Source organism: Algoriphagus terrigena DSM 22685 (genome assembly GCF_000429445.1).
In the GTDB taxonomy this organism is placed as follows: domain Bacteria; phylum Bacteroidota; class Bacteroidia; order Cytophagales; family Cyclobacteriaceae; genus Algoriphagus; species Algoriphagus terrigena.
Map to the genome: position 1 here is coordinate 173,015 of NZ_AUBW01000005.1, position 114,039 is coordinate 287,053.

The following is a 114,039-nucleotide window of genomic DNA, read 5'->3' on the forward strand; positions in this document are numbered from 1 at the left end:
GAGATTTTCCCTGGTTTCCGCCGGAAGGCTAGTCCCAGGCTGAAATACATTGACCAAAACCAATCCTATGGTAATGGCTAAGACGGTGGTGCAAAGATAAATCGCAATGGTCTTGCCCCCGATACGGCTAAGTTTGGACACGTCCCCAAGGTTGGACACCCCCACGATCAGAGAGGAAAGCACCAGCGGGACTGCGATCATCTTCAACGCATTGATAAAGATCGTGCCGATCGGCTTGATAAAGTCCAGCGTGAAGGAATTGGGAATATTGGTCTTGATGACCACTAACCCAAAAACCAACCCCAGAACCAGGCCGATGATGATCTGAGTATGTAGAGCTAATTTTTTCAATGTATATCGGGGTTTATATTTCTGCAAGTTTATTGGTCTTGGCTATTAAAAGGTAGTCCGCAATCACCAGCGCAGCCATAGCCTCTACAATCGGTACCGCGCGGGGGACTACGCAGGGATCATGTCTCCCCTTTCCGCTGACAGTGACGGTTTCACCGGCTTCGTTGAGTGATTCTTGGTCCTGCATGATCGTGGCTACCGGTTTGAACGCCACTCTAAAATAGATGTCCTCGCCGTTGCTGATCCCGCCTTGGATTCCTCCTGAGTGATTGGTCAGTGTATGGACTTGACCACCTTCTTTGACAAAGGTGTCGTTGTGCTGCGAGCCTCTCATCTTGACGCCTTCGAAGCCGCTACCGTATTCGAAGCCTTTGACGGCATTGATACTGAGCATCGCTTTGCCCAGCTCGGCATGAAGCCGATCAAAAACCGGCTCACCCAGGCCAGGAGGCGTGTTTTTGATCACACAGGTAACTACTCCTCCGATCGTATCCCGCTCCAGCCGAACCACATCAATCAAGGAGATCATCTGCTCGGCCATCTCCGGATCAGGACATCGGACAATATTTTCCTCGGCAAGATCCAGATTGAGTTCAGTGTAACTTTTCTCCAGCGTCAAATCGCCAACCTGAGAAACGAACGCTTGCACGCTAATCCCTTTTGCTTCCAAAAACTGCTTTGCGACAGCACCTCCAGCCACTCTGGCTGCAGTCTCCCGCGCACTGGAGCGACCTCCGCCACGGTAATCACGGATGCCGTACTTTTCGAAGTAAGTGTAATCGGCGTGTGAAGGGCGAAACTTGTCCGCGATATGGGAATAGTCTTTACTTTTTTGGTCGGAGTTTTGGATCACGATGCCGATCGGGGTGCCTGTGGTCTTGCCTTCAAATACCCCGGAAAGAATTTCGATTTCGTCTTCTTCTTTGCGCTGGGTGGTGATCTTGGACTGGCCGGGCTTTCGACGCTGCATTTCCAGACGGATCTTCTCCTCATCCAATACCAACCCCGCCGGACAGCCTTCCACGATAGCGCCCAAAGCTTTTCCGTGTGATTCACCAAACGTGGTGATTTTGAAAAGCTTGCCAAATGAATTTCCCATTATTTTTTCTTGATTATCAAAACCGCGAGCAGGGCGACTGCACCCAGCAGGAGCAGGTTGATTACGGTCGTAAAGTAGTATTTATATTGCTCGTTTGAAAACTGATTGCTTTCAGAATCGATCTTGTCGTAGATCCCTCCAAGCCGCTGTCCGGAGATCGCCTGATTGACTTTGCTTTCTCCCGAAACTACAATCTTGGCCTGAGGCATCAGCGTATCATAGACAGCCCTCACCGGATCAAAATAGATCCACTGAAAGTGATCGTCGAGCTCATAATTCCCCGCTTCGTTGATCGTGATGTAATAATTAAACTCCTTGATCCCCGAGACCCGGCCGTAGCCCTGGTTGATCTGCTGGCGCACATTTGGGTCAAAGGTATTGAGATTGGTGCCGGTCAATCGCTTGGGAGGGGAAACGGAATTGATGTTGCCGACGCCGCTGATCCCAAAGTTGTACTCGAAGCCCTGACCGGTCTCGACTTCCAGATTGGTGATATTTTCTCTGAGCTGAAAGACACCGACGCTCACCTCATTTTTGAGCGGATGGGGAGGAAGTGGCTTGACCGTGATCGTCTGGGGTGCGGAGTAGAACGTCTTGAAATCCTCCTGGCGATTTGCGCCAAAGAAAGTTGGATTCTTTGCGATTCGATATTTGATCATCTCCCAGGGAACTGTTGGAATTTCGATAGTCCCTTCGGAAAAAGGAAAGAAAGAGGCCTCGTAGACTTTATGCCTCATCCATCTCTTGCCATTAATGTCAACTATTTCGGGTTGGATGTTGGTGATGTTGAAGTTTTCTTCCCAAGCATTGTTGGGCTTGAGTTTTTTGAGGATCGCGTCCAGCTGCTTGCCCGGCTCGTAAAATTCAAAGGGCGCCCGGTTCTGTTCCGACATGTAGAAGGCGATATTCAGGTTGAATCCTTCCCCTGCGAAAATCTCCTTTTTGTCCACCGACACTGCAAAAAAGGCATCATCGTCCAGTTCGACATATTCGGGTTCTTCGTCGGTACGTCCAAAAAACTCTGCGAAAGGATCGGTTGAATTTGCCCCGAATCCTTGGTTGCTGGAGGCGTCGCCGACCGTGATTGACTTTCCGGGAGAGCTGAAAGATTCGCCATTGATCAGCACTGAAAAGCTGCCTAAGGTAAACTGGCCCTTCCGGGCTGGTTTGTAATATTGAATGATGCTGTTTGAACTGCTCATCTGTCCGTTGATGATGTTCATGGCCGAAGATTGGGAGATGCCCTGTTTTTGAAATCCGGGGATTTCAGGAAACTGGTCATAGGATTTGATCTTGTCGTTTGCAAGTGTGACTTTGATCGTAAACGTCTCATTTAGCCCTATTTCACTCGGGCCGAGTTCTATCTTGACATCCTGTGCCAATGAAAAACTCACCAGAAAGAAGGAAAGGCATACGAAAGCGAGACGGTGCATCGTTTTGGACATAGACGCGAAAATAGGGATTATTCTATACTTAGGGGTTCCAAAAATAACGTAACATCTTGGGAAAAGCCCTCGTTTCCTTGCTTAAAAACAGTTAATAAAACCAAATCATGATGGCCATGCTGGAATATGTAAAGACCATTTTGCAAAAAGTTAGCTTTAGTACGTATTTGTTTGAACGAGAATTGAAAAAAGGCCTTCGCTACCTTGTCCCGAATGAATTGGAAGAATTTCGAGACTGGTGCTACGAGTCCTTTGGCTTGAGTCATCAGCTCATCCTCAACCGTCATTTTAGGCCGGCCTACTAGCCGAAAAGAAAAGCCCTGAACTCTTACATTCAGGGCTTTTGGGTTGGTGGTTGATTGTAATAAAGTTAATCTCTAGACGCAAAGTCCGGGTAGGCACGCATGCTGTGCTCATTGATGTCCAAGCCTTCGATTTCTTCTTTTTCGTCGACTCTGATTCCTACGGTCTTCTTAAGCGTAAAGAAAATCAGGAAAGCTGCAGCAAAGCAGAAAACACCGACAGCACCGATTCCGATCAGCTGAGAAACGACTTGATCCATACCGGCCAGGTTGCCAAATAGCCCCACTGCTAGAGTGCCCCATACGCCGCCAATCAGGTGGACAGAGATGGCACCTACCGGATCATCAATTTTGATTTTGTCAAATAAAACTACCCCAAATACGACCAGTGCTCCACCGATCGCTCCGATGAGGATCGAGTCAAATACACCCATTTGATCAGCTCCGGCAGTGATCCCGACCAGTCCGGCCAGGATACCGTTAAGCACCATCGTGATGTCGTAGGTTTTGAATTTCAAGTAAGATACCACCAATGCCCCAATCGCTCCTGCTGCTGCAGCTAAGCAAGTGGTGACAAACACTCTGGACACCAATCCTGGATCAGCACTCAATACAGAGCCGCCATTGAACCCAAACCAGCCGAACCAAAGCAGAAATACGCCGATGGTTGCCATGGGAAGATTATGTCCCGGCATGGCTTTCATACCCTGAGGCGTGTATTTACCGATTCTTGGGCCTAAGAGGTAGGCGCCTACCAGGGCTGCCCAGCCGCCAACTGAGTGTACAATCGTCGATCCTGCGAAGTCGTAGAATGGAGTCTCCAGTGTGGCCAAGAATCCTCCGCCCCACTTCCACATGCCTACGATCGGATAGATGAACGCGACATACAAGATCGAAAAGGTGATAAATGGGCCGAGTTTAACCCGCTCAGCCACTGCTCCCGACACAATCGTAGCCGCAGTCGCAGCGAACATTGCCTGGAAGATGAAGTCAGTAAAATAGGTGTAGCCAGCGTTATAATTGCTAGTATCCCATCCCTCTGGCAGGCTCAGTCCAAATCCTGCAAAACCGAAGAAACCTCCGGCAAAGTCAGCTCCTGGATACATGAGGTTGAATCCTACGATGGCGTAGGTCAACAACCCGATGGCGGGGATAATGGTATTTTTAAAGAGAATATTAACGGTGTTTTTTGAGCGGGTAAGGCCTGCCTCCAGTGTGGCAAATCCAAGGTGCATGAGGAATACCATCGTCGTGGCAATCATCATCCAGAGGTTGTTGACCGTGAAAAGGTCAGATACAGGTATTTCTTCCATGAGTCTAAATAGGTGAGGTGGTGTTCAATAGGTCGTTAAAGAGCAGCTTCGCCGGTCTCGTTGTTTCGGATTCGATAGGCTTCCAAGACATCGTAGACGAAGATTTTTCCGTCCCCGACTTCGCCAGTTTTGCCTTCGGAAAGGATGCACTGAATCACGGAGGGGGCAATTTCGTCCGGTACTACGATTTCCAGTTTGGTACGTGGGATGTAGGTGGGCTCGTAAGCAACTCCCCGATACATTTCCAGTCTTGCGTGCTCGAAGCCCATTCCTTTGATTTCGGAGAAGGAGAGGAATTTGACACCCAGCTTAGAGACGCAATTGTGGATTTGATCAAATCGAGAGGTTCGGATGATCGCTTCTATTTTTTTCATTTTTCACAATAGATTAAGTGGTTTTTTGAGATTATGGCATGAAAGTAAGACAAAAATTAAGAATGGTCAGAAAAAGGCTAAAAAAAATACCACTAAACGGAAAATAATTGCCCAAATCTGAAATAGTGGTGTTAAAAAATATCGGAATAACGAATATACAGTATCGTTTTTTCGTTTTTCACCGGAAAACACTACGAAGGCCAGATAATTCCGACGATTTGCCTAGGGACGATAAAAATCTAATTTTGTCTTCGCTTTAATATAAAGACTATGACTAACAAACCAACGCTTCTGCTATTGGCCGCCGGAATGGGCAGTCGGTACGGAGGAAACAAACAAATCGATGGATTTGGCCCCAACGGGGAAACCATCTTGGAATACTCGATTTTTGATGCAATCCGTGCCGGATTTGGCAAGGTGGTTTTCATTGTAAGAGATGAAATCCTGGAAGTTGCCAAGGAGAAATTCCTACCAAAACTCCAGGGCAAGATTGAAGTGGACTGGGTGATCCAGTCCCTGGACAGTTTTGTTCCTGCAGAATTGAAGCAGGCAGAAAGAGTGAAGCCCTTCGGCACTGCCCACGCGGTGCTATGCGCCAAAGACGCGATCAAGGAACCTTTTGCGGTGATCAATGCCGACGATTTTTATGGAAAAGAGGCGTTTGACGTGTTGGGAAAATTTCTTTCGTCGGACGTCAAACCTAACCTCCACGCCATGGTGGGCTACGCGATCCAAAATGTGCTTTCCGAAAACGGAACAGTCAGCCGAGGTGTCTGCGAGACCAATGAAAAAGGCCAACTGATCGGTATGGTCGAGCGGACGTCCATCGCCCGAGAGGGAGAGGAAATCGTCAGCAAAGGAGAAAACGAAATACTTGAAATCGCTGAAGGCACCCCTGTGAGCATGAATTTCTGGGGCTTTCACCAGGACGTTTTCGCAGATATCGAGCAGATGTGGAATGAATTCCTTCCTGCGAATCTGAGCAACCTGAAGTCAGAATTTTACATCCCGACGGTAGCCAACAACTTGATCAAAGCTGATAAAGCAGCTTTCGAGATCCTGGAAGGTGGCAAAGTCTGGTTTGGAGTGACCTACACCGAGGACAAGCCTGTAGTGATCGAAGCCCTGAAAAAGCTTCATGACAACGGAGAATATCCGGCGGATCTGTGGAAATAAGAAAAGAGGCTTCGGCCTCTTTTTTACTTTTTAACCACACCCAATTCTACTTCAAAAAACTTTACCTCCGCATCCAGTTCTCCCAAGATTTTTTTGGACCGCTCAGGTCTCGCATCCGTGAGGAAGATCTGTCCAAACGCGTGATCGGAGATTAATGCTAGCAGCTTTGAGATCCGCCGTATCGTGTGCTTCTAAAGTTCAATCAAAATCAAATCCAGCTTCTCGATTTTGGAAAACGCTTTGTCTGCTGTTACCAGCGGAACTCCGTAAACGAAAGCGGTGGCGGCAATTATTGCATCGGGAAGCTTAAGGGAATGCATTCTTCTTAATGCGATAGTTTGTTCTTTGATCTTGGTATTCCATTCGATCAAAAAGCAGTCATCCAAAAGTTCTTTTAATTTTTCTTCCTCCAATTTGCTTATCCCATTGAAGCCCAGCAACTCTACTTCCGTGATAAATGAAACTCCATAATTGAACTGTAAAAACGGCTCAGTGATTTGGTTCCCTTCATGTACATAGATCAAAAAATTGGTGTCTGCAATGAAGTCAAATTTCATTTTCCCTAGTGGCTAGTTGATAAGCTAGACCATCAATTTTTCTCTTTAGTTTCCCAAAATGCTTTGCGAGATTTCCGGTCTTTTTCTGACCTTTTATCTTTTCAGCTAGGATCTTGGAAACCTCTTTCGCGTTGTTTTTTCCAATGATTATGGTCATTCCGTTTGTATTTTGGTCTGGAAATCAGAAACGTACATTTCAGCAAAATGATTCTTCCGCTTGACTTCTTCACCTATTTCAACTTTTTAAATCTATAAAAAAATCCCGTCAAATTTTTAGGAGTTCAGGCCCGATGCTTTCACCTCCCCTTTTTCCACTTCAAAAAACTTCACCTCCGCGTCCAGTTCTCCCAAGATCTTTTTGGACCGCTCAGGTCTCGCATCCGTGAGGAAGATCTGTCCAAACGCGTGATCGGAGATCAATGCCATCAGCTTGGCGATCCGCTCGTCATCCAGCTTATCGAAGATATCATCGAGGAGGAGGAGCGGTTTTTCTCCCTTTGTCTTCTCAAAAATCTGAAACTGGGCAAGCTTCAAAGCAATGATAAAAGATTTTTGCTGACCCTGACTGCCGATTTTTCGAATCGAATGCGTGCCGATTTTAAACTCAAAATCGTCCTTGTGGATTCCCGCGTTACTGTTTTTAGTGGCCAAGTCCTTTTGCCGAAGGCTGAGAAAATAGGCCTCAAAGTCGGGTCTCAAAGCCTCCGTTTCATAACTGACCGCCACTTCCTCCTGGCCATTGGCAATGTCTGCGTAATGGTCCTGAAACGAAGGCGCCATCTCCTCCATCAGCGCCTGTCGCCTTTTTGCCAGGATCATGCTCAGCCGGATCAGTTCCTGATCATAGCTCCCCAAGAGTGTCAGATCCCGTCGCCCAGTCTCGGCAAATTGCTTCAGAAGCGCGTTTCGCTGCTTCAAAAAGTGATGGTAACGAATCAGCTGATCGAGGTAGGGATGGTCGAGCTGGGAGATCAGCCCATCAAAAAACTTCCGTCTTCCTTCGCTCCCGCCCTTGATCAGCTCGGTGTCGTCGGGAGCGATCAGGACGAGTGGAATCAGTCCAACGTGCTCACTGGTTTTGTCCAGCGCTTTGCCGTTTTGGTAAATCAGTTTCTTTTTCCCTGCCTCGAATGTGCATCGAACTTCCAGTTTCCTATCAATCAAACTAAAGGCGCCCTTTATTGCAAAAAAATCCTGCCCGTGATAAATGTTCAAGGAGTCGCTACTCTGGACGGCGCTTTTGGTGAGCGATAAATAATGGATTGCATCCAAGAGGTTCGTCTTGCCACTGCCGTTCAAGCCCATGATACAGTTCAGCTGTGGGCTAAACTTCAGGGTGGTTTTCAGGTGGTTTTTAAACTGGATTAAATCGACGGACTCCAGATGCATGCAGCGGTAATTATTTTAACAGTAGCCTGATTTTTAGGTCTGGATTACTATATTTGGGGCCTAAAATAGCATATTTTGATCATTACGATATGGCAAAGAAAACTGCAGCGACCAAGTCCAAAGTAAAATATTCGAAAGAAACCTACAGCTTTTGGTACGAAAGCATGCTCTTAATGAGGAGGTTTGAGGAGAAAGCGGGGCAACTTTACGGTCAGCAAAAAATCCGTGGATTCTGCCACCTTTACATTGGACAGGAAGCTTGCGCTTCGGGTTCTATCAGTGCTTTGACCAAAGACGATAAGTGGATCACTGCCTATCGCTGTCATGCGCACCCACTGGGATTGGGTACTGATCCGGGCGCGATCATGGCTGAGCTGTATGGCAAAGCTACCGGCACCACCAAAGGTAAAGGCGGCTCGATGCACATCTTTGACAAGGAAAGAAATTTTGCAGGCGGTCACGGGATCGTTGGTGCGCAGGTACCAATGGGCTTGGGTCTCGGCTGGGCTGAAAAATACAAAGGCACCAAAAATCTGGCGATCTGCTACATGGGTGACGGAGCTGTCCGTCAGGGTGCGGTTCACGAATCATTGAACCTTGCGATGCTCTACAAAACCCCAGTGATCTTTGTAATCGAAAACAACGGCTACGCGATGGGAACGTCCGTGGCACGTACTTCCAATGTGACTGAGCTCTATCAGATCGGCGAAGCGTACGATATTCCATCGTTTCCGGTAGACGGCATGAACGTGGAAGCGATCCATGAAGCGGTATCTGAAGCTGCCGACAGAGCGAGAAGAGGCGACGGGCCAACCTTGCTGGAGTTCCGTACCTACCGCTACAAAGGACACTCGATGTCCGACCCGCAGAAATACCGCACCAAAGAAGAGGTTGAAGAATACAAGCAGCGTGATCCGATCGAGCAGGTATTGGCTACGATCAGAGATAACAAGATCATGACTGAAGAGGAAATCGACGCCATCATCAAGAAGGTGAAAAAGCAGGTGGACGATGCAGTGAAGTTTGCCGAAGAATCTCCTTGGCCTGATGGACAAGACGCTTTCAAAGACGTCTACGTCCAGGAGGATTATCCTTTTGTAATGGAATAAAACCAAGTTTGAATCAATTGAAAGCCATGAAGTCTTTCCGATTTCATGGCTTTCTTATGAATACTTGTGTATTTGATAAAAACCGTATATTTGCGACCGAAATTTGAGTAACATGGCAACAAAGCAAACAAGAAAAGCAGCTGATCACGATCTTTTGGAAAACCCAGAAGAAATCGCAGAGAGAATCGGTAGAGGCGAGGCTTTTCTGAAACAAAATACAAAAGTGCTGGGTGGCGTATTGGCTGCGGCCGTAATCCTGATTGGCGGAATTCTATTCTTCCAGATCAACACCCAAAACCAAAACGAAAAGGCGCAGGCGGAGATGTTTCAGGCGGTCTATTTCTTTGAGCAAGACAGCGTTGACTTCGCATTGAACGGTGACGGAATCAACAAAGGCCTGCTGGCCGTGGTTGAGGACTATCCTCGAACTGACGCTGCGAATCTGGCGCATTTCTACATCGGGTCTATCTACCTTTCTCAGAAAAACTTCCAGGACGCATTGACTCACTTGGAGGATTTCTCCTCGGATGACTACCTCGTACAGTCCAAGGCTTATTCCCTGATCGGTGATGCAAATCTTGAATTGGGCAACACTGACCAAGCGATCTCCAGCTACACCAAGGCGGCGCGCACCAACGAGAACAAATACACTACTCCTAAATATTTGGCGAAACTTGCCGTAGCGCAGGAAGAGTCAGGTAAGGTGGCAGACGCAATTGCTACCTATGCCGAGATTGAGGAAAAATACTACGAGTCATTCGAATATGCTGCTGCACGAAAACACAAAGCTCGCTTAGAAGGCCTTGCCGCTAAGTAATGCCGGTGTGTACCGCATGATTAGAGGAGTAAGGCCGACCGGTCTTACTCTTTTTTTATTTCAATCCCTCCCAAAAATCAAAATTTCATGGCAACTGCCCTCAAAAGCCTCAGCGCGCACAGCTCCAAAAATATCCAGGACATCAGTGCTAGAAAATTCGCAATTGTCGTTTCCGAATGGAACGAGGAAGTAACCGAAGCACTTTTCTCCGGTGCTTATCAGACTTTGCTTGAGCATGGAGCAAAAAAAGAAAACATCATCCGTAAGAATGTGCCGGGTTCGTTTGAGCTTACACTTGCCGCACAGTGGTGCGCGCAGGATGAGAGCATAGACGCAGTACTCTGTCTGGGATGTGTGATTCAGGGCGAAACGCGCCATTTTGATTTCATCTGTGACGCGGTGGCTCACGGGATCACCAATGTATCCCTGAAGTACAACAAGCCGGTGATCTTTGGGGTATTGACTCCCAACACCCAAAAGCAGGCGATGGATCGCGCCGGCGGGAAGCACGGCAACAAGGGCGACGAAGCAGCGATCACCGCCATCAAGATGCTTGGATTTTAATTTACAAACCTATTAATAGACCCTATGAAAATCATGAAATTCGGCGGCACCTCTGTGGGCCGTCCTGAACGCATGCATCAGGTGAAAGACCTGGTAACCCGCGGCGATGAGCCGACGATTGTGGTTTTATCCGCGCTTTCCGGAACAACTAACGGTCTGGTGGGAATCGGTGAAGCGCTTGCGGCGGCAGACAAAGATTTGGCTAAATCCCGCATCGACGCGCTGCATGCGCATTACCTGGCTTTCTATCCAGCTTTGCTGAAAACTGCACCTGCTCAGGCCAAAGCGGAAGAGATTATCCGGGAGCATTTTGAGTTTCTAAATATCCTGCTGAAAATCTCCTTCAACGAGGCCATCAATCGTGACATTCTTGCCCAGGGAGAACTGCTTTCTACCAAATTATTTTACACCCTTTTGGAAGAACTGGAGATCCCGGCGGTATTTCTTCCTGCCTTGGATTTCATGAGTATCGACGAGAACTCAGAACCAGAATTGGGCAAAATCTCTGAAAAGCTGACGGCGATCTTGGCCAAAAATCCGGATGGAAGATTGTTCGTCACTCAAGGCTATATCTGTAAAAATCACCGCAACGAAGTCGATAACCTAAAGCGTGGCGGAAGCGACTACACGGCTTCGCTTGTAGCTGCAGCCATCAAAGCGTCTGTCTGCGAGATCTGGACGGATATCGACGGCATGCACAACAACGACCCCAGAGTCGTAGACAGAACCCGTCCGATTGCCGAGATGTCGTTTGACGAAGCGGCTGAATTGGCTTACTTCGGCGCGAAAATCCTCCATCCTGCCTCCATCTGGCCGGCGCAATTGTACAACGTACCCGTGAGGTTACTCAATACCATGGAACCGACTGCCCATGGCACATTGATCAAAGAGACCGTAGAGACGACAGGCGTGAAGGCCATTGCCGCCAAAGACGGGATCACTGCTGTCAAGATCAAGTCTAGTCGGATGCTCCTGGCTTACGGTTTTTTAAGAAGGATTTTCGAGGTTTTTGAAAAATACAAAACGCCTATCGACATGATCACCACGTCCGAAGTGGCGGTATCGGTGACCATCGACGATCTCACTCACCTGAGTCAGATCTTGGCTGAGCTTCAGACTTTGGGCACTGTGGAAGTGGATCAAAATCAGACCATCATCTGCGTGGTCGGAAATATGGTGTCTGAGACCAAAGGTGCGATCAAATCGGTGATGGATTCCCTGACAGAGATTCCCGTTCGGATGGTTTCCTATGGCGGCAGCCGACACAATGTGTCGATTCTGGTAGATGCGCAATACAAAGTTCAAGCACTTAAAAACCTGAATGAAGGTGTCTTTGTCTGGGATTAAGTTGAAAAACTGATCGTCTCACACATGAAAGTTTCCTAAAATTTGGAGCCGGATTCGTCCGGCTCTTTTATTTAGACTGTTTCTTATTACTTTTGAAGGATGCTAGACCAAAACGGAAAACCCGGATTTCTTCAGCGACTTCAGACCAAGTGGAAACTGAAAAGTTTGCTTCAAGTAGTGTTGGTTTTGGTGGTTTTTGCCTGTACCGGATTTACGATCTTGTTTATCAAAAATCCGATTCTTGATTTTTTTGGAGTGGAGCGCGGCGGGGGTCAGGGATTCCTGAATACCGTATTATACCTGCTGCTGGTATTGCCCCTCTACCAGATCATTCTGCTGATCTATGGATTTATCTTCGGCCAGTTTAGTTTTTTCTGGGAGAAAGAGAAACAGATTTTTAGAAGGATGGGCGGTCTATTTTCCAAAAAGAAAAAATAGCACTTCATCGCTACGTGTCGATCCGCAGGCTCTGAGGCTCGCTTGGCGGATTTTCAATTTTCAAATTTTGAAATATTACAATCCATCAAGAAATCCGGCTCCAATTCACCGCCGTCTTCTTTTGCTGCCTGATCTGTCTCAAAATCGGGGAATTGTCAGGTAGGGTCAGCTCCGGGTCATTTGCCAAAAGCTGCTGAGCAGCATCTCTTGCCAAGGTAAGAATCGGCGCATCCTTGCTCAGGTCAGCGATCAGCAGGTCGGTAATTCCGCTTTGCTGAGTCCCCATCAGATCTCCCGGCCCGCGCAACCTGAGATCCACATCAGCAATCTCAAATCCATCGTTGGTTCGCACCATCGTATCCAGCCGGATTCGTGAGTCTTTCGACAGCTCGTACTTGCTCATCAGCACGCAATAGCTTTGCTCTGCTCCCCGCCCGACACGACCCCGCAGCTGGTGAAGTTGAGACAGGCCAAACCGCTCGGCATTTTCGATGATCATCACCGAAGCATTCGGGACGTTCACTCCCACTTCGATGACGGTGGTGGCCACCATGATCTTCGTTTCACCTTTTACGAACCGCTGCATTTCGTAGTCTTTCGCATCGGATTTCATTCCTCCATGGACGATGCTGAGGGGATATTGCGGGAAAGCCCGCGCAATGCTTTCATACCCATCCATCAGATTCTTCAGATCCAATGTTTCAGATTCCTCGATCAGTGGATACACGATGTAGACTTGCCGACCTTTTTTGATTTCCTCGCGGATAAATCCAAAGACCTTCAGTCGATCCTTATCGTAGCGATGGACGGTCTGAATGGGCTTTCTTCCGGCCGGGAGTTCATCGATGACCGACACGTCCAGGTCCCCGTAGAGCGTCATGGCTAAAGTCCTGGGAATGGGCGTCGCGGTCATGACCAGCACATGCGGAATATATTCCTCATTTTTCGCCCAGAGTTTTGCCCGCTGAGCTACCCCAAACCGGTGCTGCTCGTCCACGATGGCCAAACCGAGGTTTTGGAACTGCACTACATCCTCCAGCAAGGCATGCGTCCCGATCAGGATTTTCAATTCCCCGTTGAGCAACTCCTCGTGGATGATCCTGCGTGCGGACTTTTTCACCGAACCTGTCAGTAGCGCAATCTTTAGCCCCATCATGTCGGCATATTCCTTCAGCCCGGCATAGTGCTGGTTGGCCAATATCTCCGTCGGCGCCATCAGGCAGGTCTGAGCGCCGGAACTGATTGCAATCAAGATGCAAATGAAGGCCACCATCGTCTTACCACTCCCTACATCACCCTGAATCAGACGGTTCATCTGCTTGCCTGATTTCATGTCTGTAAAAGCCTCCCGGACCACCCGTTTCTGAGCATTGGTCAGCTCAAAAGGGATATGGTTTTTGTAAAAGTCGGTCAGAAGTTCTGTGCTGCCGAGCACTTGTCCCCGCGACTTCTCCGTTCGGGTCACTTTCAACATCAACAGACGAAGTTGGAGGTAGAAAAACTCCTCAAACTTCAGTCTTTTTCTTGCCCGATTGAGGAGGTTAGGGTCAGTCGGGAAATGAATCTGCCGGATCGACTCCGGTTTCCCTATCAGTTGATATTGCTGGAGGATTTCCGGTGAAAGCGTCTCCGGGATCTGCGAATACACCTGGGGAACCAGCTGTTCGAGGATCTTAGAGATTCCCCTCGAATCCAGAAATTTAGCTCTGAGCTTTTCGGTTGTAGAATAGACCGGTTGAAAATTATTGCGGGTTTCGTTTGCGGCAGTCACCGGCTCCATCTCTGGATGGGCCATGCTCCATTTTCGCCCATATTGTGCAGGTTTACCCAAAAAGATGTAAGCCGCACCTGCCAAAATTTTTCGCTGAACCCATTGGATTCCTTTGAACCACGTCATCTCCATCTCCCCGGTATCGTCAAATACGTGTGCGACCAGACGTTTCTTTCCGCCCATACCGATGAGTTCGATCTTCTTGATTCTGGCGATGACTTGGACGGTTTCGAGCTCGTCGGAGAGTTCCCTCACCTTAAAAAACTTCGTGCGATCCTCGTATCGAAAGGGGTAGTGCTGCAGCATTTCCCCATAGGTGAAGATTTTCAGTTCCTTGTTTAGCAGTTCGCCTTTTTGTGGGCCGACGCCTTTGAGGTATTCGATTCGGGTATCAAAAATTCCGGACAAGTGAGCTGAATTTTGGGAAAAGCAAATTAACCCCCTAGGCGTTCAAAACCCAAGGATTTGAAACCAATTGTCGGAAATCAAAACTGCAATCCGGTTACCTTCTCCCAGGTATTTTTTAGCAATTCCCTATTTTCCTGTTGACTTTGGAGGAAAATCATCTGGTTTTTAGCCCGATGGAAATTCTGTTCCGGGTAGGCTACCCGGTAGTAGATATTTCCCTCCAGGTGGTCAGTGAAAAAGCGAAGCCCCATGATCAGGGTCATGATTTCTCCTCCAAAAAGTACGGACTTCGCCTCTTCGGCGGTGGCGATTTCTTTGACACCTTCCCAATAGCCTTTCAGCAATTCTTCAAAAAGCTCCGGAATTTGATGAATTGCCTCCCATTGGGTAGAAGTCTCGGGCAGGCTGCATGCCACCGTTCTCGCCAAATCCCCAAAATCATACATCAAAAAGCCTCCCATCAGCGTGTCCAGATCGATCAATGCGTCGACTTTTTCCAGATTTTCTGAGAAAATGAGGTTGTTGATCTTCGTATCGTTGTGGGTGACGCGAAGGGGAAGTCGGTCCAACTGGCTTAGATACCAGTCTACGAGATGCTCCTGACTGAGGTAAAAGTCCAAAACCTCGATTTCCGCTCTGCTGAGGCTATTTTTATCCTTGGATGCCAAGATCAGCTTTTCGAAGCGAAGATCCAGACGGTGAAAATTTGGAATGGTTTCCTGCATTTCGTCGCCGCTTACATCTTTGCCCCACGTTGCAAATTCACCATAAGCCAGTGCCGCCATGTACGCCTGATTGGAGTCGTTGACGTGCTGGAGCGTGGTTCCCTTCACAAAATCAAAAAGCCTGTACTTTTTCCCTTCGATTTCAGCTAGTCCGTTTCCGGAGTTATTGAGTATTGGAAGGGGAAGTAAAAAAGGCAGCGGATGCGTCTTGGCATGTACACTCAGCAAAGAGAGATTATGGTCGATTCGCTCCGGGAAATTAAAAACTGCCTCATTAAAACCCTGCAGCACCCACTTATCTGTTCCGTTTTCTACCAACAACGTCTCGTGGATCAGGCCCTCGCCCAGAGGCTTGACGTTAAGCGTCTGGTTCTCAAGGATCGAGTAGGATTTGGAAAGTGCTGGAATCAAGTCTGAAATCATTTTGCGAAAATAGGGAAGAAATGCACACAAAAAATTCCCCACACTGAGGGATGATTAGCTTAGGGCATTCCATCTGGCTAATAAAAAGCAAATTGTAGCCAGATGAAAATAAAATTTGCTTCCTTTTGTTTTTGCCAAAAGCAAAAGGCTCCCGAAAGACCATTTATGGTCGTTATTTTTAAAAAAAATTAAAGAAGACTTCATTCGATAGAAAAAAAAATTGTTAATTGTCCGCCGATTTAAAGCCAAAACCCTATGAATGTAACCGCCTTGGATTGGGGCATCATTGCAGCCTTCTTCGTGATCTCCCTTCTCATTGGATTGTTTTCTGCCAAGTCCGCCGGAAGCTCGGCCAAAGAATTTTTCCTCTCCGGCAGAAATATGCCTTGGTGGCTTCTGGGCGTATCCATGGTGGCTACTACCTTCTCTGCTGACACCCCAAATCTGGTCACGGACATCGTCCGCAAAAACGGTGTCGCCGGCAACTGGGCCTGGTGGGCGTTTTTGCTTACCGGTATGCTGACTGTCTTTGTCTATGCCAAACTCTGGAGGAGATCAGAAGCCACGACAGACTTGGAGTTCTACGAAATGCGCTATTCCGGCAAGGGAGCGGCATTTTTGAGAGCTTTCCGCGCAATTTATTTGGGGGTATTCTTCAACGTCGTCATCATGGCGACGGTATCGCTCGCAGCTATCAAGATCGGAGCCGTGATGCTTGGACTGTCTCCCTACCAGACGCTCCTGATCGCCTCTATTGTGACGGTGGTTTACAGCTCTTTAGGCGGATTAAAAGGCGTATTGTTGACTGACTTTTTTCAGTTCTTTATTGCCATGATCGGCTCATTTGGAGCTGCATACTATATCCTTGATCTTCCCGAAATTGGCTCCTTGAGCAACCTGCTTTCACATGAGGTCGTCGCCACGAAGTTGGATTTTCTTCCTGATTTCAGCGATCCCAATATGTATATCCCGCTTTTTATCATGCCAATCGCCATCCAGTGGTGGGCGACCTGGTATCCCGGTGCAGAGCCAGGAGGAGGCGGATACATCGCCCAGCGGATGCTTTCTGCGAAAGATGAAAAAAATGCGATCGGTGCGACCTTGTTTTTCAACATCGCTCACTATGCGCTTAGACCTTGGCCGTGGATTTTGATTGCCTTGGCATCCTTGGTGATTTTCCCTCAAATATCTGATCTTCAGGCAGCGTTCCCGAACATCCCCGTGGATAAGTTGGGGGATGACTTGGCCTATCCAGCAATGCTGACCTTTTTGCCAACAGGACTAGTCGGTATCGTATTGGCATCCTTGATCGCCGCCGTGATGTCCACCCTTTCGACTCACCTCAACTGGGGATCGAGCTACATTGTGAATGATTTCTACCTGAGATTTGTAAAACCTGAGGCTACAGATAAGCAGCTGGTGGCAGTGGGACGGATCTCCACCGTGGGTTTGATGGTGCTATCTGCAGTACTGGCATTGGCACTTTCGTCCGCCTTGGATGCTTTTAACATCTTGCTTCAGATCGGCGCAGGCACAGGCTTGATCTTTATTCTTCGCTGGTTTTGGTGGAGAATCAACGCCTACACGGAGATCTCCGCTATGGCGATTTCCTTTGTGGTTGCAATCTTTTTTGAGGTGATCAACCCTAAAGTCGGTTGGATTGCAATCCCCGAAAATCAGATGTATTTGAAATTGGTGTATTCCGTTTCGATTACCACGATTGGCTGGTTACTGGTTACTTTCCTGACCGCTCCTGAGAAGGACGAAGTGCTCCTTTCTTTCTACCGAAAAGTAACTCCGGCAGCATTTGGCTGGAAAAAAGTTCTGGATCGTTATCCTGCGGAAAAGCAGGAACAAGGAGCGCTGCCGAAGGAAATCGGATTGATGCTGGTAGGAACGGTGATGGTTTACGCCGCACTTTTCTCCACCGGATTCTACATCTACGGAAACGCGGTCGCGGGTACCATCGCGGCGGTCATCGCACTCGCAGGCGGAGGGATCATCCTCAAAGCTTGGAAGAACTTGCATTAATTTGCACGGAATCGCGGAGTCGCTATTTCTCCGAAATACAAAATCCTGTCCCGAGTTAACCCGGGGCAGGATTTTGTATTTCCGGCCTTTGGGTCACGGCCAGAATGCCAGGCTTTGGTCAGAAAAAATGAAGATTTACTTCACCGGTCAGCCTTTCCGTTACCCTTCTGCGTTTTCATCCTCTCGTTTCTGGGCTTCGATCTTAGGTTTGTCACTGGTTAAAATCCATCCTTTGGACAGCGCATGTGCCGCAGCTTCCGTGGTGTCAGCAACCAAAATCAGCTCCACGTCGCTCTTTAGGTATTCGGTGGCCAAAGCTGACAAGTCGGCGCCGGACACATCCCGGATATAAACAGCCAGAATTCTGCCGGGATATTTTTGAGTGATCTCAAGGTAAATCTGCGGATCTTCCTGTCCGCTGTCTCCGAAAAGGATAAACCGCAAATCCCGACACACTTCCAGGATCTGCTCGATTTGCTTCAGCTTATGATCGCGGTGCGAGCCGGCAATGAGCTGATCTCTCGACAACCCCAAATCCCGAAGCATCAACGGACCTTTGGGAATCTGATGCGCATCGAGAAATTCCATCAGAAAATCATAGATATTCCAGGGGCTACTCGACACATAAAAAATCGGATTGCTCGGGACGTGATCACTTCCTTTGCGGAGCGCATCGTAAAATTCCGACACTCCGGCAAAAGGGATACGTGTATGGGCATTTTGCGTGAAAGTCACCTTCAGCATCTCCCAAAGTCGCGCGGCACCCGTAGTCAGGATCGTGTCATCAATGTCGGAAATGATCCCGTAGTCGGCATTTGGCGCCGGAAAATACACCTCTCCAAGTGCTACCACCTCAGTCGCCCGGCCCAATAGATCGTGAAGCAATCTTAATCGAACCGGATGCCAGCCTTCGGGAATTTCGGCTACACCGACCTGTAGTTTAATCTCAAAATAGCCCTCTTCGTCTGTCGTAACTTGGATCGATTTCCCTTGAAATTCCGCCTCCACATCAACGCCGGGAAATACGATCGTGAAAAACCTTCTCCGCATCTTGTCGAAATTTCTCCAAAATCGGTCGTCTGGAGTTGAAGCCTGGATATTCCTATCTGCCAAAACTCTTCCTGCCAGGTAGAGCTCCTTGCCGTTACCATAGCCGGCGTAGGGCTGGATCATGACTTTTTTCACAAAGCCAACCTTGACCCAAAACCAAAGCTTCAGCTTAGAAACTTGTCGCTTGACAAAATAGAGCGCTGGAAGAATCCGGAACCCAGAAGGCTTTGATGAGGTCATGGGGCAAAATAGGGCTTTCCTTTCAACGATAAAAAGCTAAATCCCTCTACGGCGTCCTTTAAAACGGCAATTTGCCCAGATCCACATTGCCTCCGGAAAAGACGATACCCACCTTTTTTCCGGCAAATCTTTCCTTGCTGGCCAACAGCGCCGCAAGAGGAACGGCTCCCGAAGGCTCGATCACAAGTTTCATCCGCTCAAAGACCAGACGCATCGCCTCGATAATCTGCGGATCCGTTGCCAATAGGATATCCTTCACATGCTTTTGAATCACCGCAAAGGGCAGCTTTCCCAAACTCGTCAACAGCCCGTCCGCGATCGTATTTGTAGAGGTATTTGGAATGATCGAACCCTCGTGAAATGACCGAAAGGCGTCGTCCGCACCGGTCGGTTCGCCTGCAATGACTTGGATCTGCGGATTCATGTAATGAACAAGCAGCGCCGTCCCTGCCAACAGTCCGCCACCGCCCACAGGAGCCATGACTACGTCGAGATCAGGCTGATCTTCGAGCAGCTCCAGCGCGCAAGTCGCCTGACCTTCGATCACATCGAGGTAGTCAAAGGGCGGGATAAAAGTAGCTCCTGTTCGCTCCACAACTGCTTCCAGTGTGGTTTCCCGGGCTTGAAGTGTGGGTTCGCATTCGATGATCTCTCCGCCGTAGCCTTTGACAGCTTTCTTCTTGATCTCCGGAGCATTGGAGGGCATGACGATGTAGGATGGGATTCCGGCGACGCTTGCCGCTCTCGCCAACGCTGCGGCATGGTTGCCAGAACTGTGAGTGGCCACTCCGTTTGCTCGTTGTTCCAACGAAAGTTTCATCACTGCATTGGCAGCTCCCCGGGCTTTGAAAGCGCCAACTTTCTGGAAGTTTTCACACTTAAAAAAAAGCTCGCAACCGGCGATTTCGTTGATCGCCGAGGAAGTCAGGACGGGGGTGCGGTGGATAAAAGGCTGGATGCGGGCGTGCGCCGCTTGGATATCGGAAAGGGTCGGCAAATTCATGGGCTAAAGATAGGATTTCAGCTATTCTGTAAAAATCGTTTTCCGTTGACCGGGGGAACTCTGATTTGCGCCAATCTCCCGGAATCCTATCGAGTCCAGCTTCTGGAAAAGCCGGACAACTCAAGCTACCCTTTCCACCGAAACGACTTTTCATCGATCGCCCGCATCGTACATAGTATGCCGTCTAGGTGATCGTATTCATGCTGAATCAGTTCGGAAAGAGCACCTTCTACCGTCCAGCTTTTCTTTTGCCAATTTTCATCAAAGTAGTCCAAAGTCAGGGATTGATGCCTTTTTACTTTCACTAGTAGATTCGGAAAGCTCATACAGTCGTCCCACAGCTCAAACTGTTCGCCGCTCAAGGCTTTCAGTTCTGGATTCAGAATTACATAAGGCCGGTCCAGATTGAGGTAAAACATCCGCTTCATAATTCCCAGCTGCGGTGCGGCGATTCCTCTGCCAAATCCATAGACCCGGCGGATATCTTCCATCGCTTCATGGAGCTGCTGGGTCCATCCCGGCACCAGCGAAAGTTCGGCCTCCAGAACCGGCTCACAGACTTCATAGAGCCTCGGATCGCCGAGTTTCAGGATATCGTGGATGGTTTTCATGGACGGAAGTTAATATTTCCGCTAAAGAACAAAAGCTAACAAGTTTAAAGGCTGGGTTTTCCCTACTTTTGCGGCATGAATTACCTATCGGTCGAGAATCTCAGTAAAGCTTTCGGAGAGCGCAAGCTATTTTCCAATATTTCTTTTGGCATTTCCCAAGGGCAAAAGATCGCCCTAGTCGGCATCAACGGTGCCGGCAAGTCCACGCTGATGAAGATCATCATGGGATTAGAAATCGCAGATACGGGTCAAGTCGGCATCAATCAGTCGGTGAAGATCGCTTACGTGCATCAAAACCCGGTATTCGAAGCCAACCTGAGCATTTACCAGACGATCTTCGACCAGAGTAATTCAGAAGTGCTGCGGGTGATCGAGGATTACCACAAAGCTTTGATTGACGCCGAGCTTGGCATCGATAACTCAGACAAGATGTCCATCTTGTTCGAAAAGATGGATGCGCTGCAGGCTTGGGATTTTGAATATCAGGTGAAGGAAGTGCTGGGCAAACTTGGACTTCACGACACGGAGCTGCCGGTGGGAAATCTTTCGGGAGGACAACGGAAGAGAGTTGCTTTAGCGAAAGCCATCCTGGAAAAACCCGACCTTCTACTCCTCGATGAGCCAACCAACCACCTCGACCTCGAAACCATCGAGTGGCTGGAAGAGTATCTTGCCAAAGCCAACCTGTCGATCTTCATGGTGACCCACGACCGGTATTTCCTGGAGACGGTCACGAACGAGATCCTCGAACTCGATCAAGGCAAGATCCACCGCTACCAGGGAAACTACGGCTACTTTTTGGACAAAAAAGCCGAGCGGATGCAGATCGAAGACATCGAGATCGAAAAGGCGAAAAGCCTTTACAAAAAGGAACTGGACTGGATTCGCCGCCAGCCAAAGGCCCGTGGCACCAAGGCCAAATATCGGGTCGATGCTTTCGAAGAAACCAAGGAAAAGGCTTTCACCAAGCGTGAAGAGCGGGATATCGAGCTGACTGTTTCTACACAGCGACTGGGAAACAAAATTCTTGAAATCGACAAAATCAGCAAGTCTTTCGACGAAAAGACGCTCGTTAAGGACTTCTCCTACATCTTCAAAAAGAAAGACCGCATCGGAATTGTCGGGCCAAACGGAGCCGGAAAGACAACTTTTCTCAAGATGATCACCGGTCTTCTGGATCCGGATGCCGGCAAAGTAACGGCCGGTCAGACGACAGCTTTTGGCTATTATCGCCAGGAAGAAGATCGATTTGACGAGGAAAAGCGCCTGATCGACGTGGTCAAGGAAATAGCCGAAGTCGTGGTGCTGGACAAAGGACAGACGATCACCGTGAGCCAGTTTTTAACGCAGTTCGGCTTTCTTCCCAAGCAGCAGTTTACTCCGATCGGGAAGATGAGCGGGGGTGAGCGACGTCGTTTGCAGCTCCTAATGGTCCTAATCAAGAATCCGAACTTCCTGATCCTCGATGAACCGACCAACGATCTCGATCTGATGACTTTGAATATCCTGGAGGAGTTTTTGGATTCGTTTCCGGGCTGTCTGATCATCGTGTCTCACGACCGCTACTTTATGGATCGGCTCGTGGAGCACTTGTTTGTGTTCGAAGGCGAGGGAGTGATCCGTGACTTTCCGGGTAATTACACGGATTTCAGGGAGTGGGAGAAGGAGAATCAAGATGCAGGAACCAAGAACCAAGATTTAAGTAGCAAGACTCAAGACGCTAGTATCAAGACCGCTCAACCGAAAGTCGAGGTAGAAACGTCCAAAAATCCAGCAAGCACTCCCAAGATCAAGGCCAGCTACAAGCAAAAGCAGGAGTTTAAGAAAACGAACGAATCGATCGCCAAACTGGAAGCCGAAAAGCTCGAACTAAACGATCAAATCACGGCCGGTACTTCCGACATGAACAGGTTGATGACTTGGTCTAGCCGACTTCAGACAATCGACGGAGAACTGGAAGAGCTTGAGCTTGTGTGGCTGGAACTGAGTGAACTGGAGGGGATAGAGGATTGAGAGTAGCGAGATGACGCGAAGAAACTTCCTTTGATACCTTTTGGTGAAATAAGAGCGTTAAATGGTTATCTTAATCATCAGAATTTCGATGTCATGGAAACAATTCTAATAGAATCGCAAAACCCCGAGGATACTAAAGCTATCAAGGAGTTTTTGAAATCCTTGAAAATCAATTTTAAATCTTCGACCACGCTTTCCGTCGAAGCTCTGGAAAGGGCAATCAAAGTCGCTGAGGGTTATAAGGAAGCAAAACTCATCGAATCAGGTAAAAAGGGTTCCAAATCTTATTCATCTTTTAAGGAGATGATGGATGAGCTTTGAGCTAATCCCTACTTCTGTATTTTTAAAGGAGCTCAAAAAATTAAAAAAGAAATATGCCTCCCTAGAATCTGATTTAGAAATTCTGGGTCAACAGCTCCTTGCCAATCCAACCATGGGAGTTGAGATCTATAAGAATTGTTACAAAATCCGATTTGCGATCAAAAGTAAAAACAAAGGCAAAAGTGGTGGAGGACGGTTGATTACTTGGGTCAAACTAGAAAAGGAGCGAATCTACCTTCTTTCCATCTATGACAAATCCGAAAAGGGAAATGTGACCGACCAATATATCAAAGCGCTTTTGGAGTCGTTGGAGAGTTAGAGATCGATTTGACCTAGTTTTTTACTTCATATTTCAACTCTAGTTCTTGAACATCAATAGCTCCACCCGCCATTTCCATGGATAAAACATGAATATTCTGAAAAAGAAATTCCCCATCTGAAGTTGGAATAAATGCTAAATAAACTGTGTCATTTCGAATGAGGAGTTCTTTAGTACATCCCTGAATTTCGAATGTTGTTGAATCAATTTTTGAAAAATCGTCACAATCAACTACTGCATTCACTATTTTCCGCTCAGAATTAATTGAATACATTTTTGCTATAAATTCTTTGCCTTTCTGAATTGATTTAGGATAGATAAGTTTGATCGATCCAATTATCTCCTCTTGATTTTCCGTAACGTGATCTTTCTTTTCAGAACATGAGATCGCAAAGCCTGAAAGTAAGGCAAGTAAAATACATTTCATTTTTAGCTGTTTATTCAAATCAAACTCTCCCCTTCAAAAAATCCTGCCGCAGTTCTTCTGGAAATTTTTCAATCGCATAGCGAAGTGCGGTTCTCGGCATGGTCTGGTAATGGGATTTCAAAAAGTCCACTTCCACCTCAAAATCCCGGTTTCCTATCTCCCGAAGCATCCAGCCGACTGCCTTGTGCATCAAGTCATGGGGATGATTTTTTAGCATCGCTGCCAAAGCCAGCGCGTCTGTGAAGTCTCCTTTTTTGATCCAAAAATAGCTGCTGATCATAGCGACCCGTTGTCGCCAGAGATCGTGCGAACCTGCCATGTGATAGAAAAGACTCTTGTCCTTCTTCCAATAAAAGTGTCCCAAGATCGCATGGCTGGAGGTATCCACCAGATCCCAGTTGTTGACCCAGTCGAGATGATGGAGATAAAAATCAGCCAATTCTTTCTGTTCGCTTTCGGATTTGGCCTTTTCGTAGCGGTAAACCAAGGCAATCAGCGCAGTCAGACGAACTTCATGATAGGCGTTTTGGATCAGTTCAGAGAGATCGTCGAGAGAGATCTCCCGATAAAACTGCCTGGCAATCACCCGTTGATCCGGGACAGTCACTCCCAAAAACAGATCACCCTCGCCGTACTGTCCCGGACCTGTTTTGAAGAAGCTTGGAAAGAAAGCCGCTTTTTCGCGAACGGCTTTATCCCTGAGGGATTCGATGATTTGCTCGGTCAATAGGCTCATGCTTCAAGTTAGCCAAGACTTTGATTTGAATCTTCCTTCCTGTCAAAAATCGTCTCCGCCCATATCATCTCCTCCTTCGCGCCGACTTTCCCTTTCCTCGCTTTCCTTAAATCCTCCAAACCGATACGTAAAGGAAAGCGTACCGATGCGCGTCTCCCGCTGGAAAGTCCGGCTTTGCGTAAACCTCGGATCGATGGTGTCGATCCGAAAGTTTCTGGTATTAAAGACATCCGTGACGTTAAGATTGATCGTGCCACGCCCGGCCAGGACGTTTTTGCTCATGCCCATATTGAGCGACCACTGGGGAAGAATCTCACCCTGTGGCTGCACAATCGGTCCGCGATAGTTGCCCTGGAACTGGAAACTGAACCATCGGGGGATGAGGAGATTTCCAAGAAGCGTCACCGTCCAACTGAAGTTTTCATTGCTGAATCCCTCCTCGATATTTTCTCCGTTGACCTTGGAGTAGAAAAAATTACCAGTAAGCGTGGCATCGAAATTTCGCGCAAGCTGCACCTGATTGATCAACTCAATTCCACTTGAGATTCGTGTATCGGCATTTTGTCGGGTTTGGACGGCCACATTATCATCGGTGAGATACGTGATTCTGGTCTCGACATCCGTGCTGTAACGGTGGTACACCGTCGCATTCAAGAGATACTTTTCCCAGCCCTTTCGATATCCAAATTCATAGGAATCGGTGAACTCTGGCTGCAGGTAGGGATTGCCAATGCTGACATTGTACTGATCCTGCACTCTGTAGATAGGAGCCATGTCCCAGATCCTTGGACGCGAAACACGACGGGAGTAGTTGAGGCTGAACTCGCTTTCCTTTCCGACTTCGTAGGTGAGAAAGGCACTGGGAAATAGGTTAAAGTAATCGTTGGGTATTTCCCGCTCTCCCTTTACGGTTTTTCCAAGGGTGTTGGTTTGCTCTGCCCTAACGCCGAGCTGATAGCCGAATTTATCTTTCTTGCGCTTGAAGGTCAAATATGCCGCATATACGTCCTCGCTGTAGTCATAGCTCTCGTTAAGACTGTCCACGACGATCGGGACAAAGTCCGTGTTGACGTCCCCCGTCGCGAAAGTCTGTCCTGAAATCCAGTTGGCGAAAGTTCCCTTGAGTCCTGCCTCCATGCTGCCGTATTGACCCAGCGGCTTTTCATAGTCCATCTGGGCGACCACCAATTCACTTTCGCTAGGACGATCGTTGGTTTGAATCAAGCCCTTGGATGGATCGAGTTCGCCCGATGAGGAGTAAAACTGCTGGCGGTAGTACTCATCCTGGTGTCGGTCATCGTAGGCATAGGAAAGAGACGTGTAAAGTTTTTGCCCCAGCGAGTCGATCTCCCAGGTGTAGTTCAGGCCGCCCTCGAGATTTTTGCTCTTGCCCAGTTGCTCATTTCTCCTGACAAAAGAAGAGTCCACGCTGCCCGTCGAGCTGATATTATCCTGATTAATATCCTCCAATTCTTCCTCGGTTTCAAAATTTCCCTGGAAATAGAACCCAAATATTTTTCCCTGCCCGAGCGTCCAATCAGCCCCCGTGCGGATCAGGTGGTTTTTCTCCAATTCCAGTCCGTTCTGACTTTGCTCCAACACGGGCGAGAAACCTTCCAAATCCGATGTCCTGGTTCCGCTGCCGGATTCGACCTCCCTTCGGTCCTGCCAGTTGTAGGAGAGAAAGTAGTTGGCCTTTTCCTTTCCATAGTTGAGATTGATGCCAGCTTGGTATTTCTCACGGGTTCCAACAGAGGCGTTGAGCTGTCCGTTAAATCCCGTCTGTTCGTTCTTTTTGAGTACAATGTTGATGATGCCTCCGACCCCTGCTGCATCGTAGCGCGATGAGGGATTGGTGATCAGCTCTACTTCCTTGATGCTGTTGGCTGGAAATTGAGAAAGGATACTTTCCATGTCATCTCCGGAAAGATTGGAAGGTCGGCCATTGATGTAGATCAGGATATTGCCGCTTCCCCTCATGGAGATGCCACCTTCGTCATCCACTTGGATGGATGGTAGTGTTGCCAACAGTTCCGCGGCTGTGGCACCAGTGGCGAGGATGTTGTTTTCCACGTTATAGATCCTTTTGTCTACGTCCGACTCAAAGATCGACTTGACGCCCTCGACCACGACTTCGTTTAGGTTTTGGGTATCGGTTTCGAGCTTAATGATGCCAAGGTTCACTGGAGACTTGCCATCAAGGGTGATGTTTTCAAAGTAATTTTGATAGCCTATAAAGCCCACCCGCAAGACGTACTTCCCAACTGGAGTGGAAAACTCGAAAGACCCGTCCAAATCGGTCATTCCTCCGGAAATCAACACGGAGTCGGCAGGACGCAGGAGAGAGATATTGGCAAACTCCAGCGGACCATTTTGGGCAACGTCTTGAACCCGACCTTTGATGGTCACATCCTGTGCCTGAGTCATCCCGGCGAGGAATAAAAAGAATACGAAAAGACTGGTTTTGGCCATTGGGTCAGGATTTGCAGTTTTGACAAAAGAGGCTAAAAAACGTCCATAAGCCGAGTGACTTACAAAGCATTAACAATCAACGATTTTCAGGCCAATCATGACTTTAGAAACTGCCGAAAAGGTCTTTGGGTTTTGAAAAAAAAATATTCTTTCTGTTCGGAGCTAGGGCTTTACGAGCAGCATTATACTAGTCTAAGCGGGGAAAAAAAATAGATTAACCTCAAAAACCGAATGACTCCAAGGCTGTACGGATCATCGTATCCACTGTTTTCTCAGCCTCCCGGTCAAATTTTTTCAGAGGTCGATTGGCCACAATGGCGTTCAGACTGAGCATCTGATGTCCAAATAACTCGCCCAGCGCGTAATAGGCCGCCGTTTCCATCTCAAAATTGGTCAGGCGATGCCCGCCGATATTGAGTTCAGCCAGTCGCTCAAGCATCCGCTCCATGCGGGGCTTGAGCAGAACATGCCTACCCTGAGGCGCATAGAAACCCGGACAAGTCAGCGTAATGCCTTTGGCAAACTGACCCTCCACTTTGCCAAGCAGTTCGGGATCTGCGTATGCTTGGTAAGGAAGAAAAGATAACTCCAACTCTCGCTGGATAGCGTCAGCCATATCATGATCTCCGCTTAGGTGCGGATAAAAAGCCATCATGGTGTCCAGTCCGATGGCAATCTCTGAGACCAGCAACTCCCCGGCGTGCAGATCTTCCTGCAAGCTCCCAGAAGTACCGAGACGAACGATCTGCAGGCGTGTTTTCTCGGTTTTCACCCGTCTTTGCTCTAGGTCGATATTAACCAATGCGTCGAGCTCGGTGAGGAGAATTTCAATATTATCGGTGCTCATGCCAGTGCTCATGACGGTAAGACGCTTGCCGTTTTTCCAGCCGGTATGGGTGACAAATTCCCGCTTTTTGATCTTAAAATCTATCTGATCAAAGTACTGGGAAACCAAGGGCACACGATCCGGATCACCTACGGTAAAAACAAAAGAAGCCAGATGCTCTGGCTTCAGATGTAGATGATAGATACTTCCGTCGGGATTAAGTATGAGTTCGGACTCAGGAATGTGTCGGTTCTCCATGATTGCGGTGTTCTTGGGATGAAGAACGATAAAGCCCCTTATATGGGTTGTATCCGTTGGAGTTTTTTTGGTAATAGCCCGTGCCGTCGTAGGGACGCTTTTCCGGATTGTCTTTGCATTCTATGGAGCAAGTGCCTTCCAGTTCCCATCCGCATTTCTCACAGATTGCCAAGTGCTCGTTGCAGGTAGGATTGGCGCAGTTGACCATGCGGTCGCAATCCGTGCCGCAGACATGACATTTGGATACGACGGTAGGATTGACGGTATTTACATCCACTGCAATGCGGTTATCAAAGACATAGCATTTGCCCTCGAAATCTTCCCCTCCGGCTTCCATGCCGTATTTGATGATTCCGCCGTGAAGCTGATAGACGTCTTCAAAACCTTGCTCAAGGAGAAACGCAGAGGCTTTTTCACACTTGATTCCACCGGTGCAATAGGTAAGCACCTTCTTGTTTTTCAGGTGTTCCAGTTCTTTAACTTTCTCAGGAAAATCCCGGAAGTTGTCAATGTCGAGCGTAAGGGCATTTTTGAAATGCCCCAACTCGTGTTCGTAATTGGAGCGAACGTCCAGGATGACCACATCTTCTTGATCTTTCAAAGCCTTGAATGCTGCAGGATCGAGGTGCTTGCCAGTCTTGATATTGGGGTCGAGATGACGCAATGCGGAATGCACGATCTCCGGCTTGTAGCGACAGTGGATCTTGGCAAATGCATGCTTTTCATGCTGATCGATCTTGAATTCCGTCTTGGCAAATCGCGGATCGGCATGGATATAGGCCATGTACTTTTCGCAATCTTCGTGCAGACCGGAGACCGTGCCGTTCAGACCTTCGTCTGATATGATGATCCTGCCGCGGATGTTGTTGTCCACGCAGAAGAGGTGGTGTTCTTCTCTGTACGCCTCAGGATTTTCAATCTTTGCGTAGCAATAGTACAGCAGGATGCTGTAGGGTTTTTTTGTGTTTTCCATAACTAGCGCCCTGTTTCGGCAGGGTGTTTTGGGATTGTTGGATGTTTAATGTCGGATGCTGGATGCTGGATGTCCGACGCCTAATCTCGAATTTTAAATTTCAAATCTCAAATTACTTCACTTTCGCCGCTGGGTTTCCAAAGACGGTTTCATTTTTCCCCACGGTCGCAATCACCACCGAGCCAGCGCCTACCCTGGCACCTTTGCCGATGGTCACGCCGCCCACGATGGTCACGCCAGAGCCTATAAATGCACCCTCTTCGATCTTCGCATCCGCATTGACAATCGACCCCGCTCCGATCTGGACAAAGTCGCCAATCTCGACTTTATGGTCAATGATCGCTCCTGTGTGGAAGATGCAGTGGCTGCCTACTTTGGTGCCTGCACCGATCGCCACATTTGCATTGATAAAATTGCCATGGCCGATAGCAGCGTCTGTAGAAATGTACGCGCGTCTGTGAATAGCATTGACTGGCTGAACCTTGCGGACTTCGAGCAGCATCTCCACTAGAAATTTGCGGTATTTGGTGTCGTCCACCGCCACGAAGGCTTCGGTTTTCTTGCCGATCAGTTTTAGAAATCCTTCATCTTCTGTGTTTCCCAGCACCGAAACCTCGTTGATCTCTGTGCCATAGAGACTCTGATCTTCATCCAAAAAGCCGTATACAATGACCTGGTTGCTATTGAAGATTTCGAGCGCGGGATGAGCAATTCCTTTTGCTCCCAGAATAATCACCGGTTTTTCCATGGATCCATTGGTTTTGGACTGCAAAAGTACGGTAAATCACTTGCTTGCGCAAAGTCTCATTTGGATTGACCTTTGAGCAGGCTTTGGCCGATCTTACAGGAGAGACATTTTTGAGGCTGACAAAAGCTACGATACAGGCCGATCATGCCTTGGGAATCAAAAGAATTTTCGGCTTTCCAGCCTCTTTCTTCAAAAATTCGGATGATAAAGTTGTTCTCGCCGGGGATGGTTTGCAGCAGGTCAAAACATCGCTCCTGCCATTCCGATTGCTCAAAATACCGCCCGTAGGCAAACCACAGCGGGATGACAAAATTGATGATCAGAAGTTCCAAAGAACTTCCGGAGATGCCTTTGGAGGCTATTTTCTCGGTAGGCTTGCCAAAGGAATAGTGGTATTTCCAATAATCTGAGGGAGCAACTTGAAGCAACTTTTTGAAACCGGAAAACTCCCGAGTGTCCTCCATCAACGCTTGGAGTAAGTTTGGGGCTTTGGAAAGAATCGACGCCAACTGGGCAATTCGGATCGTTGGAAAATTGGTCGGTCGAGCTCCCATAAACGTCCAATGTTGTCGCAGCATGGACGTGGTCCAGTTGAATTTCTTTCGGTAGAAATCAAACTCGCCGATCAAATGCTGCACGTAGGGTTCATCGGACTTTTCGGGTAAAAGGCCCGCTTGCCCGAGCAACATCGCCTCTAGGACAGAGACTTGATTCCGGTGTTTTTGAAGAGTTTTGTACGAAACTAACGCAGCAAGCTCGGCCATGGACTGTGAGTTGGTCTTGAATCCAAAGCAGGTAAAAAGCCAACGATATGCGGTCTCTTCCCAGTCACCTTTGGTCTGATGGAGGATCGATAATATCAGCTCTGATTTATCATAGAGGCGTCCTACCAGCGCCTTTTCCAAGGCCGAAAAGCGGATGATGTCGGGAACTGTGTTAAGCGCGTAAGCGCAGGGAAGGGCTGATTTGAAGTCGAGGAGCTGCTCGTAGTTTCTCCAGATTTCAAGGAAGATTTTGCCTTTCAGTTCGAGCGTCGGCATCAAAGTGCCGTCATTGCGTAAGACCTCCCGGTCGTTTTCCCAGACCACATGAAGGATTACCGAGTTGTATGCCGGATCGCCTCCATGCGCATGCTGCTTCCAATCCGAGGCCAGACGATGTACCTCAACGTGACCGTGAAGCGTCACTCCATCCAACACCACGGTAGAATCCCGAAAGTCCGGGCCTTCGCTTTGATTGTGGAAGCCCACATTGAGGATTTGAACAGATTGACCATCGATGGTTTTGAGGTCTTTTCGGTCGAAGTACTGATACTTCCAGACCAGCTGCAAAAAGTCTTCCCTGAAGTTCATAAAAAGTTGAGGACTAAAAGTTATTGGAATTTAAGAAATCCTCCAGCAATATCCAACCCGGTTGGTCCTTCCGTTTCCGCTGGAAATCTAAGACTTAAAGATGTTTCTCCAACAGAACCTGCATCTCCGCCTGCAGCTTAGCTGCTTCGTTTCGGGCTGTTTTGGCAAAGTCTTTTTCGCCAGATGCATAGATGATTCCCCGACTGGAATTGACCAGCAGTCCACAATGAGCGTTCATGCCATACTTGGCGACATCGGCAAGGCTTCCACCCTGCGCCCCAACTCCGGGAACCAAAAAGAAATTGTCAGGCACTATTTTCCGTACTTCTCCGATCAGTTCTCCCCGCGTAGCTCCGACGACATACATCAGGTTTTCCGGTGAACCCCACTCCTGGCTCTTTTCCAGAACTGATTGGTACAGCGGCTTCCCGTTTTCGTCTTTGATCAGCTGAAAATCCATCGAACCAACATTGGAGGTCAGCGCCATGAGGATCACCCATTTCTCCTCGAATTCTAGAAATGGCGTCACGCTATCGGCTCCCATATAAGGTGCAACCGTGATCGAATCAAAATCCATCGTTTCAAAAAAGGCCTTTGCGTAGAGTTTGGACGTATTCCCAATATCTCCCCGCTTGGCATCGGCGATGGTGAAAATGTCTTTCGGAATGAATTCCTGCACCTTCTGCAAGGTCTCCCAGCCCTTTGGCCCGAGCGCTTCAAAGAAGGCGATGTTAGGCTTATAAGCTACCGCATAGTCAGCCGTTTCCTCTATGATTGCGCTGCAAAAACTGAAGATCGGATCGGATTCGGAACGAAGGTGGGCGGGTATCTTTGCCAGATCCGGATCAAGTCCAACACATAGAAAGGATGATTTCTGTTGAATTTGGGCAAAAAGCTCGGCTCTGGTCATAAGGATTGAAGTTTGGGCAAAGGTAATTAGATTGAACAAATCTGAGATTTGGACTTGAAAGTATCCATGCAAATTTTAAATCTGCATGGATAATTTATCATAAAATCATTGATATTCAGGTTTTTATGAATTTATACCCAATTCGACCTTGATAAAGGATCCAGTCAAGGAAACGGCCGCCGAGATCAAGAAAAAGATCAAGCTGAACGCGACTGCGATCGCCTCATCAATCCCCACATAGGTATGCGCGTAGACAAAAACCAGCTCACGCGCACCGACTCCGCCGATCGTCAGAGGTAACACCGCCACGATGGAGGAAAGCAAAAAGACCAGCTGATAGGCCAAGAAATTCTCCGTCACCCCGAGGCTTTTCAGGATAAACCAAGCACAAACCAACTGAGCCAATTGACCCGCCATCGACCAGGCATTGGCTTTCCAAAAAGAGGGCAAGAAAGCTTTCAACAGAACTTTTTGCATCAACCAAAAAGCCGGGAATACCAGCAAAGCAGCAATTCCAACCAGTAACTCCCAGGGAATTTCCGAAGCGAAAGGCAAATCCAAATCCACGGCAAAAATGAATATCAGCAACAAAAAGACAATAGCCACGAGCCCACCCAGTCGATCCAAAAGTGAGGCTTGTACCAGGGATTTGACGGGGGTCTTGTAGTGCTTGTTGAGCAGATAGACTTTGTAGCCGTCGCCCCCGATCCCACCGGGAAGAAATAGATTGTAAAACATCCCGACGAGGTAAAGTCGCCAGTTTTGCCGTTCCGAGATATGAAGTCCGATGTTTTTAAAATACAGGTTGAGGCGAAAAGCGGTGGCAATTTTACTTCCCACAAAAAATAATACGGCAGGAATCAGCCAGAGCCACTGGATGGATTTGGCAGTTTGCAACAGCTGATCGGTGTCTATTTTTCGAAAAACCAGAAACAAAGCCAATCCAGTCAGCAAGAGCTTAAGTGCGGTTTTGAGCTGGTTTTTGAATCTGGCCACGATGGAGCGTTTAGGGTTCTAAATCAGGATTGGCTCCGGAGAAGCAGCACAACCGGAATCCATTACTGATCACTGAGACTGCCTGCTTTCTCCTCGACCACTCCCTGATAAACCGACCTCACGGTGTAGGTCTTCTTGTCCTGAGATTCGAAATAAGTCCGAACGATGATCTCAGCGATAATCCCCGTGGTGATCAGCTGAATCCCTCCCAAAATCAGGATGAAACCCAAGATCATGATCGGCCTACCCCAGATATCTTCTCCAAGAATCTTCAAAATCAACAGATAAAAACTGATCAGTGAGCCCAGCAAAAAGGAAATCAGCCCGATCCCACCAAACAAGTGAATCGGACGCTGGAAGTACTTTTGAAAAAACAGCATCAGGATCAGATCAGACATCACCTTGAACGTCCGACTCAGCCCGTATTTGGATTCTCCGTGGATGCGTGGGTGATGCTTCACATCCATCTCGGTCATGCGCGCACCTTGCTGTTTTGCCAGCACAGGGATAAAGCGGTGCAGCTCTCCGTAAAGCCCCATGCCCTGTGCGATCTCCGCTTTGTACACACGGAGCGTGCACCCATAATCTTTCAGATATACCTTGGTCGTATTCCGGATCACCCAGTTGGCGATCTTGCTGGGAATTTTACGCAGCACAAAACCGTCCTTCCGATTCGCCCTGCGACCTGCCACGACGTCCCATTCTTCGTCGATCGCTTTTTGCAGCATCAAGGGAATGTCCGTCGGGTCATTCTGCAGATCGCCGTCCATCGTGGCAATGTACTCACCTGTGGCCATGTCGATGCCCGCAGCGAGAGCAGTAGTTTGCCCGTGATTTCTGTTGAAAATAATCAGCTTGGTGCGGCTGTTTGCGTATTTTTTGACCTCAGCCACAGTCCTGTCCGTAGAGCCGTCTTCGATCAGGATCACTTCGTAGTCGATCTGCGAAAGAGCCGAATAAGTGGCTTCCAATAGAGGCTGGATATTGTCTTCCTCGTTGTACACGGTGATGACAACGGAAATGAGCGGCTTGGTCATGTGCTGAAATTTGGTCAAAAATAGGGGTTTTTACGCTTGGCGACAAAAACACCTCAATCACGGACTGGCAATAGCCTTCGTTTAGTAAGTATCCGGCACAAACGGCTGGTAGGACTGGAGATTTTTCCAGACCTGAATCTTGACGCTTCGGATCGGGATCTGGCGGTAGTCTGGTGTAAAAGTCTCCTCGTAGATCAGGCTCTCAAAGGTGGCGCGATCTTGCATGGTCTCATGATTCATACTGACAAAGACACCCTCATTTTCCCCGCCTACAAACTGCGACATGTCCGTCCAGAGATCGAATTGATTTTTCCTCGATCCCATATTCATCACATAGCTCTGGGGATGCCCCTCGAGGTAAAATGAAAGCTCCGAGGCGGTATGGTAAGAATCCGAAAAGTAAAATTCGTCTTCCAGCGCCAGACTATCTTTCAAGAATTCCAAGCGCTGAGCCAACTGCTCATGTCCTAGCAGCCTATTCAAGGCTTTTTGCTCGCCCTTTTGGATTGACGGAATGGATTTTAGAAAAGTGATATCAGGAAGCAGAAAAATCGTGGGGATGGCGATACTCAACACAATTGCCACCATCGCATACCGACGCCAGGCCTGCGATTGCGAAACGATCCAGCCTCCCAAAAAAACCGCGAAACCGGTGTACGCAAATATCGGCCAGTTGACTTCGACTCTTTTCATCAAGCTAAGCGAAGCAAAAGCCAAAAAGGCCAGAACTCCAGGCAATGCGAGGTATAATGACCTGTTGTCTTTGGTTTTGAAAACATCCCTAAAACACACTAACCAAGCAGGCAGCAGAAACGGCGAGATAATCGCCAGTTGGCCGCTCCAGTATTCCAAAAACCACTTCAACGAATTTCCCAAATCGACGGGCTTTGACTCTCCTCCTCCAGCGCCTCCGAGGGTCGCAAGGTGTTTAAACGTATCGAAGTTGTTTTGCCAATTCCATATCAGGGCCGGTACAAAACCCAGCAAGCTGACGCCGACAAAAACGGCGAAATTCTTTTGTTGCAACTTGAAGCTTCTGACAAAAAACAAATAAATCAGGACCGTCGGGAAGATCAAAAGCATCACCATCTTGGCCATCAGGCCAAAAGCCGTGGCGACACCCGCCCAGATCCACCAAGAGGTTTTCTTTTCCTCAACTCCACGATACGCTAAATAAACCGCCAGAATCCAAAAAAACGTGAGTGAGGAATCCGTCATGTGAAAAGTCGACGCCAGCCACCAGACCGGCATCGCCTGAGCGAGCAAGCCCGCCCAAAATCCGGCTTTGGAGCCATATAGATGCGACGCAAAAAGATAAGTCACCCAAGCAATCCCAACCCCACTCAAGATCGCATTGATCCTGACTCCGAGCTCTGTATTTCCCAAAACAGCCGTACTGAGATAGTTGAGCACAGCGACTAGGGGCGGCTTGGAGTAATAGTGCCAGGCCATATTCTGCGACCAAAGCCAGTATTGCGCCTCTTCTGTGAAAAGATTAATCTCCGGGCGAAGGGTGAAAATGATCTTGACGGCGGCAAGGGCAATCGTGATTACCCAAAAGCGCATATGATAGTTAGAGGCTAGTTCCATTTGACAAAGGGCAAAAATAAAAAACCCCCAGTTTCCTGAGGGTTTAAATCTATTTATTTGTCAAAGTCACTGTTTGACCAGGACTACCTTTTCCTTGTATTTTTTGATTTGCCTTCTCAAGCCTTCGATGGACTCATCTGCTGCCGCTTCGAAGGAGTCGGCTTGGTTCTTGGCAAAGAACTGCTTTCCCGGGACGTTGAGCTTGACTTCAACTATCTTATTTTCATTCTTTTCGTTTTTATCTAGCCTCATAAAAACCTCCCCATCTATGATTCGATCAAAGAAAGTATCCAGTTTGTCAGCCTTTTTTTGAATAAGGTCGATCAGCTTGCTGTCGGCGTCAAAATGGATGGAGTGCATCTGCAGTTTCATAACGATTTGCATTTAAGTGGTTGAACAATTGATTTATTTAGGCTTTAGGATGTGCCTGTTCGAACACAGCCTTCAGTTTTTCCATTGAGTTGTGGGTATAGACCTGTGTGGCGGCCAGACTAGAATGCCCGAGCAGGTCTTTGACGGCGTTGAGATCAGCTCCTTTGTTGAGCAAGTGTGTAGCAAAGGTATGCCTGAGCAAATGGGGACTACGCCGGGTATTTTGGGCAAAAAGATCCAGATAATGTCTGACAATCCTGTAAATCATCATAGAATAGGCTTGTTCGCCCCGGTTGCTGACAATAAAATAGGCATTCCCCTCAATTTTCGAAAACCTTTCTTCAAATACTTTGCTGTACAAAATTATATTTTTCTTAAGTATCCTTGTTAGAGGGATTATTCTTTCTTTGTTCCTTTTTCCCAAAACTTTCACTTGATCTTCGATGAGGTTAAGATCGCGCCACTTCAACGCCGTAAGCTCCGAGAGTCGGACTCCTGTGAGATAGAGAAACTCCATCACCATTCGGTCACGTTGCCCTTCAAAGGTCGGTTCGTAGACGCTCTCTTCTAGTACGGACTCAATGGTCGTTTCTTGTACAAACTCAGGAAGTTTTTTCGGTTTTTTAAGGGATTTTAACTTGTAGGTCGGGTCTTGGGAGATCACCCGAGACCGGAGCAAAAATTTGAAAAAAGACTTGAGAGAGGCAATCTTCCTGTTGACGGTCGTGGCGCTCAGCCCCTGCTCCACCAGATCGATGACCCAGGCACGGAGATCTGGATGGGTGCATTGCTGAAGTTCCTTGATCTCAAAAGAGATCGCCACAAACTCCGCGGCCTGCTCCAGGTCCTTCCGGTAAGCGACCACGGTGTGCGGACTGCTCCGTTTTTCGTACTCGAGGTAGTTGATGAATGAATCAATCATTACCTAAAAGTTAGCAGAAAATCGGAATGCAAAAGCAGACAATTGTCACAGATTAAAAAACAAAAACGCACTTGCCTGAGGGACAAGTGCGTCTGTATTTGGAATCAAATCTGATTACTTCATTTCTTCGTCACGAAGATTTTGCTTGTAAGCAGCTTTGATGACCTGTGCTCTTCTTACGATAGAAGGCTTCGTGAAAGCCTGACGGGCTCTCAGTTCGCGAACCGCACCGGTTTTGTCAAACTTCTTTTTAAAACGCTTCAGCGCTTTTTCGATGGATTCGTTCTCTTTTACGTTTACAATGATCATAGTATACACCCCCTTTCGTGGCTGCAAAGGTAATGGTATTCATTGGAAAACCAAAGCATGGGCGACGTCGCAATTTCTATCACTGAAAATACTCCTCTTCATCAGGCACCCCGAGTTACCTTTTTCGGCAAGATTTTAACCAAAAAAAGGCTGCATCTCATCTGAAATGCAGCCTTTCTGTCTTTAGCTTGTCTAATCTTATTTGATGATTTCTCTCGTCTTGATCATGTAGCCCACCGAGACATACATCATGGTACTCTGGGTTGGGGTATAGACTACGCCCGGTTCGTTGACGGATTGATTGTCTTCCTTCAAGAAGTCTGTCAAGTAGTATTTGAATCGGATGTAGTTTCCTTTTTTGGATTTCAGCTCCGCGAACACAGATGGTAGATAGATGTTAGTCCGGTCGCTAAACCAGATATTGGTCTTGCTCTTTTCGTCGTTCACATACTTTTTCTGCTTGTAATTAACGGCGAATTCATTGTCAATACCGGCAGCAATCAGGTTGCCGTTCATGTCGCCGAACTTGAAAGCCACCGGGATACCAACGGTATAAACACGTTGTTTCATCCGGATAGAATCATTCAGATCGGTGATAATACCGACGTTTCGGGAAGCGATACCGGTGTAGAACCCGGTTTTTTCATTGAAATCCCGGTGAAGCAGAAGGCCGACGTTGATAAAGGGAGTAAATCGGCCAACGTTCTTCGTGTCAAGTCCGGTTGCTTCCACATTACCCCAAGAAAGAATTGTCTCTGAAGCCGAAACGAGATACCAAGGTTTGGTCGGAGCGTCTTGGGCGATCGCCAAATTTCCGGCCAAAATTAATAGAAAGAGTAAAGCTATTTTTTTCATACTGTTAAAGAGTTATTGATAAAAGTGAATTGGTTTAGAAGAACGAAAGATACTGATTTTCCAAGTTTAGATTAAAATTCCGAATCCATTCCGAACGATAAAAACTCCCGAAACCAAGTTTGTTTTTAAGAAAACAAGATGGATTTTTAAGAGCAGTAGCAAACATCTCAAAATCATTTTACGCGGAGGTTTTACTTTGAAAAAAGCAGATCCGCCGCTTCTGTTCAGTTAGACCATTGTTTATGAAAAAGTACATTTTAGTCCTTCTTTGCTTTCTACTTATCTCTGCCAAAAGTCCAAAGTCCCTGACCTGGGTGGCCATCGGAGACTCCATCACCTACCTAAATGATCATCCCGACGAAACCGGGAACCGGATCAGCAAGGGATACCTCTCTTTAATAGAAGAAAAATTTCCGGAAATCGCCGTCATCAACAAAGGATACAACGGCTGGACTGCGGTGCGGATCGCACAGGAATTTGACAAGTTGGAGATCCCGAAAGCTGACATTTACAGCATATTCCTGGGAACCAACGACTGGTGGGGTGGCAAGCCGCTGGGCACGCTGGCCGACTATAAAAATTCGACCGGTCCCGAGACGGTGCATGGCGCATTTCGGGTAATGATCGACAAAATCCGCCTGCTCAATCCCCAAGCGAAAATCATCCTGATCACGCCGATGCAGCGCGTGGATTTCGTGTACATCAACAATCCCAAAAACAACGCCTTTGGATCTTATCAGGACAAAAACGGCCAAAATCTTGGCGATTTCGTCAATGCGATCAAGACCATCGGAAACCAAGAAGGTCTGCCGGTAGCGGATCTTTTTCACATCAAGCAAATGGGACTTGCCGATTTGGTGAAGTATAAATGGCTCAAAAACCCAGCTACGGGGCAATACAAAAAATATAGGTATCCAGACTTTATTGACGTTCCTTTCGACCCGGAAAAGGACGAATACCCCTATCCCGAAAAGTCGATCAACGTCACTTATGACGGACTTCACCCTTCGGACAAAGGCTACCGGATCATCGCCAAAGAACTTTATCCGATTTTTGAACGAATCTCAGAAAATCAATAGGATTTACTCCCTGCTTATAGGGCCCTAGCACGAGGATTTTCGGACCGACAGATCAAAACCCGAAAAATCAATTGGCTATATCATTCATCTAGTTCATTTTTTTGTCCGCCTCAGTGAATCTGATTATTCTTGCTGTTATTTTTTATTAATTTGGATTTAACGAAGGAGAATAAATAACAGGAGCTTCCTACGACCCGAGCCCCTGATCCCGGATTGCTTTCAGTGCTTTTTTTCGAACAAAAAATTTTTAAAGACTACACCATGAAATCTCAGATTGGAAAACTAAAAACATTAGCCTATCTCATCCTTTTGGGCTCTTTTGCATGCACGCCTCCTGCGGAAAAAGCTGAGGTAACCGTCCAAGAAACGGAAATCGACCCTCTTCCTTCCTGGAATGAGGGCGAGCACAAGCAAGCGATTATCAGCTATGTGGAAGACGTGACGGATACGACGAGTGCCAACTTTATTCCGGTGGCAGACAGGATTGCCACATTTGACAACGACGGCACGCTTTGGTCGGAGCAACCTATTTACTTCCAGTTCTTCTTTGCCCTGGACCGAGTAAAAGCCTTGGCTGCTGATCATCCGGAATGGAAAACCACGCAGCCATTTAAGGCTGTCCTGGAAAACGACATGCACGCACTGATGCAGCAAGGCGAAAAAGGTCTAGTTGAACTGGTGATGACTACCCACGTCGGGAATACGACAGACGAATTTGACAGCATTGTAAAAAGCTGGATCGATACCGCCCAGCATCCAGTTAAAAAGAAACTGTACACCGAATTGGTATTTCAGCCGATGCTTGAATTGCTTGACTACCTCAGAGCCCATGATTTTAAAACCTTTATCGTTTCCGGTGGAGGGATTGAATTTATGCGGCCTTGGGTGGAAGGAGTCTATGGAATCCCCAAAGACCAGGTGGTAGGCAGTAGCGTCGAGACTGAATACGATTACAATGACGGCAATCCGATCATTAAAAGACTGGCTAAGATTGATCTCGTTGACGACAAGGAAGGCAAGCCTGTAGGAATCAACCGCTACATTGGACGCAGGCCGGTTTTTGCCGCCGGCAACTCCGACGGCGACCTGCAAATGCTCCGTTGGGCGGATTCTAATAAGCTGAAGACATTCAAGCTCTACGTGCACCACACCGACTCGATCAGAGAATGGGCCTATGACAGAAAATCCCATATCGGGACTTTTGACAAAGGTTTGGACGAAGCGGGAGAAAAGGGCTGGACTGTCATTGACATGAAGGACGACTGGAAAATCATCTATCCCTTCGAGAAAAATTAGGTCAATCCGTGAACAGTTCAATCAAAACAAGATGGAAAACTTGGCTCATCATCCTGTTCGCTGGTATCGCAGCAGTCCTCTCTACCTCCACCACATCCCACGCCCAAGAGGAGATGCTGGAAGAGACAGAATCGGAGAGGAAGCATAGTCTGGCAGTAGCCATTGGCCATGTACAAGTCGCAAAAGGCGTCCAAGAAGGTGATATAAAATGGCTGGCCTTGCCGAGCTGGGCATTGGACTACACTTTCCGCTTAAACAAAAAATGGAACATTGGCCTGCAAAATGAACTCATCTTAAGTGATTTTGAGGTAGAATCCGAGGAAGAAGACGGGAAGGTGATCACTCGTTCCACGCCTTTATCAAGCATCGCGGTGGCTGGATATCGCCCCTTGGAGTGGCTGACGGTCTTTGCTGGAGGAGGAGCTGAATTTGCAAAGGAGGAAAACTTCGCCATGGTTCGGTTTGGAATAGAACCCTCGATGGAAATCCGCGAAAGACTGGAGCTCCTCGCGAGCCTAGTCTATGACATCAAAATAGATGGCTACGACAGCTTCGGATTGACGTTCGGCGTGGCTTACGCCTTGTAAAGCGCCCACTAGATCCGAACCACGGGCAACAATAAAAAGGGGCGGCTGTTGAGAATCAAGCCACTTTTTTATTTTGAAGGCGATGCTGAGCGGAAAAAAAATACCCTGCACAGGGTATTGTGAGATTTTCCACTAAAAATATCTTTGGGACCAAACCACTTTCAATATGAAAAAGCTCTATTATTTACTTTTGGCATGCGCCATTTTTTATTCTTGCTCCGGAGAGGACGAGCCGGGTGATGAGAAAATCACTGTTTCAGAATCACAAATTTCCATTGACTACGAGGAGACCTATACGCTCGAAGCGACCTTCAATCGGGACGGCTACGCACCAGGATCTCTAGTTTGGTCGAGTGCCGATGAAGAGATAGCTACCGTCGACAACAACGGTAAAGTCACCGCAGGCTTAGTCGGTGAGACAGAATTGACGGTCAAGACCACGGACGGTCTTTTCTCCGAAAAAGTAAACGTTGAAGTGCTTCCCACCGTCACGGTTTATAAAGAGCCTGTCCTAAAATTTGGAGAGAGTGGCAGTTTCGTCAAGTCGAATGAAACCAGAACCATCGACTCGGAAACAGCAGATTTCATCATCTACGCCGGAGAAAATCCAGAAGTCCTTGGCGTGATGTATCTCTTTGAAAATGCCAAATTAAACTACGTGGCCGTATTGTTGAAGACCGATGAGAGCACAGTCGAAAAAGCTGCATACCATCTGATCCAGCGATACAATGCCGAAGGGAGCCAAGAGGATGTTTACTTCTTCTCCCGTGGTGAGGTCTCACTGGGGATTACAATTGATCCGACTTTGGGTCTTGTGGTCATTTACGTTCAAGGAGAATCTTCTCCCGGAGGCCGAATGATGGACTTCAAAACCAGACTGGAAGCTCTTAAGACTCAAGTCGGTAAATAGCCCATTCTTTTCCGACTCATTAAGCAAGGCTTTACTCCTTTGGGTATTCCATCCTCAACACTGCCTCCCCAAAAATCAAAAACCCTTTATACTTCGCGTATAAAGGGTTTTTTGTAGCCTAGCTAGGAATCGAACCTAGATCTAGCGTTTAGGAAACGCTTGTTCTATCCATTGAACTACAGGGCCGGGTAAGCCGACGAGAGTGGTTTACAATCTCTAATCAGGCATAAGATGTGGATTGTCTGTATCCCAATTTCCCTCAATCTTTCACAGTGAGATGCAAACCGGGCCGCAAGATAAAGGAATTCTCAATTTACAGGCAAATATTCTGAATCCAACTTGTGGCTTTCCAATGATTTACCCTATCTTTGCACTCCAAATTTAGGATGGACGGGTTCCATCCAATCACTTAATCTAAAAAATTATGTCTGTAAAAATCAGATTAGCACGTCGAGGCAGAAAGAAACAAGCCATCTATGACGTCGTTGTAGCTGATGCAAGAGCTCCACGTGATGGACGCTTCATCGAAAAAATCGGAACTTACAACCCGAACACAAATCCCGCTTCCATCAACATCAACAATGAGCGCGCTCTTACCTGGTTGTTGAATGGAGCTCAGCCAACTGATACCGTGAAGGCAATGCTTTCTTACAGAGGTATCATGCTGAAAAAACACCTTCAAATCGGTGTCTTGAAAGGCGCTATCTCCCAAGAGCAAGCTGACGCGAAATTCGGCACTTGGTTGGAAGAGAAAGATGCTAAAATCGTCTCCAAATCTGACAAACTGGCTGCTTCCAAAGCGGATGTCCGTGCAAAAGCACTGGCTGCTGAAGTTGCTAAAAACCAGGCTCGAGTGGATGCCAAGCAGGCAAAAGAAGATGAGCAAAAGGCTTTGCTTGCCGCTGCTGAATCTGCAAACAATCCTGTAGCTGCTGAAACTGAAGTGGCTTCCGAAGAAGTTGCTCCTGAAGCTGCCGCAGAAGGCGGAGAAGCTGAAGCTTAATAGTATATAATCCCATGAACAAGGATCAATGCTTCCAAATAGGCAGAATTGCCAAAGTTCATGGACTTCGTGGTGAAGTAAATGTGGTGCTTGATGTAGATTATCCGGAGGATTACGAAGGATTGGAGCACCTCTTCATCGAACAAAAAGGCCGGTTGGTTCCCTTCTTTCTGGAGCACTTTGTGATCCAGCCCGGAGACAGAGCTTTGGCCAAGTTTGAAGAACTGGACACGATCGAGTCGGTCGAAAGCCTGGTCGGATCGGAAGCTTATCTTCCGCTGACCGAGCTTACACAGCTCGAAGATGGCCAATATTACTTCCACGAACTGGTTGGTTTTGAAGTCATAGATGAGACTTTGGGACTGATCGGGCCAATACAGATCATCTACGATCTGGAAACACAGGATCTCCTCGGAGTGATCCACCAAGGCAAAGAAGTGCTCATCCCGATTCAGGATGGCATCATTACCAAGGTGGACAAGGCAGCAAAAAAAGTTTTCTGCCAGCTACCCGATGGTTTACTTGACATCTATCTGGAAGACTGAGCGATGCATATTGACATCATCACTGTGGTGCCGGGATTGCTGGAAGGGCCTTTTTCCCATTCGATTCTGAAAAGAGCCGAAGACAAAGGACTCGCCAGCGTCAGGGTGCATAACCTTCGGGATTATGCCACCGGCAAACAAAACCAAGTCGATGACTATGCATTTGGAGGTGGAGCCGGGATGGTCATGATGATCGAGCCAATCGCCCGATGCATCGAGGCACTTCAAAAGGAACGAACGTACGATGAAATCATCTACATGACGCCTGACGGAGAGACCTTTGACCAACCCATGGCGAATTCGCTTTCCCTGAAGAGAAACCTCCTGATCCTCTGCGGTCACTACAAGGGAGTCGATCAACGGGTGAGAGACAAGTTTATCACCCGGGAGATCAGCATTGGAGATTTCGTCCTGTCTGGCGGAGAATTGGCCGCAGCGGTAATCGCTGATGCCGTGATCCGACTGATACCGGGCGTGCTCAATGATGAGACTTCGGCATTGACAGATTCTTTTCAGGATGGTCTATTGGCACCACCGGTGTACACCCGCCCCGCAGAATATGAGGGAATGGGCATCCCGGAAGTGTTGCTTTCGGGCCATGAAGCCAAGATAAACGAGTGGAGATTTGAAGCGTCGGTTCGCCGAACCAAGGAAAAACGTCCGGATCTGCTCAAGGGCAGCGGATGGGAGTAGGCGAGACAAAAGTTTAAAAAAGTAATTCATTTAAGCCGCTGCGGCGGTGCACTGCGAAAGCATAAAAACATAAAGCTATGAGCGATTTAATGAAAATTGTAGAAGCGGAATACAGCGAGGTGAGAGCCAAGTTCCCTTCTTTCAAAGCGGGTGATACCATCAACGTACACGTACGTATCAAAGAAGGTAGCAAGGAGCGTATCCAGCAGTTTCAAGGAACTGTGATCCAGCGTAGAAACCCCAACTCTAACGGTGAGACTTTCACTGTACGTAAAATCTCCAACGGTGTAGGCGTGGAGCGTATCTTCCCTATCATCTCCCCAGCTATCGAGCAAATCGACGTGTTGAGAGAAGGTAAAGTAAGAAGAGCTCGTCTGTTCTACCTGAGAGGACGTCAGGGTAAAGCTGCACGTATCAAGGAAAAAATCAGACCAAGACACTAAGACCAGTCTTGCTGAATATCCAAAAAAGGAACCTAGAAATGGGTTCCTTTTTTGGTTTATTGTTAAATTGAAGAAAATCTGACACTTATGAATTCCTCGATTTCATTTCCCGATCCGGGAGCAATGCTCGGAAAAACCATCCTGAAAATAGGACAAGTGCTTTTGGTAATTCTCGCCGCTGCCAGTGCCAGCATTGCCTACTTGGCATTTGCAGAGATGTTTTCAGGCTGGGACATTGAGTTGGATTCTGACTTGGTATGGCTGTTTCCAAACGTGGACTCAGGAGAATGGATCAGTTATTTCTTCATTGGATTGACTCTGAAATTTTTGATTTGGCTGGGAGTGTTGGTTTGGCTGGATCGGAAAATCTAACCGGTTTTCCCCTCTGAACTGATCCAGTCTTCCAAGGAACCCCTCTTCAGGTTCCTTTTTTAATGCCTAATTTCAGAATCAAATCTTCTCAAGCCTTGAAAAAACTCCTATCCGTTCTGCTTTTCTTTTTCTTGAGCTTCTTGGGCGAGGCCCAAGAAATACCCCAAGTCATCGTATTCTATACTGCTCAAAATGACCAAGCTCATATTTCCTTTGTCGGCGAGGCGCTGCCCTGGTTGGAAGAGAAAGGCCAGCAAAATGGATTTGCTGTGCGTGCCACGACTGATTGGGATGAGTTGAATTCTGAAAACCTGGGTAAGTATCGGCTGGTGATATTTCTTGACACCAGACCTGAAAAAGAGACCCAACGGAAGGCTTTTGAAAGGTACATTGCAGACGGCGGCGCCTGGATAGGCTTTCATTTTTCGGCTTTTGCTCTCACTCCGTCCGATTTCCCTCAAGATTGGGATTGGTATCATGACCGCTTCCTTGGATCTGGACAATACGCAAGCAATACTTGGCGACCAACTTCCGCAATCCTGAAACTGGAGCAAAGAGATCATCCAGCGGCCAAAGGATTGCCCCAAACCTTTAAATCCTCGCCCAATGAATGGTATCGCTGGGAGCTTGACCTTCGGGAAAACCCAGACATCGAGATCTTGGTTTCGATCGATCCATCTAGCTTTCCGCTAGGCACCGGACCCAAAGCCCATGAAATCTGGCACGATGGGTACTATCCTGTCGTGTGGACAAACAAAAAATATCGAATGGTCTATTTCAACATGGGACACAACGACATCGACTATGAAGGCGGTACCAATAAGACACTTTCTCATACTTTTGGTAACGAAGAGCAGGATAGACTGATCTTGAATGGAATGTTGTGGTTATTGGATCTTTGATCGCGAGTGCGATCTATAAAAGAGAACTCTTTAATAACTAGGCAATTCTCTGTCACTTTTTCAAAATTCGGTATCACCGTTTCGTGGCTTATTCTTAGATTTAATAGGAGTTTTTTCAACCTTAATTAAGATTGTATGATAAAGAGAATTTGTTTGGGGCTGGTTCTGATATTCTCAGCCCATTTTGTACAGGCCCAAGAGGGAAAATTGGACAGTACCGCGATGATGATCTTGGATAAGATGAGTGCGATATTGGGTGAGCTGAAGTCCGTGGGCTTTACCACCCAGGTTGCGAAAGATGTAGTCTATGCCGAGGATTTCTTCATTAAGGAATTTGGCTCCAGTAAGGTGAGATTTGCCGGACCGAATAAGTTTTCGGTGAGAGTCGCCGGGGAGAAAAAAGAAGATCTGTACGTCTACAATGGCACCCAGATCTTTTATTATTCGTTTGCAAACAACCTATACACCATTGCCGACGCTCCGGACAATCTAATCGAGACCATCGATTGGTTGTATGAAGATTTCGGAGTGGAACTGACAACCGCAGATCTTTTTTATCCGAGCTTTTCAAAGGATTTTGCCCAAGACATGGACTACATCGAGTTTCTCGGAGTGACCCATATCGACGGAGACCGGGTTTTCCATATCGGTGCAGCCAATGAGAACGCAACGTTCCAGCTATGGATCTCAGACGACGGGTATTATCTGCCTAAAAAAACCCTGATCACCTATCTCGATGGGATACATTCCCACCAGCATGAGACGGATTTTTCTGACTGGGAACTGAATTATGGATACCCGGAATCTATGTTTGAATTTTTACCCCCTCCAAGTGCAAAGCAAATCACTTGGATTAAAAAGGACTGAACATTTTAATAGAAACTTATGAAAACGTATAAGATAAAGACAGGAATAATGATGCTGGGAATATTGGCTATGCTGACTTTACCCGACATGGCCGAAGCGCAACGAATGCGGGGTGCTGCCGCAGGCAGAGGAGGAGCAAGACCCACGACTACCCGAAGTGCTCCACAGCGAGCCCCGGCTGCGAGAACTCCAGCTGCTGCGAGACCTGCAGCAAACTCTAGGCCTCAGACCACAGCGAGGGCATCCAATTCCAGCTCCAGACCTACTGTCAACGGAGGCTCCAGCAGAGTGACCAACAAACCCGTCAACAACAGCAAAGTCGCCAGTATCAAAGACAACAAGGTTGGAAATAACTCAGGAAACAATATTGGGAACAACACAAATGTTGGAAACAGGGTTAACATTGACAACAGCAAAAATGTCAACATCAACGTCAGGAACACCCGAAACGTAGCCTATCGGCCACCCTATCGCCCTTATCCACGGCCGCCTGTGATTTGGGGTGGGTATGGCTTTTCCTGTTTCAGGCCATATTACTATCATCCGTACACGCCGTTCTACTGGGGCCCGATGTGGCATCCTTGGGGATTTTTCATCGCCACGCTGGCTACCACGGCGATCATCGTGTCTGTTGAAAACCAAAAATATCACTACGACCAGGGCGTTTTTTATACAGAATCGGATGGAGGCTATGTAGTCGTCGAAGCTCCGCAGGGAGCCACGGTAAAAGTGATCCCAAGTGATGCGCAGACCGTAGAGGTAAGCCCCACCGTGAACAATTACTACTACGGAGGCACTTTCTATGAAAAAGATAACGGAGAATATACCGTCGTCGCACCTCCCGCCGGCGCGACCGTCGATCAACTGCCTGACGGAGCCGAAGAGGTAAAAGTAGGAGACCAAACTTATGTCAAGTACGGTGATACATACTACCTCCCCGTTCAGGTAGACGGCAAAAATGCCTATGAGATAGCTCAGGTGGAAGAAGCCGCACAGTAAAAGTGCCTAGTCCAATCTATAACAATCTTTACCATGGAAAACCAAAAAACACAGCATTCGATGTCATTGGGTCTCTATGAATACTTGTTACTCATATCCCCCAACGAGTTGGTAAGACGCTTTGCGTGGAAAATAAAGCAATTCTTTACACAGCAATACGACTGTACCAAAGCGAATAGGCTTTCACCTCACATCACGGTTGGCACTTTTCTGCTTCGCGAAAAACTGGAATCTACAATCGTCAGCAGCCTGGAGCGCTTTGCAATGACTGTGGACCCCTTTAAAGCGGAATTGGACGGGTTTGGAAGTTTTTCGTCACAAACGATCTTCCTCGACGTATCTAACAAGCAACCTTTCGCTCAGTTGTCCAAGGGCTCAAAGGATGCATCAGCTCGCTTCACTAGCAACAACTCCCACTTTTCATCCAATGCCCATCTGACAATCGCAAGAGCCATGGATGCAGAACAGTTTAGAGATGCCTGGCAAGATTGGAAGGACAAATCATTCAAAGCTTCCTTCAATGTCAACGAAATGATCCTACTGCGCAGACCATTTGAGAAAGACAAAGTGAGCCGTTTTGAAAAAATTGCAACCTTTCCATTCGGGGGAACAGACCCTCCCGAAGGACAATTACAGCTTCAATTTTGACAAATAGGCAAGGGTTCGAAAAAACAAATGCCCAAATCTCTCGATTTGGGCATTTTTTAAATTTCAAATTTTAGCCTTCAGAATTCCCTTCTGCCTCATTTCTTACTCTCCGCCACTGCATGATGTGCCGCTCGAGCTGCAAATGCCATGTAAGTCAGTGAAGGATTTTGGGTAGAAGTGGAGGTCATAGATGCACCGTCAGTGACATAGACATTGGGAACCGCGTGAAGTTGATGGTTGGCATTGAGCATCGAGGTCTTTGGATCTCTGCCCATGCGCACGCCACCCATTTCGTGGATGTCCAGTCCCGGAGCACGGTGATCGTCGCGGGTTTGAATATTGATAAAGCCCGCCTTGGTAAACATCTCCGACATCTGCTCGATGTAGTCTTTGACCATCTTCTCATCGTTGTCATCGTAGTCTACGCTGATCTTGAGCTGGGGAATTCCCCACTCGTCTTTCAGACTAGGATCGAGGGCGACGTAATTGCTTTCCTTCGGAATAGTCTCGCCCATCATGTGTGATCCCACGCTCCAGAGTCCGTATTGATCGGGATTGAGGAGGTTGTTTTTCAACTCCATACCGATCCCGTCCGAATTGGAGCGGGCACCACGGCTAGCTGAGAATCCCGCTGCATAGCCCCGCAGGAAGTCGGTTTCTTGCTTGTAAACATTACGAAATCTCGGAAAATAGCCGCTGGTCGGACGGCCACCGGAAGTGGTGTATTCGGAATGCCCTTCATATTGGGCGGAGACACCCGCGCGATAGTTGTGGAATGCTACATATTTGCCCAGCAATCCACTGTCATTGCCCAAACCATTTGGAAAACGGGTGGAAGTGGAATTCAAGAGGACCAGATTGGTGTTGATCGCGGCGGCATTGAGGAAGATCACATCGGCGTAAAATTCCTCCGTCTCTTTGGTCAGGCGGTCCACAATTCGGACGCCCGTTGCTTTTCCCTTTTCTTCGTCATAGATGATCGAATGTACGACTGCATCTGGCCTGAGGGTCAGGTTTCCTGTTTTCAGTGCCCAGGGAATCGTCGAGGAATTAGAGCTGAAATAGCCTCCAAAAGGACATCCACGCTGACAGAGCTGACGGTTTTGGCAGAGAGTTCGGCCTTGGGCAGCAAACTGTTCCGCATTGCCGTGGATGTGCGCGCATCGGGCCGAGATCATATGACGATCCCCTCCGTATTGCTTCTTGAGTTGCTCCGCAAAGTATTTCTCTACCACATTCAGCTCATAGCCCGGCAAAAACTCCCCGTCAGGAAGCGTATCGATACCATCTCTAAAACCAGAAACTCCGGCGAATTTCTCCACATGGCTGTACCACTTTTCGATGTCCTTGTACCGGATCGGCCAGTCCACAGCGAAGCCATCACGGGCAGGGCCTTCGAAATCAAAGTCTGACCAACGCTGTACCTGTCTCGCCCAAAGAAGGGATTTTCCTCCCACTTGATATCCCCGAATCCAATCAAAGGGCTTCTCCTGCACGTAAGGGTGCTCGGTGTCTTTCACAAAAAAGTGCATCGCATCCTCACGGAAAGCATAGCAGCGGCTGATCACCGGATTTTCGTCCTGGATCGCTTGCGGAATTTGGCCTCTATGTTCAAATTCATACGGAAGCATATTCGTCGTCGGGTAGTCTTTGCCGTGCTCCACATTCCGGCCACGCTCGATCATGAGGGTTTTTACACCCAGATCACAAAGCTCTTTCGCAGCCCAACTCCCACTGATTCCCGAACCGATTACAATAGCTTGATAAGTTCTATCTTGTTTACTCTTCAGATTCAAATTAGCCATTGACACGCGGTTTTTGAAGGTCGGTGATCAAGACTGCTCCATTGTATTCGCCGGGAATCAAGGAGTAAGGGATCACTTCGGTTTGGATGTATTCAGAAGCCATATAGCCTTGGATGGTAAATCGCTTCGCAGAGTTCAAAAAGTAAGAAATCGCACCGTTTTTCTTTCCTTCCTCCGTGTCATCACCTTCCAGTTTGGCTCCAGAGAGTATGATTCCCTCTTTTTCTTTGGCAGAAAGTGCGTCGAAATTCTTCCCTGCAGTTGATTTTACATACTCGGGAAAAGCTGCCAGACCAGTCGAAAACTTGCCCTGATTTTCCTTCGTGAAACAATCATTGACCATCACCAGGATGAAATCCGCCACCTCGAGGTCGAGGGCGCCTTTGATTTCGCCTGCGGGGATGATGGTATCAGAGACCGCCGCCAGCAGGTTTTTCTGGCTTTGGGTAATGTTCAAGTTTTGGTAGGCGGCAAGAATATCTTCTTTGCTGAAATCGCAGGAAGGAATCATGATCAGTCCTCCCGAGATCAAGGCCAAGTGCCGCAAGGCTATTCGTCTGTTCATGGGTGCAAGGGTTGGGTTCAAAGCAATTGAGCCGAGAAAGTAGCCAATTTGCTTAGAATCGCCAAAAATTGTTTAAATGGTTTATCGGGTAATCACTCCAAATTCTGCAACCGTAGCTTTGTCTCCGTCGGTCGTCTTCAAAGCTTTGAGTCTGACGTGGCGTGCCTCTACTCCATCAAAGCGTACGATCTGCTCGATGGGGCTGTTGGCGATGTTGGAAAACTCTCCCCGCGCGACCTCTTTCCAAGAACTTCCATTTTGACTCACTTCGATGACGTAGTCGGCTATAAACCCGCTCGGATATCTCCCCTGCATCGGGTAGTAAGTGATCCCAGTAAGCACCGCATTTGCTCCCAAGTCGACTTGAAAAACGTCGTTCTCGGTAGTCCAATACGAGTTGATATCTTCATCTACGCCTTTCTGGCTGCCTTCCGTAGTAGCCGCTACCTTCCACTGAGCTTTCGGCAGATCAAAGTCGACCCGTGCCAGATCTGACACTTTGCCCGATCTCGGGTCTACCGCAATCGCCTGCACGGTCTGAGCAGTCAACACTTCAAATTCATTGGTATACGGGTTTTTGCCAGCTTCCGGCTTACTGCCGTCTGTGGAAAAATAGATTTCCGAGCCTCCTTCTGCCGCGGTGATGCTCACTTTTCCTTCCGGAGTCCGGGTTATTTTGGGGGGAAAAAGAAGAGCCGGAGCGGAGTAAACTCCGATCTCAGAGATGACCGGAATGCCTTTTCCATCGAGGAAATTGACACGGATCTTTTGCGCCTGCGTGTCCGCAAATCTCAGTATCCGCTTATATCCAATCGTGGTGCCTTCAGCGATCTTTTCCCAAGATCCATTCACTTCTTTTTCCAGGGAAAAAGCCTTCACCCGCTGACCCAGATTGACAAATTCCTGGATCAAAAGACGGTTGAAGGAAACTTCTTTCCCAAAGTCAATCTCCACCGAGGCTTGCATCTCGCCATCCTGAGTCGTCCAATAGGTATTGAAATCTCCGTCGCTGAGGTTCTTTGCATCGTATTCGATTCCGCGGTCCGCACTTGCCTCAAAAGAAGCTTCCTCGGCCAGATTCACCGCGAAATCTTCTTTCACTTTCGCAGCCATCTTGAGGATCGCTTCCTCGTCTTTTTCATGAATTAAGCCGCGTGTATCAACCGGAAAGTTGATGAGGAGTGAGCTGTTTTGTCCGATGCTTTTGTAATAGATCTCCATCAGCTCCGGCAGAGTCCGGACTTTGTGATCTTCATAGGTGTGATAGTACCATCCCGGGCGGATACTGACATCCGACTCAGCCGGCACCCAGTGGGTTCCGTTCTCCTGACCAGTTGCCCATTTATCGAAATCCGGCATTCCCGCATAGACCGAGTCACGCATCAAGTTTGACCAGGTGGTTTCGTAAGCGAAGCCATGCTCATTGCCCACCCAGCGCACATCCGGTCCAGCATCGCTGAAAAGCATTGCGTTGGGCTGAAGCTTGCGTACCAGTTCAAGTGTCGTCGGCCAGTCGTAATAGGAGAACTTGTCCACTTTTCGCTCTTCGTTGGCACCGCCATACCAGCCAGTGCCACCATTTGCGCCGTCAAACCAGATTTCATAGATCTCTCCATAGTTGGTCAACAACTCGGTCAGTTGATTGCGCATGTAGGTGATGTACTCCGGCTTGCCATAGTCCGGATGATTGCGATCCCAAGGCGAATAATAGATGCCGACTTTCAGGCCTTCAGCCCTACAAGCGTCCGCAAATTCTTTGATCAAATCGCCCTTTCCGTCTCGCCAAGGGCTATTCTTCACCGAATGCTCAGTATAAGCCGATGGCCAAAGGACAAATCCGTCATGATGCTTGGCGGTGATGATCAGACCTTTCATCCCGGCTTCTTTGGCAATCCGTGCCCACTGCTTCGCGTCCAGTGCCGTTGGGTTAAACTGCTCCGGCTTCTCGTCGCCAAAGCCCCACTCCCGATCCGAAAAAGTATTCATATTGAAGTGGACGAAGCCATAATACTGCATGTCTTGCCAGGCAATCTGCCGCTCGTGGGGGACGGGCAGAACCTGCTCTGGCGGCGCGGCTTTTTCCTGACAATAACTAAGGCCAAGTGCTAAAAATGGCCATATATACTTCTTCATAGCTGTAAAATTTCGGCTCGATACTACCGATTTTAAGCCGATAAATAAAGAAAAAAATACAGGAAGTCCTGGCCCATTTTTATAAATAATAAAAAAATAGCAGCCAATAAACATTGAAGTGGATGAAGGTCATTAGTCCATGGACCATGGAAAATATTCCCTTTGTTAGTTACTGCTAGGCTCCAGCAAATCGCGAATTTTAAAATCTTCCCATTCCTGCACTGAGCCTGTCGAAGTGTTCAATCTCTTTTCTGCTCAAAGACAAAGATCCCCTTCTTATTGCCAATCACCACGTCGGTCAAACCATCCCCGTTGATATCTTCGGATACCACGTTAAGACCCACGCCTGAATCATCGTCGATCTGGTGGGCCAGCCATCTTGGATTCTTGCCCGGGACAAACTCAAACCAATACAGATAGGCCGGCTCTAAAGCGCCGGTCCCCTCGCGCATGTGGGCATAGTAACGCTTGCCTGTGACAAAGTCTTTCTTCCCGTCTCCATTCACATCGGCAAAAGCCGCCGCGTGCGTCTCCGACATCTCCTCGGTCAGGACATGACGGGTAAACTTCTGATTGCTACCGTCGCCCTGATTTTCATAGTACCAGATCCCCCGCTCGTGGGCAGATGCAGCGAACACATCCATCTCTCCATCTTGACTAAAGTCGAAAGAATACATCTGAGATGCTGGCTCACCGAGATTCGCAGGATGCCAAGCCCAATCGGGCTGAGTTACATCTCCAGAATTTTCCCACCAACCGTCCCGGATGATCACGTCGGACTTGCCATCTCCATTCATGTCCGAAAAGCCCAAGCCGTGGGAGAAATTCTCCGAACCCGGAGTCTGGGGTTTACTGATCGTGTATTTTTCCCAAGTCAAATCTTCCTTCGAACTCGGTGATTTGAGCCAGATCATCTGTCTGTTTGCTACTTCGCCGCAGAGAATGTCTTTTCGGCCATCTCCATCCACGTCATAGAATCCCGGGGACTCATTTCCGACAGTTTCATGGATCAGATGTACCTCCCAATGCACATCCTTCCCCTGCGGATTCTCATGCCAATAGACTCCTTTTCCCGGAAAATCAAAACGAATAAAGTCCACCCAACTGTCCTGATTGACATCCAAGGCAAAATTCAACATCGAATCGCTCCACTCTTCTTCGGCCACATATAGCTTGGGTTCGTAGATTTCATGCCGCTTCCAAGTCGGCGCTTCAAACCAAAACGGCCCCGCCATGACGTCGATCTTTCCATCGTTGTTGACATCTCCGACGGCCACTCCTTCAGTCACAAATTCAGAAAAGAGGACTGTTTTCTTGAAAGGAATGTCGCCGTTTTTGTCTCGACTGGCCATCATCTGTCCTTCACAGGAGAGCTGAAAAAGTAAAGTTAGAGGGAGGGCGATCAGGGGACGGAGTAGGTTTTTCATGGTTTTTGTATCAAGGAAAGCGGTGTGCAGTCGTCAGCAAGTGAAAACTTCCTGTATAAAACTTGTTAGAAATTATTCCATTCAAGCTTCTAATCCAAGCATTTGCTTTTGCCTCCCCTGAGTTTCAATCTGATTCATTAGCTGAAACTGCCAAACACTTCATTTTTTCAATCGTTAAAAAACATTTGAACTTTTGTCTGGGTGAATCCGCTTAATTTCCCACCATGAAACAAGCACTTGTCTTTTTGTTCTTTTTGATCAGCCAAACCCTCAACGCCCAGATCCAACTCAAAATCACCGATCAGATCTCCGGGGCACCTTTGGAAAATGTCAGAGTGAAGGCCGAAAACCAAGCGATCCAGCAAACAAACGCCTCTGGCATCGTTGGTTTTCCCGGAGAAAACCTCAGGATTTCTTTCGCCTTGGAAGGATACGAAACGCTCGAAAAACTTTTCGCCGCTGGAGAGCATGAAGTTCAGTTGGTTCCTACAGTCTTAAACTTAGCAACCGTTACTGTTTCTGCATTTGAAAGCGAAAGGCCGCTTTTGGAGCAATCTGCTGCCATTGTTCAGGTCACGGAGCGGGATTTTAGCCGCTACAATGAAGTATCGCCGGTCAGTGCCTTCAACCAAAAAGCAGGAGTGCGGATCGAGGAACGTGCACCCGCCAGCTATCGTGTTTCGATCCGAGGCAGTTCGCTTCGCTCGCCTTTTGGGGTGAGAAATGTAAAAGTCTATTGGAATGAAGTGCCTTTCACCGCGCCCGACGGCACCACGGCGCTCAATCTCCTCGACCTAGCCAACATCAAAACTTCTCAAGTGATCAAAGGTCCATCCGGAAGTATCTACGGAGCCGGAAACGGCGGAGCGATCTCCCTCTTCAGCCAACCGAAACAAACCGGGAACCGGGTTTCTGCAGACTACTTGGCTGGAGACTTTGGTCTTTCAAAATATCGTGTGGGCATTTCACAACAGCTCGGAAAAGGTGGTATTGAAGCATCTTTCGTCAGTCAGCAATCTGACGGATATCGCGAGCATTCCGCGGTAGACCGGCAGGTTTTTCAGTTGGGAGGATTTTTCCCAGTGTCAGAAAAACAGGAAATCCGGACGCAGCTCTTGGTTTCTGACCTCGATTACCAGATTCCCGGGGCCTTGAACGCGGACCAACTTGCTGCCGACCCCACCCAAGCGAGACCGGGTTCGGTGGCTCAAAACAGCTCCATTTCCCAAAAAGCTTTGCTGCTTTCCCTAGGCCATTTGTATCGCTTTTCCGAGAAAACCAGCAACAATACCACCGTGTATCTGAACACGAACGACTTCGAGAACCCATTCATCTTGGATTATAAAAAGGAACTGGGTTTTGGCTATGGAGCGAGGACGAAGTTTACCTATGACGGAGAATTAGCCGGAAAATCTTTGAGGATAGTCGCCGGAGCCGAATACCAAAACGGGTTGACGGACGCCCAAAACTTTGGCAACCGGGAAGGAGTCGCAGATACCGTTCGCTTTGCGGACAAACTGCGGGCCTACCAAGGCTTTCTCTTCCAGCAGGCGGAATGGAATCTGACAGAGGAGCTACTCTTCACGCTGGGCCTGAGTGAAAATTTCTCCGGCTATGAAATCGACCGGCAGATTGACGCCGCGGGCGGAGCTACTGGTCTTCAAACCCGCAAGTTCGATCCGGAGATCGTGCCGAGAGTAGCGCTAAACTATATGCTGAACCCGCAAAGTTCGGTCTATGGATCGATCAGCAGTGGCTTTTCCCCTCCGACCATCGACGAAGTCCGGACCAACGAGGGAAGCTTAAATCTGGATCTGGAAGCCGAAAAAGGTGTGAATTACGAGCTCGGCTATCGACTTGGGAAAGAGAGATTCAATGCAGAACTGATCGTGTACTATCTGAAGCTCGATCAGACCATCACGACCTACACCAATGAAAACGGAGTCGTGCTCTTCCGCAATGCTGGAGCAACGGATCAAAAAGGAATCGAGGCCTCTTTGGATTATGCGATCTTGAGAAATTCATCGGGCTTTTTTAAAGACGTTTTGGTTGGCATGGCTTACACCGGTCAGTTTTTTACCTTCAAAGACTACCAAAAACAGGACACCGACTTCTCTGGAAATGACCTCACCGGCGTGCCTCCAAACAATTTGGTCAGTCGCCTGGATGTCAGAACTTCGCTCGGGCTTTACCTGCACCTCACGCACCAGTTTACCGACGAGCTTCCCCTCAACGATGCCAATACGGTTTTCCAAGATGCCTACAACCTGGTCAGCCTCCGGTTTGGCTATGCAAAAACACTCGGGAAATGGGATCTCGAGCTTTTTGCCGGGGTGGACAATCTGTTAGATGAAAGCTACTCGCTGGGCAATGATCTGAATGCCTTTGGCGGCAGGTACTACCAGCCTGCACCCACCAGAAATTGGTATGGGGGAGTGAAGTTGGGATTGAATTATTGAAAATCAGATACAAGATCAAAGACGCAAGATTCAAGAACCAGACAGAATTGACGGTTAGCAACAAATCTTGTCCTATCTTAAAACACCTGCTTGACCATTTCCCCCTTCAAACCGATATGAATAAACTCTTCATTGTTCCTTTTTTATTACTGCTGTTCTCTACCGGAATTTCATTTTCCCAGGAAGAAAAAGCCGAAGTTAAACCGGTGACCCGCGACCCTCAGAAGTTTGAAGCCTCACACTCGGGGACTTTCAACGGACAGAAAATCACCTACAAATCCATAGTCGGGGAGATTTTTCTCAAAAACTCAAAAGGAGAAGTCACCGGCGCGATGTGGTCCACGTCCTACGTCCGAGAAGGAGTTGATTCTGCAAAAAGACCGGTCACATTCGTCTTCAACGGCGGGCCGGGTTCGGCATCCATGTGGCTTCACATGGGATTCTTCGGCCCCAAAGTCGTCAAGATCGACTCTGAAGGCAAGGTCGACGACGGTGCCGCGCCATATCGTTTTGTGGAAAATACCCAAGCCTTATTGGACTTGACCGACTTGGTATTTATCGATCCGATCGGGACTGGTTTTAGCAAGATAGAGGGCGTGGGAAAAAATACTGACTTCTGGGGATTGAATGAAGATGCGAGGTCAATTGCGCAGTTTATGCGGATTTGGGTCACCCAAAACGGCAGATGGCAAGCGCCAAAACTTATGGCTGGAGAGAGCTTTGGCACCACCCGCGCGGCAAAAGTCGCTGAGGTCCTCGAAGGCGGCGGACAAAACATGGCCCTCAACGGAATCATCCTGATTTCGCAGGCTTTGGACTACGCAGGTTCGTCCAGCTGGGCAGATAACCTCACTTCCTTTTTCACTTACCTTCCCTCACAGGCAGTGACCGCCTGGTATCATGGCAAAGCCGGGCAGGGCAAGACCATCGAAGCTTTTGCCCAAGAAGCCAGGGACTTCGCGTATGGCGACTACCTGAACTCGCTCTATTTGGGAGAAAAGCAAACTCCCGCCCAAAAGGAATCCATCGCCGAAAAGCTGGCCTATTTCACCGGATTGGATAAAGGTTACATCCTCCGCTCGGACAACCAAATCCTGATGCACCGTTTCAAAAAGGAACTTTTGCGAGTCGAAGGAAAAGCCATCGGGACGCTGGACGGACGGTTTTTGGCGCTGGAAACCGACAAATCTTCGGAAGGTCCGGTGCTTGGCGACGCCAGCGACTACATGGCGGAGTCGGCCTACACCGCGGTATTCAACGACTACCTGATGCGGGACTTGAAGGTCACAATGGATCGGCCCTACCTGACGTCCGCTGCCGGAATGGGCGGCGACTGGAACTGGAAACCGGTGCCAGACGGCGCGTACTACGAGCCCAGCTATGTCAGCACGGCCAGGTCACTGAGCGAGGCCATGCACCGAAACACACAGATGCAAGTCATGGTCGCCAATGGCTACTACGATCTGATCACCCCGTTTTTTGATGCGGAATACACCTTTGCCCGCCACAACTTTCCACAGGATCGCATCCACATGACATACTATGAAGCCGGCCACATGATGTACAACCGCCAAGAGGATTTTGATGCGCTGGCTAAGGATGTGAGGGAATTTCTGGAAGGGATGTTGAAATAAAGACCATGGAAGACAAGCAAGAAAGTCATCCAAGAAAAGGGTGGGCAGAGCAGTTTAAGAAAATGCATGAAGCAGATGACGACAAGCTTTTGATTCCCGATTTTTTCGAGGATGAGGAATTCTTGACTGATCCAGAAGCTTGGACTTGGCCTGGCATTTCAGATGAAATCAAAGATGACTTAAAAACCAAAACCCAGAATGATTTTTAGAAAAATGAAAATAAGGGAATTTTAAAAGTAGAATCTGCCTTTTAGAACTCAAAATAGTCTCGAATACTCAAATTGAATCATCGATCACAAAAAGATTAAGTCTAATAAAAATGGAAATGCCAAATTTCAACATCGAAGAAGTCAATAAAATCATCCGCGGCCGCCGCTCACAATTTGTTGCCCAATTCAAAGAAAACGACCCAATTGATGACTCCATCATTGAAGAGATACTCGAAAATGCCAACTGGGCTCCGACTCACAAAGTCACCCAACCTTGGAGGTTTATCGTCTACACCGGAGCCGGCTTGAAGAAGTTTGCGGATTACCAGGCGGAGATGTATAAGATGCGGGCTGAGAAAAACGGCACCAACTTCATCGAAGCGACCTTTCAGAAATTCAAGGAACAGCCGTTAAAAGCTTCCCACGTGATCGCGATCCTGATGAAGCGAACTGAAAACTCCGGCATTCCGGTGATGGAAGAAATCGCTGCCACAGCCATGGCGGTCCAGAATATGTATCTGACTGCCTGCGCGCATGGCTTGGCTTGCTACTGGGGAACCGGCGGACCAACCTTTTGGGGCGAAGCTAGAGAAGACTTCGGGCTCGAAGGAGAAGATATGCTAATGGGCTTCTTCTATGTGGCTAAGCCTGCATCGGACAACTGGCCGGAAGGCAAGCGTCAGCCGATTACTGAAAAAGTAGGCTGGGTGAGGGAGTAACCGTCATCGCGAGGTACGAAGCGATCTTTATAGTTTGGAGTGATAAAGGAAGGCTTTCGCCTTCCTTTTTTTGTTAACCCAAGAAACCAAATTCTATCTCGACTTTCTCAACGGAAACCAACTAAATATGGTGTTTATTAAAATTATACTTTGATAAGCCAATTAGGATATTCGCCTTTTGTCTTAAAATTTGGAGAATTTCTTCGTTGTAACCAAAATCTGACAAATTACTTGACGATACTGCCGTGCCTGCAATACAAACCATTAGCATACCTTTGCCTCCACCAGCTTCAGAGTAATCAATATCGGCAGCGATCACTGCATTGCCTCCAACATTCAATGCATCAAGCCGCAGAATCTTTTTACAAAACTCTTCTCCGTCCTTTAGTTTGTTTCTATACGAATTGGATTGTGTTCCGAAAAAATCAGTCCAATTAGATGCAATTTCACTTATTACCCCTGTTCCAATTACTGATTGTGAGGTGACCATTTCAATAGGTTTATAAATCCACCCTTTAGGATCATGAACAGTAAGAATTGGAACTTGGTCAATGTTTTCTTCAATAAAATCTTGGCACTCCGTTTTTATAGCTTGGAATTTCTTCGTTGCCTCCTCATAAGGAGACTTGTAACATTTATTACAAAACTCCCTTTCCTTGTCTTCTGAGAAATCTTTTATGAAAAAGGAAATTTCGCCCTCTATAACGTAGGTATTCGAAATTAAGGTTTGTCCCAGCGATGTTCCACAATTCGGGCATTTCTCTTTGCTCATATTCTAAATATAACTAGTCAATCGATGGCTAAATATGCCATAAAGTAGTAAAACACCATTTTGCTCCGCTCGTCTGGACTTGCCAAATTCCCATCCATTCAATTTAAAAAATATTGAATGCTACAATTAGGGATTTATGAAACTAATTTTCCAACCCAACAATTTCCCAATTCAACTCACCTCTTCCCCAACCCAAAAAATCCCCTTCCCCGCAATCTCCGTAATCCCCTCAGGCATTTCCAGCTGACTCAAATAAACCAAAGGAAGCATCAGTTTGCCGTTTTCATTGGAGATCTCAACCGGCATCCCTTCTTTTCCCAAGATCTGGATCGTGCTTTCTGCAAACCATTTTTTGAATTTACCGCCTTTGACCGGATAGTATTTCCAGTCGCCATCCATTATCGTCAGGTCAAACAACTCCAGCTTTCCCTCCAAATCCACATGCTTCAAATGAGAAAGTCCCACCAAATGCGCTGCCGGATGCTTGGTCGCCAGCAAATATTGAAGCCCTTCGTCTAGCGTATTTTCTGGCGACGCAGTCAGAAACTTGACCGGATATTGTTCTTCAAGCAATTGGAGATTGTCTTTTTGAAAGGCTTCCGTCGCCAGAATCACATCCACCTTGATTCCCCAACTCAGCACGGTTTCTAGACATTCCTGTCCCACCAAGACCGTCGGCACCCATTCCAAAAGTGGAGAAACGGTCTCAAAACTCAGTTCGGCGGTGTCAAGGATAAACACCGCAGGTTCTTGCTGGTCTTTTACAAAATGGTGGCTCGACATCAGTTCCAGAGTTTTTGGTAGAAGTTAAACACGTTTTCTGAGGCCAGCTTTCGGAGTTGGGATGCATCAAGATTCTTGCTCAGGCTTTCCAAAAGGGAAGGATATTTTCCGGCATTTTCTGCCAAAGGAAAATAAAACGGATGCCGGCTTTTGTCCGGAAAATCCTTCGTATAGAAGAAATCCGCCCCGAAGCAGATCGCGTCCTCACCCAGGCTGAATCCATGCAGAATATGTTCAAATAGCCTCTCAGGAAATTTAGGATCCAAAAATGCCCGGAGAAAATTCACCCCGATGATTCCTCCACGCAGGATGATTTCCTGCGCAAATTCATCGCTGAGATTCCGTTTGTGATCCCAGATCGCCCGGAAATTGGAGTGGCTGGCGATCACAGCAATGTCAAGCTGGTTTTGGTCGATGTGATTCAAGATTCCTTCTGCCAAAAGATCAGAAGTATGGGAAAGATCAATTGGGATCTTCTTGCCAGCCATGTAATCGAGCAGGTGTTTTCCGTCGTCTTTGAGCCCGATTCCTTCGGTGTAGTTGCCACCACCAAAGCGGTTTTCGGTATGGTGCGTTAGGCTAATGTACGCCAGCTGTCCAACATTGTCAACAATCGAGTCAAACTGGGAATAGATGTCAGGCCAAGAGGCATTTTCATTTCCAAACCCAGCTGCATTTTCCACCGAGGCAATGATACCTATTTGCTCCGGTTGAATTTGGATATAAGCAGAGTCAAAACGCCCAACTGTGTCCACCTCTTTGCGCAGCAAATCCACAAAAATTTCTGCCTGCTTCCCAGCGAGATCCATGCTTTCCGGCTTGACATCTGTGTAGATCGCCAAGACTTGCATCTTGACATTCCCATCTTTCAGCCAGGGAAAAGCACAGGCAATCTGGTCTCTGTCAAAAGGATCGGCAGCGGGGATTTTTGCCATAAAGGACAACAAATCACAGTGCATATCGGCTATCGGATATTTCATGGAAGGGGTACGTTTTCGGACAAAATAAGACAAAAAAGAACAGCTTTATGCCTATTTTTAGCCCTTTCAACAATTCCTTTGACCCTATGGCCGTAGCAAAACCCTTCAATTTCAAAAAATGGATCGATGAAAACCGTCACCTCCTCAAGCCTCCCGTAGGCAACCAGCAGGTGTACAAAGGCAACGGCGATTTTATCGTGATGGTCGTCGGCGGACCCAACTCGAGAAAGGATTATCACTATGACGAAAGCGAGGAGTTTTTCTACCAGTTGGAAGGTGACATTGTCCTCAAAATCATCGAAGACGGGAAGCCCAAAGACATTGAAATCAAGGAAGGTGAGATCTTCCTTTTACCCGCCAAAGTTCCCCATTCTCCACGCCGCCCGGCCAATACCGTTGGCTTGGTGATCGAGCGCTACCGTCAAGCGGGTGAGTTAGATGGTTTCATTTGGCACTGCGAAAACTGCGGAGAAAAGCTGCACGAGGAGTATGTCGAACTGACCGATATCGTCTCCCAACTTCCTCCGATCATGGAGCGCTTTTGGTCCAATGACGAGCTGAGAACCTGCAAAAGCTGCGGGACAAGAATGGAGAAATAAAAGTTGGAAAGTGGTAAAGTAGAAAGGTTGCAAAGTTAGAAGAACCTCCGAGGCGCATTACTTTATAACCTTATGACCTTGCAACTTTGCAACAAAAAATCCCAAATATGACCTCATATCATTTCCAATACACCGAATCCTTTGCCCGCGAATTAGACGAAAAAGACTCGCTATCGCATTTCAGATACCGCTTTCACTTTCCCAAACTCAATGGAAAGGAAGCCATCTATTTTTGTGGAAATTCGCTTGGTCTCCAGCCCAAATCGGTCAAGGATCACTTGGAAAAGGAGCTGAACAACTGGGCAGATCTCGCAGTGGATGGGCATTTTCACGGAGAAGACGCTTGGTTTCATGTTCGGAAAAAGTCCAAGCCCGCCCTGGCCGAGATCGTCGGCGCTCACGAACACGAAGTGGTAGCAATGAACAACCTTTCGGTGAACCTGCACCTGCTGATGGTGTCTTTCTACCAGCCCACAGCCGAACGCTACAAGATCATCGTGGAGGCGGGAGCTTTCCCCTCGGACCAATACATGCTCGAAACCCAGATCAAGTTTCACGGACTGGATCCGGAGAAAACTTTGATTGAGCTTTCTCCCCGAGCAGGCGAACACACCTTAAGGACGGAAGACATCATTGCGGAAATCCAGAAGCAGGGCGACTCACTCGCCATGGTGAACATGGCCGGACTGCAATATTATACCGGGCAGCTATTTGACATGAAAGCGATCACGGCGGCGGCTCATTCCGTCGGAGCCTTGGCTGGCTTTGACTTGGCTCATGCAGCTGGAAATGCTGCGTTGAAACTTCACGACTGGGATGTGGACTTTGCGACTTGGTGCAGCTACAAGTACCTGAACTCCGGTCCTGGCAATATTTCGGGGATCTTTGTCCACGAGCGATTTGCGGAGCGTGCGGATTTGCCCCGGTTTGGGGGTTGGTGGGGACACGATGAAGGAGAACGCTTCCGCATGGAGAAGGGATTTGTGCCCATGTTTGGCGCGGATGGTTGGCAACTAGCCAATACAGATGTCCTGGGTCTTGCTGCACATCAAGCGTCTTTGGATATTTTTCAGGAAGCCGGCATTGAAAACCTGCGGGCAAAGAGCGAAAAACTGACCGCCTATCTGGAATTCCTGATCCGCGAAATCAGCGGAGAATCAGGGGTTTTGGAAATTATTACCCCAAAAAACCCTGCCGAAAGAGGCTGTCAGTTATCTTTGCTGATTCACCGGGGCGGCAAAGCCGTCTTCGATGAATGGTATCAACATGGTGTAGTAGGCGACTGGAGAAACCCTAACGTAATCCGTCTGGCACCTACTCCGCTGTACAACAGCTTCTTGGACGTGTTTCGATTTGCACAGATTTTGGAACAATCCCTGAAGAAATTCGCTTAAAAGAAGCGTGGGTAAAACTATCCGATGAAAAAAAACGAAATCACCATCTTAGGTGCCGGCCTGATCGGCAGTCTGATGGCCATATACCTGAAGCGTCAGGGCTTGGAAGTGTCACTGTACGACAAGCGGCCCGACAAACGCAAAACTCCCTATTCTGAAGCCGGTAGATCCATCAACATGGCCTTGAGTGATCGGGGCTGGAAAAGTCTGGAGCAAGTGGGCTTGAAAGACAAGGTCCTGCCGCTGGCGATTCCCATGTATGGGAGACGGGTGCATGACGAGCATGGCAATACCACGCTCATCCCGTATGGCAAAGCCAATCAGGCGATTTACTCCATTTCCAGAGGAAAATTCAACCAACTGCTGGTCGAGGAAGCCGAGCGCTTGGGAGCGACAGTCCACTTTGAACACAAGTGTCTGGACGTCGATTTCACCAAAAACGAAGTGACTTTTGAAACTCCTGAAGGAGAAGAAGTCCTGAATCCTAAAGTGGTCATCGGAGCGGATGGAGCCTATTCCTCCCTGCGAATGTCCATGCAGAAGCAGATCCGCTTCAATTACAAGCAGGAATTTATCCCCCACGGATACAAGGAGCTGACGATCCCAGCTACGGCTGACGGCGAATTTGCCATGGATCCCAATGCGCTGCATATCTGGCCGCGTGGCAAGTTTATGCTGATTGCATTGCCCAATCCTGACAAGTCCTTCACCTGCACGCTCTTCCTGCCCTTTACTGGTTCCAAGGTTTGCTTTGAGAAAATCCAGGACGAAAAAGACCTGGAAACGATGTTCAGAGCTTATTTCGATGATGCCTACCAACTGATGCCGGATTTGAAAACCGAGTTTTTCAAAAACCCGACCGCAGCGCTGATCAATATCGAATGCTATCCTTGGGTGCAGGGAAATTCCCTGCTTTTGGGGGATGCTTCGCACGCGATGGTGCCGTTTTACGGTCAAGGGATGAACTGCGGCTTTGAAGACTGCTACATTCTAAACGGCCTGATCGAAAAGCTTGGAACCAATGCCTGGGATCTTGTTTTCGAAAAGTTCCAGAAAAAACGCAAACCGGATACCGACGCCGTCTGCCAATTGGCCATGGAAAACTTTAAGGAAATGCGGGATTCTGTAGGAGATCCGAAGTTTATGCTTCGCAAAAAAATCGAAGCCAAGCTTCATGAGCTCTATCCCAAGGACTGGATTCCGCTCTATACGATGGTGACTTTTTCTGATATGGGCTACGCGGAGGCTTATGCCCAAGGTAAACTCCAGGAAGCGGTCATGAACAAAGTGATGGCCGATCCGCTGATCACCGAAAACTGGAACAAGCTCGACTACGAGGATATCATCAATCAGATGGAAACAGCAAAAGCGATCTAAGGATCGCTTTTTTTTTAGATCTGGCTTGTTTAAGAAGTTGGACTTCATTGATTTTTCCGAGTTTCGACTAGGTTAGTTCATAAAAATCGTCATGATTGAGCGTTTGTCCCAGGCCAGCATCTAGCGTGTCCCGTTCTTTTGACTACGACATCCATAGATTTGGCTACGTCTGTTTTTACGATTCGCCGGAGATTTGTAGAAACAAAAATCAAAGAAAATGGCAAACAATAAAATTGCATTGGTCACCGGCGGGAGCCGTGGCCTCGGACGGGACATGGCGATCAACCTCGCCAAAAAAGGCATCGATCTTGTAATCACCTACCACACAAATCGCTCTGCCGCTGATGAGGTGGTGACTGAAATAGAGAAGGCCGGCACGACGGGAAAAGCACTTCAATTGGACACCAGTGATGTAAAGAGTTTTGATGGATTCTTTGCACAGCTATCCAGTTATTTGAAGGAAGAGAAAGGTGTTGATACGTTCGATTTTCTCATCAATAATGCAGGGACTGGAATCTATGTTCCCTTTCTCGAGACGACCGAATCCCAGTTTGACGAGATGGCGAATATCCATTTGAAAGGCGTCTATTTCCTTACCCAAAAGGCCGTCCCCTTACTCAGCGATGGAGGTAGAATCATCAATATTTCCTCAGGTTTGGCTAGATTTAGTCTTCCAAATTCATCCGCCTATGGCGCGATGAAAGGCGGCGTGGAAGTGCTTACGCGCTACTTGGCCAAGGAACTAGGGCCTCGAGGGATCACCGCCAATGTGGTCGCTCCAGGGGCAATAGCCACGGAGTTCGGCGGTGGAGAAAATAGGGATAACGATAAAAAGAGAAGCATAATAGCGGGAGTGACGGCCTTAGGGCGAGTTGGTGAACCCGAGGATATCGGCGGCGTTGTTGCGTTTTTGTGTTCAGAAGATTCACGCTGGATCAATGGGCAGCGTATAGAAGTTGCCGGGGGGATATTTCTATAGGATTTTTCGAGGGGTGGGGATTCGGCAAGACGGATAGATCAGCTGATTCACAAGTTTCGCTTTGTGTGCCCACAAGCCGAAGCAACTGGTTTGGGTTGGACAAAGATGGTGACAAGCACCACCCTGTCCTTTTCTAAAAGAGAAAGCAATGGAAAGCAAAAAAGTAATCAAGATCAATTCGATTTCGGAGTTTCACCGACTCCGAGGGCTTCGGCCCCCGTTACATCCGTTGGTTAGTCTGGTTGACTACAGTAAGGTAAAGTATGCTCCAGAGCATGATCAGGTGAGCTGGTTGCTCACTTATTATTCGATTGCGACCAAAAAAGATGTGCCGGGAAAATACCGCTATGGACAGTTGACATACGATTTTGACGAGGGCTTGATGTCTTTTTTTGCTCCCAATCAGATCTTGAATGTAGCCTATGTGGAAAACGATCCGCAGAAGAAACCGTCAGGATGGATTTTGTTGATCCATCCTGATTTTCTTTGGAATACGCCTTTGGCAAAGCGGATAAAACAATATTCCTTCTTTGATTACTCGCTTACAGAGGCCTTGTTTCTCTCTGAAAAAGAAGAGCAGACTATCACGGAGATCATGCTGAATATCCAGCGGGAGTATCAAACCAACATCGACAAATTCAGCCAAAACATCATTATTTCCCAAATTGAGCTCTTGTTGAACTACGCTGAGCGATTCTATGAGCGGCAGTTTATCACCCGAAAAATAGAAAATCATGCCTTACTCACCCGACTGGAGGAGGTGCTGGAGGAATATTTCGGCAGCGAAAGCCAAAAGTATGAAGGCCTGCCGACCGTTCAGTTTATCGCAGATTCGCTAGCTGTTTCTCCAAACTATCTGAGCAACTCCCTAAAATCCCTGACTGGACAGAGCACACAAAACCATATTCATGAAAAGTTGATCGCCAAGGCAAAGGAACGCCTCTCAACCACCCAATTGTCTGTAAGCGAAATTGCCTACGAATTGGGATTTGAGCATCCGCAGTCTTTCAGCAAGTTGTTCAAGAGTAAGACTAACCTTTCACCTATAGCTTTTCGACAGTCATTCAATTGAATCCATCCAGGGTCTGCGCTTGATCTACTCCCTACCCACCCATAGCAGCGGGAATCTCACAGGCATATTGCGGACGACCTCTGGCGTATCAAAGTCCGCATCAAGGGTATTCCAGAGCTGCAGATAATTTTCCTGGTCGTAGGCCAAACTTCCAAAAAGCAGGAAAGAATGCCTCACTGGCCATTCTTCCCAGTACATCACGTCCTTTTGATAAGGCCACGAATCCTTGTCCGCGACATAGGGATAGAGAAATGAGATCCCCGAGGCGAGCGATTTTCCGTCGGGAGTCTCGTAGTCAAACAAACTCTCCGAACTACCGGCATAGACTTGGCAGAGTGTAGCCATGGCATCGAGGGTGAATAGAGAGTAGCCGTAAGGTTTGGTGCGCTTGAGTTCCAAGGGGAAGCTGCCGTCTGCCTCCATTTGATCGGGAAGCAGCACCGTCTTGTACATTTCCCTGCAGTAGTCAAGCACTTTTTGGTTTCCGACCAGCTGCGCAAAAACTGCCGCCTGCATCGCCCAGCAGACACTGTGATTGTTGCCGTGATCCCGCTCTGCGATTCCATAGGGATGGGTGGTCATCCAGGTTAAATACTCCGCAAACCAGCCTTTCATCTGCTGGATTTCCGCAGGAGAAATCACTCCCGAACCTTCCACAGCCTGGATTGCCTTGGCCACTTCCATTAATTGAATCGTGTCAATAAGGCCGATGCCTCGTCCAGTTACCTTTCCTTTGATGGCTTGGCCATAGAGCAGGTGTGGGTTCATCTTAGTCGATTCATCGATAAACCAAGCCTTCAGATGGGGAGCCAAAGCTTCCACATATTTATCGTCTCTGCTTACCAAATAGGCCGAAGCCAAGGCACCGGAGATCTGGCTAAACCGGATCATCGCCTCACGATGCGCGGTGAAATTATCAGGATTGGTCAGACCATCCCGCTGGATATAGGGCCCTTCTGGGTTATCCGGGTCCGGCCACCAATAGTCTCCTTCGGAATAGAAATCATGAACTCCGCCGGCGCTCCGGGGACTGGACTCGGCAGTCACGGTAATCGGCTTTTCGTCTTCGTATTCTTCTGCAAGTCGGATTACCCGGCCTCTTTCTTTGGCAAAGTATTCCTCTTGTGGTCGGTGCGACGCAACAGTCGGCGAGGTCTTTTCTGGATGAATGGCAAACGAGCTGAAAGCGAAAAATACGATAAGAAGGTATCTGGGCATTTTGGGCGATCTGATCAGATTGAAATCAAGTATTCAAAGTGCAATTTATTCTGCTGTTTTGAAAGACCTCTACCATAAACGAATGGGTGGCCTGGCAGTCTTTCAAGCTAAAAACGGACTCACTGACCAGAGGGTGTCAGAAAATCGGCCATCAGTTGAAAACAAGAAAAGCGGCCCGTTGGCCGCTTTTTTATGATTTTATCAAAGATCAAACAACGTCCCACTCGCTCCGGTAGGTTTGATCTTGAGATGGGTGTATGCCAACTCTGTCGCCATTCGACCTCTGGAAGTTCGCTTCAGGTACCCTTCCTGAATCAGGAAAGGTTCATAGACTTCCTCGATCGTCTCCGCTTCTTCGCTGCAAGCTGTGGCAATGGTACTGAGTCCAACAGGTCCGCCCTTGAACTTCTCAATGATGGTGAGCAGGATACGGTTGTCCATCTCATCCAAGCCATTTTCGTCGACATCCAGCGCATTGAGTGCAATCTTTGCGATCTCAAGCGTGATGGTCCCGTTGCCTTTCACTTCGGCAAAATCCCGGGTTCGGCGCAGGAGCATGTTCGCGATTCTCGGCGTACCGCGACTTCTTCTGGCTATTTCGTAGGCTGCTATCTCATCAATCGGCGTCTGCAAAATCCCAGCAGAGCGGATCACGATGTCTGTCAATAGCTTCGCGTCGTAGTACTCCAACCGCGAGTTGATCCCAAATCGGGCACGAAGTGGAGAGGTCAGCAATCCGGATCGGGTCGTCGCGCCAATCAGCGTAAATGGGCTGAGCGAGATCTGCACCGAGCGGGCGTTTGGCCCAGAGTCCAGCATGATGTCGATGCGAAAGTCCTCCATCGCAGAATAGAGATATTCCTCCACGATCGGATTGAGTCTGTGGATTTCGTCTATAAAAAGCACATCGCCTTCTTCTAGATTGGTCAGCAAACCCGCCAAGTCAGAGGGCTTGTCCAAGACGGGCCCTGAGGTAATCTTGATCCCGGCACGCAGTTCGTTGGCGATGATATTGCTCAGCGTCGTCTTTCCCAGACCTGGAGGGCCATGCAAAAGCACATGATCCAGCGGTTCGTTTCGCTTCTTGGCAGCATAGACAAAGACCTTGAGGTTTTCGATAATCTTGGCCTGTCCCGTAAAATCCTCAAAACTCAAGGGTCGCAACGCCCGCTCAAATTCTTTGTCTTTTGGGGTCAGCTGCTCTTCGTCTCCTCTCAGATAATCTTCTCTCATGGCGTGTGGGGTACGCGCAAATATAAACAAAACCGCATGCGGAGAACTTGCCGATCTTGTCCTCCCTGACAAAAAATGACCTAAATTTGCCTGAAAATTAGCGCCTCATGAATCCCAACGCCCGGAAGAACATCATCTATTCACTTGTACTCTTTGCATTGGTATTGCTGGTATATGCGTGGCGGACCCGTGAGGGCAAATCTGCCGCCGATTTGGAGGCGCAATCTCAACCGGGAAAAGTCCACTTCTTTGGCAACACACTCGATGCAGAGTATCGAATCACCTATCTCGATCAGGAAAACAGGGTTTTCAAGTCTTCCATTGATTCGCTTTTCAATGCTTTTAGCCTGAGCATCTCTACGTCCGAACCCACCTCCGAGATCAATCGGTTAAACCTCCGCGACACGCTGACATCCCCGTCTGAGACATTAGTACAAATGCTCCTGGAAGCAAATCGAACTTACGACCTCAGCAACGGCGCGCTAGACCCAAGCCAAAAGCCGATCGAAGATGTGTGGACTTTCTCTCCCTCCGGAGCGCGACTGCTGGACAGCACAGACATCAGGTCGATCCTCCCTTATGTGGGATTGAAAAAAATAAGTGTGACCGACACGCTGATACGGAAGTCGACTACGGGCATCTTCCTCGATTTCTCCAGGTCGGCCAGAGGCTATGTGATGGATTTAATTGGAGCATTTTTGGAAGAAAAAGGCATCAAAAACTACCTCATCCAGATCGGCGGAGAGAACCTCGCAAAAGGCACCAATGAGCGGGAGGAACTCTGGAAGATCGGCGTACACCACTTGGCCGACAGCACGCAAGCGAAAGCAGATGGCATCATTGCGCTTCAGGATCAAGCCATCTCCACGGCCGGGAATTTCGAGGAGTTTTACACCAAGGACTCGCTTCGGATGTCCTACACTCTCGACCCGAGAACGGGTCTACCTGTCAGTCATGGACTACTCGGAGTGACCGTCGTCGGTCCCGATGCCAAAACTGCCGACGCGCTCTCTGACGCCTTGATGGTGATGGGTTGGCGCGAAGCAATCCGCCTTGATTCGGCTCGCTCCGATCTTGTAATGTTGCTGATCTACAATGAAAAAGGAGGAAAACCAGTCCAGTACATCAGCCCTGAGCTCAGCCGTGTTTTATCTTTCCCGGTAAAATAGCGCCGCTAAATGCAACATTATTGAATTTTCTTACCTTTGCCTGGGTTATCACCTAAACTGCTTTGTCGATCTACGGACAAAAGCCAACCGCTCGCTATGGGAATAAACTTTCTGGTTCTTTTTTTTACCGCGATGATTTGTGGGTCGCTGGTGTTTTTTGCGCCGACCTTCAAAGATCGATTTTTCAAACTGGTATTGGTTTTCGCAGGTTCCTACCTTTTTTCCATCACCATTCTGCACATTATCCCAGAGCTTTTTAACTCCGGCTACAGCAATTCCCGGATGGGACTTTACATCCTCTTGGGTTTCCTCTTGCAGCAGCTGCTGGAATTCTGGTCATCGGGGATCGAGCACGGCCACATCCACAAGCATCATTCTGAGACTTCCAAGGGCGTGATCACGCTGATGCTGGGCCTTTTCATCCACGCATTTCTCGAGGGTACGCTCCTGTCGCACGGAAGTGCGATGCCGGAGGAGTCGCTGATGTCCGGGCATTCGCACAGCGACAAGTCCGTGCTGCTTGGGATTATCATGCACAAAGGCCCTGCGGCGTTTGCACTTGCAGCGGTACTTTCTGCTTCGCTGAGCAAGAAATGGACAATTATCTTTCTGACGATTTTCGCTCTGGCTTCACCGCTGGGCATGTTTTCAAGTGCCTTTTTCATCAATCAGGGTGTCCTGTCCAATGAAGGCATCGGCCTACTCTACGGCTTGGTAACGGGTGGATTTTTGCACATCTCCACTACGATTTTTTTCGAAAGCAGCCCCCATCACACGTTTCAGCTGAACAAGCTTATCGTGACCTTCGTCGCTGCAGCGCTGGCAATGGCTTCGGAGTATTTCATATGATTATAATTTGTTTCTTAATGGCCATATAGCCTGTCCCGAATTTGATTCGAGAGAATGCTTCGAATAATCATTCTCCTGTTTGAGAAGTATTTTCATGGGCATTTCATATGATTTTCTCCTTTTCTGAAAAAATAGTGTATTCCGGAAAAGCCTATCGGATAATCGGGAATTTTTTGAAGAAATGGCAGGAAGTTTTTAAAAAAATTGGGTTTTCGAAGAAAAGAACTTGGATTCTGTTTCCAGATTCAAGTATTTCATTTTTGATTTGAAAAGCAGAAATTTCTTTGCCGGAATCGGCGTTTTAAATGCCTTTTCATTTGTTTTTTCTCTCCGAAACCCCAATTCTATATGCCCGAAACTCCGAACAAAATGTCTGTCTACTGGAAGAAAAATCTGCGGACACTGCTGATCTTACTGTCTGTTTGGTTTGTTGTCTCCTTTGGGTTTGGGATCATCTTGGTCGAGCCGCTCAACCAGTATCATGTAGGTGGATACCCACTTGGTTTTTGGTTTGCCCAGCAGGGCGCGATCTATTCGTTCATCCTGTTGATCTTTATCTATGTGATCCGAATGAATAGACTGGATCGGGAATTCGACGTTCACGAAGACTAACTATCGAGATGGATATACTTACCTGGACCTACTTGCTGGTCGGACTTTCTTTTGTCGTTTACATCGGAATCGCGATCTGGACCCGCGCAGGCTCTACGCAGGAGTTTTATGTGGCAGGCGGCGGCGTCTCTCCGTTGGCTAATGGCATGGCGACTGCCGCAGACTGGATGTCTGCAGCGTCGTTTATCTCCATGGCGGGGCTGATATCCTTTTCCGGATACGACGGCTCCGTCTACCTCATGGGCTGGACAGGAGGATATGTTTTGCTGGCGCTTCTGTTGGCTCCCTATCTTCGAAAGTTTGGCAAATTCACCGTCCCTGACTTCGTCGGAGACCGCTACTATTCTAACAAAGCCCGAGTCGTAGCCGTGATTTGTGCGCTCTTCATCTCTTTCACTTATGTCGCAGGTCAGATGCGAGGCGTGGGGATCGTCTTTTCCCGCTACCTCGAGATACCCATCGAATGGGGTGTAGTGATCGGGATGTGCATCGTCTTTTTCTATGCGGTTTTGGGCGGGATGAAAGGGATCACCTACACTCAGGTGGCGCAGTTTTGCGTGCTGATCTTTGCCTACATGGTCCCTGCGATCTTCATTTCCATGCAACTGACAGGCAATCCTGTTCCTCAACTTGGTCTTGGTGGCGATGTGGCAGACGGTACGCCACTCTTGGCAAAGCTTGACGGAGTGCTGGCTGATCTGGGTTTTGCAGAATATACTTCAGGGAGAAAAGGCATGGGAGACATGCTGATGATTACGCTCGCCTTGATGGTGGGCACGGCCGGATTGCCTCACGTGATTGTTCGTTTCTTCACGGTGCCAAGAGTGAAAGATGCCCGTCTTTCCGCAGGATATGCCTTGTTTTTCATCGCCATCTTATACACCACAGCTCCAGCGGTGGCGGCTTTCGGGATCTACAATGCGATCAACTCCACTTCGGAAAAGAACATCTCCGAACTGCCCACCTGGGTTCAAAACTGGCAAAAAACCAACCTCATCTCGGTGGATGATAAAAATGGAGACGGCAAGGTCCAGTACCTAGCCGATCCCGCGACCAATGAACTGTCAATCGATAAAGACATCATGGTATTGGCCGGACCGGAGATCGCCAACCTGCCCAACTGGGTGGTCGGACTGGTCGCTGCCGGTGCGATGGCTGCGGCGCTATCGACTGCCGCAGGCTTACTGTTGGTGATTTCCACCTCTGTCTCCCGGGATTTGGTCAAGACCTTCAACCCTGGAATTTCGGAGAAAAAAGAACTTCGCATCGCAAGACTTGCAGCTGCGGGCGCAGTTGTCTTTGCAGGATATTTTGGAGTGAATCCCCCGGGATTTGTCGCTGAGGTCGTCGCGTTTGCCTTCGGACTGGCCGCGGCATCCTTCTTTCCGGTGATTATTCTGGGAATATTTTCCACCCGGATCAACAAAGAAGGCGCCATAGCCGGTATGATCACTGGTCTGGTCTTCACCATCGGATACATCGTGTATTTCAAATTTGTCGATCCGACGATCAATACGCCGGACCATTGGTGGTTTGGGATTTCCCCCGAAGGAGTTGGATCTGTCGGAATGGGTTTGAATTTCGTGGTTTGCTACGTCGTTTCTAAATTTACCCCTGCACCACCCCAGCATGTCCAAGATCTGATTCAAAATATCCGGATTCCAAAAGGAGCGGGAGCGGCTCAAGATCATTAATTTTCAATACCCCCTATAACCATTACCTACAATGAGTGACCGATTACACACCCTCAGCGGGTACCTTCACGAATACCAAAAAAGTGTTGCACAGCCCGAGGAGTTTTGGGCGAGGATTGCGGATTCGTTTCACTGGAGAAAACGCTGGTCCAGCGTCCTGAAATGGAACTTTGAAAAGCCGGACGTCAAGTGGTTTGTCAATGCAAAATTGAATATTACCGAGAACATTTTCGAGCGATACTTATACACCATCGGGGACCGTCCTGCGATCATCTGGGAGCCCAACGAACCTACGGAACAGACGAGAACACTCACCTATCGTCAGCTGTTTGAGGAGGTTTGCCGATTTGCCAATGCATTGAAAAGCAAAGGAATCCAAAAGGGTGACCGCGTGATCATCTACATGCCGATGGTACCGGAAGCGGCCATCGCCATGCTGGCTTGCGCGAGAATCGGAGCCGTTCATTCAGTGGTTTTTGCAGGATTTTCCAGCTCTTCTCTCGCAGATCGTATCATTGACTGCGGCGCAAAAGCAATCCTGACTTCCGACGGCAACTATCGTGGAAACAAGAAAATCGGAATCAAAACTGTAGTGGACGAGGCCTTGGAAAAATCTTCCGTGGAAACTGTCATCGTCTACAGAAGAACCGGCCAAGAAACCAACATGGTGGATGGAAGGGATTTTTGGTGGCACGATGTCGTCAAAGAAGAATCTGAGATCAACGTCGCCGAGGAAATGGACAGCGAAGACATGCTGTATATCCTCTACACCTCCGGCTCCACCGGCAAGCCGAAAGGCGTGGTCCACACCATCGGCGGCTACATGGTCTACACCAAATACTCCTTCGACAATGTCTTTCAATATTCCCCCGGCGATGTGTATTGGTGCACTGCTGACGTGGGATGGGTCACCGGACATTCCTACATCGTTTATGGGCCACTTTTGGCCGGAGCCACCACCCTGATGTTTGAGGGAGTGCCAACTTATCCGACACCGGGCCGCTTTTGGGATGTAATCGAAAAGCACAAAGTCAATGTGTTCTACACCGCCCCCACGGCAATCCGCGCATTACAGGCTTTTGGCACGGATCCAATACAGGGAAAAGATCTAAGCTCGCTCAAGGTACTCGGATCTGTCGGCGAACCGATCAATGAGGAAGCTTGGCATTGGTATCATACCCATATCGGTCAGGGTCGCTGCCCGATTGTAGATACCTGGTGGCAGACCGAGACAGGCGGGATTATGATTTCACCGCTTGCCGGAATCACCCCCACCAAACCCGCCTACGCCACCCTGCCGCTACCGGGAGTGCAACTTTGCATCGTAGATCCGGAAGGAAACGAGCTTACCGGCAACTCGGTCGAAGGCAACCTTTGTATCAAATTCCCCTGGCCGTCCATGATCAGAACGACCTACGGAGATCATGAGCGATGCAAGCAGACCTACTTCTCCACCTACAAAAACATGTACTTCACCGGTGACGGTGTCAAGCGCGATCATGACGGATACTACCGAATTCTGGGCCGCGTCGATGACGTGATCAACGTCTCCGGCCACAGAATGGGAACCGCGGAAGTGGAAAACGCCATCAACGAACACCCTAAAGTCATCGAATCTGCCGTGGTGGGCTATCCTCACGAGGTCAAAGGTCAGGGCATCTACGCCTATGTGATCTGCGACATGACCAACCGCACCGAGGACAACCTGATCAACGAGATCAAGGATACGGTCTCCAAGATCATTGGCCCGATAGCGAAGCCTGATAAAATCCAGATCGTGCCTGGACTGCCAAAGACCCGCTCCGGCAAGATCATGCGCCGAATCCTGAGAAAAGTGGCAGAAGGAAACTTGGACGGAATGGGCGATACCAGCACGCTCCTCGATCCGGACGTGGTAGAGAAGATCATAGAAGGAAGAAAGTAGTCTGACGCTTGTAATAAGGCATGGCAACGCAAAGAAATCAGAGCCGGGTAAATCCGGCTCTTGTTCGTTGAATTCAATCTTTGGGAGCGGAGTCGTCCTCTCGCTCATCTATCTCGATCGAATTGACAATTGAATCCGGCGAGTCCATCTCCTGCTTGTAAAAGTTATGCACGCCAACCATAAAGGCTACGATCAGCGCCCAAAGAAGTCTGCGAAATGGCCTCAAAAATTTGAAAAGCACCTTCATTTACAATAGCTTGAGTCGGGGTTCTCTCAATTCTTAAGCCGAACTATTTCTTGCCATTCTGTCAGACATGATTCCCAGCAGCCCTCCTCTGTGCCAATGAGCAATGTAATCGTCAACCGAGTCGCCGAGTTTCTAAAGAGATTTCCGCCGTTTTCTTTTTTGGAGAAAGCGGATCTGGATCTCGTCGCCAAAGCCGTGGAAATTCAATACCTGGAAAAAGGCGAGACGCTTTTTCACCAGGGAGATGTCGCCAGACCCCACTTTTTCATCCTGAAAGAAGGCATCATCCATCTGGTCGAAAGCTCCTCCAAAGGCGACGAAATCCACGAAGTTTGCGACGAAGGAGACGTCTTTGGTGTCTTGGCTTTGCTGGGAAAAAGGCCCTATCTCCTGACTTCCAAAGTCGTCGAAAACTGCCTGATCTACGCGATTCCGGTAGCTATTTTTGAAAAAATCCTGGAGGAAAACAGCCGAGTAGCACTCTTCTTCGCAGCGGGATTCGCAGCTGGCCAAGTGGTCGTCCGGCAGGATCTTTCCGAAGGCCAAAGAGCAAGAGGGGCGTTCAAAAGTGCTTCCGGTGATCATTCGCTATTGATCTTTTCGGATCAGAGCCAAATCAACTTTTCCGAAAAAGTCCTAAAATGCGGCCCGGACACGACGATCCAGCACGCCGCCAAACTCATGGCCGATGCACAGGTGAGCAGCATTGTAATCTGCGACGAGAATGATTTCCCCCAGGGAATCCTGACGGATAAAGATCTGCGTAGCCGCGTTTTGGCGCCTGGAATATCCACCAAAAACCCCGTCTGGGCTGTCATGACCAGCCCGGTAATCACCCGGAAAAAGCAGGACGGATTTTCCAACCTGTATCTGACCATGATCCGTCATCGTCTTCACCATCTGGTGTTGACGGTCGATGGCAGTGAGCAAAGTCCGGTGGCCGGCATTCTCTCCGATCATGACGTATTCCTCTCTATGGGCAACAGTCCTGCTGTCCTGATCCATGGCTTGATGAATACACTTGAGGTCAGCGACATGCGAATCATCCGGGATCGGGCTGAGCAGATGCTTCTCTACTATCTGGAGAATGAAATTTCCATGGAATTTGTCGCCTCGGTGATGACCGAGATCAATGACGTCATCATCAGTCAAGCCTTGGAGATCGTGCAGCAAAAATTGCTGACTGACTATCCGGAGATGGCAAAAGTCCGGTTCTGCTTTCTGTCTATGGGAAGTGAGGGCCGGGAAGAGCAATTGCTCCGCACTGACTTGGACAACGCGATTCTCTATCAGGATGTCCCGGAAAAGCTCAAGGCAGAAGCCTCCGAATACTTCCAAAAACTAGGCGAGGGAATCGTCGAAGTGCTTCTGGCCTGCGGTTTCGATCCCTGCCCCGGCAAGATCATGGCCAGCAATCCGGAATGGGTTCAGCCGCTGAGCGTGTGGAAAAACTACTTTAGCGAGTGGATACTTCATCCGAGTCCCGAAGCGCTGATGAAAGTGTCGATATTCTTTGACTATCGGGCAGTCGTCGGCTCCAAAGCGCTGGCCGAGGAGCTCACCGAGCACATCTATCAGGAAATCGCCGAGAAGCAGATCTTTCTGAATTTCTTAGCTCAAAATGCGTTGAAAAATCCGCCTCCCCTTGGCTTTTTCAAAGACTTCGTGGTCGAGAAATCCGGCGAAAACAGGGATCAGTTTGACATCAAATCCAGAGCAATGCTTCCACTGACGGACCTGGCCCGACTCCTGGTTTTGAGCCACCGGATCGTAGGAATCAACAATACCTTCAAGCGGTTTGAAAAGCTTTCTGAACTGGAACCAGGCAATTCGGAGCTTTTCTCCCAAGCAGGAAAAGCCTACGAGATCCTGATGCGGATGCGCGCGCTGGAGGGATTGCAGACCCGCAGCAACGGCCGCTACATCCAACCCAAATCTCTTGGAAAACTCCAGCGGCAACTGTTGAAAAACGCCTTTTCCCCGATCTCTGAGCTTCAGGAGATCGTCAATATCCGATTTCAGCTAGACTATTTCCGACGATGAGCTGGTGGGAGTTTTGGAAGCCAAAGGCGGAGCGCCTGGATTTCATCCGTGATTTTCTTGAAATCAACGCGCAGCCCATTACCGGCATCAGATCCATTGATCAATTGAATTTCACCGTGATTGACACCGAAACTTCCGGCTTGGACCCTGCCAAGGATTCCATCTTGTCGTTTGGCGGAGTGAAAATTTTCGAGCGAAAGATCCAAATCCAATCTTCGGTAGAATGGTATCCGACCGCCAAAAACTCCGGCGGAAAAACCGCTCCGATTCACGGTCTGGTGGGGATTCAGGATCAAATTCCCCTGGAAGATTTTCTTAAAAAACTCCTTCCCTATCTCGCCAATTCAATCCTGGTGGGACATCATGTCGGCTTTGATCTGGAGCTGCTGGAAAAGGAACTGAAACCTTTTGGGATCGAGCGGCTGCCAAATGCCGTCCTCGACACAGGCAACTTGGCAATCCGACTGGAGCACGGACCCCACGCAGACCGAAGTAGAATCAACCTTGAGTCCTACAGCCTGGACGCACTTTGTGCCCGCTATGGAATCGAGACAGACGACCGACACACCGCAGCCGGAGATGCTTTCCTGACCGCCCAACTTCTATTGAAATTGTTGAAAAAATGCCATGCTAAGGGGATTCAGGATTTTAAAAACCTAATGAAAAACTACTAATCAAAATCCCGGTTTAATGATTTTCAGCAGGTTGATTTTCAGTTGCTTGTAATTAGATTTGATTAGCTTTTTTGTTTCACATTTTTAATCAAGTCCTATGTCAAAACTCAAAATTGACCCCAATCTGGTGAGGACGGACCTGAATCTGGAGTTGCTCAGAAATATTCAGGTCTTTCAGCATCCCATTACCCTGAAGTATCAGGCCCTGGGAGGTCCAGGCGGCTGGTTGGGCCCTAATACCACCGCGATCACCAAATGTCCGGATGGTGTTGGTTCGTTTCAGCATTATGCCAACGGATCGATCTATTACCATCCATCCACAGGCGCCCATGAGGTTCATGGGCTGATCAGAGCCCGCTGGCAGTCTTTGGGCTGGGAGCGCAGCTTTCTCGGGTATCCTCTGACCGACGAGTCTGTCTGCCCCGACGGCGTAGGCAGATACAATCATTTCCAGGGAGGAAGTATCTATTGGAGCCCATCAACCGGAGCTTGGGAAGTCCACGGTCTGATACGATCCAAATATTCCAGTCTTGGATGGGAAAAGAGTTTCTTGGGATATCCACTGACCAACGAAACCACCACTCCTGATGGAGTCGGGAGGTACAATCATTTCCAGGGTGGTAGCATCTATTGGACTCCCAGCACGGGAGCGCATGAGGTTCATGGCTTGATCCGACAGCACTGGGCATCTATCGGTTGGGAGAAAAGTGTGTTGGGATATCCGACCTCAGACGAACTTGAAGTATTCGGCGGTACGGGCAGGATCTCACATTTCCAACGGGGAAGCATCTATTGGTCTAGCACGGCGGGAGTTCGTGTACTCCGGGAGCGGGTGAGAGTTCATGTTAAAATCCTGGACAATCCTACCTCGTTTACATTGAATCAGCAATTCGCCGCAATGCAGGAAGTGTGGGCAGTTTCGGGCATCCGGGTAGACTGGGTGACCACGGAAAACCTCAGTCTTCCCACACTGACCGACGTGGATGTCGGAGGTTGTTTTTATGGGACAGACTACCGCCGAGCAAAATACGCTTTTCGGTAACCGGAATTTTATGGGCGGAAACGACCTCGTCGTGTACTACGTCAGAAGTACCGTCCCCGGCTACAATGGGTGCGCTGCCCATCCCGCCGGAAGGCCGGGTTGCGTAGTCGTCCGTTCGGCCAGCCGCTGGACGTTGGCGCACGAGTTTGGGCACGTACTGGGACTCAATCACGTCAGCAACAATGACCGGCTGATGACGGGACTCGGCACTTTTAACATCACGAATCCTCCCCCTGATCTCACTGCCGCTGAGTCCACGACGATGCGCAACTCGAATCTCAGTACTCCACTTTAAATCTCCACGATCATGGCACAAAAACGAACAACAGCCTCCGACGGCGAATTTAATCCAGATGAATTGCTGGCCTTTCTCCGACAGGATGAACTAGACTACCCTGCCGCTGCACTGAAATTTGGAGCTGCTGCTCTTCCATTTCTGAAAGAATTGATAGCGAGCGGTGATGAAAATCTAGCGATGAAAGCCGCCTATCTGGTAGGCTACATCGAAGGAGACGCGGCGGATCAAATCCTGGAGGAAGCAGCCGCTACGGGCTCGGTTCCGATTCGGGTTGCAGCAGCTTTTGGCGCCCAAAAGCGCAACTCTGCTGCAGCAGAAGCAATCCTCAAACGATCTCTGGAAGACAGCAGTCCTTCGGTGGTCAAGTTTGCACTACAGTCTGCGAAAGCCAGCAAGTTAGGAAGCGCGCTGAAGACCAAGATCGACCACATCTCCAAAAACTTCCTCGACGACAACATCAAGTCGGCAGCAAGCGATGTATTGAAAAAGTTGAAGTAGTCCGAAAGCTGAAAATTACTGGAAGCTGCCCAATGCAAGTTGGGCAGCTTTTTTTGTGTGGTGCGTCAGATCACTCACCGGGACGAATGGTTCCTGTCTCACTTTCACAAACGACCTGCCATTGACCGAAAAAGTTATTTCCAGGATATCTCCACCTTTCCGACGGCTTTCAGCTGAATCTCCAGCCCCGTCGCTGTCGGATAGAACCCGTCCGGATAGATCTCCAGGTCGACAATCTCGAGGTCGGCGTATGGAGTCTGGAGCGCGAGTCTCTCCCGGATTCCGCCCAAGCTTTCCTCCATGACATCTCCCATCGGAAATCTAAGTTTCTGGTTGAGCTGGCGGATGATCTTTCCTCTCTTCAGAGACGCGGCCATCTTCGCCTTGTTGCTGTCGCTTTCCAGGTAAAAACTGACCTTATCAAAGATCAGCACCTCCTCCACCGGATCAAAAGTAGGAAGACCGACCAGAAACAATTTCCCATCAATAGTCTGCCCGTTGGTCTGCTCTGCATGGAAATCCATCCAGATGCCGAGCTTCTCGCCATAGGCCTGAGACTTGAAATTTCCCGGTCGGAAAACGGTCGTTTTGTTGACCCGGATCGACTGGTTTTCGAAGTTTTCTTTCAAAAGTTGCTCAATCTCTGCGTAGCTCAGGCGAAGTGGAATGAGGATCTCGAGACCATTTTCCAGGCTGTTGTTTTCTGTGAGTTTTGGGAGTGGGAACGCCCGGCTCGGGGCAGCGTCGACGGGATGAATATTCACCTTGCCCGTTAGACCGAGATTGAGATTGTAGCCCTGTCCGGGAGTGAGATTTTCGGAAAGCTTGACATAATCCGGCTGGATCGAGAAAGCCATCTTCTTCCCTTCAAATTCCACAAAAACCGGCCTCCCCACTTGATTCCAAGCTTTATCGATGATCGGCTTCAGCCGAACCAGATCAGGCTTGGCGGTTAGATTTTTTGCAGCATAGTCCTGGATTTCGCTGCGGATCATCTGACTGAGGTCAAGCTCCATTCCCAGCACATTCAGCGCCATCTTGCCTCCCAAATCCAGCACTTCAAAGTCGGAAATCCCAAGGGACCAATTGGAGTTGATCTGGGGATCAAACACGACGACCGGTGCAAATGATTGGTTGAGGGGGATCTTGGACTGAAACAGGTTGCGGAGCCCCCCTGGCTTCAGCCCAACTTCGCCCTGGACGGTGATCGGCATAGTGACTTGCAGTCGTTGGTTGTCCAAGGCCTCCACTTTCACCATGCCATTTCGGGTAAAGTTCAAGTCACCAACCACACCATTTCCCATATCCAGGCCCTTGTCTTCGAACAGCACCGGCGGGACCCGTTGATTGACCAGATTTTCTAACGTCTGCACTGGGATCTGTACCGGTACATTCACTCTCGAATAGGCCGTGGGAACGGGACGAAGCGCAGGACTCAGCGTAGGATCCAGGCTTTTGCATGCGCTCAGCCCACAAAAAATCAAGAAAGTGAGTAGCACGAAATGAACAGGCCGGCTGTTGTCGGTTATTTTCATGTATTTACAATTGTTTTTCATTGGCCACATAGCCTGTCCCGTCCGCCGCGGCGGATCGGGAGAATCTGCCATCTTTGATTGTCACTTCTATGTATGTTACTTGAGTTGTGCTCGATTTCATAGTGGTAAATTCAAAGTCATCAGAAACTGGCAGTCAACACTTCTTTGCCAAAATTCCGTATAATCACAGGGGTTACTTCCCCCTGCAACAATTGCCCCAAAAGTAAACATTCAAGACAATGAACTGGAAAAAACTGACCGACTCGACCCAAATTGAAGAAATTAAGGAATTGAGCAATTCTAAGCCGGTTCTTATCTTCAAGCACAGCACCCGCTGCTCCGTGAGCAGTATGTCGCTAGACCGACTCCTGCGAAACTGGAAAACGGAAGATGACGAAAAAGTAGTGCCTTACTTTTTGGATTTAATTGCATTCAGAAATCTATCCGATCAGATCGAAGTCACATTCGGAGTGGCACACGAGTCTCCGCAGGTATTGATCATCCGAAACGGCAAGGCGATCTACGACAACAGTCACTTTGGGATTTCCTACCCGGAGATCATGGCTCAGCTTTAAATCATTTCAAAAATTTAAAAGATTTTCCAACCATTTATCCCCATTAATTCCCACTCTAATTTTTTGGGGAGTGGGGATTAAACCAATGTAGTTTTCTCTCGGTCAAAGGCTCGAACTTTGTATCGATATGAAAAAAATCTATCTTTTTGCCGTCCTGATTTGCGGCCTTCTGCTCGGAGGTTCTGCCTTTGGACAACGTCCGGGAGACCCTGACCGCCCAGAGCGGAAATTTACCGGAACGGTCACTGACGGAGTGTCAAAGCTGCCCATGATCGGAGCCAACGTCCTGATCAAGACGGTGAACGATTCACTGCTCCGCGGCACCGTAACCGGCGCCAATGGCGAGTTTGAACTTGCAAGACCTTCCATTCCAGAAGTCAAACTGGAGATCTCATTCCTAGGCTATAAAACCATTACTAAGATTCACAGCTTCAGAGATCCTGTGGAGCTTGGAGAGCTGATTATCTTAGAAGACACCAAAGTCCTTGGCGAGGTGGTCATCGAAGGCCAGTCGGTGGTCGGTGAGCAGAAAGGTGACACGACCTCATTCAATGCGAATGCCTTCAAAACCCAAACCAACGCACAAGCCGAAGACCTGATCCGGAAGATGCCTGGGATGACCATGCAAAACGGTCAGCTGCAGGCTCAGGGAGAGCAAGTGCAAAAAATCCTGGTTGACGGTCGGGAGTTCTTTGGGAGTGATCCCAGCATCGCTTTGAAAAACCTTCCAGCAGACGCCATCGACCGCGTGGAAGTACTGGATCAGCGATCGGATCAAAGCCGCTTGACTGGCTTTGACGACGGCAGCTATACCAAAACAATCAACATCATCCTGAGAGAAGACCGTAAGAACGGCTCCTTCGGAAGGGCTTATGGAGGGTATGGAACAGACGAACGCTATTCGGCGGGTGGAAGTGTGAACATGTTCAAAGGTGATCAGCGGTTTTCCGTGTTGGGACTATTTAACAACATCAACCAGCAAAACTTCGCCAGTCAAGACCTAGCTGGCGTATCTGCAAACTCATCCGGCGGCGGCGCTGGCGGTGGAAGAGGACCTGGTGGACCCGGCGGCGGCGGCGGCGGCGGCGGTGGCGGTGGAGGCGGCCAATGGGGCGGTGGAGGAAACAATTTCTACGTCGGAAACACGGGTGGAATTGTGACAACGAATGCGCTGGGACTGAACTATTCCGACAAATGGGGAAAGAAGGTCAACTTCACCGGCAGCTACTTCTTCAACAATACGACCAATACACTTCAGCAAACCACCAACAGAGAAACTGTAGTAAACGAAGACCTGAGACAATACTATCAGGAAAGTCTGGTCAACACGGTGGACAATAACAACCACCGGGCAAATGCCAGGATCGAGGCAGATCTGAATGAGAAAAACTCCATCATTCTGACTCCAAACCTTTCTTTTCAGGCCAATAAGACGTTCAGCGATCGGGATGCGTTGACCATGGCAAGCACTGGGGATTCGCTCTCGGCTCTGAGGTCGATCACGAATGCAGAAACCCAGGCATTTAGCATTTCCAACAATTTCACCTACCGCTATAAGTTTGAGAAGAAAGGAAGAACGCTCTCCACAGATATTTACACCGCATGGAACAACCGGGATCAAAACTCAGATCTCCTTGCCGCTAGCCGGGATTTCAACAGAAATATCATCGACACCACCCTCCAGGAGACAGACGCATTGAATGACGGCTTCAACTACCGGATCAATGCTACGTTGACCGAGCCTATGGGAGAAAAAGCCATCGGTACCTTGGGCTATCAGATCGGCAACAACAAGACAACAGCAGACCAAAAGACCTACATTCTGGACGATGAGCGAAGAGCCGTGCTGGACACCGCGTTGTCCAATGAATTTGACAATAAGTTCATCACGCAACGACTCCGATCCGGCTACGCGTACAATACCGGAGGGTATAGCATCAATCTAAACCTGGACTACCAATATGCCACGCTGGACAACGAGGCGTTCTTTCCAACGGAGGGAGTTTTCAAAAGGAGTTTCAGCAATATCCTTCCAAGCGCAAACCTCAACTACCGTAACCGCGAGACAGGATTCAGCTGGAGATTCCGCTACCGGACTGATACGGATGAACCCAGCGTATCTGAGCTACAGAATGTGGTCAACAACCAGAATCCGCTGAACATGAGCGTGGGAAATCCGAACCTTGCACAAAGCTTCAACCACAACATCTTTGCAAACATCAGCAAGGTCAATCTGGAAAAATCACGCACGCTGTTCATGTTCATGAACTACTCTGCGACCAACAATTACATCGGAAACAACACCTTCATCACCGCTCAGGACACCTTGATCAACGGAGAAATCCTGTTGCGCTCGGGAGGACAAATCTCCCAGCCTGTCAACTTGGAAGGAAACTGGCGAAGCAGCTTCTTCCTCACCTATGGCGCTCCGATCAAAAAGATCAAAACACAGTTCAATACCAACACCCGGGTAAGCTTCAACCGGACTCCAGGGGTCATCAACGGCGACAGAAATATCAACGACAACCTCGCGCTCGGACAAGGCTTCACCTTCAGCTCCAACATCAGTAAAAACGTCGACTTCTCGATCCAGACTACCGGAACTTACAACATCGTCAACTCCAGTCTCCAGGAGGATCTGGACAACAACTACTACCAGCAGGAATCCAACATTCGACTATATTTGTCCTCCCAAAACGGAAAAGTCTTCATTGGAAACAACGTAGGCCACACCCTCTATAAAGGGCTTTCAGAGGGTTTTGACCAGAACTTCTGGTTGTGGAACATCGAAGGTGGCTATCGCTTTGCCAAAAACAACAAGGCCGAATTGAAGGTCGTCATCTTCGATTTGCTGAACCAAAACAATAGCATCAGCCGAACCATCTCCGACGTGTCGGTGACCGACACGTACACCAACGTATTGACCCGTTACGGTTTGCTGACCTTCACCTACATCATCGGCAACTTCAAGCAGCCGGAAGCTCAGCCACAGCAGCCATGGCAACAGGGAAGACCTCAAGGTGGAAGGACTTGGTAAATGAGAAAAGAGGCAAGCTTCGACTAAGCTCATTGCTAGGACTTGAGATTTAAAAGCAAAAAAACCCGACTGGACGAATCCAGCCGGGTTTTCTATTTCTCACAGGGTCTATTTTGATTTACATCTTAGGAAGTACCACGGTGTCTACAGAATGAATCACCCCGTTTGACTGCCACACATCCGCGATGGTAACTTTAGACTGTCCACCGTTTTCGTCTGTGATGTAGAGATCTTTGCCTTTCATCCAAGCTGTGAGCGTACCGCCTTGTACGGTTGTCAAGGTTGCCTTGCCGTCGCCCTTTTTGATCGCAGCTGCGATTTCTTTGGAGCCCATTTTACCAGCTACTACGTGGTAAGTCAAGACAGCTGTCAACTGGCCTTTGTTTTCAGGCTTCAAAAGCGTCTCAACCGTTCCGGCTGGAAGTTTTGCAAAAGCTGCATTGTCAGGAGCGAAGACGGTGAAAGGTCCTTTTCCCTGAAGTGTCTCCACCAATCCGGCCGCTTTTACAGCTGCTACCAAGGTCGTGTGATCGGCTGAGTTCACGGCATTTTCTACGATGTTTTTGGAAGGATACATCGGTGCACCGCCCACTTCGACGGTCTTTTCCATCTGCGCATAAGCCAGGTTAGCTGACAAAAATACAAAGGCTGCGAAAGCCAGTTTCATTAGATTGTTCATGGTTTTGTTTGTTTTAGAAGTTTCGATTTTTATTTGAAAGCACTTACGACCGGATATTTTAGATTGGATTGAGTGGGGAGAAAAAAAGTTTCAGCGAATTGGCTTTGAACGGAGTACTTGATCAGAGACTTTGCCCAAAAAACCCTAAAACCCTTAGCTTTGCAGCTTGATAAAATTCAAGTCATGAGTCAGGAAAGAATCGAGGCGATCAAAGCCGCCATTGCTGCCGCAGATGCAAGTACCCCGGATGAACTGGAAGCCTACCGCATGGAGTACATCTCCAAGAAGAGTGTGGTCGGCGAACTGTTTGCCGCGATGGGCAAGATCCCGAATGAGGAGAAAAAAGCCTATGGACTGGTCGTCAACAGCGTCAAGCAGCTGGCTGAGGAAAAATTCCAAACCCTGATCGAAAAGGTAAATTCGGCTAACAAAAAGTCGAAGACTGCTGACATCGACCTGACTTTGCCGCCTTCTAATTATTCGCTGGGAGGTATTCATCCGTTGACCGCCACGCGTCAGCGCATCATCGAGATCTTTGAGCGCATCGGCTTCAACCTGTCCGAAGGACCGGAAATCGAAGACGACTGGCATAACTTCACCGCGCTAAACTTCCCTGAAAATCATCCTGCGCGTGAGATGCAGGACACTTTTTTCATTGAGAAAAATCCGGATATCGCACTCCGCACCCATACCTCATCGGTGCAGGTACGGGTGATGGAAAACCAAAAACCTCCGATCCGTACGCTATCTCCAGGACGGGTTTATCGAAACGAAGCAATCTCCGCCCGGGCGCATTGCATCTTTCATCAGGTCGAAGGCTTGTATGTGGACGAAAACGTGGGTTTTGCGGACCTGAAAAATACGCTTTATCATTTCGCCAAGGAGATGTTCGGTAAGGAGACCAAGGTGCGGTTTCGCCCTTCCTTCTTCCCCTTTACCGAGCCGAGTGCGGAGATCGACATCTCCTGTCTGATTTGCGGCGGCAAAGGCTGCAACGTCTGCAAAGGCAGCGGCTGGGTAGAGATCGGCGGCTCCGGCATGGTCGATCCGAATGTGCTGGAAAACTGCGGGATTGATTCCAAAAAATACACTGGCTTCGCCTTCGGAATGGGTATCGAGCGCATCGCCATGCTGAAATATCAAATCAAAGACTTACGCTTATTTACCGAAAATGACGTGAGGTTCCTCCGGCAGTTTAGGCCGATGTTGTAGCATTGAGGCTGGCTTTAGAGTCAGCCTTTTTATTTGCAAGAAACTTTGGACTCATCCTAGATTATGTCAGCCAAAGAAGTTCAATATCATGTGTGTTTTCGAAAGAAAGAATAGCGGATTTTGAACCACGAGCGCCATTCTTCCCGTTAGGAAAAATATTATAACTTACCTGTATGAAAATCACATTGGAAATAAAGGACACCAAAGCATCTGCTTTCTTGAATTTTATCAAAAGTCTGGATTTCATTCAAATCAAGACGCAAGAGGAATTGGATGAACCAACAAAAGAAGAGATCCTCGAAAATATTGCTGCTGGCCTTCATGAAGTCAAAGAACATGAAGCTGGAAATCTGAAGCTGAAAAGTGCCAGAGAGTTTTTGGATGAGCTATAAAGTCCTCTCTACCGCTACTTTTCAAAAGGATACAAAGCGGCTTCTAAAAAAGTATCCTTCCCTCAAATCCGATCTCCTGCTTCTTGTCCAATCGTTGGAAACTCAACCCATACAGGGGATCCCACTCGGAAATAATCTATACAAAATCCGCCTTTCGATCTCCTCCACGGGAAAGGGCAAATCTGGAGGAGCAAGGGTAATCTCCCTCGTAAAAGTGATTCGAGAGGAAGTTTTTTTGGTTACGATTTATACCAAGTCAGAAAGAAGTTCTATTTCAAAGGACGATCTCGAGCGGATGCTTTCAGATCTCCCTTGATTTTTGAAGTTCTGGTTACACTCCCGCCACATTACTCCGGCACCCCGGCACATTCACTTTCACCAAAAACACGTCACCGCTTTGCGGATATTGCTTCAACTGTTCAGGAGAAAGATTTTCCTGCGCGGTGGTGATCAGCAAGTAGTCCAGGTTTTCTCCCCCAAAGCAACAGGAAGTGACATGAGGCACGGGAAGGATAATCCTATCGAGAAGCTCGCCAGTCTGTGGATTCCAGCTAAAAACCCCGGATCCTCCGTAATGTCCCACCCAAAGCATCCCTTCCTGATCAATGCACATTCCGTCGGGAGAGCCGAGTTTCTCAGGTACCTCCGCGGCAACTCTCCGATAGCGGATCTCTCCCGAGTCCAAGTCAAAATCAAACTCCCGGATCTGCCGCGTGGGCGTATCGATAAAGTAAAACGTCTTTTGGTCTTCCGTCCAGGCCATGCCGTTGGAGATGGTCAAGTCGGCAAGCATTTTTGCCGGGACTAAATCCGGTCCAATTCTATACAACGAACCGGCTCCTTCGGTAAAAAGTGTACTCAGCGTTCCAATCCAGATCCTTCCTTTTGCATCGACTTTTCCATCGTTGAAGCGATGCAGCGGCAAATTCTCCTCCACTTCGCAGAGCCATTCCAGTTCGCCCGTATCCAGATCAAATCGCGCTAGCTTCCGGTCCAAACCGAGAATCAACTTCCTCTCTTGCCCTTCCAACACCACGGCCAATCGGTGTGGAAAATGCCGGGTCCGGGTCACATTCGTAGCAAGATGGTGTTCAAAAAGATTTCCCTTTTCGATGTCTACCCAAAAGAAACTTCCCCGCTCGGCATGCCAAAGCGGCCCTTCTCCGAGGAAGCATTGGGAGGGGATAGTTGTAAAGTCAGTAGATAGCAAGGCGGTAAAGTTTTTCTGTCAACGGTCCACAGTCCATGGACCACAGCTGTTTGGTTTATAAATTCATGAGTACAAATCTCACCGATTTCTCTCTTTGCGGTCGACTGTCGACAGTGGACTGTTGACGATTAGTCCTGCCAATACTGCGCGATCTTTTTCTTGAGAAAAGCCACACTTCTCGCCAGCTGATCCATACCGTCCACGCCGTCTTCAATGCTGATCCAGTTGTCAAAACCGACTCTTTTCAGCTCCGTAAAGATGGCATCGTAGTCGTTCATTCCTTTGCCGATTTCCCCATGGGCCAGGCGCTTGGCATAGCCGACAGCTCCGCCTTCTTCCTTTCGCAGATCCTCGATCGTACCAGACTTCAGGTAACGGTCGCTGGCGTGCATGGTCACGACGCGCTCAGAGACATCATACAACAAATCCAATGGATCTTCGCCTGCCAAGAAGGTATTGCTCGGATCATAGTTCACTCCGAAGTTAGGGTGGTGAATACTGCCTACCAATTTGGTGAAGATGGCCCGCTTCTGAGCGAACTCGGGATATTCCCAGAAGTCGTCCTTATAATGGTTTTCGATGATCAGGGTAATTCCCAACGACTGGGCATAAGGCAGACATTCCTCGATGCAGTCCTTTGCCAACTTGATTCCTTCGTCAATGGCGAGCTCGGGACGATACTGACCTGAGAGCACACGGCAGTATTTTCCACCCAACACGTCGGTCATCTCGATCCAGCGTTTTTGCTTCTGGATCTCTTTTTCACGGAAAGCCTTGTCCCGATGGGTAAAGTCCGGCGAGCAGCACATCATCGGAATGACCATTCCTTCGTCCGCTACCATCCTCCGGAACCCCGGCCAGTTTTTCTCGTTTTCCATCTCCAAAAATCCGGCGTACCATTCCAGTCCGTCGATCTGCAGAGGAGCTGCCAGCTTCACCCATTCGGCGATTTTCATGGTTCCATCCTTGCAAAGTGCCTGCATAAAGGCCTTGGGAAATGCTGCTAATTTTGGCATTTGAATCTCTGATTTAGGTTGGATTAGTTGATTGTACTGCTGTCCTTGGGGAGGTTTCTTCCGATCATCGGATGCTGCTCCAGCGTGACGACTTGACCCGAGACAGGCCCGCATTCGTCTGAAAGCCAATAAATGGCGGCGGCAGCGATCTCTTCAGGTTTTAGGATTCTTCCCGAAGGAGCAAAAATCGCCGGCAAACCCTCGTACCAAGTGTCTGACAATCCGTGAAGTTTCTTGCGCTCGGTCTCCCGCTCGGTCAGCACCCAACCCGGATTGATCTGATTCACCCGCACACCATACTCCCGCATCAGCGAGTCGCCCAGATTGCTGGTTAGGGTCATGATTGCGCCCTTGGAAACAGAGTAGGCGAGCAGGTTGGGCTCTCCGCTCCAAGCGTTGACCGATCCGATATTGAGGACATTCCCCCGGTTTCTTGTCAATTCCGGCAGTGCCTTTTGGATCAGGAGAAAAGGAGAAACCGTATTGATGTCGAGCACTTTTTGGAAGAAGTCCCGGTCGGTGTTGTGGATGTCAGAAGCGATCACCAAGGCAGCATTGTTCACCACTGCATCCAGCTTGCCGAAAGACTTGACCGCAAGGTTTACTAAGTTTTCAGGACAGGATGCCGAGGTGATATCTTCACAAAGAAAGACTGCATTTTCCTTTCCTATTTCTTCCAAAACTTCGAGACCCAAGTCTTCCTCCAGGCCGTGGAGGACTACTTTGGCTCCTTCTTCCACGCATCGTTTCGCGATCGCTTTGCCGATACCAGTGGTACTGCCGGTGACGATGATGACTTTGTCTTTCAGCCTCATATCAGACGGGTTTCAATACAGATTTCACCACTTGGCCAGAGTGCATCTTTTCAAAGGCTTCTTTCCACTCGGTAATCGGCCATACGCCGCCGATGATCGGTTTTACGTTCAAAGCACCACTTGCAAGCAGGGCGATCACGCGCTCCCAGATCGGCCAGTTGTGGCTGAAGCTGCCTTGGAGACGGATATTTTTCTGCACGATTGGATCGATAGAGAAATTAAGTGGCTGCGGTCCCCAACCCACCTTGGTAATCTGACCATTTGGACGGACGATCTTCATGGCGATCTTTAGCGTGATACTATGACCGGCTGCATCGATGATCAGGTCTGCGCCCAAGCCGTCACGCTTTTTTGCCCAAGCTTCTGCCGCATCTTCTCCGATCAGTGGCTCACAACCGTAAGCCTGACGGGCAATCTCCAATCTAGCGCGGTCGCCTTCCAATCCAAGAAGTCCGACTTCCGCCCCGCAGAGTCTTGCCATGGCTGCGCAAAGGATGCCAATCGTTCCCGGTCCGATCACGATTACGCGATCACCGGGCTTGATGCTGGAGTTTCCCACGACAGAATTGTACGCCACGCAGCAGGGCTCCGTGAGGCAGGCTTCTTCGAAAGAAAGGTTTGCAGGCACGTTGTGCAGGCAGCGCGCAGGAACTCTGACGAATCTGGTCATGGCACCATTTACGCCATAGCCAAAGCCTTTGCGGGTTGGATCGAGGTTGTAAAGTCCCACCTTACTCATCGGATTCTGGGTGCTGATCACCGCAGCGGTCTCAGATACCACTCGGTCTCCGACATTCCAACCGGCAACTCTGGAGCCCAAAGCAGCGATTTTCCCACCGAACTCATGACCCAAGACAACCGGATAATTCACCGGCCAGCTATGGTCAGAGGTCCACTGATGCAGGTCACTTCCGCAAACTCCTACGTTTTCTACCTCAAGGAGAATATCCTCCTCTCCGATCTCTGGAAGGGGAATCTCTCTGATTTCAACAGAATATTTTTGCTCGGAGTAGTTGACTACTGCCGCGTTTTTTGTGCTTGACATGGCTTAGGCTCTAATGGGTAAAACAGTTTGTTGCGCGTGGATAGCCTCGCAGATCATGCGAAGTGAGGCTTCTAGATTTCCGTCTGCGGTCTTAAAGGAGTCAGCGTCAATGGTCAATGGTGCGCCGAGGACAACCAGCGGAGCACCGTATTGAGGGCACTTGATAGCCTGCTCCAATGAAAGTCCACCGACAGCCTGCACCGGAATGTTAACTGCGGCAACTACTTCACGAAGTTGGTCCAATGGACTTGGCATACGAAGTCCTGCAGCGGCTATTCCTCTTCGTTCGTCGTATCCTATGTGGTGGATCACGTAATCGCAGCCAAGGTCTTCCAAAAATTTGGCTCCCTCGATCATATCAGGGCAAATCATATTGTCACCCATCACTTTGACTCCGAAATCCTTGCCGGCTTTGACCACACATTTGATAGTTTCGGCATGGGCGCGAGCCATCACGACGACGTGGGTCGCACCGGCTTTTGCCATCATCTCTGCTTCGAGATAGCCGCCATCCATGGTCTTGAGATCTGCTACGATTGGCACTCCGGGGAAAGCTTCTCTGAGCTTTCTGACTCCGTGGAGGCCTTCTGCCAAAATTAATGGAGTACCGGCCTCAAGCCAGTCTACTCCGGCTCTCATGGCCAAAGCGGCGGTTTCCAGCGCCTCATCGATATTCGTCAGATCCAGGGAAATCTGTACAATAGGTTTCATATGATTACAATTTGATTTTTAAAGGATATATGGAATCTCACGAGGCTTATCATCACCCTAGCGTGTGTCGTCCGCTTCATGTTCGATTTCATGTTTTTTATGGGTTTGAATTACTTAGCCGATGCTTAATTTATGGATTATTCTATCAGATAGTACCCTGATCTGACATGAATGGACTATCCGAAAAGCTTTCGGCGGCACCTAAATTTTCATGATTTTCATTCAGTCTGAAAAGTTCTGAAAAAGTGCGGGCTAATGTTGAAAAATTCGGAAGGCTTTCAATTGTTGGTCTGAGCCCTAAATAAAAAAACCCGGAAGCTAGGCTTCCGGGTTTCGTAGTTGCATTGATTGGAATCTCAATTTTGCAGTCGTGCCTGAATCTCCTGGATCAGGCCGTCGTATTTCTTCAGGATTCGGGCCCAGTCTTCAAATTTCTCATCGTCTTTGACCGTGACTGGATTTTTCCCATCCAAATAGGCCTCTTGGCTGATTAGCTTCACGGCATAGGCAAGCTGGTCAGAGTTTCCTCCGCTCGATACAATTACCCGGGTACGGATGATGCTCGACTGGAAGTTCTGAACCTGCCAAGATGTGGTCAGATAGCCGGTGTTGTAATCGACTGTCTCCAGGATATCAAAATAGCCGGTGATGATGGAGCTGAGAATCTTCCAAGATTCCTCCGGCGCAAGGCCAGCCTTCACAGGTACCGTGATCCGCACGTTTGCCAGATCTGAAGACACTGAGGAAGTGTAGGCTTCATCGACGACCATTTCGAGAAAATCAGAAGCGGGAGGCTCCTGCATATTGGCTTGATTGCAATAGTTTTTCAGATAGCGGATGAAACCGTCCTTGCTTACGCGGATTTCCACGCAGGAATTTTTGGCGACTTTCAGATCATAGGAGCCATTTCCGACGCGCTTACCGCCGATCTCGATTGCGGCATCAGCTGGCGTGGTGGTGATTTTAACCAATCGGTCTTCCAGGATTGCCTTGTCTCTGACGGGAGGTTCTGGATCGCCCTCTTTGTTGCAAAGGACTTTCTCATAGTTCACAAAGCCGTCCTTGGTCACCGTCACGGTCACACAGTCTCCAAAAGGAATCTTGATGTCTTGGTTTCCTTTGCCAAGTGTAATCCCATTTGCGGCGACATTGGCATCTGCCGGGGACACTTCCAGTCTTACCTGTCGGTCTTTGAGGGTAAAATGATCTTTGAATGGAGGAGTTTCCTTGTCCGGCTGATTGTAGTAGACCTTGGTTTGGGTGGCATACCCGGGCTTTTTCACCTCCACGGTTAGAAAGCGATCCTTCTGGACATAGAGGTAGATCGCTTTGGTGCCGATCACTCTGCCGTCCACGAAGATTTCCGCGTCAAACGGCTCGGCAGTGACGTCCACTTGTCGTGTGGTCAACGAAATTCGTTGTTCTTTGTCCCATTTGAGGTCTTTGTTGTACTCTTTGATGATGGACTGAAAACCCGGCTTGACGATCTTGACGCGGTTTTTGCTGTCTTTCTCAAGCTTCAACTCAATGGTACCCGTACCCAACTCCATCTTGTCGGAGTCATCATAGTCATTCAGCAAGATGAATTTTGCGTCGGACTGGTCCGCCGTCAGCATTATTTTTTGGGAGAAAGATGAAAAAGCGATTAGGGTAAAAAGGGTGATAAGGAGTAAATTTTTATATTTCATAGATGAGCTTTGGTGATTAAGGTCTGCAAATAATTCAATTTGAATTATTTATGCAACCCCAAAACCCCAATATCCTTCAATTATTCTTGGCTCAACCCCAGGCCTTCTTCAAAAAGTTCAACCAGTTGCCATGCATGACTTTTTGGACGTCAGATTCTGCGTAGCCTCGTTGGCGTAGCAGGTCCGGGATTTTTTGCAAATCTGCGATAGTTTCAAGATCTGCTGGACTTTGCTCTGTCCCGAACGCTCCGTCCAAGTCTGATCCGATTCCGATGTGATTGGCATTGCCGGCAACTTGGCAAATATGATCCAGATGATCCAAGACTGTCGAAATGGTCACATTCCGCTCTTTCGGAGTAGATTTTCCCCTGACCCAGCCCGGACTCAGCATCCAGGCGTCAAAAGCTCCACCGATCACAGCTCCCCGATCCACCAGCGCCTTGATCATCTCGTCGGAGAACTGCCGGTTGTGATCAACCAGCGCCCTGACGTTGTTATGACTTGCCCAGACCGGGCCCTGATAAATTTCCAAAGCATCCCAAAATGCCAAATCACAAAGATGGGTGGCATCCAGGATGATCCCGAGTTCATCCATTTTTTTGACAAGCTCTTTCCCCTGTTGGGAAAGTGGAGCCGAAGAATCAGTCCCAAAGGCATAACGCCCCGGTCCGTAGTGTGCCGGTCCCAAGGCCCGGAGCCCACCTTCGTAGGCTTTTTCCAAATAGTTCAGATTGACTATCGAATCCGCTCCTTCGAGCGAAAGGATAAAGCCAATGGGCTTTTCGCTGACGTCTTTTCCGTCATTCCAAAAAGTCAAATGACCTTCCAACTCTGCCAGATTGCGTATTTGGGTCATTTCTCCTTTTTCCACCATCGCTTGATACCACGCCAACTGACCCTGGGTCTGCGCCCAGGCCTGCTCGGCAGAATGCCAGCCGGGCAGCGGATTATCCAGCGCGACATAGCGACCGATTTGCGTCGCGACGACCAAGCCGATGTTTCCTTTGCGTAGCTCAGGAAGCGAAACCGTAGCATTGCCCCGATCCGGCTTGTCTGTCATCCCTTGTTCACGGCCATTGATCTCGGCGAGCGGCCGGGAAAGATCCCGGTTCCACTCCAGGGCATTCATACTCAGGTCAAGATGGGCGTCGATGGTAAACATGGCTTAGAAGCTTTGTAGGATAAAAACAGTGGGGATTTTGTGAAGATCTATCGGATGGTTTTTCCAATCGGCGATGGTCTTCGTCTGGATAAATTCGTCTTGCGCAGTCAGGTTCTTTGCGATGCAAAGCTTGGTCTGGGGAGCAAGCGAGGCAAGCGCATCCTCTAGCATTTGATTGTTCCGGAAAGGCGTTTCCATGAAAATCTGGCTTCGTCTTTCTTTCAGCGATTCGGCTTCAAGTCTTCGCAATGCAGCAGCCCGTTCTTTTTTGTCAATAGGCAGATAGCCATGAAAGGCAAAGGATTGGCCTGAGAAACCCGAGCCCATCAAGGCCAAAAACATCGAACTCGGTCCGGAGATTGGCACGACCTGAATTCCCTTTTGGTGGGCATAAGCTACCGCCAAGGCTCCCGGATCGGCAATTCCCGGACATCCGGCTTCGGAGATCACGCCGATATCGGCACCGTTCATCAGCGGCTGCATCAGTCGGTTGATAAACTCGGGCGGCGTGCCTTTGTCCAGGATTTCCATGTGGACTTCCTCCAGATTTACTCCCAGCTTGAGGCTGGAGATATAACGTCGGGCGGATCGGGGACTTTCGACGAGGAAGATTTTCGTGTGGGCGATGACTTCCTGTACTTGTGGAGAAATCACCCAATGGGCTGTATTGTCAGCAAGGACGTTGGGGATTAAGAAGAGCTTTCCTTTGGGCATTTCAGGAATCGTGAATTGGGGGCGAAAGTTAAAATTTAAAGCCCAAAATCAGTATCTTTTTCAACGTTTATCACCTTCCTAATATTTCCCCCATGAAACTTTATCTGCCCATTCTCGGAGTTTTGGCGTTCTTTTCCACCCAAGCGCTTTCCCAGCAAACCAAGGCACTCGTCGGCGGCACGCTGATCGATGGCTTTGGAGGCACCCCGATTCGGAACTCAGTTATTTTGATTGAAGGGGAACGGATCAAAGCCGTGGGCCAGGTCGGCAGTTTGGAGGTTCCGGCCGGAGCGGAAATTATTTCTACCGAAGGGATGAGCGTACTTCCGGGACTTTGGGACATGCACGTGCATCTGATGCTCAACGGTCACAGCGACTATACCCATTGGGACAGCACGTATATTGATGTGTTTGAATCTGTCATCATGCCTTCTTCCGCGCATCAGTTGTTGATGGCTGGTGTGACTAGTGCCAGAGATTTGGGTGCACCGCTTGAGGCAAGCATCAACGTGCGAAACCGTATCAATAATGGGGAAATTCCGGGACCGACGATTTATGTATCCGGACCTTTTATCCAAAAAGCTCCTTATCCAAATACCGAAGCATTCCGCTGGGGGGTAAATGGGGCCGCGGATGCTCGGGCAAAAGTAAAAACACTGGTCGATGCCGGAGTGGACGTGATCAAGCTGATCGATCAGGATCAGATGACATTAGAGGAAGCTCAAGCAGTGGTGGATGAAGCGCATAAATATGGGAAGATGGTGGTCGGGCACTCGCATCGTCCCGACGAAATCCGGGTTGGGATCAAGATCGGCGTGGACAATTTTGAGCACACCGGGCTAAGTTCGGCACCGGAATATCCCGAGGACATCATGCTGCTGCTGAAAGAACGTGCTGCCAAGATGAATCTTGGTCCACTCTTCTGGACGCCGACTGTAGAGGGACTTTACAATTATGAATCCGTGCGGGACAATCCAGAGAAGCTGGACGACACTTCCTGGCATTTGGGTTTGCCAGATTCGATCATTCGGGATATCCGGGCTTCACTTCGGTTCCCGGGAAGGATGTCTTATTTCCAGTTGACTCCGGTGAGAAAGCCAACCTTGGATCGCAAATTTGCGCAACTCAAAGAAAGTGGCGTGGTGATGCTGGTGGGTACGGATAGCGGCATCCCGATGAAATTTCACAGCCAAAGTACCTGGAATGAGCTCGATGTCTGGGTCAATCACTTCGGAATGGATCCGCTCTTGACGATCAAAGCAGCGACCTATTGGCCTGCGGTGGCGATGAAGGTGGAAAAAGATTACGGCACTATCTCTGAAGGAAAATACGCCGATATCATCGCCGTGCGGGGAGATGTGCTCCGATATATCAACCTACTCCAGGATGTCGATCTGGTGGTGAAGCATGGGAAAAAAGTAAAGTAGGTGTCAGTTTCCGGTGATCAGTCGCAGTGGACAGAAAAGTTTGACGGTTGAAGGAAGAAAGCTAAAATCGCGTAAATGACATTCCGCCTCAACCGTTGCAAAATTTGCAACAGTTCAAATTTCATCCCAAAAACCTTCTCATCTCGAGCACTACCGCATGCGGCTGCTCGGCGTGAAGCCAGTGGCCTGCGCCGGCTACAAACTCCAGCTCGTAGTTGGGAAAATGCGTTTCCATGTCCGCCATGTCTTTTTGCTGGATGTAGTTGGAGTTGGCTCCCGCCAAAAACAAGGTCGGGCCATCGAAATTAGCGCCTTCGGGAAGCGCCTCTCCCACATTTTCGATGTTTTTGGTGATCACCGGCAGGTTGATCTTCCACACAAAGCCGTCGCTGTCCCGGCTCAGGCTTTTGAGTAAAAATTGCCTTACGCCCAATTCTGGGATGTACTGCGCCAATTGCTCGTCGGCTTCTTTTCGGGATTTGATTTCTTTCAGATCCAGAGAATTCAATCCTTCCAAGATGCTTTGGTGATGCACCGGATAGTACCTCGGCGCGATGTCCGCCACGATGAGTTTCTCAACCCGCTCCGGATATTTGAGCGCAAAATTCATAACCGTCTTTCCACCCATGGAGTGTCCCATCAGGTAGATTTTATCCAACCCTTCCGCGTCCAGCATTTCTTTCAAATCCTCTACCATGACGGCATAATCCCACTCCTCAGCATGGGGAGAATCTCCGTGGTTTCGCTGATCGACCAGGTAGAGTGTGTAATTTTCCACCAGTTCTTTGGCAATAGAAAACCAATTGTCCAGCGAACCAAACAGGCCGTGGAGGATGACAAGGGGAGGGCCGGAGCCGGATTTTTTATAGTTAAGCTTCATGGTTTATTTTGTCAACGGTCCATAGTCCACAGACGACAGCCGAGTAGTAATAAAATTAAATTTCAAAGTCTAAAATGAGTTCCGTAATGCTTGGATTTTAACGATCAACGTTTCATAACTGGAATACAATCGGGAAAAATCTTCCTCATTTATAATGATTCTTTTCTTTCCCAGATATAGACAGCTCACCACTTCAATAGCTGAGCGGATTGCATAGCTTAGAAACTTTTTGAATTCGGCATTTGACTGGCCAGTGGAGCCCTCGGCGATATTTAACGCCACCGAATCGGCTGCCCGCTGGATCTGGGAACTGAGTACAAACCTTTCTTCTATTGGAAATGATTTTACCAATCTGCTTACTTCTGCAGACAGATTAATCGCCGATTCCCAAACCCTCAATTCTTCAAATTTGAAAGCCATAAGTGAACGGTTAAAAGTTGCCTTAGGGATTGCGGTTCGTTAAAACGGGCCGTTGACCGTCGTCCGTGGACTGTTGGCCAAAAACTAAACCTCCAACTGCCTCCTGTACATCTGAATCGTGTTTTCCAAGCCATAATACAACGCATCACAGACCAAGGCATGGCCGATGGAGACCTCTTCCAAATGGGGAATACTTTGTGCCAAAAAAGCCAAGTTGTGCAAATCCAAGTCATGTCCTGCATTCAGCCCGAGGCCGAGTTCTTTGGCAATTTTTGCAACTTCTACATAGGGCGCCACGGCCTTCTTGCGATCTTGATGATAGTGTGCAGCATAGGGTTCGGTGTACAGTTCCACCCGATCTGTCCCGGTGAGCTTGGCAGGCATGAAGTATTTTACCTCGGGATTGATGAAGATAGAAACCCGCGTCCCGATCGCATGGAGCTCGTCAACGATGTCGCGAAGGAGGTGCTGATGCGTGATCGTATCCCAACCGGTATTGGAAGTAATCGCGTCCGGGGGATCAGGAACCAAGGTGGCCTGCGCCGGTCTGACTTCTCGGATCAGCTGCATAAACCGCTGATCAGGATAGCCCTCGATGTTGAATTCTGTAGTCACCACCTGAGCCAAATCCAGGACATCCTGGTAGCGAATGTGCCGCTCATCCGACCGGGGATGTACTGTAATCCCTTGGGATCCAAAACGTTCGCAGTCCAGCGCAACTTTGACAACATCCGGATTGTTCGCTCCACGGGCATTCCGAAGCGTGGCGATCTTGTTGATATTTACACTTAGTTTAGTCATATCAGCTGGGAAAAATGGGTATTTTTACTCGAAATTTTCGAGGTAACACAAACTTAGGACTAATGGCTTTAAAGCAGAAAATAGAAGGGGAAATTAAATCCGCAATGATGGCAAGAGATAAGGTACGACTCACCGCCCTTCGCGCGATCAAATCGATGATTCTTCTGGAAGAAACCAAAGAAGGCTTCAAGGGAGAGATGACCGAAGACGAAGAAATGAAGCTTTTGACCAAGGCAGCCAAACAGCGCAAAGATTCTGCCGACATCTACCAGCAACAAAACAGAGCCGATCTACTGGAAGTCGAACTGGCGGAATTGTCCGTTATCCAGGAGTTTCTACCCGCAGCCATGACGGAGGAAGAGCTGACCGCTGCCATCCAGGAAATCATCGCGTCTGTCGGAGCGACTGGCCCCAAAGACATGGGCAAAGTAATGGGCGCTACCAAAGCATTGGCAGGAAAGGCAGACGGCAAAGCAATTGCAGATAAAGTAAAGGCTCTATTGAACAATTAACTTGGCAACGGTAGATATTGTCCTTTTGATATTGATTGCACTCGGAGCCTATGAGGGCTACAAGAAGGGCTTATTGCTCAGCATTGTAGGTCTCATAGGCTTTGTTTTGGCGATTATTCTCGGCGTGTACTTCATGGAGCCAGTCAGCAAGTATTTGGCAAACCATCTCAAAGAGCTCACTTTTGCGTTTCCGATCATCGCGTTTTTGATCGTATTCGGCATCACGCTGGCGCTTGTGGGGATTGCAGGCTGGATCTTGAAAAAAATGATGAACATCATCCTCCTGGGCGGATTGGACAGCATTGGCGGAGGGATCTTGGGCATTGTGAAAACCGCCTTTTTTATCAGCCTCTTTATGTGGCTTTGTGGGCTTTTCGATTTGAAAATGCCCAGGGACTGGAGTGCGAAGAGCGAGTTTCTCCCATACATTGAGCCAATGGCTCCGGCGGTGATCTGGGTACTCGAACCCATCGTGCCGAAGGTGGGTGAACTGCAAAAGACGATTGAGGAGATCGTTGATGGATTCCGGGATGCTGCTGCTGATTGACAATTTTGATTCGTTCAGTCATATTCTCGCTGATCTGATCCGGCAAACCGGAGAGGAACTGGTCATCTTGAGAAATGACGTCACACTAACAGACCTTGAGAGTATCGACTTTCAAGGTCTGATTCTTTCTCCCGGTCCGGGCATTCCCTCCAAATCGGGGAATCTGAAAGCTATTTTTGAAAGGTATCATGACAAAATCCCTGTACTTGGGGTTTGCCTGGGACATCAGGCGATTGGCGAGTTTTTTGGAGCTGAGCTGGTGAAAAATGCTGTGCCCACTCACGGTAAAGTCCACCGGGTTAGAAAGACCAAACCTCACTTTTTCACCGAAAGCTTACCGGAAAGCTTCAACGTGACTCGCTATCACTCACTCCAATTGCAAAATCTACCCGACAATCTGGAATGCATCCTGGAGACTGAGTCCGGAGAGATCATGGGGATCGCCCACAGGTCTTTGCCGATTTTAGGGATTCAGTATCATCCTGAAGCTTTCTTAACCGAATATGGATTGGAAGTGGTCTCTAATTGGGTGAGGCTGGCTACTCTCAGTCGATCTTAATCTGATCGAGGTAAAACTTCATCCGACTATGATCGCGCGGAAGAAAGTCGATCTTGTCGATCTTGTCGAGTTTGTGATTGTAGAACACCTCCACGTACTCGTTTTCCAGCAGATACAGATTCACCTTGTGCCCGTAGTACCGGATCGCTACCACAAAAGTGGCTTCCAGGTACAGCATATGGATCTTTCTATTCAAAGGCAACTTGGCAAATTCCTCCCGACTCATCCGATTCATTGGCTTATGTACTGAATTTAGAAAAAATGGTTTGGATCATCCCAGTTTGCAGATGCAAAAACCCTCGAAAGTTAATTGATCCGGCGGCTCTTGAAAGTAGCTATGCATTAAAAAACAGGGAAACCACTTATTCAAAAAATGGAAACAAAAAGCCTCACTTTGACCATCTGCTAAACCTACTTTTCAAATTTTAATTGGAAAAAGGCATATCCGTTCGATTTTTTAAACCAACATAGAAAAAGAATATTTTCACAACATATGATGACTTTACGAGCTATTATTCCACACAATAGAAATAAAATATTGATTTGATCAGCTATATATAAATAAACAGAATATAATTCCATTCTTCCTGATTTTATCAATGGGCTTTATACATACATGAAAGGTAAAGCGCGAGACACCTTGATTCTCTAATTTCAAACCGCAAGCTTTTAGCCCCTAGTTGACCCTGTTTAAGCTGGATAATCCAATCCAAAGAATCACCCCAGATAACCTTTGAATGGCCGGACTGCGCCCATTCAATACGATTTTCTCATTTCCTAAGTCAACTAATTCAAGCATTCATGAAAAGAATTTTTACAGATTGGGTGGAATTTCCACCCTGGAAAAGTCTTACATTCTTCCTCCTCCTGCTGGTCGCGTGTACCCACACCGCACTTGCGCAGGTCAAGACTATCACGGGAAAAGTGGTGGACCAGGAGGATCTCGGTATCCCAGGAGCAAACATTCTGATCAAAGGAACCACCAAAGGGGCCGTAACTGACTTGGACGGGAATTTTACGCTGGACGTAAGCCCGCAGGAAAATATCCTGGTCGTCTCCTATATCGGCTACGAAACCAAAGAAGTCACCCTGGACAATCAAACCAACCTTTTGATCAAACTGGGCGGTGACATTAACCTCGGAGAAATCATCGTAACCGCCGCAGGCATCGAGCGGGACGCCAACAATCTGGGTTACTCAGTCTCCACGCTGGCTTCCGACCGACTCAGCCAAAAAAACGAACCCGATCCCATCAGATCCCTGACCGGTAAGATAGCAGGTGTGAATGTCGCCGGCTCCGGCGGTGTCGCGGGTGGTGCCACCAATATCACTATACGCGGCAATTCCTCTCTGGGAAACAACAACCAGCCGCTATTTGTGGTCGACGGGATCCCGTTTGACAATTCCACATTTGGGTCCACTGGAAACAATCAGACTCAGTCAGATCAGTCCACCTCCAACAGGGCATTTGATATAGATCCCAACAACATCGAGAGCATGACGGTGTTGAAAGGCGCGGCAGCATCTGCTCTCTATGGCTCTCGCGCGGCAAACGGGGCCATCATCATCACCACGAAAAGCGGCTCCAAAAAAGGACGAAAAGGCACAGAGATAACCATCACCTCCTCCTACTCACAGGAAGAAGTAGCCGGTCTGCCGGAATACCAGCAGCTCTACGGTCAAGGCACCAACGGCGACTACCGCGCCGGTGTATACGGGTCCTACGGTTCGCCGTACTCGTCGAGAGAAACTATTCCACATCCGCTGGCTTCCAGCGCATACCCAGCCAGCATCTTTCCGGAGTTTTATGAAGCCGATGGAAGAACCCCCGTTCAGGTCCCCTATAGATCCTATGCCGGTCAGGCCCAAAAAGACTTCTTCAGAACTGGTCAGCTCCTGGAAAACGGCGTAAGCATCACCACCGGAAACGAGAAAACCGGGATCAACATAGGGGCCAGCCGAATGGACAACCAAGGCGTCGTACCCGGAAATGAAATCTCCAGAACCTCTTTTTCCGCAGGCGGAAATGCCAACTTGGACAACGGCTTCTTTGTCAGAGGGACTTTGAACTATGTGAAGACCAATCAGCAAACTCCGCCGATCGGAGGCAGTGGATCGGTCATGGGCAACTTGCTCTTTGCGCCAACCAGCTATGATCTGACTGGCTTGCCCTACAAAAATCCGGAAACCGGGGCCAACGTGTATTATCGCGCCTTGGACAACCCGTATTGGTCAGTGGAAAACAGCCCCTCCACGAGCGATGTGGACCGCTACTTCGGAAGCTTTGTCTTGGGAAAAGAGATCGCCCCATGGATTACGATCCAAAACACCTTTGGGCTAAACGGCTACAACGATGATCGGGTAAGTGTGCTCGGAAAAGGCTCATCAGTGTACGCTGCGGGGACGATCAACACCGATCACATCTACCGTCAGGAGCTTGACAACACGCTATTGATCACCACCAACTTCAAGCTCAGCGAGAACATCTCCCTGCGCGGGATCTTGGGAAACAACATCAACCAGCGAATGACCAAAAGGTCGGCTTTCTCCGGTGATGGCATCATCGTCGCGGGAATCAACGACATCCGAAATACGACTACCATCACGCTGTCCAGCATCCCAAACAATCGGGCACTGATCAAGCAGCGGTTCTATGCTTTCTTTGCGGATTTGACCTTTGATTACAAGAATTTCGCGTCGCTGAACTTTGTGGGAAGAAATGACATCTCCTCCACACTGCCTGCGGAAAACAGAAGCTACCTCTACGGAGGAGTGAACGGCTCCCTGATCTTCACCGAAGCGCTGAAATTGAAAAGTAACTTCCTCAATCATGGCGCGATCCGGGCTGGCTACACCCGGGTAGGAAATGAAGCAAGCCCGTACCAAACGATCAACGTGTTCATTGCAAACGCAACCTTTGGCGGGATCGATTCTCCTTTCTCCAACTCGACCAACACCAACGTCAGTACGCAAACGCTGTCCAACAGCTTAACAAACAGCGAGCTGAAGCCCGAATTCATCACCGAATTCGAAATCGGGACGGATCTGAAGTTTTTGCAAAACCTCTTCTCCATCGACTTCACCTATTACGACAAGCGCAGTACTTCCCAGATATTTGTGGTAGACTCGCCGCCGTCCTCAGGCTACCTGACCCGGATCATAAACCTCGGTGAAACATCCAACAAAGGAATCGAGATCGGCCTGACCGCCAATCCGCTGATGTCCGACAGAGGCTTGAACTGGAGCATCTCCGGTAACTTCACCCGCAACCGAAACATGGTGGAAAATATCGGTGACAACACCCAGCTAGTTTATGGCAATAGTGGCAACATCCACATTGCAGGACAGCCTTACGGACAGATCTTCGGTACGCGATTCGCCAGAGACGATGAAGGCAACATCCTGGTCAACCCAGCCACAGCCAAGCCGATCACAGCAGCAACCAACGGTCCTATCGGTAATCCCAATCCGGATTTCATGGTCGGCCTGACCAATACATTTTCTTGGAGAGGAATCACGTTGGACGTGCTCTTCGACTGGAAGCAGGGTGGCGATATCCTGTCCACCACGATCGGGGAAACATATGCGCGCGGTACGCTAAAAGATACCGAAGACCGGGACTCCTTCCGCATCGGCGAGGGTGTGATGGGTGATGTCAACACAAGAACTCCGCTGCTGGATGAAGACGGCAACAAAATCCCCAACAACACAGCGGTAAACTACAATGACTACTACTTCAGCAGCGGCTTTGGGCCAAGCGGAACTACGGCTGGCTATGTTGGCGAAGCGACGGTATTTGACGGTACCGTCTTCAGATTGCGGGAGATCTCCCTGGGCTATCAAGTCCCGGCGTCTTTGTTGAGCAAAACACCTTTCGGAAACGCCTATATCTCATTGAGCGGTAGAAACCTCTGGTACAAAGCACCAAATACGCCGGATGCCATGAACTACGATCCCGAGATCAGCACCAGCGGTGCCAACAGCGCCGGAAGGGACGTTTTGGGCGTACCTGCTACCAAGCGGTATGGTGTCAATATCCGATTCAGTTTCTAACCTCGCAAACCTCAACTGTCATGAAAAAAATCAACTATACTGGACTGGTTTTGGGATTGCTGATGCTAGTTGCCAGCTCCTGTGATTCATTTATCGATATCAACCAGGATCCTAACAACCCGACCACGCCTCAACTAAACCTGCTCCTTCCCGCTACACAGCTCTCGATTGCCGGCAACTTCAACGGGATCAACCGTGGTGCGTCCAACGTCGTGCAACACCGCGCCTCCGGTAGCCTAAACCGCTGGGATCAATCCGGCACCACCTTCGAGAGCACTTGGCTGGGTTATTATACCCAGGCTATCCCGGATCTGGAGACCATCATTGCCGCAGGCACCGAGCAAGGTCAATGGGGTTACGTGGCAGTCGCCAAGATCCAAAAAGCCTACCTCTACAGCATCATGGTCGACCTCTGGGGTAATGTCCCTTACTCAGAAGCTGCTTTAGCTCCCAATCCAACCTTTGATGAAGGATCAGTCATCTACGATCAGCTCTTTGCCCTGCTGGACGAGGCGATCGCTGACATGGGAAAAGGATTTGCCATCTCCGCATCAGCTGACATTTTCTACCAAGGGTCCCAAGCCAAATGGCTAAAACTGGCCAATTCCATCAAGCTGAAGATGTTTCTGAACATGAAGGCGATTGATCCCGACGGCGCGCGTCAGGGAATCATGAGCATTCTATCCTCAGGCAACTACATCCAAGCCAATTCGGATGACTTCACCTTCAAGTTCGGGACAAACACCGCGCCTGATGTACGCCATCCTTGGTACTCCAGTGGCTACTCGCCAGGCAGAGACGGCTACGTGAGCATGGTCTTGATCGACCGGCTCAAAGCTCAGGACGATCCCCGTCTGCGCTACTATATCTTCCGGCTAAATGAAAAGGCAGGGCTGGCCAACTCCCAAACCGGTGAAGGCTACTACGGACGGTATCCTGGCGACGGCGCAGCTTCTCCAGCCGATCAAAACACGCGTGCAATTGTCGGCATCTATCCGGGTGCGGGACTGTACGACAATGGAATGATCCCTTCCATTGGCAGCTCCGGAGTCTATCTAAACAACACCGGAGCCGTGACTGGCACAAGCGCCAACTCATTTAAAATCGCCCTCTTTGCGAATGGAGACGGCAATGGCGCTGGAGTCCAGCCACTGATCACCAATTTCATGATGTTGTTTGCGCGAGCAGAAGCAGCACTCACGCTCAATACAGGCGAAGATGCAGCGGATCTACTTAACAAAGCGGTTGCTTCCCAATTCGATGTGATCAATGCCCTCTCGCCAGCATTTCCTATCAGTGCTTCTACCCGGCTTGGATTTATTGATCGACTGTCTCAGCAGTATGCCGCCGCCGATGAGCAGGGAAAACTCGAACTGGTCATGATGCAAAAGTGGATTGCGCTCTATGGAAATGGAGTCGAAGCCTACAACGACTACAGAAGAACAGGATTGCCTGTCTTGGACGAACTTGTGTCTCCTTTGGATGTCTTTCCTGAAAGATTCTACTATTCGGAGACGGAGCTTACTTCCAACACCACGGTTATAGAGACCCGGGAGCAGCTTCAGCGTGATCAGCAGATTGTGCCCGTATTCTGGAGAAAATAATCATCTACTTTAAAAAGACTCAAATGAAACGCATCAAATATCTATACATCGGTCTCAGCATGCTCGCGTTGGCGGGCTGCAAAACCGTCGACTATGACTACGAAACGTTCCAGTATGCCGCGACGCCAGACGTGACGGTAAATACTGCGAGCTCCGCACTGCCTACCTACGAATCGGCCAATGTGTCTTTCTTCAACATGAAGGACCCCACCTATGCAACCAGTCAGAAGTTTGAGTGGGAACTGTCCTACTACGATGCTGAGGGGCGAGCTCCGGTCAAGGAAATCGAGGTGTACATCAGCTTCAACAAGCGTGAAAACAATGTTCCAGTCTATCCGATTGTTCTTTCACTGGCTCAGGTTCACCCAAACAGCGCCCAATTTCCCCTGCCAAGCAGAATCGCCGCGGCCGACAAGCTGTATGAAACAGTCTCGACGTTTCCTAAAACCTACAGCTTTACCGCTCAGCAGCTTGCGGACATCACGGGCACTAATCTGTCAACGGTAGCCGTCAATGACTACTTCCTCTTTAAGTTCGTGGTAACCATGGAAGACGGCACCCGGATCGTACAGTACGACAACAACTCCTGCGACGAGTCGCGTGGAGAGCTCTGCGACTGCCGGATCGGTGTAAGGTTCAAAAATCAGTAAAAACCCAAATAGGTCGGGGGGAGATCCTCCGGCCATTTTCTGAAACTCTATTTTATGCTCAAAAAAACAGTTCTTTTTGCCCTGATGGTGCTCGGCACCTTATCAGGTGCAATGGCCCAGGAAGTCACCTCTCCCAAAGACCATTTTGGCTTTGCAATGGGTACAGACTATCACCTGGCAACTTTCGATCAAACGGAGGAATATTTCAAAAAGATAGCTTCGCAAAGCGACCGGATCAAGCTGGTGTCCATCGGTAAAACGGCTGAAAACAACGAGCAACACATGCTCATTGTCACCTCTCCGGAAAACCACAAAAATCTGGATCAGTTCAAAGAAACTTCCGTCAAGCTGGCGCGGGCCGAAGGCATCACCGAGCAGGAAGCACGGGCCCTGTCGAAGTCCGGAAAAGCTGTCGTCTGGATTGACGGCGGCCTCCACGCCACCGAGACGGTCGGCATCCACCAGCTGATCGAGACCATCTACCAGTTCACCAGTAGAACAGACGAGGAGACGATGAACATCCTGGACAACGTCATCATCCTCTTTGTTCACGCCAATCCCGACGGACAAAACATCGTGTCAAACTGGTACATGAGAAATCCGGAACCGGAAAAGCGCAAACTGGACAACCTTCCGGTGCTGTATCAGAAGTACATCGGGCACGATAACAACCGGGATTTCTACATCCAAAACCAAGCGGAATCCCGAAACATGGGCTATCAGCTTTTTGTCGAATGGATCCCCCAGATCATGTACAACCATCACCAGCGCGGACCGGCTGGGTCAGTTTTGGCAGGACCTCCCTACAGAGATCCCTTCAACTACCTCTTCGAGCCGCTGATGGTCACCGGAATCGACGCGGTCGGCGCAGCAATGTACAACCGACTGATCACCGAAAACAAGCCTGGATTTACCCGCTTGACCGGTTCTTCCTTCTCGACTTGGTACAATGGAGGTTTGCGGACCACCACTCACTACCACAACATGATTGGTATCCTGACCGAGATCATCGGCGGACCAAACCCGGAGGATATTCCGCTCGTGCCAGACAGGTTGCTCCCGACCGGCGCTACCCCTTTTCCGGTCACTCCTCAAAAAGATTGGAGATTCAGACAGTCTATCGACTATTCCGTCTCTCTCAACTATGCGTTGCTGGACTATGCTGCGCGAAACAAGGACCATTTGCTCTATAACATCTACTCCATGGGAGTCAGCGCGATCAACAAGGGAACGAACGATTACTGGTCACCATTTCCTAAAAAGATCGAAGAGATTAAGACCGCTTACGAGTCCGAGCGCGCCAAATCGAGATCCGCGCAGCCTCAAAGCAGCAATCCTTTCTCCCGAGGCACCGTCCCGGATAAGTTTTACGACAGCGTCTACCAAGCTCCTGCCAAGCGGGATCCCAAGGGATACATCATCCCGGCAGATCAGGCAGACTTCAACACCGCCGTGAAGTATGTCAATGCCCTGATCCGAACCGGCATTCGGATCGAGAAGGCAACCGCAGATTTTACCGTGGCCGACAAATCCTATCCGAAGGGATCGTACATCGTCAAGTCCGATCAAGCCTTCCGCGCGCACGTGCTTGATATGTTTGACCCGCAGGATTATCCGAACGACTTCCAGTATCCGGGCGGACCTCCGATCCGTCCTTACGATGCGGCCGGGTGGACGCTTGCCTATCAGATGGGAGTGGACTACGATCGCATTCTGGACAGTTTCGAAGGTCCTTTTGAGACACTCGTCTACGGTGAGTTGGAGCCGATGCCAGCGGTAGCCCTTCCTTCTGGAGGAGGTGGATACCTGATCAGCGCTCTGGAGAATGATGCTTTTCCTTTGGTCAATCAGTTGTTGAAAGCTGGCGTAACTGTATCCCGAACTTCGGCAGAGACGGCTGGAACTCCGGCAGGCTCCTTCTTTATCCCATCTTCTGCCAAGTCAAAACTTCAGGATATCTTGAAGACAACGCCTGTCCCGGTGAAATCCTCCGGCAAACCGTCCGGTCTGACTCCTGTCAAAAAACAACGAATCGCGCTGTTTGACAGCTATGGCGGCTCGATGCCATCCGGCTGGGTGAGATGGATCTTGGAGCAAAACTTCTATGACTTCGAGGTTGTGTTTGCCAAAGAGATTGATGGCGGCAACCTCAATGAAAAGTACGACATGATCCTGTTCATCAGTGGAGGAATCCCGTCCTACGGCCCCGAAACGGGCGGGTACGGCGGCTATGGCAGAAGCACGCCGAAGGAAGCCGACACTCCGGCTGAATATCACGGAATGCTGGGATCGATCACCGTCGACAAGTCCATCCCTCAGCTGAAGGGCTTTGTGGAAAAAGGCGGGAAAATCCTAGCCGTGGGAAGCAGTGCTTCGCTGGCCTACCATCTTGGACTTCCGGTGAAAGATGCGCTGACCGAGATGACCCGGGAAGGCAAAGAAGTGCGCCTTTCAGGAGAGAAATACTACATCCCGGGCAGCGTGCTCCAGGTGAAAGTCGACACCAAAAACCCAAGCAGCTGGGGAATGGCTGAAAACACCGACGTCCTGTTCAACAACAGCATGGTGTTCAAATTCCAACCGGAAGCCGCTTTGCAGGGAATGGAAGCTCTGGCTTGGTTCGACAAAGCGGCTCCGCTCCGCAGTGGCTGGGCTTGGGGAGAGTCCTACCTGAAAGACGGAATCGTCGCCTTCAAAGCACCGATCGGCGAAGGAGAATTGTTCGTTTTTACCCCGGAGATCACCTACCGGGCTCAATCCCACGGGACGTACAAGTGGCTTTTCAACGCCCTTTATCAATAGATTTAAACTACCACGACTTGAACTTTACCCTTCAAAACCCGCTTTATGAGCGGGTTTTGCTTTTTTGAAGAAATATGTTTCTGCGACCGAAAAGCGCATAATTCTTGCATCCTTGTCAGTCATGCGGTAAAATTGGAGCTGCTAAACCACCTCACTTTGGACAAGAAAAGAATAACGCCACCCGGGATCTTGATGCTATGCCTTCTTGCATTGGTATTCACTCAGAGTTGTAAGTCCAAAAAGAAGCTGTCCGAAGCCTCCCCCGCTTTCACCGTCATTCAAACTGCTAAATCCTACCGGGGCACTCCTTACAAGTATGGAGGAACGACCAGAGGAGGAATGGACTGCTCGGCGTTGGTCTTTCACTCCTACTATTCGATCGGAATCAACCTGCCACGAATGTCCGCTGATCAAAGCAAAGTCGGTCAAAAGGTCAATCTGACACAGGTGAAGCCGGGCGACTTGCTGTTTTTTGCCACTGGGAAAAGGAAAAATCAGGTCACTCACTCGGGCATAGTCACCGAGGCAGCAAAGGATGATATTCGCTTTATCCATGCTTCCTCGTCCCTCGGAGTCACAGAGGATTACATGAGCAATTCGTATTGGAAAAAGGCTTTTCTATTTGCGACGAGGCTGCTGGAATAGTTCGGTTTTGTTATCCTGCTTCTCCCGAAGTTGGTTTTGTTGTTATCCTGCTTCTCCAGAAGCTGGATTTAGATATTTTTTCAAAGACCTGACAGAACATATTCTAAAAAAAAGGAGCGCCGAAGCGCTCCCTTTAACCCAGTCTAAAAAATTATCCAAAATTAATTTCCAGCTTCCACCAGCTCATATTCGAAGCTTGGCTTGCCTCTTTCACCGTCTTTGGTCAGAGAGAGGAATCGTACTTTGTACACGTTTCCGTCAGAATCCTTCACGATATAGTAGATCGTATCATAGACGGTAGGCGTTGGAGACGGAGGAGGTCCGCCGCCCGTAAATCTCCAGGTGGATCCAATGGTAAGTCGATTATCGCTGTTAAAAGCAAGGGTAGGCACGTCGGTTTCGTCAAATTCAGCGTAAGGCACAGTTTCTTCCAACACGGCTACTGCACTTGTCCCCCCATAGATATTGTGGTAAACCAAATCTTGGTAGAAGTATGCCAGGGTCGTCCCTTGAGACGTAGTGGAAGAAGTTCCCGCAGTCCAAGCGATGTCCCAGTCGGTCTTAGCTGGCTCTACGTCCACGATTCCGGTCTCAAAGTTTACATACACAAAGTTGTCATCCGCGTTCTTGGTGATGTCGAGTGTGCTGAAGGTAGTGGCATCTGCATTGGCATGCTGAAGTGTATATCCGTCGCCTTTTCTAATGATTCTGACCTTTTTCCAAGGTCTCGCTTCCGCTGCGCTAGCTCCCCTAGAGAGCAAATACACGACGTTGCTAGCATCGGTGGCGCTGACAGCTGCAATCACTGGCTGGGATAAGGGATTCGCAGCGTTATCCACTTTAAGGATGCCTACCATGTTGGTAAATCCCATGATCAGCTCTCCGCTTGCTTCAGCTGCGGCGATCTCTGTGGTACCCACTGCATTGATATCGGTCTTTGTAGTAGCAGACGCCATCGCGCCGGTAGTGCCGTTGATCAGAACTTTGAAATCAGAACCTGTGCTGAACGCAAGATCCCAAGACGCTCTCGGAACGGCAGTTTGTTTTTCAGCGCGTAAGGAAACAAACACGGTGTTTGGATAGGTAGCTCCCCCACCATCCACTTCAATCAATCCTGATTCTGTCGGTGGTACGATCACTGGATCCGGATCATCGCTGCAGGAGGAAACCAGAACCACGCCAGCCAAAAGTGCTGTGACGGGTAGAAAACGATACTTTTTCATAGAGTTAAAATTTGGAAATAGTTATTTATTTAGTTGATAGGTAAGGCCCAGGAAGTAAGATCTTCCATAGCCCACGGGTCTTTGGGCACCGCCTCCGTGTGCTTCTCCGCCGCCGGAAGTACTACTGATTTGCTTCACGTCAAGGAGATTTCTCGCTCCAAGATTCACGGACAGGTGCTTGCCAAAATCCTTCTTGAACGTGATGTCCATCCAGTGATAGCCATCCAGCATGACCTCGCTGGCGACAGGATTTCCTCCGGAATCCGCCACGATCTCATACCCTGGAAGTGCGCCTGTCCACTTATAAAACAATGTGACTACGCTTCGCCAAGGCAAAATCCGGTAGGTCAGATTCGTGTTTACTTCAGGAGTCCAGCTCATTTCGGGCACTTCGGTTTGCTCTTCGGTCAGCTGGTTGTAGCGGCCGATGTAGGAGAAGCCGACGTTGGCGGTGAGGTTTTTATAGCTATGGGTTTGGTTGAGCGTGACTCCCGCCGTACGGTAGTATTCCACATTGAAGAGCGTAGTCACCTGGATATCGTTAGGATCTTGCCCATAGGCGATCTTGTCTTTCACATCATTGTAAAACACTCCCAACACGGACGTGATACCCCAATCCGTATTTGCCTTGGCTCTCCAGTCCAGCGAGCCGTTGAAGCTGTTAGAGGTTTCAGCTTTCAGATCTGGATTTCCGGTGATGCTGTGACTCGCGTCAAAGAAGTTAAAATAGAGTTCCCGGATAGATGGTGCCCGGAAACCGTTGGCATAAGCGAGTCGCAGGTCCAGATTTTCATGGAGCGAAACCTTGGTGTTCAGCGATGGAATCAGACCCGGCGCATCGTAAGCCGAATTCCAGCTTTTGCGAAGTCCAGGTTTGATCTTGACCGAAGGTACCGGTGACCATTCTCCGGATAGAAACACCGCGTAATCCTGGATTCCCTCATTGTCTTCAATCCGTTCACCGGAACCAGTCTCTGTGTTGAGGTCGATGCCGGGCTGAAATCTAAACTTCTCGTCGACCTTCCAGTCTCCGATCATTCTCCAGCTAAAACCGGTGTAGAAGATGGTGGAATTGGCGGCCGGAGCCTGCGACTGATATCGCTCGCCAGTCCGCACGTTGGTCACCCAGGTCTGGCTTTCTCTCTCATAGTCGGTGTAAGCACCCTGCCAGGTCAGAGCAAAATCAGGTTTTGCAGCCCACTTACCGCTTAGTCTGTGCATCCATCGGCTGGTTATGAACTCCTGATCCAAGACTTCCAGACGGGCATCCGGCCCATAGGCAAAGACGGTTTCGTCCAGGAAATCCAACTGATATTCCAGATTCACCGTCTTCCCTGTCCAGCCGACTTTCGCGTTGAAAAAGTTTTGGTCCTTGGGCAGCCATTCGAACTGTC

General features: G+C 48.8%; 110 protein-coding genes and 1 tRNA gene (2 of these 111 only partly in view). 56 read left to right on the forward strand and 55 right to left on the reverse strand.

The genetic code is table 11. The features are described 5' to 3' along the window. The 5 genes from G459_RS0104920 to G459_RS0104945 all read right to left on the reverse strand — a co-directional run. Positions 1–351, reverse strand: partial view of a dicarboxylate/amino acid:cation symporter gene (locus G459_RS0104920; protein WP_026966638.1) — the start only. The gene continues 987 nt to the left of window position 1, outside the view; only the first 351 of its 1,338 coding nucleotides appear in the window; it begins with the start codon at positions 349–351; its stop codon lies beyond the left edge, outside the window. Positions 352–364: 13 nt separating this feature from the next. Then, the gene (gene aroC / locus G459_RS0104925) at positions 365–1,450 is read right to left on the reverse strand and encodes a chorismate synthase (RefSeq protein WP_026966639.1); all 1,086 of its coding nucleotides are present in this window, start codon (positions 1,448–1,450) and stop codon (positions 365–367) included. Further along, complete coding sequence (locus G459_RS0104930) at positions 1,450–2,883, reverse strand: BatD family protein (protein ID WP_245588128.1); 1,434 nt, start codon at positions 2,881–2,883, stop codon at positions 1,450–1,452. Before G459_RS0104930 ends, aroC begins: the two co-directional genes overlap by 1 nt. Before the next feature lie 382 nt (positions 2,884–3,265). After that, on the reverse strand, positions 3,266–4,510 hold the full coding sequence (locus tag G459_RS0104940) for an ammonium transporter (protein ID WP_026966642.1): 1,245 nt from the start codon (positions 4,508–4,510) through the stop codon (positions 3,266–3,268). Between the two features lie 35 nt (positions 4,511–4,545). Beyond that, entirely contained in the window at positions 4,546–4,884 is a 339-nt protein-coding gene (locus G459_RS0104945) for a P-II family nitrogen regulator (RefSeq protein ID WP_026966643.1), read from the reverse strand. A gap of 270 nt (positions 4,885–5,154) precedes the next feature. On the opposite strand from G459_RS0104945, the gene G459_RS0104950 reads away from it, so the two are divergent. Then, on the forward strand, positions 5,155–6,060 hold the full coding sequence (locus G459_RS0104950) for a nucleotidyltransferase family protein (RefSeq protein ID WP_026966644.1): 906 nt from the start codon (positions 5,155–5,157) through the stop codon (positions 6,058–6,060). Positions 6,061–6,251: 191 nt separating this feature from the next. Here G459_RS0104950 and G459_RS0104960 read toward each other — a convergent pair whose 3' ends face one another. The 3 genes from G459_RS0104960 to recF all read right to left on the reverse strand — a co-directional run bounded on the left by G459_RS0104960 (position 6,252) and on the right by recF (position 8,006). Further along, positions 6,252–6,617, reverse strand: a complete 366-nt coding sequence (locus tag G459_RS0104960) for a type II toxin-antitoxin system VapC family toxin (RefSeq protein WP_026966645.1) — start codon at positions 6,615–6,617, stop codon at positions 6,252–6,254. Continuing rightward, the gene (locus G459_RS29790) at positions 6,607–6,774 is read right to left on the reverse strand and encodes a hypothetical protein (protein WP_157373280.1); all 168 of its coding nucleotides are present in this window, start codon (positions 6,772–6,774) and stop codon (positions 6,607–6,609) included. The genes G459_RS0104960 and G459_RS29790 overlap by 11 nt, the downstream gene beginning before the upstream one ends. A gap of 116 nt (positions 6,775–6,890) precedes the next feature. Beyond that, positions 6,891–8,006 carry a DNA replication/repair protein RecF gene (recF, locus tag G459_RS0104975; RefSeq protein WP_026966646.1) on the reverse strand — a complete coding sequence of 372 codons (1,116 nt, stop codon included), beginning with the start codon at positions 8,004–8,006 and terminating at the stop codon, positions 6,891–6,893. An 89-nt stretch (positions 8,007–8,095) separates the two neighbouring features. Here recF and pdhA point away from each other — a divergent pair, with 89 nt between their 5' ends. The 5 genes from pdhA (at position 8,096) to G459_RS0105000 (ending at position 12,281) form a co-directional block, all read left to right on the forward strand. Further along, complete coding sequence (gene pdhA / locus G459_RS0104980) at positions 8,096–9,115, forward strand: pyruvate dehydrogenase (acetyl-transferring) E1 component subunit alpha (protein WP_026966647.1); 1,020 nt, start codon at positions 8,096–8,098, stop codon at positions 9,113–9,115. A gap of 112 nt (positions 9,116–9,227) precedes the next feature. Further along, positions 9,228–9,932, forward strand: a complete 705-nt coding sequence (locus tag G459_RS0104985) for a tetratricopeptide repeat protein (protein WP_026966648.1) — start codon at positions 9,228–9,230, stop codon at positions 9,930–9,932. Positions 9,933–10,019: 87 nt separating this feature from the next. After that, entirely contained in the window at positions 10,020–10,496 is a 477-nt protein-coding gene (gene ribH / locus G459_RS0104990; RefSeq protein ID WP_026966649.1) for a 6,7-dimethyl-8-ribityllumazine synthase, read from the forward strand. A gap of 24 nt (positions 10,497–10,520) precedes the next feature. Next, positions 10,521–11,843 carry an aspartate kinase gene (locus tag G459_RS0104995; protein ID WP_026966650.1) on the forward strand — a complete coding sequence of 441 codons (1,323 nt, stop codon included), beginning with the start codon at positions 10,521–10,523 and terminating at the stop codon, positions 11,841–11,843. 99 nt (positions 11,844–11,942) lie between these two features. Beyond that, positions 11,943–12,281 carry a DUF6787 family protein gene (locus tag G459_RS0105000; protein WP_026966651.1) on the forward strand — a complete coding sequence of 113 codons (339 nt, stop codon included), beginning with the start codon at positions 11,943–11,945 and terminating at the stop codon, positions 12,279–12,281. An 85-nt stretch (positions 12,282–12,366) separates the two neighbouring features. Here G459_RS0105000 and recG read toward each other — a convergent pair whose 3' ends face one another. After that, complete coding sequence (gene recG, locus G459_RS0105005; RefSeq protein WP_026966652.1) at positions 12,367–14,460, reverse strand: ATP-dependent DNA helicase RecG; 2,094 nt, start codon at positions 14,458–14,460, stop codon at positions 12,367–12,369. Positions 14,461–14,537: 77 nt separating this feature from the next. After that, positions 14,538–15,608 carry a phosphotransferase enzyme family protein gene (locus G459_RS0105010; RefSeq protein WP_026966653.1) on the reverse strand — a complete coding sequence of 357 codons (1,071 nt, stop codon included), beginning with the start codon at positions 15,606–15,608 and terminating at the stop codon, positions 14,538–14,540. A gap of 255 nt (positions 15,609–15,863) precedes the next feature. Between G459_RS0105010 and G459_RS0105015 the strand changes: the two genes are divergently transcribed. Then, positions 15,864–17,639, forward strand: a complete 1,776-nt coding sequence (locus tag G459_RS0105015; RefSeq protein WP_026966654.1) for a sodium:solute symporter family protein — start codon at positions 15,864–15,866, stop codon at positions 17,637–17,639. 159 nt (positions 17,640–17,798) lie between these two features. On the opposite strand, the gene G459_RS26880 is transcribed toward G459_RS0105015, so the two are convergent. The 3 genes from G459_RS26880 to G459_RS0105030 form a co-directional block, all read right to left on the reverse strand. Beyond that, entirely contained in the window at positions 17,799–18,929 is a 1,131-nt protein-coding gene (locus G459_RS26880; protein WP_035455191.1) for an App1 family protein phosphatidate phosphatase, read from the reverse strand. Positions 18,930–18,987: 58 nt separating this feature from the next. Continuing rightward, entirely contained in the window at positions 18,988–19,932 is a 945-nt protein-coding gene (locus G459_RS0105025) for a pyridoxal-phosphate dependent enzyme (protein ID WP_026966655.1), read from the reverse strand. Between the two features lie 125 nt (positions 19,933–20,057). Beyond that, complete coding sequence (locus G459_RS0105030) at positions 20,058–20,543, reverse strand: peptide deformylase (protein WP_026966656.1); 486 nt, start codon at positions 20,541–20,543, stop codon at positions 20,058–20,060. A 75-nt stretch (positions 20,544–20,618) separates the two neighbouring features. Here G459_RS0105030 and G459_RS0105035 point away from each other — a divergent pair, with 75 nt between their 5' ends. The 3 genes from G459_RS0105035 (at position 20,619) to G459_RS30375 (ending at position 23,196) form a co-directional block, all read left to right on the forward strand. Then, on the forward strand, positions 20,619–22,556 hold the full coding sequence (locus G459_RS0105035) for an ABC-F family ATP-binding cassette domain-containing protein (RefSeq protein WP_026966657.1): 1,938 nt from the start codon (positions 20,619–20,621) through the stop codon (positions 22,554–22,556). Between the two features lie 93 nt (positions 22,557–22,649). Next, complete coding sequence (locus G459_RS0105040; RefSeq protein WP_026966658.1) at positions 22,650–22,877, forward strand: hypothetical protein; 228 nt, start codon at positions 22,650–22,652, stop codon at positions 22,875–22,877. Positions 22,878–22,989: 112 nt separating this feature from the next. Further along, positions 22,990–23,196 carry a hypothetical protein gene (locus tag G459_RS30375; protein WP_245588129.1) on the forward strand — a complete coding sequence of 69 codons (207 nt, stop codon included), beginning with the start codon at positions 22,990–22,992 and terminating at the stop codon, positions 23,194–23,196. Positions 23,197–23,209: 13 nt separating this feature from the next. Here the strand turns inward: G459_RS30375 and G459_RS0105050 are convergent, their stop codons facing one another. The 15 genes from G459_RS0105050 to G459_RS0105120 all read right to left on the reverse strand — a co-directional run bounded on the left by G459_RS0105050 (position 23,210) and on the right by G459_RS0105120 (position 37,979). Further along, positions 23,210–23,623 carry a hypothetical protein gene (locus tag G459_RS0105050; RefSeq protein WP_026966660.1) on the reverse strand — a complete coding sequence of 138 codons (414 nt, stop codon included), beginning with the start codon at positions 23,621–23,623 and terminating at the stop codon, positions 23,210–23,212. Between the two features lie 19 nt (positions 23,624–23,642). Then, entirely contained in the window at positions 23,643–24,359 is a 717-nt protein-coding gene (locus G459_RS0105055; RefSeq protein ID WP_026966661.1) for a DNA alkylation repair protein, read from the reverse strand. 42 nt (positions 24,360–24,401) lie between these two features. After that, positions 24,402–26,831, reverse strand: a complete 2,430-nt coding sequence (locus G459_RS0105060) for a TonB-dependent receptor (RefSeq protein ID WP_026966662.1) — start codon at positions 26,829–26,831, stop codon at positions 24,402–24,404. A gap of 220 nt (positions 26,832–27,051) precedes the next feature. Beyond that, complete coding sequence (locus tag G459_RS0105065) at positions 27,052–27,915, reverse strand: nucleoside phosphorylase (RefSeq protein WP_026966663.1); 864 nt, start codon at positions 27,913–27,915, stop codon at positions 27,052–27,054. After that, positions 27,893–28,888 carry an oxygen-dependent tRNA uridine(34) hydroxylase TrhO gene (trhO, locus tag G459_RS0105070; protein WP_026966664.1) on the reverse strand — a complete coding sequence of 332 codons (996 nt, stop codon included), beginning with the start codon at positions 28,886–28,888 and terminating at the stop codon, positions 27,893–27,895. Before trhO ends, G459_RS0105065 begins: the two co-directional genes overlap by 23 nt. Before the next feature lie 112 nt (positions 28,889–29,000). Further along, entirely contained in the window at positions 29,001–29,636 is a 636-nt protein-coding gene (locus G459_RS0105075) for an acetyltransferase (RefSeq protein ID WP_026966665.1), read from the reverse strand. 56 nt (positions 29,637–29,692) lie between these two features. Beyond that, on the reverse strand, positions 29,693–30,988 hold the full coding sequence (locus tag G459_RS0105080; RefSeq protein ID WP_026966666.1) for a DUF2851 family protein: 1,296 nt from the start codon (positions 30,986–30,988) through the stop codon (positions 29,693–29,695). A gap of 94 nt (positions 30,989–31,082) precedes the next feature. Further along, complete coding sequence (pyrF, locus tag G459_RS0105085) at positions 31,083–31,898, reverse strand: orotidine-5'-phosphate decarboxylase (protein WP_026966667.1); 816 nt, start codon at positions 31,896–31,898, stop codon at positions 31,083–31,085. Positions 31,899–32,021: 123 nt separating this feature from the next. After that, the gene (locus G459_RS0105090; protein WP_026966668.1) at positions 32,022–32,894 is read right to left on the reverse strand and encodes a lysylphosphatidylglycerol synthase transmembrane domain-containing protein; all 873 of its coding nucleotides are present in this window, start codon (positions 32,892–32,894) and stop codon (positions 32,022–32,024) included. Between the two features lie 62 nt (positions 32,895–32,956). Next, entirely contained in the window at positions 32,957–33,931 is a 975-nt protein-coding gene (locus G459_RS0105095) for a glycosyltransferase family 2 protein (protein WP_026966669.1), read from the reverse strand. Positions 33,932–34,012: 81 nt separating this feature from the next. Next, positions 34,013–35,521, reverse strand: coding sequence for an ArnT family glycosyltransferase (locus tag G459_RS0105100; RefSeq protein ID WP_026966670.1), 1,509 nt, complete (start codon positions 35,519–35,521; stop codon positions 34,013–34,015). A 66-nt stretch (positions 35,522–35,587) separates the two neighbouring features. Further along, complete coding sequence (gene hpf / locus G459_RS0105105) at positions 35,588–35,893, reverse strand: ribosome hibernation-promoting factor, HPF/YfiA family (RefSeq protein ID WP_026966671.1); 306 nt, start codon at positions 35,891–35,893, stop codon at positions 35,588–35,590. 37 nt (positions 35,894–35,930) lie between these two features. Then, on the reverse strand, positions 35,931–36,815 hold the full coding sequence (locus G459_RS0105110) for a tyrosine-type recombinase/integrase (protein ID WP_026966672.1): 885 nt from the start codon (positions 36,813–36,815) through the stop codon (positions 35,931–35,933). Between the two features lie 114 nt (positions 36,816–36,929). Then, positions 36,930–37,124, reverse strand: a complete 195-nt coding sequence (rpsU, locus tag G459_RS0105115) for a 30S ribosomal protein S21 (protein WP_026966673.1) — start codon at positions 37,122–37,124, stop codon at positions 36,930–36,932. Between the two features lie 198 nt (positions 37,125–37,322). Then, the gene (locus tag G459_RS0105120) at positions 37,323–37,979 is read right to left on the reverse strand and encodes a hypothetical protein (RefSeq protein WP_026966674.1); all 657 of its coding nucleotides are present in this window, start codon (positions 37,977–37,979) and stop codon (positions 37,323–37,325) included. Between the two features lie 242 nt (positions 37,980–38,221). Here G459_RS0105120 and G459_RS0105125 point away from each other — a divergent pair, with 242 nt between their 5' ends. The 4 genes from G459_RS0105125 (at position 38,222) to G459_RS0105140 (ending at position 41,851) form a co-directional block, all read left to right on the forward strand. Further along, positions 38,222–39,058, forward strand: coding sequence for an SGNH/GDSL hydrolase family protein (locus G459_RS0105125; RefSeq protein ID WP_026966675.1), 837 nt, complete (start codon positions 38,222–38,224; stop codon positions 39,056–39,058). 261 nt (positions 39,059–39,319) lie between these two features. Continuing rightward, positions 39,320–40,354 (forward strand): HAD family hydrolase, encoded by a 1,035-nt coding sequence (locus G459_RS0105130; RefSeq protein WP_026966676.1) that lies wholly within the window; start codon positions 39,320–39,322, stop codon positions 40,352–40,354. Between the two features lie 8 nt (positions 40,355–40,362). Next, positions 40,363–40,941: a hypothetical protein gene (locus G459_RS0105135; protein WP_026966677.1), complete on the forward strand. Its 579-nt coding sequence runs from the start codon at positions 40,363–40,365 to the stop codon at positions 40,939–40,941. 166 nt (positions 40,942–41,107) lie between these two features. Then, on the forward strand, positions 41,108–41,851 hold the full coding sequence (locus tag G459_RS0105140; RefSeq protein ID WP_026966678.1) for an Ig-like domain-containing protein: 744 nt from the start codon (positions 41,108–41,110) through the stop codon (positions 41,849–41,851). Between the two features lie 114 nt (positions 41,852–41,965). Here the strand turns inward: G459_RS0105140 and G459_RS0105145 are convergent. Further along, positions 41,966–42,037, reverse strand: a tRNA-Arg gene (locus tag G459_RS0105145). 238 nt (positions 42,038–42,275) lie between these two features. Here G459_RS0105145 and G459_RS0105150 point away from each other — a divergent pair. The 9 genes from G459_RS0105150 to G459_RS0105190 all read left to right on the forward strand — a co-directional run bounded on the left by G459_RS0105150 (position 42,276) and on the right by G459_RS0105190 (position 48,323). Next, positions 42,276–42,854 (forward strand): 30S ribosomal protein S16, encoded by a 579-nt coding sequence (locus G459_RS0105150; protein WP_026966679.1) that lies wholly within the window; start codon positions 42,276–42,278, stop codon positions 42,852–42,854. Between the two features lie 14 nt (positions 42,855–42,868). Continuing rightward, positions 42,869–43,399, forward strand: a complete 531-nt coding sequence (rimM, locus tag G459_RS0105155) for a ribosome maturation factor RimM (RefSeq protein WP_026966680.1) — start codon at positions 42,869–42,871, stop codon at positions 43,397–43,399. 3 nt (positions 43,400–43,402) lie between these two features. Continuing rightward, positions 43,403–44,092 (forward strand): tRNA (guanosine(37)-N1)-methyltransferase TrmD, encoded by a 690-nt coding sequence (gene trmD, locus G459_RS0105160; RefSeq protein WP_026966681.1) that lies wholly within the window; start codon positions 43,403–43,405, stop codon positions 44,090–44,092. A gap of 77 nt (positions 44,093–44,169) precedes the next feature. After that, complete coding sequence (gene rplS / locus G459_RS0105165) at positions 44,170–44,535, forward strand: 50S ribosomal protein L19 (protein ID WP_026966682.1); 366 nt, start codon at positions 44,170–44,172, stop codon at positions 44,533–44,535. 87 nt (positions 44,536–44,622) lie between these two features. Next, positions 44,623–44,907 carry a hypothetical protein gene (locus G459_RS0105170; protein WP_026966683.1) on the forward strand — a complete coding sequence of 95 codons (285 nt, stop codon included), beginning with the start codon at positions 44,623–44,625 and terminating at the stop codon, positions 44,905–44,907. A 62-nt stretch (positions 44,908–44,969) separates the two neighbouring features. Next, positions 44,970–45,809, forward strand: a complete 840-nt coding sequence (locus G459_RS0105175; protein WP_051315079.1) for a ThuA domain-containing protein — start codon at positions 44,970–44,972, stop codon at positions 45,807–45,809. A gap of 135 nt (positions 45,810–45,944) precedes the next feature. Continuing rightward, on the forward strand, positions 45,945–46,676 hold the full coding sequence (locus G459_RS0105180; RefSeq protein WP_026966685.1) for a DUF2092 domain-containing protein: 732 nt from the start codon (positions 45,945–45,947) through the stop codon (positions 46,674–46,676). Positions 46,677–46,694: 18 nt separating this feature from the next. Then, on the forward strand, positions 46,695–47,675 hold the full coding sequence (locus tag G459_RS0105185; RefSeq protein ID WP_026966686.1) for a DUF6515 family protein: 981 nt from the start codon (positions 46,695–46,697) through the stop codon (positions 47,673–47,675). 33 nt (positions 47,676–47,708) lie between these two features. Next, a complete protein-coding gene (locus G459_RS0105190) occupies positions 47,709–48,323 on the forward strand; it encodes a 2'-5' RNA ligase family protein (RefSeq protein WP_026966687.1) in 615 nt (204 codons plus the stop codon). A 95-nt stretch (positions 48,324–48,418) separates the two neighbouring features. Here the strand turns inward: G459_RS0105190 and G459_RS0105195 are convergent, their stop codons facing one another. The 4 genes from G459_RS0105195 to G459_RS0105210 all read right to left on the reverse strand — a co-directional run bounded on the left by G459_RS0105195 (position 48,419) and on the right by G459_RS0105210 (position 54,253). Beyond that, a complete protein-coding gene (locus G459_RS0105195; RefSeq protein WP_026966688.1) occupies positions 48,419–50,128 on the reverse strand; it encodes a GMC oxidoreductase in 1,710 nt (569 codons plus the stop codon). Continuing rightward, on the reverse strand, positions 50,121–50,693 hold the full coding sequence (locus tag G459_RS0105200) for a gluconate 2-dehydrogenase subunit 3 family protein (protein WP_026966689.1): 573 nt from the start codon (positions 50,691–50,693) through the stop codon (positions 50,121–50,123). The genes G459_RS0105195 and G459_RS0105200 overlap by 8 nt, the downstream gene beginning before the upstream one ends. 81 nt (positions 50,694–50,774) lie before the next feature. After that, positions 50,775–52,826, reverse strand: coding sequence for an alpha-L-fucosidase (locus G459_RS0105205; RefSeq protein ID WP_026966690.1), 2,052 nt, complete (start codon positions 52,824–52,826; stop codon positions 50,775–50,777). A gap of 239 nt (positions 52,827–53,065) precedes the next feature. Further along, entirely contained in the window at positions 53,066–54,253 is a 1,188-nt protein-coding gene (locus tag G459_RS0105210) for an FG-GAP repeat domain-containing protein (protein ID WP_026966691.1), read from the reverse strand. A gap of 224 nt (positions 54,254–54,477) precedes the next feature. Here G459_RS0105210 and G459_RS0105215 point away from each other — a divergent pair, with 224 nt between their 5' ends. The 4 genes from G459_RS0105215 to G459_RS0105230 all read left to right on the forward strand — a co-directional run bounded on the left by G459_RS0105215 (position 54,478) and on the right by G459_RS0105230 (position 59,274). Beyond that, entirely contained in the window at positions 54,478–56,712 is a 2,235-nt protein-coding gene (locus G459_RS0105215) for a TonB-dependent receptor family protein (RefSeq protein ID WP_026966692.1), read from the forward strand. Positions 56,713–56,828: 116 nt separating this feature from the next. Further along, complete coding sequence (locus G459_RS0105220) at positions 56,829–58,346, forward strand: S10 family peptidase (protein ID WP_035455268.1); 1,518 nt, start codon at positions 56,829–56,831, stop codon at positions 58,344–58,346. A gap of 5 nt (positions 58,347–58,351) precedes the next feature. Beyond that, the gene (locus G459_RS26885) at positions 58,352–58,555 is read left to right on the forward strand and encodes a hypothetical protein (RefSeq protein ID WP_035455196.1); all 204 of its coding nucleotides are present in this window, start codon (positions 58,352–58,354) and stop codon (positions 58,553–58,555) included. A 110-nt stretch (positions 58,556–58,665) separates the two neighbouring features. Beyond that, complete coding sequence (locus G459_RS0105230) at positions 58,666–59,274, forward strand: nitroreductase family protein (protein ID WP_026966694.1); 609 nt, start codon at positions 58,666–58,668, stop codon at positions 59,272–59,274. A 121-nt stretch (positions 59,275–59,395) separates the two neighbouring features. Here G459_RS0105230 and G459_RS28845 read toward each other — a convergent pair whose 3' ends face one another. The 3 genes from G459_RS28845 to G459_RS0105245 all read right to left on the reverse strand — a co-directional run bounded on the left by G459_RS28845 (position 59,396) and on the right by G459_RS0105245 (position 61,809). Continuing rightward, positions 59,396–60,046, reverse strand: a complete 651-nt coding sequence (locus tag G459_RS28845; RefSeq protein ID WP_051315080.1) for a heavy metal-binding domain-containing protein — start codon at positions 60,044–60,046, stop codon at positions 59,396–59,398. Positions 60,047–60,217: 171 nt separating this feature from the next. Then, positions 60,218–60,829, reverse strand: a complete 612-nt coding sequence (locus tag G459_RS0105240) for a hypothetical protein (protein ID WP_026966695.1) — start codon at positions 60,827–60,829, stop codon at positions 60,218–60,220. Next, entirely contained in the window at positions 60,829–61,809 is a 981-nt protein-coding gene (locus tag G459_RS0105245; protein ID WP_026966696.1) for a dipeptidase, read from the reverse strand. Before G459_RS0105245 ends, G459_RS0105240 begins: the two co-directional genes overlap by 1 nt. Positions 61,810–61,895: 86 nt before the next feature. Here G459_RS0105245 and G459_RS0105250 point away from each other — a divergent pair, with 86 nt between their 5' ends. The 5 genes from G459_RS0105250 (at position 61,896) to G459_RS0105270 (ending at position 67,230) form a co-directional block, all read left to right on the forward strand. Beyond that, positions 61,896–62,408 carry a 3-hydroxyanthranilate 3,4-dioxygenase gene (locus tag G459_RS0105250; protein WP_026966697.1) on the forward strand — a complete coding sequence of 171 codons (513 nt, stop codon included), beginning with the start codon at positions 61,896–61,898 and terminating at the stop codon, positions 62,406–62,408. Positions 62,409–62,515: 107 nt separating this feature from the next. Further along, positions 62,516–63,802: a kynureninase gene (gene kynU / locus G459_RS0105255; protein ID WP_026966698.1), complete on the forward strand. Its 1,287-nt coding sequence runs from the start codon at positions 62,516–62,518 to the stop codon at positions 63,800–63,802. A 24-nt stretch (positions 63,803–63,826) separates the two neighbouring features. Beyond that, on the forward strand, positions 63,827–65,179 hold the full coding sequence (locus G459_RS0105260) for an FAD-dependent oxidoreductase (RefSeq protein WP_026966699.1): 1,353 nt from the start codon (positions 63,827–63,829) through the stop codon (positions 65,177–65,179). A 217-nt stretch (positions 65,180–65,396) separates the two neighbouring features. After that, positions 65,397–66,158: an SDR family NAD(P)-dependent oxidoreductase gene (locus tag G459_RS0105265; protein ID WP_026966700.1), complete on the forward strand. Its 762-nt coding sequence runs from the start codon at positions 65,397–65,399 to the stop codon at positions 66,156–66,158. A gap of 148 nt (positions 66,159–66,306) precedes the next feature. After that, a complete protein-coding gene (locus tag G459_RS0105270) occupies positions 66,307–67,230 on the forward strand; it encodes a helix-turn-helix domain-containing protein (protein ID WP_026966701.1) in 924 nt (307 codons plus the stop codon). Positions 67,231–67,254: 24 nt separating this feature from the next. Here G459_RS0105270 and G459_RS26895 read toward each other — a convergent pair whose 3' ends face one another. After that, entirely contained in the window at positions 67,255–68,448 is a 1,194-nt protein-coding gene (locus G459_RS26895; protein ID WP_051315081.1) for an alginate lyase family protein, read from the reverse strand. A 201-nt stretch (positions 68,449–68,649) separates the two neighbouring features. Continuing rightward, entirely contained in the window at positions 68,650–69,681 is a 1,032-nt protein-coding gene (gene ruvB / locus G459_RS0105285) for a Holliday junction branch migration DNA helicase RuvB (RefSeq protein ID WP_026966702.1), read from the reverse strand. Between the two features lie 107 nt (positions 69,682–69,788). On the opposite strand from ruvB, the gene G459_RS0105290 reads away from it, so the two are divergent. The 5 genes from G459_RS0105290 to acs all read left to right on the forward strand — a co-directional run bounded on the left by G459_RS0105290 (position 69,789) and on the right by acs (position 75,929). Beyond that, the gene (locus G459_RS0105290) at positions 69,789–70,850 is read left to right on the forward strand and encodes an FAD:protein FMN transferase (protein WP_026966703.1); all 1,062 of its coding nucleotides are present in this window, start codon (positions 69,789–69,791) and stop codon (positions 70,848–70,850) included. A gap of 96 nt (positions 70,851–70,946) precedes the next feature. Further along, positions 70,947–71,699, forward strand: a complete 753-nt coding sequence (locus G459_RS0105295; RefSeq protein ID WP_026966704.1) for a ZIP family metal transporter — start codon at positions 70,947–70,949, stop codon at positions 71,697–71,699. A gap of 348 nt (positions 71,700–72,047) precedes the next feature. Next, positions 72,048–72,311 (forward strand): DUF4212 domain-containing protein, encoded by a 264-nt coding sequence (locus G459_RS0105305; protein WP_026966705.1) that lies wholly within the window; start codon positions 72,048–72,050, stop codon positions 72,309–72,311. 8 nt (positions 72,312–72,319) lie between these two features. Further along, positions 72,320–74,005: a sodium:solute symporter family protein gene (locus G459_RS0105310; protein WP_026966706.1), complete on the forward strand. Its 1,686-nt coding sequence runs from the start codon at positions 72,320–72,322 to the stop codon at positions 74,003–74,005. A 31-nt stretch (positions 74,006–74,036) separates the two neighbouring features. Next, positions 74,037–75,929, forward strand: coding sequence for an acetate--CoA ligase (gene acs, locus G459_RS0105315; protein ID WP_026966707.1), 1,893 nt, complete (start codon positions 74,037–74,039; stop codon positions 75,927–75,929). 73 nt (positions 75,930–76,002) lie between these two features. Here acs and G459_RS30140 read toward each other — a convergent pair whose 3' ends face one another. Then, positions 76,003–76,176, reverse strand: coding sequence for a hypothetical protein (locus tag G459_RS30140; protein ID WP_169724999.1), 174 nt, complete (start codon positions 76,174–76,176; stop codon positions 76,003–76,005). Positions 76,177–76,272: 96 nt separating this feature from the next. Here G459_RS30140 and G459_RS0105325 point away from each other — a divergent pair, with 96 nt between their 5' ends. From G459_RS0105325 to G459_RS0105345, 5 genes are all read left to right on the forward strand, one after another. Next, a complete protein-coding gene (locus G459_RS0105325; protein WP_026966708.1) occupies positions 76,273–78,219 on the forward strand; it encodes a DUF294 nucleotidyltransferase-like domain-containing protein in 1,947 nt (648 codons plus the stop codon). Beyond that, positions 78,216–78,893 (forward strand): 3'-5' exonuclease, encoded by a 678-nt coding sequence (locus G459_RS0105330; RefSeq protein ID WP_026966709.1) that lies wholly within the window; start codon positions 78,216–78,218, stop codon positions 78,891–78,893. The genes G459_RS0105325 and G459_RS0105330 overlap by 4 nt, the downstream gene beginning before the upstream one ends. A gap of 97 nt (positions 78,894–78,990) precedes the next feature. Next, positions 78,991–79,935, forward strand: coding sequence for an LGFP repeat-containing protein (locus G459_RS28850; protein WP_026966710.1), 945 nt, complete (start codon positions 78,991–78,993; stop codon positions 79,933–79,935). A gap of 10 nt (positions 79,936–79,945) precedes the next feature. Beyond that, positions 79,946–80,230, forward strand: a complete 285-nt coding sequence (locus G459_RS0105340; RefSeq protein ID WP_026966711.1) for a matrixin family metalloprotease — start codon at positions 79,946–79,948, stop codon at positions 80,228–80,230. A 12-nt stretch (positions 80,231–80,242) separates the two neighbouring features. Then, a complete protein-coding gene (locus G459_RS0105345; protein WP_026966712.1) occupies positions 80,243–80,731 on the forward strand; it encodes a HEAT repeat domain-containing protein in 489 nt (162 codons plus the stop codon). 134 nt (positions 80,732–80,865) lie between these two features. Here the strand turns inward: G459_RS0105345 and G459_RS0105350 are convergent, their stop codons facing one another. After that, complete coding sequence (locus G459_RS0105350; RefSeq protein ID WP_026966713.1) at positions 80,866–82,266, reverse strand: DUF4403 family protein; 1,401 nt, start codon at positions 82,264–82,266, stop codon at positions 80,866–80,868. Between the two features lie 239 nt (positions 82,267–82,505). On the opposite strand from G459_RS0105350, the gene ytxJ reads away from it, so the two are divergent. Further along, a complete protein-coding gene (gene ytxJ / locus G459_RS0105355; protein ID WP_026966714.1) occupies positions 82,506–82,841 on the forward strand; it encodes a bacillithiol system redox-active protein YtxJ in 336 nt (111 codons plus the stop codon). Between the two features lie 127 nt (positions 82,842–82,968). Continuing rightward, entirely contained in the window at positions 82,969–85,878 is a 2,910-nt protein-coding gene (locus G459_RS0105360) for a TonB-dependent receptor (protein ID WP_026966715.1), read from the forward strand. A gap of 118 nt (positions 85,879–85,996) precedes the next feature. Here G459_RS0105360 and G459_RS0105365 read toward each other — a convergent pair whose 3' ends face one another. Next, on the reverse strand, positions 85,997–86,557 hold the full coding sequence (locus G459_RS0105365) for a fasciclin domain-containing protein (protein WP_084454345.1): 561 nt from the start codon (positions 86,555–86,557) through the stop codon (positions 85,997–85,999). 183 nt (positions 86,558–86,740) lie between these two features. On the opposite strand from G459_RS0105365, the gene pheS reads away from it, so the two are divergent. From pheS to G459_RS0105380, 3 genes are all read left to right on the forward strand, one after another. Beyond that, the gene (gene pheS, locus G459_RS0105370; RefSeq protein WP_026966717.1) at positions 86,741–87,769 is read left to right on the forward strand and encodes a phenylalanine--tRNA ligase subunit alpha; all 1,029 of its coding nucleotides are present in this window, start codon (positions 86,741–86,743) and stop codon (positions 87,767–87,769) included. Positions 87,770–87,942: 173 nt separating this feature from the next. After that, the gene (locus G459_RS0105375; protein ID WP_026966718.1) at positions 87,943–88,161 is read left to right on the forward strand and encodes a hypothetical protein; all 219 of its coding nucleotides are present in this window, start codon (positions 87,943–87,945) and stop codon (positions 88,159–88,161) included. Further along, positions 88,151–88,477, forward strand: a complete 327-nt coding sequence (locus G459_RS0105380) for a type II toxin-antitoxin system RelE/ParE family toxin (protein ID WP_026966719.1) — start codon at positions 88,151–88,153, stop codon at positions 88,475–88,477. The genes G459_RS0105375 and G459_RS0105380 overlap by 11 nt, the downstream gene beginning before the upstream one ends. A gap of 15 nt (positions 88,478–88,492) precedes the next feature. Here G459_RS0105380 and G459_RS0105385 read toward each other — a convergent pair whose 3' ends face one another. From G459_RS0105385 to G459_RS0105420, 8 genes are all read right to left on the reverse strand, one after another. Beyond that, the gene (locus G459_RS0105385; RefSeq protein ID WP_026966720.1) at positions 88,493–89,371 is read right to left on the reverse strand and encodes an SMP-30/gluconolactonase/LRE family protein; all 879 of its coding nucleotides are present in this window, start codon (positions 89,369–89,371) and stop codon (positions 88,493–88,495) included. Positions 89,372–89,499: 128 nt separating this feature from the next. Beyond that, entirely contained in the window at positions 89,500–90,387 is an 888-nt protein-coding gene (locus G459_RS0105390) for a sugar phosphate isomerase/epimerase family protein (protein ID WP_026966721.1), read from the reverse strand. 23 nt (positions 90,388–90,410) lie between these two features. Continuing rightward, the gene (locus G459_RS0105395; RefSeq protein ID WP_026966722.1) at positions 90,411–91,202 is read right to left on the reverse strand and encodes an SDR family NAD(P)-dependent oxidoreductase; all 792 of its coding nucleotides are present in this window, start codon (positions 91,200–91,202) and stop codon (positions 90,411–90,413) included. A 1-nt stretch (position 91,203) separates the two neighbouring features. Next, positions 91,204–92,247: a zinc-binding dehydrogenase gene (locus G459_RS0105400; protein ID WP_026966723.1), complete on the reverse strand. Its 1,044-nt coding sequence runs from the start codon at positions 92,245–92,247 to the stop codon at positions 91,204–91,206. A gap of 3 nt (positions 92,248–92,250) precedes the next feature. Then, a complete protein-coding gene (locus tag G459_RS0105405) occupies positions 92,251–92,958 on the reverse strand; it encodes an orotidine 5'-phosphate decarboxylase / HUMPS family protein (protein ID WP_026966724.1) in 708 nt (235 codons plus the stop codon). 356 nt (positions 92,959–93,314) lie between these two features. Further along, positions 93,315–94,646, reverse strand: coding sequence for a hypothetical protein (locus G459_RS0105410; RefSeq protein ID WP_026966725.1), 1,332 nt, complete (start codon positions 94,644–94,646; stop codon positions 93,315–93,317). A 91-nt stretch (positions 94,647–94,737) separates the two neighbouring features. Beyond that, positions 94,738–95,808, reverse strand: a complete 1,071-nt coding sequence (locus tag G459_RS0105415; protein ID WP_026966726.1) for a dipeptidase — start codon at positions 95,806–95,808, stop codon at positions 94,738–94,740. A 3-nt stretch (positions 95,809–95,811) separates the two neighbouring features. Next, entirely contained in the window at positions 95,812–96,522 is a 711-nt protein-coding gene (locus tag G459_RS0105420) for an SAM-dependent methyltransferase (protein WP_026966727.1), read from the reverse strand. 92 nt (positions 96,523–96,614) lie between these two features. Here G459_RS0105420 and G459_RS0105425 point away from each other — a divergent pair, with 92 nt between their 5' ends. After that, positions 96,615–97,949: an amidohydrolase family protein gene (locus G459_RS0105425; RefSeq protein WP_026966728.1), complete on the forward strand. Its 1,335-nt coding sequence runs from the start codon at positions 96,615–96,617 to the stop codon at positions 97,947–97,949. A gap of 121 nt (positions 97,950–98,070) precedes the next feature. Here the strand turns inward: G459_RS0105425 and G459_RS0105430 are convergent, their stop codons facing one another. The 3 genes from G459_RS0105430 to G459_RS0105440 form a co-directional block, all read right to left on the reverse strand. Further along, positions 98,071–98,829 carry an alpha/beta fold hydrolase gene (locus G459_RS0105430; RefSeq protein WP_026966729.1) on the reverse strand — a complete coding sequence of 253 codons (759 nt, stop codon included), beginning with the start codon at positions 98,827–98,829 and terminating at the stop codon, positions 98,071–98,073. Positions 98,830–98,898: 69 nt separating this feature from the next. Next, positions 98,899–99,249 (reverse strand): four helix bundle protein, encoded by a 351-nt coding sequence (locus G459_RS0105435; protein WP_026966730.1) that lies wholly within the window; start codon positions 99,247–99,249, stop codon positions 98,899–98,901. Between the two features lie 84 nt (positions 99,250–99,333). Next, positions 99,334–100,050, reverse strand: a complete 717-nt coding sequence (locus G459_RS0105440; RefSeq protein WP_026966731.1) for a pyridoxine 5'-phosphate synthase — start codon at positions 100,048–100,050, stop codon at positions 99,334–99,336. A gap of 62 nt (positions 100,051–100,112) precedes the next feature. Here G459_RS0105440 and G459_RS0105445 point away from each other — a divergent pair, with 62 nt between their 5' ends. The 3 genes from G459_RS0105445 to G459_RS0105455 are packed head-to-tail and all read left to right on the forward strand — an operon-like array spanning position 100,113 to position 101,668. After that, positions 100,113–100,562, forward strand: coding sequence for a GatB/YqeY domain-containing protein (locus tag G459_RS0105445; protein ID WP_026966732.1), 450 nt, complete (start codon positions 100,113–100,115; stop codon positions 100,560–100,562). 1 nt (position 100,563) lies between these two features. Further along, positions 100,564–101,109, forward strand: a complete 546-nt coding sequence (locus G459_RS0105450; protein ID WP_026966733.1) for a CvpA family protein — start codon at positions 100,564–100,566, stop codon at positions 101,107–101,109. Then, positions 101,093–101,668, forward strand: coding sequence for an anthranilate synthase component II (locus tag G459_RS0105455; protein WP_026966734.1), 576 nt, complete (start codon positions 101,093–101,095; stop codon positions 101,666–101,668). Before G459_RS0105450 ends, G459_RS0105455 begins: the two co-directional genes overlap by 17 nt. Here the strand turns inward: G459_RS0105455 and G459_RS0105460 are convergent. Beyond that, positions 101,655–101,894 (reverse strand): hypothetical protein, encoded by a 240-nt coding sequence (locus G459_RS0105460; protein WP_026966735.1) that lies wholly within the window; start codon positions 101,892–101,894, stop codon positions 101,655–101,657. The genes G459_RS0105455 and G459_RS0105460 overlap by 14 nt on opposite strands. A 575-nt stretch (positions 101,895–102,469) precedes the next feature. Between G459_RS0105460 and G459_RS0105470 the strand changes: the two genes are divergently transcribed. From G459_RS0105470 to G459_RS0105490, 5 genes are all read left to right on the forward strand, one after another. Continuing rightward, positions 102,470–105,721 (forward strand): SusC/RagA family TonB-linked outer membrane protein, encoded by a 3,252-nt coding sequence (locus tag G459_RS0105470; protein WP_051315082.1) that lies wholly within the window; start codon positions 102,470–102,472, stop codon positions 105,719–105,721. 20 nt (positions 105,722–105,741) lie between these two features. Further along, a complete protein-coding gene (locus tag G459_RS0105475) occupies positions 105,742–107,325 on the forward strand; it encodes a SusD/RagB family nutrient-binding outer membrane lipoprotein (RefSeq protein WP_026966737.1) in 1,584 nt (527 codons plus the stop codon). 23 nt (positions 107,326–107,348) lie between these two features. Next, positions 107,349–107,975, forward strand: a complete 627-nt coding sequence (locus G459_RS0105480; protein ID WP_026966738.1) for a hypothetical protein — start codon at positions 107,349–107,351, stop codon at positions 107,973–107,975. A gap of 54 nt (positions 107,976–108,029) precedes the next feature. Next, on the forward strand, positions 108,030–110,777 hold the full coding sequence (locus G459_RS0105485) for a M14 family metallopeptidase (protein WP_026966739.1): 2,748 nt from the start codon (positions 108,030–108,032) through the stop codon (positions 110,775–110,777). A gap of 156 nt (positions 110,778–110,933) precedes the next feature. Next, positions 110,934–111,422 carry a C40 family peptidase gene (locus tag G459_RS0105490; RefSeq protein WP_245588131.1) on the forward strand — a complete coding sequence of 163 codons (489 nt, stop codon included), beginning with the start codon at positions 110,934–110,936 and terminating at the stop codon, positions 111,420–111,422. Between the two features lie 161 nt (positions 111,423–111,583). Here G459_RS0105490 and G459_RS26910 read toward each other — a convergent pair whose 3' ends face one another. After that, complete coding sequence (locus tag G459_RS26910) at positions 111,584–112,645, reverse strand: HmuY family protein (protein ID WP_051315083.1); 1,062 nt, start codon at positions 112,643–112,645, stop codon at positions 111,584–111,586. 21 nt (positions 112,646–112,666) lie between these two features. Next, positions 112,667–114,039, reverse strand: partial view of a TonB-dependent receptor gene (locus G459_RS0105500; protein ID WP_035455201.1) — the 3' portion only. The gene runs 898 nt beyond the window's last position; only the last 1,373 of its 2,271 coding nucleotides appear in the window; its start codon lies off the right edge, out of view; the stop codon is at positions 112,667–112,669.

What these genes read in the sequence shown, in the direction of transcription:
- G459_RS30375 (WP_245588129.1), top strand. Translation starts at nt 22,990, where the DNA reads ATGGGAGTTGAGATCTATAAGAATTGTTACAAAATCCGATTTGCGATC.
- G459_RS0105390 (WP_026966721.1), bottom strand. Translation starts at nt 90,387, where the DNA reads ATGCCAAAATTAGCAGCATTTCCCAAGGCCTTTATGCAGGCACTTTGC.
- G459_RS0105405 (WP_026966724.1), bottom strand. Translation starts at nt 92,958, where the DNA reads ATGAAACCTATTGTACAGATTTCCCTGGATCTGACGAATATCGATGAG.
- G459_RS0105400 (WP_026966723.1), bottom strand. Translation starts at nt 92,247, where the DNA reads ATGTCAAGCACAAAAAACGCGGCAGTAGTCAACTACTCCGAGCAAAAA.
- G459_RS0105010 (WP_026966653.1), bottom strand. Translation starts at nt 15,608, where the DNA reads ATGATTTCAGACTTGATTCCAGCACTTTCCAAATCCTACTCGATCCTT.
- G459_RS0105325 (WP_026966708.1), top strand. Translation starts at nt 76,273, where the DNA reads ATGAGCAATGTAATCGTCAACCGAGTCGCCGAGTTTCTAAAGAGATTT.
- G459_RS0105000 (WP_026966651.1), top strand. Translation starts at nt 11,943, where the DNA reads ATGCTAGACCAAAACGGAAAACCCGGATTTCTTCAGCGACTTCAGACC.
- G459_RS0105425 (WP_026966728.1), top strand. Translation starts at nt 96,615, where the DNA reads ATGAAACTTTATCTGCCCATTCTCGGAGTTTTGGCGTTCTTTTCCACC.
- G459_RS0105030 (WP_026966656.1), bottom strand. Translation starts at nt 20,543, where the DNA reads ATGAAAACCATCCACGATATCCTGAAACTCGGCGATCCGAGGCTCTAT.
- G459_RS0105460 (WP_026966735.1), bottom strand. Translation starts at nt 101,894, where the DNA reads ATGAGTCGGGAGGAATTTGCCAAGTTGCCTTTGAATAGAAAGATCCAT.
- G459_RS0105210 (WP_026966691.1), bottom strand. Translation starts at nt 54,253, where the DNA reads ATGAAAAACCTACTCCGTCCCCTGATCGCCCTCCCTCTAACTTTACTT.
- G459_RS0104930 (WP_245588128.1), bottom strand. Translation starts at nt 2,883, where the DNA reads ATGCACCGTCTCGCTTTCGTATGCCTTTCCTTCTTTCTGGTGAGTTTT.
- G459_RS0105295 (WP_026966704.1), top strand. Translation starts at nt 70,947, where the DNA reads ATGGGAATAAACTTTCTGGTTCTTTTTTTTACCGCGATGATTTGTGGG.
- rpsU (WP_026966673.1), bottom strand. Translation starts at nt 37,124, where the DNA reads ATGATCATTGTAAACGTAAAAGAGAACGAATCCATCGAAAAAGCGCTG.
- G459_RS0105035 (WP_026966657.1), top strand. Translation starts at nt 20,619, where the DNA reads ATGAATTACCTATCGGTCGAGAATCTCAGTAAAGCTTTCGGAGAGCGC.
- G459_RS0105055 (WP_026966661.1), bottom strand. Translation starts at nt 24,359, where the DNA reads ATGAGCCTATTGACCGAGCAAATCATCGAATCCCTCAGGGATAAAGCC.
- G459_RS0105475 (WP_026966737.1), top strand. Translation starts at nt 105,742, where the DNA reads ATGAAAAAAATCAACTATACTGGACTGGTTTTGGGATTGCTGATGCTA.
- trmD (WP_026966681.1), top strand. Translation starts at nt 43,403, where the DNA reads ATGCATATTGACATCATCACTGTGGTGCCGGGATTGCTGGAAGGGCCT.
- G459_RS0105015 (WP_026966654.1), top strand. Translation starts at nt 15,864, where the DNA reads ATGAATGTAACCGCCTTGGATTGGGGCATCATTGCAGCCTTCTTCGTG.
- G459_RS0105080 (WP_026966666.1), bottom strand. Translation starts at nt 30,988, where the DNA reads ATGAACTTCAGGGAAGACTTTTTGCAGCTGGTCTGGAAGTATCAGTAC.
- G459_RS0105420 (WP_026966727.1), bottom strand. Translation starts at nt 96,522, where the DNA reads ATGCCCAAAGGAAAGCTCTTCTTAATCCCCAACGTCCTTGCTGACAAT.
- rimM (WP_026966680.1), top strand. Translation starts at nt 42,869, where the DNA reads ATGAACAAGGATCAATGCTTCCAAATAGGCAGAATTGCCAAAGTTCAT.
- G459_RS0105410 (WP_026966725.1), bottom strand. Translation starts at nt 94,646, where the DNA reads ATGAAATATAAAAATTTACTCCTTATCACCCTTTTTACCCTAATCGCT.
- G459_RS0105305 (WP_026966705.1), top strand. Translation starts at nt 72,048, where the DNA reads ATGCCCGAAACTCCGAACAAAATGTCTGTCTACTGGAAGAAAAATCTG.
- hpf (WP_026966671.1), bottom strand. Translation starts at nt 35,893, where the DNA reads ATGAAACTGCAGATGCACTCCATCCATTTTGACGCCGACAGCAAGCTG.
- G459_RS0105435 (WP_026966730.1), bottom strand. Translation starts at nt 99,249, where the DNA reads ATGGCTTTCAAATTTGAAGAATTGAGGGTTTGGGAATCGGCGATTAAT.
- G459_RS0105290 (WP_026966703.1), top strand. Translation starts at nt 69,789, where the DNA reads ATGAATCCCAACGCCCGGAAGAACATCATCTATTCACTTGTACTCTTT.
- G459_RS0105365 (WP_084454345.1), bottom strand. Translation starts at nt 86,557, where the DNA reads ATGAACAATCTAATGAAACTGGCTTTCGCAGCCTTTGTATTTTTGTCA.
- G459_RS0105230 (WP_026966694.1), top strand. Translation starts at nt 58,666, where the DNA reads ATGGAAATGCCAAATTTCAACATCGAAGAAGTCAATAAAATCATCCGC.
- G459_RS0105340 (WP_026966711.1), top strand. Translation starts at nt 79,946, where the DNA reads ATGGGCGGAAACGACCTCGTCGTGTACTACGTCAGAAGTACCGTCCCC.
- G459_RS0105240 (WP_026966695.1), bottom strand. Translation starts at nt 60,829, where the DNA reads ATGTCGAGCCACCATTTTGTAAAAGACCAGCAAGAACCTGCGGTGTTT.
- G459_RS0105380 (WP_026966719.1), top strand. Translation starts at nt 88,151, where the DNA reads ATGAGCTATAAAGTCCTCTCTACCGCTACTTTTCAAAAGGATACAAAG.
- aroC (WP_026966639.1), bottom strand. Translation starts at nt 1,450, where the DNA reads ATGGGAAATTCATTTGGCAAGCTTTTCAAAATCACCACGTTTGGTGAA.
- G459_RS0105470 (WP_051315082.1), top strand. Translation starts at nt 102,470, where the DNA reads ATGAAAAGAATTTTTACAGATTGGGTGGAATTTCCACCCTGGAAAAGT.
- G459_RS0105480 (WP_026966738.1), top strand. Translation starts at nt 107,349, where the DNA reads ATGAAACGCATCAAATATCTATACATCGGTCTCAGCATGCTCGCGTTG.
- G459_RS0105175 (WP_051315079.1), top strand. Translation starts at nt 44,970, where the DNA reads ATGCCTAATTTCAGAATCAAATCTTCTCAAGCCTTGAAAAAACTCCTA.
- G459_RS0105125 (WP_026966675.1), top strand. Translation starts at nt 38,222, where the DNA reads ATGAAAAAGTACATTTTAGTCCTTCTTTGCTTTCTACTTATCTCTGCC.
- G459_RS30140 (WP_169724999.1), bottom strand. Translation starts at nt 76,176, where the DNA reads ATGAAGGTGCTTTTCAAATTTTTGAGGCCATTTCGCAGACTTCTTTGG.
- G459_RS0105260 (WP_026966699.1), top strand. Translation starts at nt 63,827, where the DNA reads ATGAAAAAAAACGAAATCACCATCTTAGGTGCCGGCCTGATCGGCAGT.
- G459_RS0105095 (WP_026966669.1), bottom strand. Translation starts at nt 33,931, where the DNA reads ATGACCAAGCCGCTCATTTCCGTTGTCATCACCGTGTACAACGAGGAA.
- G459_RS0105190 (WP_026966687.1), top strand. Translation starts at nt 47,709, where the DNA reads ATGGAAAACCAAAAAACACAGCATTCGATGTCATTGGGTCTCTATGAA.
- G459_RS0105375 (WP_026966718.1), top strand. Translation starts at nt 87,943, where the DNA reads ATGAAAATCACATTGGAAATAAAGGACACCAAAGCATCTGCTTTCTTG.
- G459_RS26885 (WP_035455196.1), top strand. Translation starts at nt 58,352, where the DNA reads ATGGAAGACAAGCAAGAAAGTCATCCAAGAAAAGGGTGGGCAGAGCAG.
- G459_RS0105110 (WP_026966672.1), bottom strand. Translation starts at nt 36,815, where the DNA reads ATGATTGATTCATTCATCAACTACCTCGAGTACGAAAAACGGAGCAGT.
- G459_RS0104985 (WP_026966648.1), top strand. Translation starts at nt 9,228, where the DNA reads ATGGCAACAAAGCAAACAAGAAAAGCAGCTGATCACGATCTTTTGGAA.
- G459_RS0105415 (WP_026966726.1), bottom strand. Translation starts at nt 95,808, where the DNA reads ATGTTTACCATCGACGCCCATCTTGACCTGAGTATGAATGCCCTGGAG.
- G459_RS0104960 (WP_026966645.1), bottom strand. Translation starts at nt 6,617, where the DNA reads ATGAAATTTGACTTCATTGCAGACACCAATTTTTTGATCTATGTACAT.
- G459_RS0105310 (WP_026966706.1), top strand. Translation starts at nt 72,320, where the DNA reads ATGGATATACTTACCTGGACCTACTTGCTGGTCGGACTTTCTTTTGTC.
- recF (WP_026966646.1), bottom strand. Translation starts at nt 8,006, where the DNA reads ATGCATCTGGAGTCCGTCGATTTAATCCAGTTTAAAAACCACCTGAAA.
- G459_RS0105150 (WP_026966679.1), top strand. Translation starts at nt 42,276, where the DNA reads ATGTCTGTAAAAATCAGATTAGCACGTCGAGGCAGAAAGAAACAAGCC.
- acs (WP_026966707.1), top strand. Translation starts at nt 74,037, where the DNA reads ATGAGTGACCGATTACACACCCTCAGCGGGTACCTTCACGAATACCAA.
- G459_RS0105250 (WP_026966697.1), top strand. Translation starts at nt 61,896, where the DNA reads ATGGCCGTAGCAAAACCCTTCAATTTCAAAAAATGGATCGATGAAAAC.
- G459_RS0105345 (WP_026966712.1), top strand. Translation starts at nt 80,243, where the DNA reads ATGGCACAAAAACGAACAACAGCCTCCGACGGCGAATTTAATCCAGAT.
- G459_RS0105130 (WP_026966676.1), top strand. Translation starts at nt 39,320, where the DNA reads ATGAAATCTCAGATTGGAAAACTAAAAACATTAGCCTATCTCATCCTT.
- G459_RS0105395 (WP_026966722.1), bottom strand. Translation starts at nt 91,202, where the DNA reads ATGAGGCTGAAAGACAAAGTCATCATCGTCACCGGCAGTACCACTGGT.
- G459_RS0105205 (WP_026966690.1), bottom strand. Translation starts at nt 52,826, where the DNA reads ATGAAGAAGTATATATGGCCATTTTTAGCACTTGGCCTTAGTTATTGT.
- G459_RS29790 (WP_157373280.1), bottom strand. Translation starts at nt 6,774, where the DNA reads ATGACCATAATCATTGGAAAAAACAACGCGAAAGAGGTTTCCAAGATC.
- pdhA (WP_026966647.1), top strand. Translation starts at nt 8,096, where the DNA reads ATGGCAAAGAAAACTGCAGCGACCAAGTCCAAAGTAAAATATTCGAAA.
- G459_RS0105185 (WP_026966686.1), top strand. Translation starts at nt 46,695, where the DNA reads ATGAAAACGTATAAGATAAAGACAGGAATAATGATGCTGGGAATATTG.
- ytxJ (WP_026966714.1), top strand. Translation starts at nt 82,506, where the DNA reads ATGAACTGGAAAAAACTGACCGACTCGACCCAAATTGAAGAAATTAAG.
- G459_RS0105360 (WP_026966715.1), top strand. Translation starts at nt 82,969, where the DNA reads ATGAAAAAAATCTATCTTTTTGCCGTCCTGATTTGCGGCCTTCTGCTC.
- G459_RS0105430 (WP_026966729.1), bottom strand. Translation starts at nt 98,829, where the DNA reads ATGAAGCTTAACTATAAAAAATCCGGCTCCGGCCCTCCCCTTGTCATC.
- G459_RS0105220 (WP_035455268.1), top strand. Translation starts at nt 56,829, where the DNA reads ATGAATAAACTCTTCATTGTTCCTTTTTTATTACTGCTGTTCTCTACC.
- G459_RS0105200 (WP_026966689.1), bottom strand. Translation starts at nt 50,693, where the DNA reads ATGAACAGACGAATAGCCTTGCGGCACTTGGCCTTGATCTCGGGAGGA.
- G459_RS0105445 (WP_026966732.1), top strand. Translation starts at nt 100,113, where the DNA reads ATGGCTTTAAAGCAGAAAATAGAAGGGGAAATTAAATCCGCAATGATG.
- G459_RS0105455 (WP_026966734.1), top strand. Translation starts at nt 101,093, where the DNA reads ATGCTGCTGCTGATTGACAATTTTGATTCGTTCAGTCATATTCTCGCT.
- G459_RS0105440 (WP_026966731.1), bottom strand. Translation starts at nt 100,050, where the DNA reads ATGACTAAACTAAGTGTAAATATCAACAAGATCGCCACGCTTCGGAAT.
- G459_RS28845 (WP_051315080.1), bottom strand. Translation starts at nt 60,046, where the DNA reads ATGAGCAAAGAGAAATGCCCGAATTGTGGAACATCGCTGGGACAAACC.
- G459_RS26910 (WP_051315083.1), bottom strand. Translation starts at nt 112,645, where the DNA reads ATGAAAAAGTATCGTTTTCTACCCGTCACAGCACTTTTGGCTGGCGTG.
- G459_RS0105060 (WP_026966662.1), bottom strand. Translation starts at nt 26,831, where the DNA reads ATGGCCAAAACCAGTCTTTTCGTATTCTTTTTATTCCTCGCCGGGATG.
- G459_RS0104945 (WP_026966643.1), bottom strand. Translation starts at nt 4,884, where the DNA reads ATGAAAAAAATAGAAGCGATCATCCGAACCTCTCGATTTGATCAAATC.
- G459_RS28850 (WP_026966710.1), top strand. Translation starts at nt 78,991, where the DNA reads ATGTCAAAACTCAAAATTGACCCCAATCTGGTGAGGACGGACCTGAAT.
- G459_RS0104995 (WP_026966650.1), top strand. Translation starts at nt 10,521, where the DNA reads ATGAAAATCATGAAATTCGGCGGCACCTCTGTGGGCCGTCCTGAACGC.
- G459_RS0105170 (WP_026966683.1), top strand. Translation starts at nt 44,623, where the DNA reads ATGAATTCCTCGATTTCATTTCCCGATCCGGGAGCAATGCTCGGAAAA.
- G459_RS0105050 (WP_026966660.1), bottom strand. Translation starts at nt 23,623, where the DNA reads ATGAAATGTATTTTACTTGCCTTACTTTCAGGCTTTGCGATCTCATGT.
- G459_RS0105075 (WP_026966665.1), bottom strand. Translation starts at nt 29,636, where the DNA reads ATGGAAAAACCGGTGATTATTCTGGGAGCAAAAGGAATTGCTCATCCC.
- ruvB (WP_026966702.1), bottom strand. Translation starts at nt 69,681, where the DNA reads ATGAGAGAAGATTATCTGAGAGGAGACGAAGAGCAGCTGACCCCAAAA.
- G459_RS0105025 (WP_026966655.1), bottom strand. Translation starts at nt 19,932, where the DNA reads ATGAATTTGCCGACCCTTTCCGATATCCAAGCGGCGCACGCCCGCATC.
- G459_RS0104940 (WP_026966642.1), bottom strand. Translation starts at nt 4,510, where the DNA reads ATGGAAGAAATACCTGTATCTGACCTTTTCACGGTCAACAACCTCTGG.
- G459_RS0105215 (WP_026966692.1), top strand. Translation starts at nt 54,478, where the DNA reads ATGAAACAAGCACTTGTCTTTTTGTTCTTTTTGATCAGCCAAACCCTC.
- pheS (WP_026966717.1), top strand. Translation starts at nt 86,741, where the DNA reads ATGAGTCAGGAAAGAATCGAGGCGATCAAAGCCGCCATTGCTGCCGCA.
- G459_RS0105330 (WP_026966709.1), top strand. Translation starts at nt 78,216, where the DNA reads ATGAGCTGGTGGGAGTTTTGGAAGCCAAAGGCGGAGCGCCTGGATTTC.
- G459_RS0105040 (WP_026966658.1), top strand. Translation starts at nt 22,650, where the DNA reads ATGGAAACAATTCTAATAGAATCGCAAAACCCCGAGGATACTAAAGCT.
- ribH (WP_026966649.1), top strand. Translation starts at nt 10,020, where the DNA reads ATGGCAACTGCCCTCAAAAGCCTCAGCGCGCACAGCTCCAAAAATATC.
- rplS (WP_026966682.1), top strand. Translation starts at nt 44,170, where the DNA reads ATGAGCGATTTAATGAAAATTGTAGAAGCGGAATACAGCGAGGTGAGA.
- G459_RS26880 (WP_035455191.1), bottom strand. Translation starts at nt 18,929, where the DNA reads ATGACCTCATCAAAGCCTTCTGGGTTCCGGATTCTTCCAGCGCTCTAT.
- G459_RS0105195 (WP_026966688.1), bottom strand. Translation starts at nt 50,128, where the DNA reads ATGGCTAATTTGAATCTGAAGAGTAAACAAGATAGAACTTATCAAGCT.
- pyrF (WP_026966667.1), bottom strand. Translation starts at nt 31,898, where the DNA reads ATGACCAGAGCCGAGCTTTTTGCCCAAATTCAACAGAAATCATCCTTT.
- G459_RS0105265 (WP_026966700.1), top strand. Translation starts at nt 65,397, where the DNA reads ATGGCAAACAATAAAATTGCATTGGTCACCGGCGGGAGCCGTGGCCTC.
- G459_RS0105120 (WP_026966674.1), bottom strand. Translation starts at nt 37,979, where the DNA reads ATGAAAAAAATAGCTTTACTCTTTCTATTAATTTTGGCCGGAAATTTG.
- G459_RS0105100 (WP_026966670.1), bottom strand. Translation starts at nt 35,521, where the DNA reads ATGGAACTAGCCTCTAACTATCATATGCGCTTTTGGGTAATCACGATT.
- kynU (WP_026966698.1), top strand. Translation starts at nt 62,516, where the DNA reads ATGACCTCATATCATTTCCAATACACCGAATCCTTTGCCCGCGAATTA.
- trhO (WP_026966664.1), bottom strand. Translation starts at nt 28,888, where the DNA reads ATGGAAAACACAAAAAAACCCTACAGCATCCTGCTGTACTATTGCTAC.
- G459_RS0105065 (WP_026966663.1), bottom strand. Translation starts at nt 27,915, where the DNA reads ATGGAGAACCGACACATTCCTGAGTCCGAACTCATACTTAATCCCGAC.
- G459_RS0104950 (WP_026966644.1), top strand. Translation starts at nt 5,155, where the DNA reads ATGACTAACAAACCAACGCTTCTGCTATTGGCCGCCGGAATGGGCAGT.
- G459_RS0105140 (WP_026966678.1), top strand. Translation starts at nt 41,108, where the DNA reads ATGAAAAAGCTCTATTATTTACTTTTGGCATGCGCCATTTTTTATTCT.
- G459_RS0105485 (WP_026966739.1), top strand. Translation starts at nt 108,030, where the DNA reads ATGCTCAAAAAAACAGTTCTTTTTGCCCTGATGGTGCTCGGCACCTTA.
- G459_RS0105350 (WP_026966713.1), bottom strand. Translation starts at nt 82,266, where the DNA reads ATGAAAATAACCGACAACAGCCGGCCTGTTCATTTCGTGCTACTCACT.
- G459_RS0105270 (WP_026966701.1), top strand. Translation starts at nt 66,307, where the DNA reads ATGGAAAGCAAAAAAGTAATCAAGATCAATTCGATTTCGGAGTTTCAC.
- G459_RS0105180 (WP_026966685.1), top strand. Translation starts at nt 45,945, where the DNA reads ATGATAAAGAGAATTTGTTTGGGGCTGGTTCTGATATTCTCAGCCCAT.
- G459_RS0105245 (WP_026966696.1), bottom strand. Translation starts at nt 61,809, where the DNA reads ATGAAATATCCGATAGCCGATATGCACTGTGATTTGTTGTCCTTTATG.
- G459_RS26895 (WP_051315081.1), bottom strand. Translation starts at nt 68,448, where the DNA reads ATGCCCAGATACCTTCTTATCGTATTTTTCGCTTTCAGCTCGTTTGCC.